This window comes from Dolomitihabitans soli (assembly GCF_022213955.1).
GTDB lineage: Bacteria > Actinomycetota > Actinomycetes > Streptosporangiales > Streptosporangiaceae > Streptosporangium_A > Streptosporangium_A soli.
Genome location: NZ_JAKNTW010000001.1, coordinates 566023 through 681365 on the forward strand (window position 1 = coordinate 566023; position 115343 = coordinate 681365).

Here is a 115343-nt window from a genome sequence, read left to right on the forward strand (position 1 = left end):
TGCGCAGCACCAGATCCTCGGCGGGATAGCCGGTGAGGAACATCTCGGTGAACACGACGAGCTGCGCGCCGCGATCGGCGGCGCGGCGGGTCCACTCGACCAGTTTGGCGGCGTTGCCGTCGAGGTCACCGACCGTCGGATTGCTCTGGGCCAGGGCGACGCGGAGAGTTACCACGCGCCCCAGCCTATTCCCACTCCCGCGCGCCGATTGATGGGGGAGGCGGGCAAGCCCGATTCCGGACAGGCCGCCGGCGGGCGAATCGGAAGGCCGGTTCCCACGGCAGACCGGGACGGCAGTCCCGCCGGGCAGATCAGATAGACCGGCCGGGCCCGGCGGTGGCGTCCGCGTGGCCCGGCCGCCGCCGGGTCCAGGCCGTGACGGAATGTGAGGTCGCCGGGGTCCCGTTCGTGGCGGAACGCGATGCCCGGGTCCCCGGTCGCGAGGGGAGGCGAGCAGGTCAGGACGGCATCGAAGGACCGAGTTCGGCTCCCGCCGTCGTGCGCCGCCGGATGGCGGGCCCGATGGCGAGCTGGCCCAGTGCGGCGAGCAGGCCCACGGCGCCGACCGTGAACCACAGGACGCGCGGCCCGGCCTCCAGCAGGCGGGTTCCCACCAGCGGGGCGAGGAGACCGCCCGCCGACCAGGCGAAGCCGTACACGCCCGCGTAGCGGCCACGCAGGTGCGGCGGGGCGAGCGCGGCCACGACGGCGCCGGCGATGCCCGCGGTGACGATCTCGCCGATCGTCCACACCGTGACGGCCAGGGCGAACCCGGCGGTGGTGGAGGCGAAGGCGGTCAGCGTGTAGCCGGCCGCCACGATCGCGATGCCGGTCGCCATCACGGTGCTGTGGTCGCGTCTGCCGAGCCAGTCGCCGGTGAGCGGCTGGATGAAGACGATCAGCACTCCGTTCACCGCCATCACCAGCCCGTAGGCCCCGGTGGACAGCCCGGCCCCGGTCATCGCCAGTGGCAGCGTGGTGAATCCCTGGAGGTAGAGGAACGTGAAGGCGAGGCTGATCAGCACGAAGCCGAGCATCAGCCGGTCGCGCAGCACCTCGCGGAAGCCGCCCTGCCGCCGTTCCCGCCGCGCGGGCGAGCTCTCCTTGACCGATGTCCACACCAGCAGCCCGAAGATCGCACACGTGACCGCGTCGAACCAGAACAGCCAGAGGAACCCCGTCTGCGCCAGCCAGCCGCCGGACACCATCGCCACGGAGAAGCCCAGGTTGATCGCCCAGAACAGCAGGCCGTACGCCCGCGGCCGGTCGTCGGGCGGCACCAGGTCGGCCACCAGCGCGTTGGAGGCGGGCCGGTACGCGTCGATCACCAGGCCGAGCACGAACATGCCGGTGAGGATGGCGGGCAGCGTGGTGCTGTATCCCAGGGCGACCATGGTGACGGCCGTGGCCAGCATGCCGCCGGTGAGGGTGATCCGCCTGCCGACCCGGTCGGCCAGCCAGCCGGCGACGAGCTGGGACAGCAGGGAGCCGACCCCGTAGACGGCCATGACGAGCCCGGCGGCGACGAGCGAGAAGCCGCGCGCCTGGGTCAGGTAGACGCCGATGAACGGTTCCACCATGGTGCCCAGGCGGTTGACCAGGGTGCCGCCCCAGAGCACCCAGAACGTTCGGGGCAGCCCACCGATCTTCGACTGCAGGAAGGAGGGCTTGGCGGGGGTGGTTGTGGTCACGGGGCAAGGGTTCGACAGGGCGGGTTCCCGGTGCCAACCTTTTAGCGGAGGCTAAAAGATGACGATGGAGTGGGTCTTCACGCCCGACGACGTGGCACGACTGCGGTTCGCGTTCTCGCCGCTGTGGGAGGCCGTGATGAGCCTGCGCGCCCTCCGCGCGCCCGCGCACCACTCCCTGCACCTGCCCTGGATCAGGGCGGTACGGCCCGGCCTGGCCGGCCTTGACCTGGCGGAGCTGTACGCGCTCGCGCCCGCCAGAGGGTACATCGCCGACTTCCTCACGCCGCCGCCCGAGACTCCGCTGCCCGACTTCGCCGTCGAGCTCGACCGGGTCCGCCGTACGCCGCCCGAGGTCGCCGCCGAGGAGGTGAGACAGGTGTGCGGCGCGGACCCCCGGGTGGTCGACCGCTTTCTCGCCGACCCGGCGGCGGGGGTGCGGCGGGTGGCCGACGCGCTGCAGGACTACTGGGACGCCGTCTTCGCCGAGCACTGGCCGAGGGTGTACGGCCTGCTGGAGGCCGACGTGCTGCGCCGGAGCAGGCGACTGGCCACCGGTGGCGCCCGCGAGCTCTTCGCCGACCTGCATCCCTCGGTGCGCTGGCGGGGCGACGCCCTGGTCCTGAACAAGCGGCACTGCTCGGGAGGGCTGCTCGGCGGGGCGGGGCTGCTGCTCGTGCCGAGCGCGTTCTACGGGCGGGACGTGGGCGTGATGGTCGCGCCGTACCGCCCGATGCTGGTCTATCCCGCGCTCGGCGTCGGCACGCTCTGGGAGCAGGGACCGCCGCCGGCCCCGGGCGCCCTCGCCGCGCTGATCGGCCGGAGCCGGGCGCAGATCCTGCTCGCGCTCGCGGAGCCGGGCTCGACCACCGTGCTGGCGAGACGGCTGGCCCTCACCCCCGGAGCGGTCAGCCAGCATCTGGGCGTACTGGCCAAGGGCGGCCTGGTCAGCGGGCGTAGGCTTGGTAAAGAGGTCGTGTATCGGCGTACCGGTCTCGGCGACAGCCTGGCCTGTGCACCGTGACAGATCTCACCATCGGCTCGCGTAACGTGTGCGAAACACGAAGCAGGCAGACTTGGATCCCACCAGACATGTCTTCCGCTGACCGCGATGACAATGGTTTGAACACGGCAGCAAGAAGGAGATGCCTTGGACCGCCAGCAGGAGTTCGTTCTGCGCACCCTAGAGGAGCGCGACATCCGGTTCATCCGGTTGTGGTTCACCGACGTGCTCGGCTTCCTGAAGTCCGTGGCGATCGCGCCTGCCGAGCTGGAAGGGGCCTTCGCCGAGGGCATCGGCTTCGACGGCTCGTCGATCGAGGGCTTCGCCCGGGTCTACGAGTCGGACATGCTGGCCAAGCCCGACCCGGGGACGTTCCAGATCCTGCCGTGGCGGAGTGAGACGCCCGGCGCGGCCCGCATCTTCTGCGACATCCTGATGCCCGACGGCTCGCCCTCGCACGCCGACCCGCGCTGGGTGCTCAAACGCACCCTGGCCAAGGCGTCCGACATGGGGTTCAGCTTCTACACCCACCCCGAGGTGGAGTTCTTCCTGCTGCGCGGCAAGCCGGAGCGCGGTGTGCGGCCCGAGCCGATCGACGACGGCGGCTACTTCGACCACACCCCGCACAGCTCCGGCCACGACTTCCGGCGGAACGCGATCATGATGCTGGAGTCGATGGGCATCTCGGTGGAGTTCAGCCACCACGAGGGCGCGCCCGGCCAGCAGGAGATCGACCTCCGCTACGCGGACGCGCTCACCACCGCCGACAACATCATGACCTTCCGCCTGGTCATGAAGGAGGTCGCGCTGGAGCAGGGGGTGTGGGCGAGCTTCATGCCCAAGCCGTTCACCGAGCACCCGGGCTCCGGCATGCACACGCACATGTCCCTCTTCGAGGGCGACCGCAACGCCTTCTACGAACCGGGCGCCGACTACCAGCTCTCCAAGGTCGGCCGCTCGTTCATCGCGGGACTGCTGAAGCACGCCGCCGAGATCACCGCCGTTTGTAACCAGTGGGTGAATTCCTACAAACGCCTGTGGGGCGGCGCCGAGGCGATCGCCGGCCAGGGCGGGGAGGCGCCCAGCTACATCTGCTGGGGCCACAACAACCGGTCGGCCCTGGTCCGGGTGCCGATGTACAAGCCGCACAAGAGCGGTTCGACGCGGGTGGAGTTCCGGTCGCTCGACTCGGCCTGCAACCCCTACCTCGCCTTCGCCGTCATCCTCGCGGCCGGGCTGAAGGGCATCGAGGAGGGCTACGAGATGCCCCCCGGCGCCGAGGACGACGTCTGGGCGCTGACCAGCGCAGAACGGCGGGCGCTCGGCATCCAGCCGCTGCCGCAGTCGCTCGACGAGGCGATCTCGGTGATGGAGCGCAGCGAACTGGTCGCCGAGACGCTCGGTGAGCACGTGTTCGACTACTTCCTCCGCAACAAGCGCACCGAGTGGATGGACTACCGCCGCCAGGTCACCGAGTTCGAGCTCGGCCGCTACCTGCCTGTCCTGTAACCGCAGGTCAGCGGCGAATTCCTCAGCATGGAGGGCGCAGGGCCAACGGCAGTGAACCGTTGGCCCTGCGCCGTCTCACTGGCTCTGGGCCGTCTGCAGGCCTTCCGCACACCTGAACTGTGAGGATAACGGCCGGCTTCATCCTGTCAGGCCCTCTGGAGGCGGTCCGGGATTATGTATTCGGGCGACTTCTGTCAAGGGGGACAACACGGCAGAGGGCGAACGTCGGGCAGTCATCACCCATCTGTGATGAGGTGGTCCGCTGCATCATAGACGGGTGATGACGAACAGTCTTTGGCCTTGCTTTTCATTCGGTCGCCTGGTTGTCTCTTTCGGGCTGTTCTACATGCCCTGCCGCGACCGGATGAAATTATGGTCGGCTCACACCCTTTGATGCCCGACCGATATCGGCCATGCATTGCTGGCGCATTGAGCGTATGATTTGACGGAATTGGCAACCCAAGGGCCGTAAACGGTGGTGTAGCCACCGCTGCTGTCCTGGCAGAAGAGCAGGACCCGTGTCTGAGTCACTCCGGTACCGCTGCACATCGCCCAGCCGGTGCCGCCGTAAGTGCCGGTCTGAGCGCTACTGCTGCAGGTCGCTGCCTGAGCGGGAGCAGTCGGTGACATCAGGGTTGTCGCGGCGGCGATCGCTGCCACCGCGGCCGCCGAAACGCCGAACTTCCTGATACGGCCCACTAATTATCTCCTTTCGGTGCGGATGTTTTGTCTCACTTCTCGATGTTAGTCACAGTTATGGCGGATATCCATAGGGGATGATCTGCAATTCGAGTGAGTGGTTTACGGACTGGTTGCGGGGCCGCGGATTGAAGTCCGGAATGGGGAAACAACCTGCCGGGCGGGGTTATTGCCTAAGAGGTCCTGACAGGATGAAGTCGGCCGTATTCTCACGGCAATGATCGGTGTCCTGGTGTGGGAAGGGCGAGCAACTGCCGTGGATCCTTCACGACAGCCTGTGGGAGCGGCTCGAGCCGCTGCTGCCGAAGGTGGAGCGGCTGCGGGAGGAGGCGGGGGATCGGGATGGGGCTGAGCGGCCCGCTCGTTCGGCCGCTGACGCCGGCGACACCTTGGCGCCGCGGGAGCAGGCCGGGGAGGGTGGCCGGCGGGGGGATCTGGAAGCGCACCGAGTGGATGGACCACCGCCGCCCAGGTCATCGGGTTCGAGCTCGGCCGCTGCCCGCCGGTGCCGTAACCCTTCGTTCAGCATGCCGTATCCGGGGCTCTCCGGCCGTCCCGATCGTTCTCCGGTAAAATGCCGTCGTTGATAACAACATTTGCGGACCCATCGCTCTTTTGGGGCGATATTTGGAGGTAAGGCATGACGACGGCGGCCGAGCTGCAGACCGTGCTGAGGGTTCCCGCGCGGTTCCGCGGGCCAGCGGAGGCGGCGAACGGCGGATGGATCGCCGCCACGGTCGCCGAGGCGCTCGGCGCCGAGCAGGGGTCGGCCGTCGAGGTCACGCTGCACGCTCCAACGCCCCTGGAGAAGGAGCTGCGGATCCAGCACCACGGCAGCGCCGTCACGCTCGCCGACGGCGACCACGTGCTGGTCGAGGCCATCCCGGTGGCCGAGGACCTCCCGGCGCCCGGCTTCGTGCCGTTCAACGAGGCCGCCCGCGCGGAGGAGGGCTTCCCCGGGCTGGCCCACCACCCGTTCCCCGAGTGCTTCGTGTGCGGATTCCGCGATCCGGGCGACGGCCTGCGAATCCTCCCCGGCCCGGTCCCCGGCAGGGGACTGTACGCCGCGGGCTGGCGGGTGCCCGCCAGCGTGACCGACGGCGACGGCGTGGTCCCCGACCCGATCGTGTGGGGCGCGCTCGACTGTGTGAGCGGCTGGGCCGGCTTCCGGCCCGGTGAGCGCGCGCTCCTCGGGCGCCTGAGCGCGCGGATCCACCGCCGCGTCTACCCCGGCGGCACCTACTCCGTCGTCGGCCGCGCGGCCGGCCGCGAAGGCCGCAAGATGTACGGCGAGAGCGCGATCTACGAGCTGGACGGCACCCTGGTGGCCACCTCGCGCGCCACTTGGATCGTTCCGCGCTGAGACGACGCGAAACGTGTGCCGAACCCCGGACGGTCCTCTAACGTCCAACAGGTCATGACCTCACACGCCCTGGTTCCCGGTGATCCGCAGCGGATCGGTGAGCACCTGCTCGCCGGCCGCCTCGGCCAGGGCGGCCAGGGCGTCGTCTACGACGGCTACGACGCCACCGGGCAACGGGTCGCGATCAAGCTTTTGCACGCCGACGCCGACCGGTCGCGCGTCGCCAGGGAGATCTCCGCGGCGACCAAGGTCTCCTCCTTCTGCACCGCGCGGATCCTCGGCGCCGACCTCGACGCCGACCGGCCGTACATCGTCAGTGAGTTCATCGACGGGCAGAGCCTGCGCACGGCCGTCCGGAGCTCGGGGCCGCTCGATCCCGGCCGGCTGCACCGGCTGGCCGTCGCGGTGGCCACGGCGCTCACCGCGATCCACGCGGCCGGGGTCGTGCACCGCGACCTCAAACCGGACAACGTGCTGCTCGGCCCCGACGGGCCACGCGTGATCGACTTCGGCATCGCGCGCACCGCCGAGGCGCCGCTGACCTCCACGGGCCTGGTCGCGGGCACCCCGACCTACATGGCTCCCGAGGTCTTCACCGGCCGCCGGGCCGAGACGCCCGCCGACGTCTTCGCCTGGGCCGCCGTCGTCCTCTTCGCGGCGACCGGAAGCGACCCCTTCCACGCGGAGAGCCTCGGCGCGGTCATGTACCGGGTGCTGTCCACCCAGCCCGACCTGTCCGGCCTGCCCGAGACGCTGCGCCCGCTCGTCTCCGCCGCGCTCGCCAAGGAGCCGGGGGACCGCCCGGACGCCAGGGGACTGCTGCTCGGACTGCTCGGCCAGGACGACCCGGCGGAGGGCGTCCGGGTCGCGGGCGACCTGAAGGCGGACGCCGAGCCCTCGCTGGGGTTGCTCGCGGAGGAGATCTTCGGCCGGCTGGCGCCCGCCGAGCAGGAGGTCGTCCCGGAGATCTTCCTGCGCCTGGTCAGCCTGGACGACGGCGGACTCGGGGTGCGCAGCGCCGACCGCTCCGAGCTGGGGGAGGGCGCCACGGTCGAACGGGTGCTGCGCGACTTCGCCTCGGCGGGGCTGCTGCGGGAGGAGACGCGCGACGGGGAGACGCTCGTGCGGCCCTCGCGTCCCGGATTGCTGCTCGCCTGGGGCCGGCTGCGCGAGTGGGTGGACGCCGAGCGTGACGGGCTGCCCGTCCAGCAACGGGTGTCGCGGGCCGCGCGGCTGTGGGAGTCGGGCGGGCGCAGGGACGCCGACCTGCCCCAGGGCACCATGCTGGAGGAGGCCATGGCCTGGGCGGCCACCGGGCGCCGCCATCTCACCCTCAACCCGCTGGAGGCGGCCTACCTCAGGGCGGCCGCCGCGCTCGGCCGCCGCAGGGGCCGTAACCGGCGTCTGGTCACGACCGCGCTGGCCGCGCTGCTGGCGGTCGCCGTCGGCGCGGTCGTCGTCGCGGAGCAGCGCCGGGTGACCGTGGCCCAGCAGAGCGAGCGCATCGCCGGCCAGCTCGGCGAGGCCGTCGCCCGGCGGCTCGCGGGGCAGGCCGACGCCATCAGGCAGGCCGATCCGGCCACGGCCATGAAGCTCAGCGTCGCCGCCCACGCGGTCGCCCCGGTGCGGGAGGCGCTCGGCGCGCTGCGCGGCTCGATCGACCAGCGGGAGACCTCCGTCGTGCCGCAGCCCGAGCCCGGCCTCGAATACACCCTGAGCGCCGACGGCACCCAGCTGACGGGCGCGAGCGGCGACGGCGTCTCCTTCTGGGACGCGGGCACCGGTGTGAAGTCCTCCCCGGGTTCCGGCCTGGCCGCCCTCGTGCCCGCCCCCGGCGGGCACCGGCTGTGGGACGGCGCGCGTGAGGGCCTGCGGCCGGCGACGTACGGCGACGCGAACACCTGGTCGGAGTTCGGGCAGACGGGCCGGCGGCTGATGACCATGCGCGGGCGGGAGTTCGTCGTCTGGGACGTGCCGACGGGCGCGGCCCTGCTGCGCGTCCCGCACGCCGACGTCCTGGGCCGTGCGCTCGGCGGCGACCTCTTCGCCACCACCTCCCTCGACGGCCACGGCGTGCGGCTGTACGACCTGAGCAGCGGCCGCGCGCTGCCGGTGCCGGAACTGCCCGCGGACCTGGGCAAGCCCGACGACGTCGCGTTGAGCGCCGACGACAGGACCATGGTCGTGCAGGCGGACGGCCGCATGGTCTTCCTCGACCTCGCCTCCGGCCGGCGCATCGGCGAGACCTCGGGGCCGGAGGGCCAGCTCAGGTTCGCCCCCGACGGCAGGTCGCTCGCCGTACGGCACAACGACGGGGTCGACCTCCTGTCGGTGCCGGGCGGCGCGACGCTGCTGAACTACCGCACCGAGGCGCAGCCGCAGGCGGGCAGTCTCCGGTTCACCCCCGGTGGCGAGGCCCTGCGCTTCCTCGACGCCTCGGGCGCGGTGATCACGCTCGACGTCTCCGGTACGGCGGCGGGCGCGCGGGTGGGCAAGGGCACGGTGGCCGCCGGTGCGCTGAGCCCCGACGGCAGGCTGGCCGCCGTCCAGACCGTGACGGGCACCGCGCCGGTGGTCGAGGTGTGGGACGTCGCGAAGGGCGTACGGCGGGCCAGGGTGACGCTGCCCCAGGTGCCGCGCGCCGACAACGGTTTCGTCGAGCCGCTGTTCAGCCCGGACGGCAGGACCCTGGCCATCTCGCAGAACGACGCCCCGCGCGTCCTGTTGTGGGATCTCGCGGCCGGCCGGGAGCGCGGCCGGCTCCGCTGGGACGGCAAGAGCGGCAGCAGCATGGCCTTCGACCCCACCGGGAGCCGGCTCGCGGTGGCCTCGCTGACCAAGGCCGACCAGGAGGTCGTCACCGTGTGGGACACGACCGCCCTGACCTCCCGGTCCACGGCCGCGACGGGGGCCGTGGGGCTGGCGTTCAGCCGGGACGGCGGCCTGCTCGCCCGCGGCGGCGTACGGGCCGGGCTGACGACCCTGGGCACCGGGCGGTCGGCCGATCTGCCGGGCACGGCGGACGTCAGGGTCCTGGCCTTCTCCGGTGAGCTGCTCGCGGTCGGCGACCAGGCGGGCCGGGTCCAGTTCTGGGACCTCGCGGGCCGTTCGCCGCGTGGCCCGGCCGTACAGGCTCATCCCGGCGGCGTGGAGCTGGCGGCCTTCTCGCCCGACGGCAAGGTGCTGGCCACGGCGGGCGGCGGCCGGACCGTGCTGTGGGACGCCGCCACCGGCGGCCGGCTCGGGCAGCCGGCGGCCGGCGCCGGCCAGAGCATGCTGGACCTGATCTTCACCGGCGGCGGCACCCGTGCCCTGATGGCCGACGGCACCGTGCTCGACCGGCCGCTCGATCCGGCCGAGATGACCGCCGAGGTCTGCCGCCGCACCGGGACCGGGCTCACCGAGCGCGAATGGCGGACGCAGGTACCAGAATTGCCTTATCGCCGGACTTGCCCTAGATAATGCGGATATGCGAATTACGGTCATCGAACACGAGGCCGAGGCGGGGCTCGGGTTTCTCGGCGGATGGCTGGGCGGCTGCGAGGTCGTCAGGCCCTACCGGGGAGAGGCGGTGCCGGAGCGGGCCGACGCGCTGATCGTGCTCGGCGGGGAGGCGTCCGCCTGGGACGACGAGGGATACCCGTGGCTGCCCGCGACCAGGGAGTTGCTCCGCCGCTCGGCCGGTGACGGCGTGCCCACCCTCGGCGTCTGCCTCGGCGGGCAACTCCTGACCCTCGCCTGCGGCGGTGCGGTCGAACGCGGCGACCACGGGCTGGAGGTCGGCCTCCGGCCGGTGCGCCCGCTCCCGGCGGCGGCGGGCGACCGGCTGCTCGGCGAGGTGGGCGCGACCGTCGCCGTGCAGTACCACCAGGACGTGATGGCCAGGCTGCCCGCCGGGGCGGTGCCGCTGATGACAGGCGAGCCGTACGAGAACCAGGCCTACCGGCTGGGTGAGGCGGCGTGGGCGGTGCAGTTCCACCCCGAGGCGACCCCGGAGATCTTCGCCGGCTGGACGGCGGGCTCGACCGGCGCGCTGGCCGCCGCCGGCTTCTCCGCCCGGGAGTTGGACGCGCAGGTCGCGGCGGCGGAAGAGCGACTGGTCCAGAGCTGGCGGCCGGTCGCCGCCGCCTTTGCTGCCCTCGTGACAGGAAAAGCATCAATTCCGTAATTCTCGATATTCACCAGTAATCACGCGATCACGCATCGAAACCGCTAACGACGCCGCGCAGGCCGACGGTTTACCGTGTGTGACGGGCGTCCAGGGCGTTCAATGGGTCCCGTCGCTGCGAAGATGGGGAGGTCGCGTGCGGATCACGGAGACGGCGCCTCTTGCGTGGCAGGGAGGCGAGGGAGGGACGGTGACGACCGTGCCCCGGATGGAGTCGACCGCCGGCCGGCTCGCCCGGCTCGGGTTCGCCGACGGCGCGCACGCCGAACGGCTGCTCGACGAACTCGGACCCGAGGCGGTCGGCGACCTCGACCTGCTGGCCGCGCTGGTCGCCGCCGCCGACCCCGACCTGGCGCTCCTCTCGCTCAACCGGCTGGTCGAGCGCGACCCCAGCGTCCTCGGCGCCATCCGCGCCGACGCCGCCCTGCGGACGAGGCTGCTCGCCGTGTTCGGCCTCAGCGCGGCGCTCGGCGAGCACGTGGTCCGCCACCCGGAGCACTCGAAGCGGCTCGGCGGGCCGGACGACCGCCGTCTCTCGCGCGATGAGCTGCGCGCCGACCTGCTGCACGCCGTCGGCGCCGACCCCGGCGACCCGCTGCCCCGGGCGGCCGACGCCACCACGTCCACCCTGTCCGCACTGCGTGTCGCCTACCGCGGCCGGCTGCTCCACCTCGCCGCCGGCGACGCCACCCGCGCCATGACCCTCGGCGAGGTCACCGCCGAGCTGTCCGACCTGGCCGGCGCCGCGCTGGAGGCGGGCCTGGCGATCGCCCGCGCCGCCGGCGAGAGCGAGGGCGTACGGCTGGCCGTGATCGGCATGGGCAAGTGCGGCGCGCGGGAGCTCAACTACATCAGCGACGTGGACGTGATCTTCGTGGCCGAGCCGGAGGAGGGCGTCGACGAGACCAAGGCGCTGCGGACGGCCACCAGGCTCGCCCAGGCGATGATGCGCGCCTGCACGACCAGCACGCCCGAGGGCGCCCTGTGGGAGGTCGACGCGGCCCTGCGGCCCGAGGGCAAGTCGGGGCCGCTGGTCCGCACGCTGGCCAGCCACCTCGCCTACTACCGCCGATGGGCGAAGACGTGGGAGTTCCAGGCGCTGCTCAAGGCCCGCCCGCTCGCGGGCGACCTGGAGCTCGGCGGCGAGTACGTGGCGGCGGTCAACGAGCTCGTCTGGGAGGCCGCCACCCGCGACCACTTCGTCGAGGACGTCCAGGCCATGCGCCGCAGGGTCGAGGCCCACGTCCGGGCGGAGGACCAGGACCGCCAGCTCAAACTGGGCCCCGGCGGGCTGCGCGACGTCGAGTTCGCCGTCCAGCTCCTGCAACTCGTGCACGGCAGGCACGACCCGCTGCTCCGCCGCCGGGCCACCCTCCCGGCCCTCGCGGCCCTGTCCAGGGGTGGCTACGTCGGCCGCGAGGACGCCAGGGCCCTCGGCGAGGCGTACACCTTCCTGCGCCAGGTCGAGCACCTGCTCCAGCTCCACCGGCTCCGCCGTACCCACGTCGTGCCCGAAGACCTGACGGACCTGCGGCGGATCGGCCGCGCGCTGGGCATGACCGCAGATCCAGTCGGGGAGTTCACGACGAAGTGGAGACGGCACGCCATGGAGGTCAGGCGGCTGCACGAGAAGCTGTTCTACCGGCCGCTGCTGCAGGCCGTGGCGCGGCTTCCCGGCGATGAGGCGCGGCTGTCCCCGACCGCGGCCAAGGCCAGGCTGAAGGCCCTCGGCTACACCGACCCGGAGGGCGCGCTGCGCCATATCGGCGCACTGACCAGCGGCGTCTCCCGGCGGGCCGCGATCCAGCGCACGCTGCTGCCGGTCATGCTCGGCTGGTTCGCCGACGCGCCCGACCCGGACGCGGGCCTGCTCGGCTTCCGGCAGGTCAGCGACAAGCTTGGCGCCACGCCGTGGTACCTGAGGCTGTTGCGCGACGAGACCGCCGTCGCCTCCCGGATGGCCCGCGTCCTCGGCACCAGCCGTTACGCGACCGGCCTGCTGCTCGGCGCGCCCGAGGCGGTGGCCATGCTCGGGTCCGACGCCGAACTCACCGCACGGCCGGGACTGGCCGCCGAGGCCGCCTCCGCCGTGGCCAGATACGCGGGCGACGCGGAGAGCGCCGTCGCCTCGGCGCGCGCCCTGCGCCGCCGGGAGCTGTTCCGCACGGCCGTCGCCGACCTCGTCGGCAACCTCGACATCGAAGAGGTGGGCATGACCCTCTCCGAACTGAACGACATCACCATCCAGGCCGCGCTCGACACCGCCATGGACAAGGTCTCCATGGAGCGCCGCACGAAGCTGCCGACCCGCTTCGCCGTGATCGCGATGGGCAGGCTGGGCGGTTTCGAGTCCTCGTACGGCAGCGACGCCGACGTGATGTTCGTGCACAATCCGCTGGGCGGCGTCCATGAGAAGGAAGCCGCCGACGCCGCCCAGGCCGTCGCCAACGAGCTGCGGCGGCTGCTCGCCCTGCCCGCCCCCGATCCGCCGCTGCTCATCGACCCCGATCTACGCCCCGAGGGTCGCCAGGGCCCACTCGTGCGGACCCTCGCCTCCTACGCGGCCTACTACGGCCGCTGGTCCTCGCCGTGGGAGGCGCAGGCGCTGCTGCGCGCCCGCTTCTCCGCCGGAGACCAGGCGCTGGGCCGCCAGTTCCTGGCGATGGTCGACCCCCTGCGTTACCCGGAAGGCGGCCTCCCCGACTCCTCCGTCAGGGAGATCCGGCGGCTGAAGGCCCGCATGGAGGCCGAACGGCTGCCGCGGGGCGCCGACCCGACCCTGCACACCAAGCTCGGCCGGGGCGGACTGTCCGACGTGGAGTGGGTCGCGCAGCTCATCCAGCTACGGCACGCCCACGCGATCCCCTCGCTGCGCACCACCCGGACCCTCGACACCCTCCGGGCCGCCGTCGACGCCGGGCTGCTCGCCGAGTCCGACGGGGCCGTGCTCGCCGAGGCGTGGCGGTTCGCGTCCCGTATCCGCGACGCGATCATGCTGGTCAAGGGCAGGGCGGCCGACTCCATCCCGGTCGACGTCCGCGAGCGCGCACTGATCTCCCGCGCGATGGGCTATCCGCCCGATGGCTCCGAGGACTTCATCGACGACTACCGCCGTGCCACCCGCCGCGCCCGCCGGGTCGTCGAGCGGGTCTTCTACGGAACGCCCGACTGAACACCATGTGTATTTCCCCGAACACGTTGCGCTGGTAGCCGGAGCCGTGTATCAACGGGGTTGGGTGATCCTTTGATATCTGTCTACGTCGACTTGGCCATCGGCCTGGTAATCGCGTTTCTGCTGCTGTCGCTGCTGGTGAGCGGCATCAACGAGGGCATCGTCAGGCTGCTCTCGATCCGGAGCAAATTCCTGTGGGCCTACCTGCGCGACACCATGGACGGCGACGCGGGGAAGGGTCGTTCGTGGATTCCCGCGCGCGTCGCCGACGTCTTCGGGACGCTGCCCTTCGCCAAGGACCCACGGCCGATGCACAATCCCGAGCCCGCCCCGCCGGTGGTCGATCCGGTGCCCGACCTCCGGACCACGGAGACCGTGCCGCCGCTGGACATGACCACCCGTCTCTACGACCGGCTGCGCGAGATCGACCATCCCAAGCGCCGCCGGACCAGCATCTCCACCATCCCGCCCGCCACGTTCGGCACTGCCGTCATGGATCTGGTCGCCGCCGAGCCCAAGAGCGTTCCCGGCCTCCTGGAGAAGCTCAAGGCCGCGGACAGCCCGCTGCACGGCCACCTCAGCGGTGTGTGGAAGACCTCCGCGGGAGACCTCGAGAACTTCCGCAAGGGCACCGAGAAGTGGTTCGACGGGGAGATGCAGCGGCTCACCATGCTCTACCGCCGTTACGTCCGGTGGGTGGTCGCGCTGCTGGGCCTCATGGTGGTCCTGCTGTTCAGCATGGACGCGCTGGAGTACGGCAAGATGCTGCTGCGTGACCACGCCTACCGGTCGGGCGTGGCGGCCATCGCGGGCGGCGGCGACGGCGGGCTGACCGCGCTACGGGACCGGTGCACCGCCTCCGGCGACGCCGCCGAGCCGTACGCGTGCGTGACCGAGACGCTCAGCTCGCCCGCGCTGGTCCAGATCTTCGACCACTCGCTGGTCAGCGTGCGGATGCCGGCCGACGGGAGCCCGACCGTCTCGTGGAAGCCGGAGTCGTGGGCCGAGCGGGTGTTCACGTTCAGCCACTGGCCGGGTTACCTGCTGGCCTGGGCGGCGCTACTGTTCGGCGCGCCGTTCTGGTGGGACCTGCTGCGGCGCCTCACCGGGCTGCGCGGACGCAGGTAGACCCGCCCCCAGCCCCGCTCCGCCGCACGGCCGGGCCGTGGTCCGGGCCGTACGGCCGGGGCATTCAGCCGGGCCGTACGGCTGGGGCGGCCAGGCGGGCCGTTCAGCCGGGGCGGGGGCGGCGCAGGCGGGGGCCGCGGGCCCGCCACGTGTTCTGCTGGTGGCGGACCTGCCGTCTGCGGCGGTTACGCGCCTGTGCCCGGTGCTCGGTGTCGAACAGGTCGAGCAGCCGGTCCAGGTGCACCAGCACCTCGGCGTGCAGCCGCCACTCCGTGGACCTGGCCGAGATCCACGGCGGCAACGCGTCGGCGAACGCGTCGCGCTGCCGCCGGCCGTCCGCCAGATGGCGGCGCAGCGCCTCGTCGTAGGCGCGCACGTCGCCGGTGATGTCCGCGCGCACCAGCAGTCCGAACGACCGCATGCACTCCGCCACCTCCCGCAACGCGGCGGCCAGCCGGTCCCGCGACTCCATGTCGTACACCCCGCCGCTCTCCGGCAGATGCTGCCGATCGGCCAGCGAACGCGCGAGTCCCCGGAGGGTCAACGCCGAGTACTCCAGGGTCTCCAGCCCGCTGCGCAGCGCCGTACCCATGGGATGCAACCCGCCCGCGCGCGGATTGAGCCGCAGGCTCTCCTCCGCGCGAACCAACGCCTGGTCGACCCGCTGGATCTCCCTGCCCACCACGCGGGTGTCCTCCAGCAACCGCCCGAACACCTCGTGTTCGGTGTGCTCGACCAGGCTGTCCGCGAGCCTGTCCATGAGCTCGCCCAGCCGGCACCCCAGGTCGGAGATCGCCTCCTGGGCCGGGCTCATGTGCACGGGCGACGCGATCAGTCCCGCCAGCAGCCCGGTCGCCGCGCCGACCAGGGTCTCGAACACCCGGTCCACCGCTCCGGCCGGCGTCGCCGCCCCCAGCGCGAAGATGAGCATGGCGCTGATCGGCACCTCCAGGATGTGGTTGCCGAGCCGCGCGGCGTACCCGATGATCAGCGAGGCTCCGATCGCCCCGCCGAGCGTCCACCAGGTGAACCCGATCGTGGCCGCCAGCACCACGGCCACCAGCACCCCCGCCACCACGGCGCCGATCCGCTGGATCGCCGACCTGATCGTCCGATAGAGGGTGAACTGCACGACCAGCAACGCGGTCAGCGGCGCGAGCAGCGGCTTGTCCGCCCCCGGCAGAAACCACGCGATGACGTACGCCGACACCGCCGTCACCGTCAGGCGCGCGATCCAGACGGCGGTCGGCTGCGCCCGCCGGGTGGCGAGCAGAATCGGACGGACATGTCGGATGGGCGGCGGCATCGATCGGCATCACAGGTGCTAGACGGTCGGCTGTGCTGGGTGACATGCCCACCCGTTGCCAACATTCCCCGAACTTGTCAGGACTTTTCGCGATGCGGGGGAGACCTGGGCCCTCGAACCGAGCGATGCGCGGCGTACGGCGGGGCACGGGGGCGGCCACGGCGGTCGCTCGGTGTTCGACGACTCGCGGCGTGCGCGGGCCAAGCGGAGTTTCGTTGGGATCTCAGCCAGAGTACGGCGGTGACATTCGCCCGGGCAGTGGTATTCGAGGGCGTGGCCATTTCATTGCGGCTTATCTCCCGATATTTATTGGGATAGCTTGCCATTTAGGGAGAGTTCGCCCACGAATAGCGGTGGACGGGGATTACGATCTGATCGGCAGCATCGACCCCCGCGCAGTAGGAGCCCTCCCGTGACGGAAGACCAGCCCAGTCGGCCCGCAGCCGAGATCGACACGACGGTCTCGCATGTGGCCAGAATCTGGAACTACTGGCTGGGCGGGAAGGACAACTATCCGGTCGACCGCGAGGTCGGTGACCAGATCCTGGCGATTCTCCCCGACGTGGCCCGCCTGGCCCAGGTCAGCCGGCACTTCCTCAACCGCGCGATCCGTTATCTGGCGGCCGAGGCCGGGATACGGCAGTTCCTCGACATCGGCACCGGCCTGCCGACCGTCGACAACACCCACGAGGTCGCGCAGCGGGTGGCCCCGGACTCGCGGATCGTCTACGTCGACAACGACCCCCTGGTGCTGGCCCACGCCCGCGCGCTGCTCGTCGGCACCCCTGAGGGCGCCACCGACTACATCGACGCCGATCTGCGCGACCCGGAGAAGATCCTGGAAGTCGCCGCCAAGACGCTCGACTTCGACCAGCCCGTCGCCCTCATCCTGATGGGCATCATGGAGTTCATCACCGACGACGACGAGGCCTACTCCATCGTGAACCGGCTGATGGCCGCCCTGCCGCCGGGCAGCCACCTGGCCCTCTACGACGGCACGAACGTCATCCACGGCGAGGCCTCCGACCGGATCGTCGCCCTGTGGAACGAGAGCGGCTCGGCCTCCCTCGTCCTGCGCAGCCCCGCCCAGATCGGCCGCTTCTTCGACGGCATGGAACTGGTCGAACCAGGCATCGTCTCCTGCACGAACTGGCGCCCCGACCCCGACCCCTTCGACACCCCTGAGGTGGACGCCTTCTGCGGCGTCGGCCGTAAGAACTAGTGCGGTGTCCACAAACCTTCGCCGGGGTCCAAGCGGCTCCGGCCTCGGCGATCACGGCTCCTGGAGCCGGTGAACGTTACTGGACACCGCAGTAGAGCCTGTCCGGAGTCCGGATCTTCACGCGGGGGATCCCGCCGGAATGTGAGGACGCTTCCTCGAGGTCCTGAACGACCTACCCGTCGAACATCAGGCATCGTTCGCCTCGGACATGCTGCGCGCCATGGTCCAGCCCACCGTTTCCAAAGAAGCCGACCGCCTTGGAAGCAGCAGAGAAGGCGCCCACTCCCACGGCGAGGGCAACCCCTTGACCGAATCCCGGTAGGCCACGAAGAAGTCCGGTACGACCGAACCAGGGGAACGTCCCCGGGACTGGACAACCACAGGCCGGTCGCCTCGGCGCGAACTTACGCCGGCCGCCTTTCGCACCGGGCGATCGACGCGGCACGAACCCGTCGGACAACCCGAACCGCCCTGTCCGGGGAACAGAATCGCGACCGTGGAAAGGGCGCTCAGCGGGGCCGCAGGAGCGGAATCCGCCGGCCGACGCCCCCCGTACGGCCGGGCCGCGCCGTCCCCATGCCGGTGGCGGGCGGTGGCGGGCGGAGCGGAGACGCTGCGGTGACGGAGTGGTGACGCAGCGGGGACGGAACGGGGACGCCGCCTCCCTACAGTTGCCTCGTTGTCCCCTCCCGTCTCGTCCCCCCCAACGACGGCGGACTGCGACAGGCGCTGAAAGGAGCGGCCGTGATCGACGGGCCAGCCGCCGGCGCCTTCGGACTCCTGCCTGCGCTGCACCGCCTCGACGCCCTCCTCAGCCGCGCCCTTGACGCGGCCGCCGACGTGTACGGGCCCGATGCGGCTGCCGATCCCTACCGCGGCCTCGTGATCGGCCCCGACGAGGTGGGCCGCCTCCTGCGCCGCGACCCCGGTGCGCCGCTCTTCCCCGACGGCGCGAACGATGACGTCGACCGGGGTGAGGAGCTCGACCGGCTCAGCCACGCGTTCGATCTCACGCCCTTCGACCTCGATCTGCTGGTCGTCGCGGCGGCTCCCGAGCTCGATCTGCGATACGAGCGGCTCTACGCCTATCTGCAGGATGACGTGGCCAGGCGGCGCCCGTCCGTGGATCTCGCGCTCAACCTGTTGTGCGCCTCGGCGGTGGCGCGGATCGAGGCGCGGCGCAGGGTCGCGCCGGACGCGCCGCTCATCCGGCACGGTCTGCTGCACCTGGTCGTGGACGCGGACCAGCCGCACCAGCCGTTGCTGGCCCGCGCGCTCAAGGTCGACGAGCAGATCCTGCACCTGCTGCTCGGCGAGCCGACCCTCGACTCACGGCTCGCCTCGTGCGCCGTGCTGACGTACCCCGGGGAGACCGTCGCGGCGCCGCCGCTCGACCCGGCGACGCGGCAGGCCCTGCCCGGCCCGGGACACGGCGGTTCCCACGCGCCCCGGCTCTACTTCCACGGCCCGGCTGACGCGGGGCAGCGCGCGGCGGCCGAGGCGCTGGCGGGGGAGTACGGCCTGCCGCTGCTGGCGGTCGACCTGGAGCGGGCCGCCCGCTCGGAGACGCCGCTCGACGAGGTCATCCGGATCGCGTTCCGCGAGGCGTGGCTGCGCCGTACCGCGATCTTCGTGTCCGGGGCCGACGTCGTGCTGGATGAGCCCGCGTCCGGGGCGCACGACCGGCTGCTGAGCGAGGTCGCGGCCGGCCGGGGGTTGACCGTGCTGGCCGGGCGGCGGCGCTGGACCGCGGGGCCCGGACCCGAGCCGCTCGGGATCGTGGTGGTCCCCTTCCCGGTGCCGTCGGCCGCCGTCAGGCGTGACTGCTGGCGACGGGCGCTGGCCGCGGCCGGCCTCACCGTCGACGATCACGGCATCGAACGGCTGGCCGCGCAGTACCGCCTCACGGCGAGCCGGATCGGCGAGGCGGTCGCGACCGCGCGCAACCGGGCGGCGTGGCAGGAGGGCGAGCCGCAGGCCCCCGACCTGTTCGCCGCCGCCCGCGCGCAGTCGTGCCAGGACCTCGGGCCGCTGGCCCGCCGGGTGGATCTCGCGTACCCGTGGGAGGCCCTCATCCTGCCCGATGACGCGTTGCGGCAGCTACGCGAGATGCGCGACCGGGTCTCGCAACGGCAGCGGGTGCTCGGCGAGTGGGGGTTCGAGCGGGTGCTGGCGCTCGGCCGGGGGATCTGCGCCCTGTTCGTGGGCCCCTCGGGCACCGGGAAGACCATGGCGGCCGACGTGGTCGCCGGTGACCTGGGGCTCGACCTGTACCGGATCGACCTGGCGGCCGTGGTCAGCAAGTACATCGGCGAGACGGAGAAGAACCTGGATCGCATCTTCGAGGCGGCCGAGAACGCCAACGCGGTCCTGTTCTTCGACGAGGCCGAGGCGATCTTCGGCAAGCGTTCGGAGGTCCGCGACGCGCACGACCGCTACGCCAACATCGAGACCGCCTTCCTGTTGCAGAGGATGGAGCAGTATGACGGCATCGCGATCCTGGCGACGAACCTCAGGGAGAACCTCGACGCCGCCTTCCTGCGCCGCCTGCACTTCGTGGTGGAGTTCCCGATGCCCACCGAGGCCGACCGGGAGCGGATGTGGCGTCGTTTCCTGCCCGCCGAGGCGCCCGTCGACGAGGGGATCGACTACGCCTTCCTCGCCCGCAGGTTCCGGCTGTCCGGCGGCAACATCAAGAACATCGTGCTCTCCTCGGCGTACCTGGCCTGCGCGAACGGCGGCCGGATCGGCATGCCCCACCTGATCCGCGCGACCTGGCGCGAGCATCAGAAGATCGGCCATGTGCTCTCCGCGAGCGACATAGGCGAATACGCCGAATGTCTCGTCGACTGACCCGGAGGGAGCCATGTTCCACGACCTCGACCTGACCATCCGCGCGCTGCTCGACGACGCCACCGTGCCGCCCTCACTGGCGGGCGTCGACGTCACGTTCAAGCCGCCGGACCGGGCGTTCACGTTCACCCAGCCGACCGTCGACCTCTTCCTGTACGGCGTGCACGAGAACCGTGTCCTGCGCGACCAGGTGCCGATCGTGGAACAGGTGGGCGGGATCTTCGTCAGGCGGATGCCGCCGCTGCGCTTCGACTGCGACTACCTCATCACCACGTGGTCGAAGAAGCCGGACGCGATCGGGATCGAGGAGGAGCACCGGCTGCTCGGCCTGGCGCTGGCCAAGCTCAGCCGTTTCCCGCTGATCCCCGCGGAGTATCTGCGCAACTCGCTGGTCGAGCAACCCTTCCCGCTGCAGATGTGGGTGGCCCAGCCCGACGACAGCAAGAGCCTCAGCGAGTTCTGGAGCGCGCTCGGGGTGGCGCCCAGGTCCTCCTTCCACCTGATGGTCACGGTCGCGCTGGACCCGCTCGCCACGATCGCCGAAGGCCCGCCGGTGGTGACCAAACAGCTCGTCCTCGACGACGACCTGGACCCGGCCACGCCCGGCGACTCGCTGTACGCCATCGGCGGGACCGTCAGAGACGCCGTGACAGACGAGGTCATCGCGGGTGCGCGCGTCACACTCGACGCGGCCCGCTCCGCCACGACCGATGCCGGCGGGCGCTTCCGGCTCTTCCAGGTCGGTGGCGGAGAACACACGCTGACCGCGAGCGCGCCCGGATACGCGGGCGGCGGCAGGGCCATCGCCGTACCGGCCGCGGCTCCGAACGACTACGACATCGATCTCTCGTCCTGAGCCGAGATAAGGAGTTGCGATGCCCACTTACCAGGCGCCCGGCGTCTACGTGGAAGAGGTCGACCTCACTCCGGCGATCACCGGGGTCGGCACCAGTACGGCCGGCTTCATCGGGGTCTCCGACGGCGGCAACATGCCGACCGGTCCCGACGGCGCGGCGTACCCTCTGGCGGCGATCGAGGAGCCGCAACTGGTCACCAGTTTCGACCAGTTCAAACGGTTCTTCGGAGATTTCGACATCGGCAACCGGGTGCTGGCTCATTCGATCTACGGCTTCTTCAACAACGGAGGCTCGATCTGCTGGGTGGCCCGGGTGGCCGACCTCGCCGACAGGGTGGCGGTCGGCAGGGTGCTGACCAAGTTCGAGGCGATCGACGACATCGCGATCGTCGCCGCGCCCGGCGCGCTGACAGCCCCCGTGCAACTCGCGCTGATCGAGCACTGCGACAACGTGAACCTGAGGGACCGGTTCGCCATTCTCGACGGTCAGCGGGTCACCACCGTCACCAAGGACGAGATCATGGGCGATCTGGTCAACACGAGCGACTACGCGGCGATCTACTTCCCGCACGTCGTGGTCTTCGACCCCGTGGAGGGGACGGGAATCCCGATCCCGCCCAGCGGCCTGATGGCCGGCATCTACGCCCGGGTGGACAGCACACGGGGCGTGCACAAGGCGCCGGCCAACGAGGTCGTCAAGGGTGCGCTCGGGCTGGAGTACCCGACCTCCAAGGCCGAGCAGGCCAACGTGAACCTCGAAGGCGTCAACGTCATCCGTACCCTCAACGGCGCGATCCGGGTCTGGGGGGCGCGCACCCTGGGCAGCTCCGACCCCCAGAAGATCCCCTACATCAACGTCCGCCGCCTGATGAACTACCTGCGCGAGTCGATCGACGAGGGCAGCCAGTTCGCCGTCTTCGAACCCAACAGCAACCCCCTCTGGCAGAAGATCAACCGGAGTGTCACCGCCTTCCTGACCCGGGTCTGGCGCGACGGGGCGCTGTTCGGACTCCAGCCGGAGCAGGCCTTCTACGTGAGATGTGATGAGTCGACCAATCCACCGGAGACCCGCGACATCGGTCAGGTGATCATCGAGATCGGCGTCGCCCCGGTCAAGCCGGCGGAGTTCGTCGTCTTCCGGATCGCCCAGTTCTCCGAAATTCCCACCACCTAGCCCCCGATCCCGCAGGAGACACCGATGGCGACTGGAGTGCGGGTCGACCCGTACCGCAACTACAACTTCGTGCTGGAGATCGACGGCATCACCCAGGGGGGCTTCACCGACTGCACGGGCTTCGGCGCGACCACCGACCCCATCGAGTACCGGGAGGGCGGCGACAACACGACGAGCCGCAAACTGCCCGGCCAGACCAAATACCCCAACATCACGCTGAAGTGGGGCCTGACCGACTCCCGCGAGCTGTACGACTGGTACCGCGACGTCACCAAGGGGAAGATCTCGCGCCGCAACGGCAGCATCATCCTCAACGACCTGACCGGCAAAGAGGTCATGCGCTGGAACTTCTTCGAGGCCTGGCCCGCCAAGTGGGACGGTCCCGACTTCAGCGCCAAGGGCACCGACGTCGCCATCGAGACGCTCGAGATCGCGCACGAGCGGATCGAGAGGGCCTGACCGTGTTCCAGACCGAACGAGAGTTCACCCTTCCGCTGGGCTACCTCGACGACGAGGGCACCCTGCACCGCAAGGGGACGATGCGGCTGGCCACCGCCGCCGACGAGATCCATCCGCTCCGTGACCCGAGGGTCCAGCAGAACGACGCCTATCTCATCGTCATCATCCTGTCCCGGGTGATCACCGCGCTGGGCACGGTCTCGCAGATCAACCCGAAGGTCATCGAGGGATTCTACGCGGCCGACCTCGCCTACCTCCAGGAGCTATACAACCGCCTCAACCAGTACGGCGACGCCGCCCCGGAGACGTCCTGCCCCGAGTGCGAGCACCGCTTCCCGATGGCGGTGAACGGGTCGGGGGGATCTTGAGCTACCCCCTCAAGACGCTGTACGAGGAGGTAGCGTTCATCGCTTTTCACTTCCACTGGCCGCCGGAGTCGGTCATGAGCCTGGAGCACGCCGACCGCCGCCGCTGGGTGGCCGAGATCTCGGCCATCAACCTGCGCATCAACGAAGGGACCCCACCGTGACGGCGAACCGGATCCGCGCCGGGTTCGTCCGGCGTCCGCCGTGGGTGGGCCGGTTCGCCCCGAGTGCGTCACGGGTTGGCCGGACCCGTGCCGGCTTCCCCTCGCGCACACCACTGGTGGGCCGGTGGAGTGTCTGGTTCGCCCGGCGTGCGCCGTGGGTGGGCCGGTGGAGTGCCGGGTTCGCCCCGCGTGCGCAATGGGTGGGCCGGTGGCGGGCGTGGGCCCGTGACCGGGCGGCCGGCCGTACCCGGCTGGAACGGCGACGCCCGGCGGTGGGCATGGCGTTCCGGTGGGCACGGCGGCCGGCGGCGGGTGTGCTCCCGCGAGCCGCGCCCGCAGGGTCGGTCAACGGGGGGCCGACGGTCACCACCTGGCCGCTCGGACGCTCCTGCGACCGGCATCACGGCCGGGCCGCCGCCGTGCCGGCACACCGATGGGCGGCGTCGCCCTCCGCCGAGCCGCCGGGACCGCGCCGGCTGCGTTCTGCCGTCCCGGCCCCGCGTCCGGCCCCGCGTCCGGCTGCGGACAGGCGCCTCGAAACGAGGGCCCCGGAGCACGCCGTGGGCACTGTGACACGTCCGGCGGCGGGCGAGTTCGTCACCCGGGTCGTTCGGAGCCGCCTGCGGGTGGAGGTCCCCGTCCGGGACGCGGTCCTCGCGCACGGCCACCCGCCGTATGGACCGGACGGACAACCGGCCACCGGCCCGCCACCCGGCGCCTACGGCCGCCTCCCGCCACCCGCCGCCTACGGTCACCTGCCGCCGCCCCCGGGCCGGTACGGCGAGGCCGCGTCAACCGACCGGCACGCCGGCGAGCCGCCGCAACCTGACCGGGACGGCGGTGCGCGGCAACCGGCACGGCAACCCGGCGGCGCCGTACCGATCGATCTGGAACGGCTCACCGACCAGATCGTGAACCGGCTCGACGAACGCCTGATCGCTCAGCGTGAGCGGTTCGGGCGGGGGTTCTGAAACCAGCCCGCACCTTTGACGGAGACGCTGATGGCGCTGACGAAACTCCAGGTGACCGTGGTCCACACGGGAGAGGTCGTGCTCCTGCCGTTCAATCCGGAGGAGTACACCCTCAATCAGGACAACGCCTTCGCGTCTCAGGCGATCCCCGGGCTGTCGGGGCCCATCGTGCAGTTCGTCAACGGCAACATGCAGACCCTGGAGATGGAGTTGCTGTTCGACACCTGGGACACCGACAGCCTGGAGAAACGCGATGTCCGTGAGCTGACCGGCCGGGTCGTCCGGCTGCTCGACATCGACGGGGAACTGCACGCGCCGCCGGTGCTGCGGGTGCAGTGGGGGAGTCTCGACTTCCACTGCGTCCTGGCGCGGGCGGTGCAGAAGTTCCAGATGTTCGCCGACGACGGCCGGCCGGTGCGGGCGCGCGTCTCGGTCACCTTCAATCGGGTGATCGATCCGGGACGGGAGGCCAGGGAGGTCAACCGGCAAACCGCCGACTTCACGAAATTTCATGCCGTGGTGGAGGGCGAGACGTTGAGCGGGATCTCCGCCCGCTACTACGACGACCCGCGGCTGTGGCGGCCGATCGCGCTCGCCAACGCGCTCGCCGACCCTCGCACGATCGTCCCCGGGCAGGCGTTGCGCATTCCCGCGTTGCCGTACCACAGCCCGGAGACCGGCGAGGTGGTGCGCTGACATGGCCCGTTTCCCCGCCTACGCGCCGGAGTACCTCATCGAGATCGACGGCCGGCCGATCCCGCCCGAGCTGCGCGGCTGCGTGAGCCGGATCAGTCACACCGACGGGATGCAGGGCGCCGACCGGGTGGAGTTCTCCGTCGCCAACGAGGGGCTGCGCTGGCTCGACCACCCCCTGTTGCAGGTCGACAACCCGTGCACGCTGGCCCTGGGCTACGCGCCCGACCCGCTGGAGCGGGTCTTCACCGGCGAGATCACCGGTGTCACCGCCTCCTTCCCGAACGGTGGGATACCCACGTTGACGGTCGTCGCCCACGACTTCCTGCAACGGCTCACCATCGGCGCCAAGGACCGCGGATTCATGCTGAACGTGCCGGCGATCGGGCACTTCCCGCTGCCGGACGCGGTGGTCACCTCGCTGGTGTCGGCGAGCAACCTGCTGGTCCCGCTCAACGATCCGGTCGGAGCCGCGCTGTCGTTCTTCACCCTCGCCATCGCCTACGCGGTCAGCCCCTCCGAGGCGAGGAAGGGCGTGCGGCTGCAGGGCGGAGAGACCGACTTCGACTTCCTGAGCCGGATCGCCAAGGAGAACGGCTGGGAGATGTACATCGACCACACCGTGCAGCCGCGGGGATCGGCGCTGCGGTTCCAGTTCCTGGTTCAGGACTACGCGCCGAGCGTCACCCTCGCCTGGGGACACTCGCTGGCCGACTTCACGCCACGCCTGACCACCGTGGGCCAGGTCGGCGGGGTCACGACCCGGGTGTGGCTGCCGAGCATCAAGGTCGAACTGGTCGCGATCCTCGGCTGGGACTACGACCGGGCCGCCTTCGACCTGCAGATCTTCCCCGGCCTGGCCGGTCTGGAGGACGCCGTCGGATCCGACCGGGCCCGCTCGCTGCACAAGGTGGAGTCCAGCGGCGCGGCGACGATGGCCAAGAAGCTGCTCGGCGAACTGCTTCCCCGGCTGAACAGCCGCCTGACCGGGAGCGGCAGCACGGTCGGCGACCTCGCCATCAAGGCCGGCCGGGTCATCGACCTCAAGGGCCTGGGCGAGCAGTTCAGCGGCCTCTACCGCGTCACCTCCGCCACCCACACCATCGACGGCGGCGGATTCAGAACCTCCTTCGAGGTACGCAAAGAGGTCTGGTTCGGCTCGATCCCCACCCCCAGGGGCGTGGACGGGCCGGCCCGGGTCAACGGCCAACGGATCGGTTAGGGGAGTCGTCATGGCGACGTTGTTCGAGTGGGGCGCCGCGCGGGAGGGCGCGGGGGACCGGCCCGGCGTCAGCATCACGACGGGCACCGTCACCAACAATCTCGACCTGCTGCTCGAAGGCAAGATCCTGGTCCGCATGGCGGCGCTGGACCAGGAGGTGTGGGCCCGGCTCGCGGCTCCCGGCGCAGGGAACGGCGCGGGCTTCTTCTACGTGCCGCGCGTCGGTGACGAGGTGCTGGTGGCCCTGGCCGGCGACGAGGCCACGGACGCGTTCGTCATCGGCGGGCTGTGGAACGACCGGGACAGGGTGCCGGTCACCGATCCGGTGACCGCGCTCGCCACCCGCGTCCTCCGCAGCGGCGTGACGGCGGGCACCGGCCACGAGATCGAGCTGGACGACCTCCTGCAGTCCGTCACGATCACCACCAGCACCAAGCAGAAGATCACGATGAACCCGGCCAAGATCGAGCTTTCGAACCTCGCGGGGACGGTCAGCATCAGCCTCGACAACGCGACCCAGACCGTGTCGATCACCGCCGCCGCCGGCATCAAGCTCGAAGCTCCGCGGATCTCGCTCAGGGGCGCCACCGTCGAGATCGACGGCACGGCCACCACCACGGTGAAATCGGCCGGAATCTGCAACGTGACCGCCCCGCTCGTGAAGATCAACTGAAGGAGCCGGCTTTGCCGTCAGCCGCACGCGTTCTCGACCCGTCAGGGCATCCGGGCGTCATCGCCGGACCGGGTGTGCCCACCGTGCTCATCGGCGGGCTGCCCGCCGCCGTGCTCGGCGACACCCACACCTGCGCCATGCCGCCCCTCGCCGGACCGCATCCGCCCAGTCCGATCGTCCTGGCGAGCGTGACCGTCCTGATCGGCGGGCGGGGCGCGGCCAGGATGGGCGACCTGACCGGCTGCGGCGCGCCCATCGTGTCCGGCCTGCCCTCCGTCCAGATCGGAGCGTGAGGCGATGTCCGCCCCCGCGCCCGACCCCAGGGCGTTCCTCGGGTGGGGCTGGAGTTTCCCGGCCGGGGTACGGCCCGACGGCACGATCGCGATGGCCGCCTACGAGGAGGACGTGCACCAGGCGATCCAGATCATCCTGGGCACCAATCCCGGCGAGCGGGTGATGCGCCCCGGCTTCGGGGCGGGCCTCGACTCCTTCGTCTTCGAACCGGTGAACGCCACCACGACGACCCGGGTGCGGACCCGGGTCCACGAGGCACTGGTCGACGGGGAGGCGCGGATCGACGTCCTGGACGTCACCGTCACGACCGGCCCGCCGGAGCACAACCGGCTCGACATCGAGGTGCACTACCGGGTGCGGGCGACCAACGCCCTGCACAACCTGGTGTATCCGTTCTACCTGGACGAAGGAACACCCTGATGACCTCGCCCGCCATCGATCCGCGTGACGCCGCGGCCTTCGTCGCGGAACTGCTCGCCCGCCGTACCGGATATGTGCCTGAGTGGCGGCCGGGGACGACAGGGCCCGACGTCGCCCTCGCCGAGGCGCTGGCCAGATACCTCGCGGCCGTCGCGACCCGGCTGAACCAGGCGCCGGACAAGCATCAGCTCGCCATGCTCGACCTGCTCGGGGTCCGGTTGATCCCCGCCCGGGCGGCCCGCGCGCCGGTGGTCTTCACGTTGTCGGACACCGCGGGCGACGGCCACATCCCGGCCGGCACGCGGCTCGCGGCCGAGGCGCCCGGCCCGTCGCCGGCGGCCGATGCGCCGGCCACCGCCCAGGGCGGCCAGATCCTGTTCGAGACCGAGCGGTCGACCGGGCTGATGTCGGGCGCGCTGGTCGAGTTGCGGAGCCTCTGGCCGGGCCGCGACCAGTCGATCGACCATCTGCCCGCGTTCGCCGCCGGGGAGCCGTTCCGGCCGTGGAGCCTGCCGGATCTGCGGGACATGCCGCACCACCTCTACCTGGCCCACCGGACCGTGCTCGCGTTGTCGGCGGAGAGCCACGTCGCGGTCGAGTTCGAGCTCAGCCAGGGTTCCTCGGAGCCGCTCGACTCCGTCTGGGAGTACTGGGACGGCCAGGTGTGGCGGCCGTTCGCGAACGCCGTCGCGGCCTGCGACCGGGTGGCCGCCGCCCACCAGGACAGCACCGCGCGCTTCCAGCGGTCGGGTACGGTCCACCTGATCACCGACTGCGCCGAGACCAAGATGACCGAGGTCGACGGCGTCGACGACTTCTGGATCCGAGCCCGGCTGACCGAGCCGCTGCCCCCGGACCCGGCCCAGTTGCTGCCGGAGATCGAGCGGATCCGGCTCGCCACGGTCATCACCCGCCGTGTCGGCCAGAGCCCGCCCGCCCAGGACCCTCCGGAGATCGTGGGCGGCTTCCTGCCCGACCAGGGCGTCGCCGACGGAGCCGCGGCCGATCTGAGCACGCCGTTCTACCCGTTCGGGCTGCAGCCGCAGCCCGGCTCGGTCTTCTACTTCTCCTCCACGGAGGTCTTCACCAAACCCGGCGCCGATCTGCGAATCTGCTTCGTGCGGACGCCGACCCCGCAGGACGAGGTGGCCGCGGACGGTGAGGAGCCGCTGCCCCACCGCGTCGCCTGGGAATACTGGAACGGCCGCGGCTGGGCGGCGCTCCCCGGTCCCGGCGACCTCACCACCGGCCCCGCCGACCTCGACCCGCCCGCCACCGCCCCGTTCGGCACCGTACGGATCACCGTCCCGGCCGACATGGAGCCGACGGCGGTCGCCGGCGTGGAGGCACGCTGGATGCGTGTACGGCTGGTCAGCGGCGGCTTCGGTGTCAAACGCGTGGTCACCTGGACCGACACCGGCACCGGCACGCCGGTCTCCAACACCTTCACCTACGTGGTCAGCCGCCCGCCGGCGCTGTCAGCGTTCAAACTCGGCTACACGTGGACATCCGGCCCGGTCTTCCCGGATCGGGTGCTGACCTACAACGACTTCCAGTACACGGACCGCACCTACGAGGCGGTCTGGCCAGGCCGGGTCCTGCGTCCCTTCACCCCCTCGGCCGACCTCACTCCCGCGCTCTACCTGGGCTTCGACAAGCCGCTGCCGGCGGATCGGCTGGGCCTATTCCTGGACATCGAGGAGGATCCGGCCGAGACGCTCGGACCCGCCCACCTGTGGGAGTACTGGGACGGGGGAGCCTGGCGCGCGCTACCGGCCGACGACGAGACGAGACGGCTGCGGCTGCCCGGTCTGGTCGGCCTGGTCGGGCCCGGCGACGCCCAGCCGCTGGCGCGCTTCGGCACCGCCCGTTCCTGGCTGCGGGTACGGCTCAAGGAGGATGGCCCGCCGGGCGCACCGCTCGTCTGCGGTGTCTTTCCCAACGCCACCTGGGCGGCCCAGTACCAGACGGTGCTCGACGACCCGGTGGGGGCCGGCACGGCGATGCCCGACCAGGTTCTCGCCTTCCGCCAGAGTCCCGTCCTGCCCGGCGAGCACATCGAGGTCCGCGAACTGGCCGGTCCGCGCGCCGCCGTCGAGTGGCGCATCGTCGCCCTGGAGCTCTTCCCCCAGGACGGGCGGGTCGTCCGCGAGATCGAGACGCTGCTGGGCCGCGAGGGCGCCGGCGACGTCGAGTACGGCCCGCTGCGGCTCCGACTCGACCGTGCCAAGCAGGTGAGCGAGGTGTGGGTGCGCTGGACCGGGCACGAGCACCTCACCGGATCGGGCCCCAACGACCGGCACTATGCCCTGGAGCGTTCCCGTGGCCGGCTGCGGTTCGGTGACGGCACGCACGGCAGGGTCCCCCCTGCGGGCGCCGCTATCCTGGCCCGTCGCTACCAGACAGGCGGCGGCGGCTCGGGGAACGTCCCGGCCGGTGCCATCTCGCAACTCCACGGCGCGTTCGGCGGTGTCGAACGCGTCGCCAACCCGGTCCCCGCGGAAGGGGGCGCGGACGCCGAGACGCTGCGCGCCCTGCGGGCCAGGGGCCCGGCGACCCTCCGCCACAGAGGGCGTGCCCTGTCGGCCGCCGACCTGGCCGCCCTCGCCCGGGAGGCGTCACCGGCGGTCGCCGTGGCGCGGGCGATCCCCGCCCGCTCGGCCGACGGCGGCCGGCGTCCCGGCCATGTCACGCTGATCATCATCCCGGCGGTCGCCGACCCCCGCCCCTGGCCGTCGTTCGGCCTGCGGGAGCACGTCCGCCGGTACGTCGAGGAGAGAGCCGCCGCCGCGCCGGCCGGCCTGCGGCACATCGAGGTCACCGGGCCGCAGTACCTCCCGGTCGACGTCGAGGCGACGATCATCCCCCGGGACCCCGCCGAGGCCGGCCCGGTCGAGCAACGCGTCAGGGCCGTCCTCACCCACCTGCTGCACCCCCTGTACGGCGGGCCCGAAGGCGACGGGTGGCGACCGGGCCGCGCGGTGCACCTGTCAGACGTGGCCACCACCCTGACCCGGGTCGACGGCCTCGACCACGTGGAACGGCTGGCCATCTCCACCGGCGGGCGCCTCGCGGGCGAACGGCTCGACGTCGCCCCGCACCGGATCGTGGTCGCGGGAGAGCTGCGGCTCAGGCCGGCCCAACGCTGAACCCACCCGAGGGGACAAGGAGAGAGACCATGGCGACCGCACTGCCGCTGCCCGACCTGGACGACCGACGCTGGCAGGACCTCGTGGACGAGGGACGGGCCCTGATCCCCTTCTACGCCCCCCAGTGGACCGACCACAACGTCCACGACCCGGGCATCACGTTGATGGAGCTGTTCGCCTGGGTCGCCGAGATGGACCTCTACACGGTGAACCAGATCACCGACGCCCACCGGCGCAAGCTCCTCGCCCTCGCGGGGATCACACCGGCGCCCCCGCGCCCCTCCCGGACCCTCCTCGACGTACGGCTGGCCCCCGGCGCTCCCGCCAGGTCGCTGCCGGCCGGCCTGGAGTTCGAGGGGCGCGACCCCTTCGGCGAGCCGGTCCGGTTCCGCTCCCTGCACGAGGTGACCGTCCAGCCGGGGCGGCTGGCGGCCGTCCGCACCGGCCGGGACGCACCGCTGGAGGACCTGACCACCGCCTGGCGGCGCGGCGAACCCGTGCACCCCTTCGGCCCCGACCCGCACCCGGGCTCGGCGCTGTACCTCGGCTTCGACCTGCCGTCCCCATGGCCGGCCGGAACCGTGATCAGCCTCGGTGTCGCCCCGGCCGCGCCCGGCGACGGGCCGCCTCCCGCCTCCCGCCTCCCGCATCACTCCGCCCGCCTGGCCTGGGAGTTGCTGACCGGCCCCGGCCAGTGGACCCGCCTGACCCCCGTCCACCCCGGGACCAACCTGGATCCGCACACCGATCCGCACGCCGGGACCAACCTGGATCCGCACACCGACCCCCACGCCGGGACCGACCCGGATCCGCACACCGTCCCGCACGCCGAGGGCGAGGCCGGGGACGGCGTTCAGTCCGGAGCGGTGCCCGGCGGCCCCGCCGGTGCGGCGGACGGCGGGTTCGGCGGGTCCGGTGGGTTCGGCGGGCCCGGCGGGGAGGCCGAGGCCCGGCTGCGGCCCGGTCGCGTCGATGACCGGACCCGCTCGCTGACCGTCGAGGGGCGGGTGCTCCTCGCCCTGCCGGCGCCGGCCGCCGCCCACGCGCCGGCGGGCCGCGACGACTCGCTGGCCTGGGTGCGGGCCCGTCTGACCGGCGGCGCCTATGACGCCGCGCCGCTCCTCGCCGGCCTGGCCTTCAACGCCGTCCAGGTGGTCCAGGCGGTTCCGGCGGTCAGCAGGCTGCGGATCGCGCCGGACGCCCCGGTGACCGGAACCCCGCCAGCGCCGGGTGAACGGGTTTCCCTCGATCTCCAGGTCACCAGGCGCGGTGAGATCAGCCGGCTGGCCTTCGCGCCACCCGCCGCCGATCGTCCCGCGGTCCGGGTCCTGGCCTACGACGAGGCCGGCCGCACACTGACGATCGAGGCCGCCGCGGTACGGCGCGGCACGGGCGGCCCGCTCCAGCGGGTCGAGATCACCGGCGCCCCCGTCGTCGCGGCGAGCCTGCGCATGTCCAGCCTGGAGGACGGGACCTGGCGCCGGTGGACGTGGCGCCCCGACTTCGACGCCTCCAACCGGCCCGACGCGCACGCCGTACTGGACGCGACCGCGGGCACGGTGGCTCTCGGCGACGGTGAGCGGGGCCGGGTCGCGCCGGCCGGGGCGACGCTGCTCGTCACCGGGGACCTGACCCGCGCCGCCGCCGGCGACCTGCCGGTGGGAGCCGTGGACCGGGTGGCGGACTCGCCGCACAACCGGGCCGTCGTCGCCGACCTGCCGGTGCTCGCCGGGCAACTCGCCGCCGTCGCCAACGTCGTCCCCGCCGCCGGGGGCCGCGGGGCGGAGACGGTGGACGCGGCCACCGCGCGCGCCCAGGACGGGCGCGAACGGGCCACCAGGGCGGTGACACTCGACGATCACGTGAAGCTGGCCATGCGGACGCCGGGGGTACGGCTGGCGCGGGCCGAGGCGAGGGCCAACGCTCATCCGGGGTTTCCCTGCCTGACCACGCCGGGCGTCGTGACGGTGCTCATCGTGCCCCACCTGCCGGCCCGCCGTCCGGCGCCGAGTCCGGGCCTGCGCCGGGCCGTGGCCTGTCACCTCGACCGGGGGCGCGTCCTCGGCACCCGGATCGAGGTGATCGGTCCCGAGTACGTCACCGTCACCGTCCGGGCCACCGTCGCGGCCGAGGCCGGCGCCCGGCCGGGAGACCTGCCGGCGGCGGTTCGCGGGGCGCTGGACCGCTTCCTGCATCCGATCACCGGCGGTCCCGACGCGACCGGCTGGCCCTTCGGCCGCGACGTCTACCGCTCTGAGGTGCTCGGGGTCATCGGCGAGGTGCCGGGCGTGGCCCACGTCCTCGCCCTCGAACTGGTGGCCGACGGCGGCGCGCCGAGCTGCGCCGATCTCCGGCTCTGCCCGACGGGCCTGGTGGACTCCGGCCCGCACGAGATCGATGTGAGGTGAGGGGCGTGGCCGAACACCTGACGCCGATCGATCCGCAACGCCTGCGGCACGGCCACGGCCGGCGATTGCTGCGGCGTGACTTCGCCGACCAGGTCGCGCTGGACGATCAGCTCCGCTGGTGGCACAACCGCGCCCTGCACGACGCGTACGGCGTCGCCGCCGGGCTCGACGTCACCATCGCGGACGCCGGCGGCACCCGGACGGCCTTCGTGGGCGCGGGTCTGGCCTACGACCGCCACGGCCGCGAGTTGCCGCTGCGCGACAGCCACCGGATCGCCGTACCCGCCGGAGACGCCACGCTCTACCTCGTACTCGCCCACGACGGGACCGCCTGCCCCTCTTCCGCCCGGCACGCCCCTGGCCCGGACGGCTCCGCTCAGCACACGCGCGCCGACGGTCTCGAGCGTCTCGGTCAGGGGGTCACGCTGCGCTGGGTCCCGGCCACCTGCGACGGGGTACCCCTGGCCGTCAGCGACGCGGAGGCCGTGTTCGCGCCGCCCCGGGCGCGTCCCTTCGCCCGGCCGCGCATCGGGCACGGGGCCACCGTCGCGGGCCAGACCCGGTGGCGGCCGTGGACCGAGCTGATCGACGGGGAGCCGGTGCAGTTGGGCGTCGAGGTCGAGGTCGACACCTCGGCCGTCGGCTTCACCGGCACACCGTGCTATTTCGTCCAGGTCGGCGGAGCGATGTGGACCTCGGCTGCTCCGCTGGTCCTGCTGGGGCCGATCGGGCACGTGACCGGGGCCACGAGAGACCGATTCACCTACCGGTTGCTGATGCCCTGGCTGTATCTCCCCGAGCCGGCGGAACCCCCGGGTCGGCGGCGCTCGCCGTACGGCCCGGCGTTCACCACCGGTCTGGTCCTCAGCTGGATCGGCATCGAGGAACAGCGCGACGACGACACCTCCTGCTCCCACCGACACGAACGGCGATCGGCATGACTTTCATCGATGCGACACGCTCGATCGAGCGGCAGCGCTTCTTCGACGGGCAGCGCCTGCTCGCCTCGGACCTGCAGGGGATCGAGGCGTTCAACCGCGAGATGCGCTGGCTGCACAACCAGAGCCTGCACCAGCCGGGCATCGGCGACGGGTTCGCCGTCAGCGGTGGCAAGGGCGAGCGGGAGATCGGCGTCGGCTCCGGCTACGCCGTCGACGACCTCGGCCGCGAGATCGTCCTGACCGGTTCCCGCACGATTCCGGTGCCTCCCGTCTCCGGCGACGCCGGCGGCAAACCGAAGCGGTACGCGCTCACCGTGCGGTACCCGGAGGACGAGGACCTGGAAGAGGTGGAGTTGCGCGAGGGGATCTGTGACACCCGCGGCGCCGTACGGCTGCGCGAGGAACCGATCTTCTGCTGGGTCGCCCTCAACCCGGACGGCAGTCCGGAACGCGACCAGCAGTCGATTCTCAGCGGCCGTCACCTGGTCGTCACCGAGGCCGCGGTACGCGAGTGCAAGCTGGACGGCGACCTCGGCATCGCCCAGCGGCGCAACGCCCGGCCCGCTGTGCAGCCGCGGGTCGCCTGCGGCGCCGCGCGGCCGACGGCCTGGCGGTCATGGAACCCGTGGGACGAGGAGGAGCCGTCCGAGGGCGTCCAGGTCGCCTCCGCCCTGCGCACGCTGTACAGCCTGGTAGGCGGGTTGCAGGCCGACATCGACACCCGGACGGCCGGGTTCCTGACCACACCCGGCTACTTCGCCCGCATCGACGGCAGCCGGATCTACGAGCTCGAGATCGGGGAACAGACCCGCCAGGTGGTCCTGGACGGCCTGCTGAGCGTCGTACGGCCCGCGCCCACCGGGTTCACCGCCCAGGTCCTGGTCCTGGCCTTCGCCATCCCGTCGCCCGGCGACGGCGGAACCCTCAGGGCCGAACCCCCTGACGAGGATCTCGATCTCGTGGAGCTGCTCAAGGAATGGCAGGTCGGCTGGATGGGCGTCGAGGGATGAGGAGCGGCCGATGAGTGCCACCCCGCAGGGGGGCGGTTTCCTCTACACGAACCGGGACGGGGCGTGGCTCGACTTCACGCGCCGCGACCTGGACATCGTGGACGGCCGTCTCCGGCTCAGCCACCTCCCGGCCCCGACCGGCCCGCTCCCCGCCGGGCTCGCCCAGCTGCTACCCCCCGACGGACCGGCCGGCCTGGCGGTCGCCCCCGGCGGCGACGTCTACCTCACGGGTCTCACCATCGATCACCACGGCGGCCACGGCCCGCACGGCGGCCACTCCGGTCCCGGCGGCCCCGGCGGCCCCGGCGGTCCAGAAGGCCCCAGCGGTCCGGGCGGTCCTGGTTTCGGCGGTCCAGGCTACGGCGGCCCCGGCCAGGGGGATCACGGCGATCATGGGAACGGGGGCGGCCAGGATGGCCAAGGTGGGCAGGGCGGCTCCGCCGTTCATGCCGATCACGGCGGCTACGGCGGGCGGGTCATCCTGCGTGTCGACGGGTGCGACGGGCACACCGGACCGCCGGCCTGCCTCGGTGGCGTGGCCGGTGACCGTACCCGGCTGTACGATCCGCGCGGGCTGCTGGTGCACGCCGGCCGGCACGCGCTGGTCGTCGCCGACGCGGGGAGCCACCGGCTGCTGCTCTTCGACCTGGCGACCCGCCAGCTCCTCGACATCTGGGGTGACACCGGCCTGCCGCCGGCGCCGAGCGGCCGGCCCGGCTCGTTCGACACCCCGGTGGCGCTCGCCGCGGACCCGGACGGCCACGTGTACGTCGCCGACCGCCGTCGAGTCCAGCGGTTCACCGCCGCGGGCCGGGTCGTGCCCGGATTCTGGCGGACCCTGCGCGCGGCGGCGGGCACGGTGGCGAATCCGGTGGCCCTCGCCGTGGTCACCGAGGCCGGTCGCAGCCGCGTCTGCGTCCTCGACGGCAGGGCGCTGCTCGTCGTCGACCAGGACGGGCACCTGCTCGAGGAGCACGAACTCGCCGTGGCGGGCGATCCGCTCGGCCTCGCCGTGACCGATGACGCGATCTACGTCGGGGAGAACGGCCCGGCCGGAGGCGGTGTCGTGCGGCTGCGACGCGACGGATCGTACGTGGGTTCCGCCCCGGGGTACGAGGGGCCCGTCGCCGCGCTGGCCCTGGATCACCGCGGCGGCCTGCTCGTCCATCCCGGAGGCGGCAACCCGCCGGTACGGCTGGCGCTGAACGGCGCCTTCGTACGGCGGGGCATCGCCTGGGGAGGACCGTTCGGCGGCTTCAGCGATCTCGTCAAGTCGTGGCACCGGCTCGCGGCGACCATGGACGCCCTGCCCGAGGGCGCGCGAGCCGAGTTCTTCGTGCACACCGCGGACGACGCCGGCACGCCTCCTCCCGTCGGCCGGGACGGCGGGCGCCTCGGCGCGCTCCCCCCGGTCGGCCGGGGCGCCGCCGCGCCTGCTCCCGTGCGGCGCGGCGGGCACGCGACGGACGAGCGAGGCGGCTCGCCCTCGGACGGCCCGGGGGGCGAATTCCCCGCCCCGGCCTGGGCGTCCGGCCCGCGGGAGCATCTGATCGACCGGCCGGACGCCAGGCTCGCCTGGGTCGGCGTGCGCCTCACCGGTGAGGGGACGACCTCGGCCGCCGTCGGGCAGGTCCGCCTGGAGTTCGACCATCGCGGCTACCTGGAGCATCTGCCCGCCATCTACCGGTCAGACGACGCCGCCGCCTTCCTGCCGCGCTACCTGGCCCTGGCCGAGAGCCTCTTCCGCGAGGTCGAGGGCGAGATCTCCGGCCTGGACCGGCTGCTCGACCCAGGTGGCGCGCCGCCGCCCTTCCTGGCACAGCTCGCCCGGTGGGTGGCGCTGGACGCGGCGCCCGGCTGGGACGAGGCGCGGCTGCGCGACGCGGTCGCGGCGGCCTACCCCGGCTCGGCCCTGCGCGGCACGGCCGCCGGCCTGCGGGCGGCGCTGTGCCGCTTCACCGGCCTCGACGCCTGGATCGAGGAACCCGTCGTCCAGGCGAGCTGGTGGGCACTGGCGTCCGGTCCGGCCGGCCCGGACGCCGAACGCGAGACCTCGGTGCTCGGGGTGACGACCATGCTCGCCGCCGCCCGGCCGGAGGGCTCGGTGCTCGGCTCGACCGCCACGCTCGGCGGCTCCCATCTCATCTCCGGCGAGGAGTACGGCACGCCGCTGTTCGAGACGGTCGCCCATCGTTTCACCGTCCACGTGTACCAGGGCGCCGCTTTCAGCCACGACCGGCTGCGGGCCGTACGGGATCTGGTCGACCGGGAGAAACCGGCGCACACCGAGTACCAGGTCCGGGTCGTCGAACCGCGGTTCGTGATCGGTGTGCAGTCGAGGGTGGGGGCCGACGCCATCGTCGGCGGGCCGCCCGCCGAGGCGCGTCTGGACGGCGGCGCGGTGCTCGGCGAGACGTTCGTCCTGGGCGGCGATCCGCCGGGACGAGTCGGCGAACGCGCCCGGATCGGCGAGGACACGGTACTCGGGTCGGCGTCGGTCCACGACTGACCCAGCGCGAACAACACGGCCCACCAGGAGGAGCCATGCAGGACACACGAAGGACGCCGGTGCGGATGGACTGGCGCGGCGGGCTGGCCACGCCCCGCCGTAACCGCTTCTTCCACGGCAAGATGATGGACGTCTACCACTTCGAGATGGAGACCGCCTACGGCATCGCCATGCGAAGGATGCTGAACCGGCTGGTCAGCGGGGGCGGGGTGGTCTGCGGGCTCGACGTCGTCCGTGGTGCGGACCCGTGCACGATCAAGGTGACCGCCGGGGTGGCGATCGACGGGTGGGGCCGGGAGATCGTCGTGCCCGCCGACAGCGCGCCGATCGCCCTGCCCGCCGCGCTCATCGACCGGGTCTGCGGCGACGGCGACCAGTGCGCCGACCCGGCGGAGGAGGAACCCGCCACCGGGGAACGCCGCGCCGTACGGCGGGCCGACGAGCGCCGCGGCCACGACGACGCCTGGGTCACCGTGACGTTGTGCTATCAGGAGTGCGAGAGCGACCCCGTCACCGTGCTCGCCGGTGACTGCTCCACCACCACGGCGGCGTGCGCGCCCGGAGCGGTCCGTGAGCAGTACCACATCGGGTTCGAACCCGGGCGAGCCGACCCGATCGAGGTGAGCTGCCGCTTTCCCGACATCCTCCGCCAAGGCGAGATCGACTACGGCGCGCTCGCCCGCTGGGTCACCCGAAGCTGTCCCGACGTGCCCCGCGATCCCTGCATCCCGCTGGCCAACCTGCGCCTCGACTGCGACAGCGAAGACTGCCGGATCGACGACGTCGACATCGAGATCCGCCCCATCGTCTTCGGCAACGCCATCCTGTTCGACATGCTCAGCAGGATCGTGGACGAGCAGTCGGGCGACGGCCGGCGCCGGTGACCCCGCCGGTGCGACCCACGACATCGATCTGCGAGGAGAGAACACATGCACACGACCACCACCCGGAACTCGGGCTGCTGCGGGCAGACCGGCCCGGGGCAGGCGGGATCCGCCGGCACCCTGGAACGCCCGCGCTACTTCCCCCGTCAGCTGATCACCCCGGACGAGCTGACGCTGGAGGCCGACTACTTCCGTGACCGGATGCGCCGCCACAACATGTACCTCCACGGCTGGGGCGTGGTCTGCGGCGCGCTGGTCTGCCCGGCGCCGGCGAAGACCGCATCCACGACCGGCCAGGCGGCCACGGAGCCATGGCGGGTCCGGGTCGAACCGGGCTACGTCCTCGGCCCGTACGGTGACGAGATCGTCATCGACATCCCCGGCGAGGTCCCGCTGCGCGGTGACGGAACCGCCGCCGACCCGTGGTGCGGCGAGATGTACGCCAGGGATCCGGCCGGACCCTTCTACGTCGCCGTCCGCTACCAGGAACGCCGGACGCGCCCGGTCCCGGCGCAACCGGCGGGCTGCGACTGCGAGGACCTGCCGTGCGAGTACTCCCGGCTCAGGGACGGCTACGAGTTCGGCGTCCTGGACCACTGCCCCGGCTCCCACCGGCCTGACGACGAGACCGCCGCCGGCAACCCCGAGTGCCCGGCCTGCCCGGAGAGCCCGTGGGTCGTCCTGGCCGAGGTGACGGTCGACGCCGACGGCGTGGTCACCGAGATCGACAACTGCTCCTGCCGGCGGATCGTCGCCTCGGCCCGCGACGACTGGAGGCAGTGCGGCGGCGACACCTCGACCAGCTGACACCGGAGGAGGACGGATGCGCGCACGCGGCATGGCCACCGAGAAGACCGAGGTCCGGAACGCGGCGGGTCCCGGGCGTACCAAACCGGCCCGGACGCCGCCTGTCGGCAACCAGGCGATGCTCGACCGCCTCGGGCGCCGGGGTGAGCCGCCGGAAGCCGGTCCCACACCGGTCGTGCAGCGTGCGTGCGGACCGTGTGCGGAGGGGGGTGGGGGCGGCTGCGCGGGGTGCGGCGATTCGCACGTGCCGGCTGTGGGCCCTTCCGGGGTGGTTCAGCGTGCGTGCGGGGGAGGTGCGGGCGACAGCGTGGGGTGCGCTGATTCGCACGTGCCGCCTGCGGGCGTGTCTGGGGTGGTGCAGCGTGCGTGCGGGCCGTGTGCGGAGGAAGGTGGGGGCGATTGCGCGGGGTGCGCCGACCCGGTCGTCCAACGCGAGGGTGGACCGGCGCCCGCCTCGGCCTCCTCGTCCGGCCTCGCCTCCGTGGCCGGTGTGGTGGCAGGGGGCGGCGGCCGTCCCCTGCCACCGGCGACCCGGACGCTGTTCGAGGAGGGGTTCGCGTCCGTCCTCGGATCCTCGTCGATCAGCTCCGCGCCGGCCGTCACGAGCCGGGCCATGACGGTCAGCCGGCCCGGCGATCCACTGGAGGGCCAGGCCGACAGCGTGGCCGCGCAGGTGCTCCGGGCACCTCGCGCACCTCATCCCGAGATGGTCCGTCCTGACTTCTCGCAGGTGCGCATCCACACCGACGGCCCGGCCGCCCGATCGGCCGCCGCTCTGAACGCCACGGCCTACACGGTCCGCGACCACATCGTGTTCGGTGCCGGCCGGTTCGATCCCGGCAGCGCCGATGGGCGCCGGTTGCTGGCGCACGAGTTGACCCACGTCCTCCAGCAACGGGCGTCCGGCGACACGGGCACGATCCACCGGCAGGCCTGCGCCCACGACGGCCGGCAGCCCGAGTGCGGCGGTTACCGTTGGCGACTGATCAACATCGTGACGGACGAGGTGATCAACGAGGACCTCGACCACCGGATCGTGGAGTCGGGGTTGGTCCCGAACTTCGGCGGGAGATGGGTCACACAGGTCCAGACCCCTCCCAACATGGTCAAGGGCGGCAAGAACCGGGGACGTGTCGACGGCCTGCGGGTCAGGGCGGCCGCGGCGCTGCGGGTGGAGGTGGTGGAGGTGAAGTCCAGGGCCACCGGCCACAACGGCGGCTGCGGGCTGGCGTCCAGAGAGGCAGCCGAGTACGTACGTCAGCTGAACCTGCTGGGGCCACACGTCGTCACGATCTCGCGGGTGCTTTCGGCCAACCCCTTGTTGAGACCGGCGGGCGGCAGAGTCGGCCAGGGGCAACGACGCATGCTGGCCGCCCTGGGCGTCGATCTCTCCCAGCAGCGGGTGGGCGAGGCGTGGAGGTTCCTCTTCAGCCTGGAGGAAAGGCTCGGCACCCGGTTCAGCACCCCTTTCAGCACCTTCACCGCCGCCGTGAACACCGACGGGGTGCCGGGCACCGACTACATGGTCGGTCCCCCGGTGCTGGTCGACTGCCGGAAGAGGGGCAAGGCGGGGGTCAAGATCCGCCGGCTGCTGTTCCAGGTCAACGGAGCCGGCGGGGTCAGCTACGGCTGCGACAACACCGACTGCCAGGTGGCGGAGGAGGACGAACGGGAGGAGCGGGTGCGCGCCACGCGGCGTCAGAGTCGGAGCCGAAGCCGGCGTCAGACGGTGGACGCGTCGCAGACGCCCGGCGAAGCGCCGGAACCCAGCCGGATCCCGCTGGTCGCGATCGGCGCGGGGGCGGTGGCGACCGCCGCCGGCCTGGCCGCGGCCAGGCGGCAGGCGGCAAGGGCCGCAGCCCGGAGGGCGGCCATCGAGCTCGCCAGGCGGGAAGCGGCCAGACGAGCGGCACTGGCCGCCGCGCGCAGGACCGCCGAAGAGGCGGTCAAGCGGCGGGCGGCGAGAGCGGCGGCGGCTGGAGCGGGAAGACGGGTGGTGGGCGGGGCGGCAGGCCGGGCCGTCGTGATCGCTGAGGCCGCGGCCTTCGTGCTGGTGCTGGCCACGGGCGAGGCGAAGGCGGAGCTCGGCCCCGGAAAGTCATCCCTGGAGGCGCTGTACGAGGTCATGACGCGGAACGGCACGCCGCCCTCGGCGGAGATGCGGCAACTGATCGAGAACGATCCGGTGCTCCGTCAGTTGGCCGAACGGGCGGCCGAGACGGGAGACGCCGCCGGGCTGCAGCAGGAGCTGGATCGCCGGAGCCTGGAATTCCTCCGCGACCACGCCCACGAGCTGACCGAGGAGGAACTCGACCTACTGCTGGCACCCGGCGCCGCGAGGGGGGCAGGAGGTCCGCTGCCGCAGGATGTGGAGCAGCTCCGAGCGGCCATCGCCGCCGAACGCGAACGCCGTGGCACGGCTGCGGTGTCTCCCGGAACGCGGCCAGGCGCAGGTGCGACCCCTGGTGGTGGTCCCGGTGGCGGCGCCGGCAGGGAAGGCGCCGGCAGGGAAGGCGCCGGCGGCGAGCGGGCGGGCAGGGCCGCCGGAAGCGGCGGAGCCGCTGGCGAGGAGGGGGATGCGAGGGCGCGCCGCGCGCGGTTGTCTCCCGAGATGCAGAGGCAGCTGGCGGCGGCCTCCGCGCCAAGGAGGGCGCTCGCCGAAGCGATCATCTCAGGCGGCGGCCAGGGCCCGGCGGTCGATGCCGAGGCGGTGCGCCGGATCCTCGCCGCCATCCCCGCCGACCTCACGGATGCCGAATCCGGCCAGCTGGCCGAGCGAGTCGGGCCGGCTGCGGGAAGATCGGTCGAGGAGGTCGTGGCGTCCATCGGCAGGGGCGTCTCGGAGGTCCGGGCGGGCGCGCGGGCGGAACGCGGCGCGCAGGGAGCCGACGCGGTGGGCCCGGCTCAGGCGCCGACCCCGCAGGAGGCGGCGGCGGCCCGTGCCGAGTACGTCAACGCGATCATCGAGAACATCAGGGATTATCCGTTCTGGAATGAGATCCCCGTCAACGGCTACCGCTTCGTGACGACCGGCGCCACGAACTTCCGCAACGCGGAACCGGGCAGGTCGGTCGAGGTGATCCTCCTCGTCCGGCAGCAGGTCGGGGGGACCGTGATCAGGGCGGCGGGCACCGGCAGAGCCGCGGTGATCGATCGGAGAGAGACCACCCTGACGATCGAGTCGCGGAGTTCGATCCTGCTCGTCACCGAAGCTCGTGAGACCGTCACCAACCCGGCGGGCCGGCGTTTCACCGGCCGGTTGGTCGGCGCCGGCCGGTGACCGGTCGCCGATTCGCCGATTCGCCGATTCGCCGATTCGCAGGGGCGGCGGGGCGGTGTCGTAGCGGTCGGCGACCGAGTCGGCGGTCACGGCGGAGCATGCGGCGCATGGTGGGGATCAGCACGGTTGGTCGGCGCTGGCCGGGGACCGGTCACCGGATGCTTTCCGCGGATCGCCGGGGCGGTGTTGTAGCGGTCGGCGACCGAGTCGGCGGTCACGGCAGAGCGTGCGGCGCATGGTGGGGATCAGCATGGTGCGGGGGAGTACCGTGAGGAGGATCTGTCGTGCACGGCTTCCGGGCGTCGGCAGATCCTTCGTCACGAGCGCGCGGGATGCGAGCGGGGGGTCGGAAGATCCACCAGCCGCAACAGCCCGGGGGAGGGCCTGACTCCGATCTCCCGCCAGAGGAGCGCCGTGAAGGCGTTCACCGAGCGGACCGCCTCGGCGAAGTTTCCCTCGGCGAGGTGGATCCTGGCCACGAGATGCTGACAGCTCTCACGCAGCGGCTCGTACTCGACGGCGGCCAAGGCCAGATCCAAGGCTCCGCCGTACAGGCCGCGGGTGAGTAGTTGCTCGGCGAACGCCTCCAGGGTGTGCAGTTGGAGCTGGCGGATGCGTTCTCTGAGGATCACGACCCACTCGTCGTACCAGCCGGGGAGCAGCACACTGCAGGGCATCAGCCAGTCGCTGTCGTCGACGACCTCGCCTTCGCGGAGCCGGCGGCTCAGCGACTGCAGTTCGGCGATGTCGACCTGGACCGAGGGGTTCAGGCGCAGGCTGGTCCGGCCGGTGACGATCAGCCCGGGGCAGGCCTTGCCGGCACGCCAGAGGGTGGTGCGGAGGTCGGACTGGGCGTGGGACTCCATGGAGTCGGGCCACAGGCTTCCCGCGGCGAGATCGCGAGTCGCGGTGCCGTGCAGGCCGAGGAACGCGACCAGCCGCCGGGCGCTGGGCGGCAACTCGCTCCAATGCGCATCCGCTGCTCTCCCGGTGGTCGTCAGGTCGAAGGCGCCAAGCAATCTCAGCCTGGTCGACCCTCCTGGCTCCGCACTGCCACCGGCCCCCGCGACAGCGGATCTGCTGTCCATTGGGTGCCCTTCCAATGCGGGATTTCGATTGCGAATTTATGCCCGGGAGATGGGGGTGTCAAGGGGGGTCTATTACGGCGGTAGCCTGAAACTAAAGAGGATGCCGGAATTGGCATTGGTAATCACAGTATGGGCCTGAAATCGTTCCCTGCCGGGGTTTCTCATCTATCGCTCTGATCTGGTGGCGGAGTGTCGAGATCGTGCACCCCATCAAATCGAGAGCGAGCGGCCAGACGTCATTTTGGCCATATTAACGCAAATGTCCCAACCGCATTGTGACGAGTACGGCGGGCGTGACCGAGTTGCATTCGGCGCTTTCGAGACCGGACTTGGTCAGCCGGTATGGTCGGCGGCGGCTCGCCTGATCTTCGCTCCGCCGTACTGGCCCGGGGGAAGGCACACCGGGCAGGGGCACGGGCGGGTGCCGTGGGCGTCGGGCAGGTATCTCCAGCCGGTCACCCGGTGCACGGGGCGGATGCGGTGGATCTCCTTGGCGGTGATCGCGCGGGGGACGAAGACCTGCCAGCCGCGGGCATCCTCGGTCTCGGCGATCAGGGCTGCGGCTCGGGCGCTGGACAGCGGGAGGTGCGGTCGTCCGTAGTGGCCCACACGGACGGGTTCGTCGTCGGGCACCCGGAAGTCGACGGCGATCAGGGTGCGCGGGCCGTCGCGTCTCAGTTCGCGGGACCACTGATGGGTGAGCTGGTAGGAGGGCAGGACCGGCAGGCAGAACAGCCCTGGCAGGCCGGTGCCGTCGCGGCTGGCCGCGCGGATGCCGGCCCGTCGCACCGAGCGGGCGTTCTTCGCCGCTGTCAGATGGACGAACAGGGTCACGAAGCACCTTTCGATCTGCGCCGTTGCCCTGACCTGGTCGGCGGGGCGTCGACGCCGTACTTTCCCACGACCGCCGAAGGGCCACCCCGGTCTCGTCGGAGTGGCCTTTGACATGCAAGAGACTCGGCGCCCGAGATGTTATCGGATGAAGACGAGCGACCAGCACTGATCGTTGGATCGCAGGGCGAACTCGGCCTCGCCTGGCTGCGAAAGCGGGGGTGAATTCGCAAAGTCAACGGCTTCCCGGATACTCGACCACAGATCGGCGCGCCAGTGGGGCGTCCTCCGCGCCGCAGCGGAGGACTTGAGCTCCGCCGAGTCCGCTGGGTTCGCGACTTCGTTCTGTATTTCGCCGGTCATCGACTCTCCCATGGCTGTTTCGTGCGCCGCACCCCGATCACTCTTGCATGCGATGAGATGTGGTCCCTCAATAGAGGTCTCTCCTCTATGACACGAAACGGCCGAGCGCTTAGGAAGATTGTGGCGATCATACGCTAAATAATATTAGACAGCATGGGATCATGAAATAGACACAAATGTCGTGAAATGAGTAGAAGGCCCCACGCGAAGGCGGCCTCCGTTCTCGTCATCACCTTGTGGGAGCGCAAGGCGATGAATCAGACAAATTCCAACCCGTTCGTTTTGCAGCCGACCCTCGAACCCGGGGAGTCCAGGCCCGCTGACGGGCACCCGTCGGTGGATCGAGATCAGGGACGCCTGGCTCGGCGAGCGAACGATGACCGTGCCGCAACCCTTCAAGCGCCGTGCGCCGGCGAAGAGCTCCGCCTGCATCGTGGATCGTCGTATGGCGACAACTCGTCTGTCCGGTCTCACCCACGCCACGGGTTGTTCGCTGTCTGCTCGAGCCTCGATGCGGGCTTCCTCAAATGTTCAGGCGGGCGGCGATGCCGTCGAGGAGGCAGTTGAGGCCGAGGTCGAACTGCCATTGCCTGTCGTCCTTGCGGGTGGCGGTGCGCAGGTAGTGCTGGTAGGTGGGGTAATGGCCGGTGCGCATGTGCCAGGCCATGAGGGGGGCGAGCTCGGTGCGCAGTTCGTCGCCGCTGGACAGGCTCTGCTCGCTCATGAACGCATCGACGGCGCTGTCGTAACTCATGGCGCCCTGCACGTAGGCGTCCACGCCACGGAAGATGCCCATCATCATGTCGGGGTCCAGGCCAAGGCCGTCGAGCGCCATCAGGGACTGCTCGGCCACGGCCATTCGGCTGGGCGTCAGGGCGAGCTTGGTCAGCGGTGGGAGCTGAGCCAGCCACCGGTGCTCCAGCATCAGCTCGCGGGTGCCCACGGCCAGGGCGTGCAGGCTCTCCCGCCAGCCGAGACCGCCGGGCAGGCGCATGCCTGCGTAGACGTGGTCGACCATGAGTTCCAGCAGGTCGTCCTTGCCTGACACGTAGCGGTAGGGCGCCATGGGAGCGACGCCCAGTTCTGTGGCCAGGCGGCGCATGGTGATGGCCTCCAGGCCCTCGGCGTCGGCGACCGCAACGGCGGCCATGGCGATGCGCTGGGGAGACAACCTCTGGCGGGGGGCCGGTGCGGGCCGTTCCAGCCGCTCCCACAGCGGTGCGCTCTTGTCGGTGGCCATGCCGTCGTCCTCTTCTCCTCGCCTGCCGATACAACGTACCGATAGTAGACAACGTACACACACATGTGTACGTTGTATTTCACTCAATACAGTGTACGCGAAGGAAGATGAGTGCTCAAGATCGCCGTCATTCTCGGCAGCATCCGTGAGGGACGCTTCGGCCCCGCCGTGGCGAACTGGCTGCTGGACCACCTCCATCAGCGCGACGACATGAGCGCCGACCTGATCGACTTGGTCGAGACCCCGCTGCCGACCGTCTTGCCGGTGCTCGGCCGGCCACCGGCCTCTCAAGAGGACAGGGATCTGCTGGCGGCCGTCTCGCCGCGCCTGGCGTCGGCCGACGCCTTCGTCATCGTGACGCCCGAGTACAACCACAGTTTCCCGGCCGCGCTGAAGAACGCCATTGACTGGCACGGCGTCGAATGGCAGGCCAAGCCCGTCGCGTTCGTCTCCTACGGCGCCTTCTCCGCCGGGCTGCGCGCGGTCGAGCAGCTCCGGCTCGTCCTGGCCGAGCTGCACGCCGTCACCCTGCGTGACAGCGTCGGCCTGCAGAATCCGTGGGCGCAGTTCGACGGCGACGGCAAGGCCCTCGACCCGGCCGCCGATGCCGCCGCCAAGGTCATGCTGGACCGGCTCGCCTGGTGGGCGCACGCGCTGCGCGAGGCCAGGACCGCCCGCCCCTACACGTCTGAGGCGTCATGACACGCCTGGGCATCTTCGGGCTGCTGACCGGCATGTTCCTGGCCATGCTCGACGGTCTGATCGTGGGCACCGCGCTGCCCACGATCGCCGGCGACCTCGGTGGCCTGGACCAGCTGCCGGGGGTGGTGACCGCGTACATGCTGGCAGCTGCGGCGACCACCCCGATCTGGGGCAAGCTCGGCGACCTTCTCGGCCGAAAGGCCACCTTCGTCTGCTCCATCTCGCTGTTCCTGGCCGGATCCGCGCTGTGCGGCCTGGCCCAGACCATGCCGCAGCTCATCGCTTTCCGCGCCGTGCAGGGGCTCGGCGCGGGCGGGCTCATGGTCGGCGCGCTGGCCATCATCGGCGTGCTGGTCCCACCCCGCGACAGCGGCCGGCTGCAGTCGATGATCGGCGCCATCATGCCCGTCGCCTACGTCGGCGGGCCGCTGCTGGGCGGGCTGCTCACCGACCACCTCAGCTGGCGCTGGACCTTCTACGTCAATCTGCCCATCGGTGCTCTCGCCCTGCTTCTCATCGCCACCCGGATCCACCTGCCACCCACGGAACGAGGCCGGCCGCGCATCGATTACACCGGAGCCGCGCTGCTGACCGTCGCCATCGTGGCCCTGACCCTGCTGGCGGGCGGCACCCCCTGGCCCTGGGCGCTCGGCGCGATCGGCGCGTTCGCCCTGGCCGCGTTCGTGGCCGTCGAACTCCGCACCGCCGAGCCGATCATCCCGCCCCGGCTGTTCGCCGACCGGAACTTCACCCTCGCCCAGATCCTGAGCTTCCTGGTCGGCGCGGTGATGCTCACCGTCACCAACTACCTGCCGCAGTACCTGCAGCTCGTGCAGGGCTCCTCCCCGGCGGCCAGCGGCATGCTGCTGCTCCCACTGATGTTCGGCATGCTCGGCGCCCAGCTGCTCACCGGCCGCCTCATCAGCGCAAACGGCCGCTACCGCAGCTACCCGATCCTCGGCGCGGCCCTCATGGCCGGCGGCGCGCTGGCACTGTTCCCACTCGACGGAGACACCCCCGCTGCGCTCGCCTCGGCCCTGACCCTCCCCATCGGAGCAGGCCTGGGCCTGGTGCTGCAGAGCACCACCCTGATCACCATGAACAGCGCCGACCCGCGCGACATGGGCGCGGCCAGCGGCACCCTCACGCTGCTGCGCACCGTCGGCGGCTCGCTCGGCATCGCCCTGCTGGGCACCCTGTATGCCGCCCAGGTACGCGGCGACCTGGCCGCCGACCTGGGACCGGCCGCCGCCGACCGACTGACCACGCAAGGCGACCTCACCCCCGCCCTGCTGCCCGACCTGCCCGCCCAGGTGGCCGACGCGGTCCGGCTGGCCGTCACCGGAGGCCTGCACGTCATCCTCATCGGCGCCGCCGCACTGTCCGTCGCCGCCTTCACCATCGCCTGGCTGATCCGCGAAACCCCGCTGCGCACCGGCCCCGCCGACGACCCCGACGCACCCGCCCCTGCCGCAACCCGTGATAGATAGGCTCGACATGCAATTCTTCTGTTACCACCGTGACCGGCCCGGTTCCGCGGCACTGCGCGAGAAGCTGGTGGAGGAGCACTGGTCCTACATGGACCGCTACGCGGCGCAGCTGATCGCCCGCGGCCCGACCCTCGACGGCGACACGGCCACCGGCAGCGTGCATATCGTCGACCTGCCGGACCTGGCCGCCGCGCGGGCGTTCGCCTTCGACGAGCCCAACTTTCAGGCCGGCGTGTACCGGGACGTGATGCTGCGCCGGTGGCGCAACGTGCTGGGGCGCACCATGTGGGACTTTCCCGGTGGCCGCGAAGGCGGCAACCGCTATCTGGTTCTGGGCCTCGGCACGGGCCAGGCCGCCGACCTCGTTCCACCGTCCCACCGGCGGGACGACTTGATCGCCTACGGGCCGCTGTTGTCCGACGACGGCGTCACCTGGCTGGGCACGGCAGCCCTGATCCGGGCGACGGATCGGGACACGGCCCGCACAGTCCTGGCCCCGGACCGGTATGCCGGTATCGAAGTTCACGATTGGGAGTTCGGCGGACGACGATGATCAGCATGCGGTCATCACTGGCAGCGGCACCACATCGCTGCCCCGCCTGACCGCACGCACAAGGACAGCGGCGCGAGCCGATCCCTACCCAGCTAACCGCGGCGACTGCGGTCCACATCGCTGCCACATCGAGGTCTGCGCCTTCGTGGTCGACCAGGTCGAGTTGGTCGACCAGCACGCGGCCGGCCTTGGCCACCAGCTTGGAGGCCCGCTCCGGCCGGGGCAGCATCCGCAGGCATAGCCCGCACGGTAGGGCCATATCGGCCGGGATCAACTCATAGTGATCGACGCGTTACAAGTGAGGATGTTTCACCCGTGAGGGCGTCTTGATCGTTCTCAGCGCCAACGGCTGTCCGCCGGTTCCTCACCCCCGTTGTTCTTTCACCTTTTCCGATCTCGGTGTTCGGTCATGGTGAGTGACACCGGTCGGACCCACGCTGATGCCGGGGCCGGTACGGCCCGCCGCTCCGTGCGGGTCGGCCCCCGGCGTACACTCACGGGCGCACCGTCGAGCGATGGCGAACCCGAGAGGCGGACACCGTCCGTGCATGACTACGACGACCCGGCCTGGGGGCCGCTTCCCGTCCGCCCGGCGGCACTGCGCTGGCTGCTGCTTCTCCCCCTGACCCTGGTGTTCCTGCCGCTGTGGTGGGTGATGTGGGTCTTCCTCGCGATCTGCCTCTACTGCGTAGCGCCGGTGGTCGAGCTGATCGTCTACATGGTGCCGCGTGCCGAGAACGGCGCGATACGAATGCTGGACGCCACGTTGGGCCGGATACCGTTCGTCCCGCTCTGGTGCGTGACCCCGGTGGCGCTGGTGCGGGAGGGCGACACGGTGTACTACCAAGCGCGCGTGGACCGGCGCATCGAGAAGCAGACCCGGCGCGTGGAGACCTCCCGGTACCGTCGCGAGTACCACCGCGACCTGGAACTCGGAGCACACTACTTCCGGGGCGCCGGCGCCGGTTACACCCTGCGCGTCGCCTCGGAGCAGGGCTGGAACCTCCGTCCGGTGCTGCGCTCGCACCCCCGGCGTCGGCTCCGGCTGCGTCACAACGGTCGGCCACGGCCGGACTTCAGAGCAGGATGACGTGCTCACCTTCACCGATCGGCTCTCTACGGCTGCCTGACCGCCCGGGCGGACGCGCTGTTCGAGCTGACCGACGCGCTGCTGTGCGCCGACGGACCGGTGAAGTCGCTGGTCGACCTGACATTGACCGCCGAGCACCGGCGTGACAAGGGCAGCGCAGCACGGTAGAACAGCAACTCGAACCCCGGACCACCTGAAAATCGTTCGCGGAACCCGGCTGGCGGCGCACACACTGGGCGGTGTGGAAAGAACCGTGACCGCCCTGGTCACCTGTGGCGACGAGGATATCGGCGTCGTCGGCCCGTTCCCGGTTGCGGTCCCATGGTGGGCGATGGTCGAGCCGGTGGTCGAGTATCTCGAAGCCGTGCTGGGCGGGCCCGTCGTGGTCCTGCGCCTGGTGGGCGTCGAAGGCGGCGACCCGCCGCGCGGCGGGCACGTCACCTATCACGCCGAGTTCCTCGGCGATCCCCGACGAGCTGCGTCGCGTGCCTGTAAGACGCCTTCCCCGAGCGTCCCGGCTGACCTGCTGGACATCCAGGTAGGGCGCTCGCCGTGGGCCACGCCCCACGGCGTACGAGAGGCCCTGGCCTGGGCAGATGACGCACTCCGCGCCGTCGGACGACCCGCGCTCGGCCCGTCCCGGCAGGTCAAGACGTGGAACCTCGCCGGGCTGTTTCGCATCCCGGCGCTCGGCGGCCCGGTCTGGTTGAAGATCACGCCGGAGTTCGCCGCCGACGAAGGCAGCGTGATGGCGGCGTTCGCCGAGGCCGACCCGGAGATCGTGCCGACCGTGGTCGCCGCCGACCCGGCCGGCCACCGGGTCCTGCTCGATCACGTGCCGGGCGAGGACTGCTGGAATGCCTCACCCGATGTCATCCGTACGACCATCACCCGCTTCGTCGCCGCCCAGGCGGCGGCCACCCCTCCCGCACGACTGCCCCGCCGTACGCCGGAGGGCTTGGCCGAGCGCGTCGGCGAGGTGATCGACCGAACGGACCTCACGCCTGAGGAACGAGAGCAAGCCCGGCGGCTCGTCCACGCCCTGCCCGGTCTGGTCGCGGAACTCAACGCGTGCGGGTTACCCGAGACCGTGGTGCACGGCGACTTCCACATGGGCAACTGGCGCTCGAACGGCGGGACCGCGGTCGTCCTTGACTTCGCCGACGCGCACGTCGGCCATCCCGTCCTGGACGGCCTGCGCACCCGGATGTTCATGTCCGAGGCCGACTGGCACCTGCCGACCACGGCCTGGATCGACGCATGGCACAAGCACGCGCCCGGCTCAAATCCGGCCCGAGCCCTCGAACTTGCAGAGCCCTATCAGCACCTGTTCTACGCGGTTCGCTACCAGGAGTTCCTCGACGGCATCGAGCCCAGCGAGCACGTCTACCACGACGGCGATCCTGCCGGCGAACTCCGAGAAGCCCTCCGCGCTGTGCGTCCGTGAACGGTGTGAGCACGGTCGTCCTGCCCCTGGCCACCCTTACCCAGACGAGGTCTTGCTCCACTGCAGGATGTTGTTCCAGAGCCGGTAGGGCACGGTGCCCTCGGGGTGCCACGGTGCACTTCATGCCGTCGGGGGAGGAGCGCATGCGAAAGGCCGTCGAGCGTGCCCTCGGCGGAGGGACGGTCGACGGCCTTTCGTGGGACGTCTGAGTATCCTGGCGGATCTACCGCGAACGGGTCTCCCCAGGTCAGAAGCTCAGTGGCTCAGACGTCGTAGTAGAGCTCGAACTCGTGCGGGTGCGGGCGGAGGCGGATCGGGTCGACCTCGTTCTCGCGCTTGTAGGCGATCCAGGTCTCGATCAGGTCGGAGGTGAACACGCCGCCTTCGAGGAGGTAGTCGTGGTCGGCCTCAAGGGCGTCGAGGACCTCGGTCAGTGAGCCGGGGACCTGCGGGACCTGGCGGGCCTCCTCGGGGGGAAGCTCGTAGAGGTCCTTGTCGACCGGCTCCGGCGGCTCGATCTTGTTGCGGATGCCGTCGAGCCCGGCCATCAGCATGGCGGCGAAGGCGAAGTACGGGTTGCAGGACGGGTCCGGCACGCGGAACTCGACTCGCTTGGCCTTCGGGTTGGAGCCCGTGATCGGGATCCGGATACAGGCCGAGCGGTTGCGCTGGGAGTAGACCAGGTTGACCGGGGCCTCGTAGCCGGGGACCAGGCGGTGATAGGAGTTCACCGTCGGGTTGGTGAAGGCGAGCAGCGAGGGGGCGTGCTTGAGCAGGCCGCCGATGTAGTAGCGGGCCGTGTCGGACAGGCCCGCGTAGCCGACCTCGTCGTAGAAGAGCGGCGCGCCGTCCTTCCAGAGCGACTGGTGGCAGTGCATGCCGGAGCCGTTGTCACCGAAGATCGGCTTGGGCATGAAGGTGACCGTGTGGCCGTACTCCAGCGCCGTGCTCTTGATGACGTACTTGTAGAGCATCAGGTTGTCGGCCGTCTTCAGCAGCGTGCCGAACCTGAAGTCGATCTCGGCCTGGCCCGCCGTGCCGACCTCGTGGTGCTGCATCTCGACGTCGATGCCGACCTCGATGAGCTTGCGCACCATCTCCGAGCGGAGGTCGGTGAAGTGGTCCATCGGCGGGACCGGGAAGTAGCCGCCCTTGTAGCGGGGCTTGTAACCGAGGTTGCCGCCCTCGGTGGCCTTGCCCGTGTTCCAGGCGCCCTCGATCGAGTCGATGTAGTAGTAGCCGGAGTTGGCGTTGGTCTCGAAGCGCACATCGTCGAAGATGTAGAACTCGGCCTCGGGCCCGAAGTAGACGGTGTCCGCGATGCCGGTGCCCTTGAGGTACTCCTCCGCCTTGCGGGCGATGTTGCGCGGATCGCGGCTGTACGCCTCGCCGGTGAGCGGGTCGTGCACGAAGAAGTTGATGTTGAGCGTCTTGTGCTGGCGGAACGGGTCCAGCACGGCGCTCGTCGGGTCGGGCAGCAGCAACATGTCCGACTCGTGGATGGCCTGGAAACCGCGGATCGAAGATCCGTCGAACATCAGGCCGTCGGTGAACACGCTGGCGCCGAAGTTCTCGACCGGGAACGTGAAGTGGTGAGTCGTCCCCGGCAGGTCGGTGAACCTGACATCGACGAACTGCACCCCTTCGTCCCTGATGAACTTCAGGACGTCGTCGGCGGAGTTAAACACTCTCGAACCTCCCAGGGGCCACGGCTTACTAGAGCGACCGTAGGGCTGTGCCGTTTCCGCGCCGTGTCTCGTTTGTTTCACGCATGTTAAGGGAGGCCGCCGACCAGCAGGTCTGGGCGCAAAGCGACCAGTGCGCCCACTACGACGACGACCGTCAGAATTACCCATACGGCGATCCGCCGTACGCGACGGGGTCTGCGGCCGATCCGCCGGGCGGTGGCCCGCATCCGGGCGGCCTGGTCGTCGTCGATCTGGCCGACGATGGCGTTGAACCGTGAGTCGAGGTCGTCGTGGTCCTCGATGGGCACGAAGGTCTCCAGGAGATGTCGATCGGGGGGCGAAGGGACAATCATGGTCCCTGGGAGCGCCGGGTGGAAGGCCCTGTTGGGCACCGCCGTACAGGGCGGATACCGTAGTTCGCATGAGCACCAGGCAGCCTCGGTGGACGCAGACGTGGTTGGTCGGGACCCGCGCCGCCGGGCCCGACCTCGGGTATCCGGGGGAGCGGCTGGGGTTGCCCGAGGAGGGCAGCGGCGCGGTCGCCGGCTGGCCGCGCCGGATCGGCGCCATCGTCATCGACTGGCTCATCTGCACCTGGGCCATCGCGCAGGGGCTGCTCGGCTTCGACTCCGCGACCGCGCCCCTCGTCAGCCTGGGCGTCTTCGCCCTCGCCAACCTGCTGCTGGTGGGCGTCTTCGGCTACACCTTCGGGATGCGGCTGATGAACATCAGGGTCGCCGCGATGGACGGGGGCCGGCCCAGGTTCTTCCCCGTGCTGGTCCGCACGGTCCTGCTCTGCCTCGCCGTACCCGCCCTGATCTGGGACCGCGACCAGCGTGGCATGCACGATCGGGCGTCGAACACCATGGTGGTCCGCGCCTGACACGCGGCCGGGAAGGGATTCGATGACACCCGCCACCGCGCCCCGGCGCGTCATCCTCGACACCGACCTGGGGTCGGACGTGGACGACGTGCTCGCCCTCGCCGTCCTGCTCGGCTCCCCGGAGGTGGATCTCCTCGGCTGCACCACCGTCTACGGCGACACGCGGCTGAGGTCACGTCTCACCAAACGGTTCGTACGGCTCGCGGGGCGGCGGGTCACCGTCGTGCCCGGGGAGGCCGAGACCCTCGCGAACCGGCCGGTGTGGTGGGCGGGTCACGAGGGCGCGCTCCACGACGACCTGGCGGACGAGTCGGTAGACGACGACGGGGACGCGGCCGACTTCCTCACCGGTGAGGTGGCCCGGGCCCCCGGCCAGGTGGACGTGGTGGCCGTCGGGCCGCTCACGAACATCGCCCGGGCGATCCAGGCGGACCCGGAGTTCGCCAGGCGGGTCCGGCGCCTGTGGATCATGGGCGGGCGCTTCGACGGGACGCGGCCGGAGCACAACATCGGCTGCGATCCGGAGGCGGCGAGCATCGTCTTCGGCTCCGGCGCGCCGATCACCGTGACCGGCCTGGAGATCACCACCACGGTCAGGCTCGAAGCGGGTGACGTCGCCGCCATCGCGGCGGCGGGGCCGTTCGGCCGGGCGATGGAGGCGGAGATCCGCCAGTGGTGGCGCTTCAGGGAGTCGGAGTGGAACAGCCCGCACGACCCGGTCGCGGTGCTCACCATGCTGACCCCTGAGCTGTTCGCCTTCTCACCGGACGGCACGGTCAGCGTGACGACGGACGGCGCGAAGCCGGGATCCACCGTTTTCACGCCGGGGGCCGGTGCGACGCGCGTCACGACGGAGGCCGATGGGGCGGGGGTGGCCGCCGAGATCGTCCGCAGGATCGTCGCCGCCGCGCCGGGACACCTCGGCTGACGCCGTACGGAAGCAGGGAGGCCGCGCGTCACCGGGCGGGCGGGAAGACCTCGGAAGGGTCGCCCATCGTCGAGCACCTGGCCGACGATCGAGGCCGGCCGGCGCGCCCCATGCCGCCTGGCGTCAGGCCGCCGCGGTCATCCGGTCGTCGCCGGGCGTGTGCAGGTGAAGATGGCCGTGCCGGGCAGGATACGGCCGCGCAGCGGGCTCCAGCCTCCCCACTCCCTCTCGTGGCCCGCCGGCCACTCCGGCTCCAGCAACCCCCGCAGTTCCAGCCCGGACGCGGCGATCAGCCCCACCCAGTCGCCCAGCGTGCGGTGGTGCTCGACGTAGCAGGGAGCACCGTACTCGTCGAGTTCGGTGTACGGCATGCGGTTGAAGTAGGAGCGGTCGGCGGTGAGCCCCCGCGGCCCGGGATCGTCGGGGAACGCCCAGCGGATCGGATGGCTGACGGAGAAGACGAACCGCCCGCCCGGCCGCAGCACCCGCACGACCTCCCCGAACACCGCGCCCGCGTCGGCCACGAACGGCAGCGCGCCGAACGCCGAGCAGGCCAGGTCGAAGGAGTCGGCGGCGAAGGGAAGCCGCTCCGCGTCCGCCTGTACGGCGGGCAGCACGACACCGGTGTCGAGATCGATCCGCTGGGAGTGGCGTAGCTGACGGAACGACAGGTCGAAGCCCGTGACCCGCGCCCCCTGGGTGACCAGCCAGCGCCCGCACTGCCCGGCCCCGCAGCCGATCTCCAGCACCCGCCGGCCGGCGACGTCTCCGAGCAGGCCCGCGTCGGCCTCGTCCAGCCCTTCGGGGCACCAGACGAACCCCGCGTCGCGCAGGAACTCGCCGTGCTCGGCCTGGTAGTCGTCGGCCGAGGCGTCCCACCAGCCGCGGTTCGCCCTGGAGGTGCTCGCGGCGCTGACGGGTTCCCGTGCCACCCCTGAAACCGGTGTCATGGGGTCAGCGCATCTTGGGGCCGCGGGGCATCCGGGCGCCGCGGGGCATCGGCCCCTTGGGCACGGGAAGGGTGGCGGGCAGCGCCTTCAGCCGTGACTTGACCTCGTAGACGGCCGGCTTCTTGAGGTTGCGCGGCAGCTTCATCAGGTGGCGCTGGAGTTTGCCGAGCGGGACCTGGTTGTCGCCGTCGCCGCACTGGATGTCGTAGACGGGCACATCCATGGCGACCCGCTGAACGCGCTTCTTCTCCGCGATGAGCATCTTCTGCACGCGGCTGCCCGGTCCCTCGGAGACCAGCACGATGCCGGGGAGGCCGACGACGCGGTGCACGACGTCCTGGTCGCGGTTGACCGCGACGGCGGGCGTGACGTCCCAGTTGCCGCGCATGCCCTGGAGGATCGCCGCCGCCGCGCCGACCTGGCCGTGTAGCAGGGTGTGCTGCGCGCGCTGGGCGAGCTGGCCGAAGACGACCAGTCCCACGGTCAGCGCGAGCATGATCCCGATCAGGATCATGTAGATGAGCCAGCTCGTCACAAGGCCGATCACGATGCAAAGGATCAACGTGCCCAGGGCGGACGCGTAGACGATCGGCATCCCCTTCGGGTTCGCCTGCTTGATGATCTTCGCGATCATCCGGATCTGCTTGATGCGCCCAGGGCGCTCGGGGTCTGCGGGCTTCTTCGCCATGTAGTGAAGGATACAAACGCGAGGGTCATTAAATGAAAACGTGACCTGCGGATCCAGGCCGGGCGGGGCCGTGCGGTGAACGTAACGGATTCGCAACAGTCCTTTACCCCTGTCGAGCCGGGTGGCACAGTCCAGGGCAACCCAAGGTGTAAGCGCTTCCACCCGGGCAGTTGTGTAAGCGCTTCCACCCAGCCGAGCAGGGAGCACGGGTCGCATGGTCAAGGACGACGGCGCCACCATCTACGCGGTCGCTCAGCGGGCCGGCGTGTCGATCGCCACCGTCTCCCGCGCCCTGCGTGGCACGGGCCCCGTCTCCGCCACGACCCGCGAGAAGGTGCTGAAGGCGGTCGCGGAACTGAGGTTCACCCCGAGCCGCCTCGGCGTGTCCCTCGCCGAGGGCAGGCACGCGGCCAACGGGATGGTCCTGCCCGACCTGTCGGGCCCCTATTTCGCAGAGGTGCTCCTGGGCTACGAGGAGGTGGCCTCGGAACTCGGCCGCTCGGTGATCGTGCTGTCCACCCGGGGGCGCGAGATGGTGAACGATCTGGTCAGAGACTTGGCCGGCCGAGTCGACGGCATGGTCGTCTTCGGTAGGACCGTCGAGGACGCGGTGGTGCGGGAGATCATCGGCACCGGAATGCCCGTGGTCGTGCTCGCCAGCGACGCGATCGACGGAGCCGACCTCGTGGCCAGTGAGAACGTCGAGTCGGCGCGGGCGCTCGCCGTCCACCTGCTCGGGCACGGTCACACCCGCTTCGCGCTGGCCGGGCGCGACGACGGCGGCGACGTCTCGCAGCGCTGGCAGGGCGTACGGCAGGCACTGGCCGCCCACGGCGTCGAGGCCGCCGAGCCGTACCCCTGCGAGTACACCGTCGAGGGCGGTCAGGAGGCAGGGCACGCGATCCTGCGGCCCGGCTCTCGTTCGGCGGCCCGGCCGCAGGCGGTGATCTGCGCCGACGACCAGATCGCGCTGGGCGTCATCCTCGCCGCCGAGGACCTCGGTCTCGCCGTACCCCATGACGTGGCCGTCACCGGCTGGGACGACATCATGGCCGCGCGGCACGCCCGGCCCGCGCTCACCACGGTCCGCCAGCCCATGCGCGCGCTCGGCGCCCGGGCCGCCCGCGCCCTGGACGAGCTGATCACCGGCACCCGCACCACCCCGGCCGCCCAGGTCCTCCCCACCACCCTCGTCGTCCGCGCGAGCTGCGGCCCGCACCCCCAGACCCCCCCAACGGCACCCTCATCCCAGGAGGAGATGTGCAGAGATACGCCGCCGGCCTGATCGTGCTGGGCCTCGTGCTCACCGCTTGTGGCCGTAGTACCGACCAGCCCGCCGAGCAGGCGAAGAACGTGGACACCGGGAAGGCCAGAGGAGAGGTCACGGTGTGGGCGATGGGCACCGAGGGGGAGGCCCTCGACGCCTTCGCCCAGGAGTTCGAGGCCGCCCACCCAGGGGTGACCGTCAAGGTGACCGCCCTCGGCTGGGACGTGGCGCACGACAAGATCACCGCGGCCATCGCGGGCGACGCGACCCCCGACATCTCCATGCTGGGCAGCACCTGGATGGGCGAGATGGCCAAGACGGGAGCCCTGGAGCCCACCCCCGGCAACCTCATCGACAAGTCGGCGTTCTTCCCCAGCGCCTGGAAGACCGTCGAGGTGGACGGCACCGCGTACGGCATCCCGTGGTACGTCGAGACCCGCGCGTTCTACTACCGGACCGACCTGGCGCGGAAGGCGGGCGTCGAACCGCCCGCGACCTGGGCGGAGACCAAGTCCTTCGTCGCCGCGTTGAAGGCGGAGGGGGGCGCCGAACTGGGCGTGGAGCAGAACTTCCGGCAGGGCTCCTGGCAGGAGGTCGTCCCGCTGGTCTGGCAGGCGGGCGGCGAGATCATGGCGGCCGGCAAGTGGACCCTGGACACACCCCAGATGGTTCAGGCCCTGGAGCACTACAACTCCTTCTTCGCCGGCGGCCTGGCCCCGAACGACCTGCCGCTCACCGCCTTCCCGCAGACCTTCGTCAAGGGCCGGGTCGGCGCGTTCTACTCGGGGCCGTGGATGATCACGGGCCTGGAGAAGGACGGCGGAGCCGGATTCGGCGAGAAGTTCGCCGTCGCGGCCTACCCCGAAGGCGGCGCGGGCGGCACCAGTCTCATCGGCGGCAGCGAACTGGTCGTCTTCAAGAGCGCCCGGAACCGCGAGGCCGCGTGGACCTTCCTGCGGTGGCTGACCGACGCGAAGGTGCAGGCCAAGTGGTACGCCAAGGTCAACGCGCTGCCGAGCGTCGAGGCCGCCTGGCAGGAGCCGGAGCTGACCGGTGACGAGCGGGTGAAGGTCTTCGGCGAGCAACTCAAGGACGCCAGGGGCGTGCCCGCCGTGCCCACCTGGGAGCAGGTCGCCAAGGCGATGGAGACCGAGATCGAGAAGATGGCGCTGGGCAGGCAGTCACCCGCCGAGACGGCCAAGGCGTTCCAGCGAAAGGCGGAGTCGATCGGGACCGGGACCTGATCATGACCGTCCGGGAGCGGACACCCCTGCTGAGGGGACCGCGCGGCACGCTTCGCCGTACCGGGGTGGCGTGGATCTTCGTGACGCCGTTCGTGGTGATGTTCGCGGTGTTCTGGGCGGGGCCGCTGCTCGCCGGGCTGGGCATGAGCTTCACCGACATGCGCAGCACCGATGTGCGCGACCCGCTGGGCGTGAACCTCGTGGGCGTCGAGAACTATCTGCGGCTGTTCGACGACGAGCTGATGCGGCAGGCCGCGCTCAACACGCTCGTCTTCGTGGTGACGGCGCTGCCGCTGACCCTGGCACTGGGGCTGGCGGCGGCGCTGGCGCTGAACTCGGGGATCGCCCGGCTGCCCGCCGCGTTCTTCCGGCTCGGCTACTACCTGCCGCACATCACCAGCATCATCGGCATCGCGGTGGCCTGGCGCTTCCTGCTGGAACCCGACGCGGGGCCGGTCAACCAGGTGCTGGGCGCGGTCGGGATCGACGGGCCCTCCTGGCTGGCCGATGAGTCCCTCGCGCTGCCGGTGATCATCGTGATGACGGCGTGGCGGAGCTTCGGCTTCGACATGGTCGTCTTCCTCGCCGCCCTGCAGGGCATCCCGAGGGAGCTGTACGAGGCGGCGGAGGTGGACGGGGCGGGCCGGTGGGACCGGTTCCGGTCGGTCACGCTGCCGATGCTCCGCCCGGTGCTGCTGTTCTGCACCGTCTACAGCTCCATCGGGTTCACCCAGTTCCTGGAGGAACCGCTGGTGATGACCAGGGGCGGGCCGGCCGGCGCGACCACCTCCGCGTCCCTGGCGATCTACAACGAGTTCGGCTCGGGAAACTACGGCTACGCCGGGGCCGCCGCCACCGTGCTGTTCACCGTGATCGTCGCGCTCGCCGTACTCCAGTTCCGGGTCGGGAGGTCGCGATGAGACGGCGCTGGAGCACGTACGCCCTGCTCACGGCGGGGCTGGTGCTGGTCGTGCTGCCGTTCGTGTGGACGGTGCTCACCTCGTTCAAGCCGGAGACCGAGATCAGGCGTGACCCGCCGGCCTTCTTGCCGTTGGAGTGGACGCTCGCCAACTACGACCTGCTGCTGGCGAAGATGAACATCGGGCAGGTGTTCCTCAACAGCCTCATCGTCGCCGTCGCCGTCGTCGCGGGGAACCTGCTGTTCTGCTCGATGGTCGGCTACGCCTTCGCCAAGCTGAGCTTCCGCTGGAAGAACGCGGTGTTCGCGCTGGTGCTGGTGCAGATGACGGTGCCGGCGATCGTGGTGATGATCCCGCAGTTCGTGCTGGTGGCCAAGATCGGGCTGGTCAACACCTTCCTCGGGATCATCCTGCCCGGCCTGGTCACGCCGCTCGGCGTCTTCCTGATGCGGCAGTTCATCATGGACATCCCCGACGAGTTGATCCACGCGGCCCGGGTGGACGGGGCCAGGGAGTTCCGGATTTTCTTCACGATCGTCCTGCCGTTGTGCAAGCCGGCTCTCGCGACGCTCGGGCTGATCACGTTCCTCGGCTCGTGGAACAACTTCCTGTGGCCCGCCGTGGTCGCCCAGAGCGAGGACCTGTACACCCTCCCGGTCGCGTTGGCGATCTTCAGCGGATACCAGGGCACGCAGTACGGCCTGCTGATCGCGGGGGCGGTCGTAGTCGTGCTCCCCATCCTGACCCTCTTCGTCTTCCTGCAGCGCTACTTCATCCAGGGCATCGCCTCCACCGGAATCAAGTAGGGAACGCACATGCGCCTCCGCCTCGCGGCCGCAGCGGCCGCCGCCCTCCTCCTCGTTGTCCCGCAGCCCGCCCTCGCGGACGGCGACCGGGTCCTGACCGACTACGCCCGCGACACCTGGCGGTCGATGACCGCCATGGTGGACCCGGCCACCGGGGTGCCCGCCGACAAGATCGAGGGCTCGCTAGACCCGCGCACCCGGGCCAAGGTGACCTCGCCCACCAACATCGCGACCTACCTGTGGAGCACCGTCGCGGCCCGCGAGTCACGGCTCATCTCCCGCGGCGAGACGCTGACCCGCGTCAGTCGGGTGCTGTCGGCGGTGGAACGCCTGGAACGGCACGCGCCCACCGGGCAGTTCTACAACTGGTACGACCCGAACACCCTGAAGATCGTCACGACCTGGCCGGAGGACGGCAACCCGGTCCGGCGTTTCGCCTCAAGCGTCGACAACGGCTGGCTCGGCGCCGCCCTGATGATGATCCGCGGAGCCGTGCCCCAGGTCGCCGCGCGCGCCGACAGGCTGGTTCGGAGCATGGACTTCAGCGCCTACTACGATCCCGCGGCCAAACCGGACACCGGTCTGCTGCGCGGCGGCTTCTGGCCGGACCGGCCCGAGGGCTGCTCGGCCGAGAGCGACTACAACGGCTCGGGCACGACCGTCTACTCGACCTGTCACCACTACGGCGCGCTCACCGAGACCCGCATCACGTCGTATGTCGGCATCGCCCTGGGCCAGATCCCCAAAGAGCACTATTTCGGTATGTGGCGGACTTTTCCGGACTCGTGTGACTATGCGTGGGCCGAGCAGAAGCCGGTCGGCACCTGGGAGACGCACTCCGGCGTGCGGGTCTTCGAGGGCACGTACGGCTACCGCGGCATGCGACTGGTGCCCACCTGGGGCGGCAGCATGTTCGAGGCGCTGATGGTGCCGCAACTCGTCCCCGAGGACACCTGGGGCGCGCGGAGCTGGGGCCGCAACCACCCCGTCTACGTGGCCGCCCAGCGCGAGCACGGCCTGAACGACGCGAAGTACGGATACTGGGGCTTCTCGCCCTCGAACGATCCGGCGGGCGGCTACCGCGAGTACGGCGTGGACGCCATCGGCATGGACACCGACGGCTACACCTCCGACCAGGAACGCACCTCCGTCGACCCCGGCTTCGAAGGCTGCCGTGACGGAAAGCCCGAGCCCTCGGCGTACGGCGACGGGGTGGTCACCCCGCACGCCTCCTTCCTCGCCCTGCGCTACGCCCCCGACGCCGCGCTCGCCAACCTCGCGAAGATCAGGAAGGACTTCGCGTCGTACGGCAGAGGCGGCTTCTACGACGCGGTCGCGGTGCGCAGCGGCAAGGTGGCCGAGCAGTATCTCGCGCTCGACCAGGGCATGATCATGATCGCCCTGGGCAACGCGCTGTCCCGCGACGCGCTGCGAGGCTACTTCGCCACCCCGGAGGTCGAGGCCGCCCTCGCCCCGGTGCTCGGCGCCGAGGACTGGGCGGTCGTACCGCCCGCCGTGAACTGACCGCTGGGAGATCGCGCCGCCGGCCCGCCCGCCGGTCGGCCGGCTGGCCGACCCGCATCGTCGACCTCGACGGCAGCGGCCCGGCGACTTCGCCCTCACCCTCCCGATGCCCGCCGTCTCCTGTCTGGAACTCAGACCCTGACGTGTTCCGGAGCGCCCAGTCGCACATCCCGCCGACGGCCAGGCGGCCGGTCCCAAGGTCATCCGTCAGCCGTTGCCCGTCAGCGGGCGGCCGCGTCCACGGCCGCTCGATCGGGCCTCATCCGGCGGAGCAGCACGGGGGCCGCCGCCGCGGCGGCGGCCAGGAGGAGCGCGCCGCTGAGGGCGACGGTGTGCAGGCCGGCGACGAAGGCGTCGAAGGAGGCGTCGAGCAAGGGGTCGCGGAGTCGCTCCGGAAGTCTTCCTGCCGCGGTGACGGCGGCCGGCAGGGATTCGCGAGCCTCGGCGGGCGAACCGGGGGGAGCGGTGCCGGCGAACCGGTCACGGTAGGCGACGGCGCCCGCGGTGCCGAGTACGGCGATACCGAGGGCGCCGCCCAGTTCGGTGCCCGACTCGGACAGAGCGGAGGCGGCTCCCGCGCGCTCGGGCGGAGCCGTGGCGACGATCAGGTCGGTGGCCAGCGTGGCGACCATGCCGACGCCGACCGCCAGCAGGGCGGCTCCCGTCACGATCGGAGTCACGCCGGTGTCGACCCCGGCCAGCCGTACGGTCAGCATGCCCGTCGCGCCCAGCGCGAGCCCCGCGCCGACCACGAACCCGGGCCGCGTGACCCTGACCAGCATGGTGGCCAGGGTCACGCCGGCCATCGTGGCCATGATCGCCGGCAGCATCCACAACGCCGCGGTGAACGGTCGCAGGCCGGCCACGAGTTGGAGGTACTGGGTGGTGAACAGCGTCAGGCCGCCCAGGGCGAACATGGCCAGCGTGTTGACCACGAGCGCCGCGCTGAACGCGGGGGACGCGAACAGCCGCAGATCGATCATCGGGTCGGCCAGCCGGGCCTGCCGGCGGACGAACCACGCCCCGAAGACCGCGCCGGTGAGCAGGGCGGGCAGCGGCGACCAGCCGATGCCGTCCTCGGCCAGTAGTTTCACGCCGTAGACCACCGGCAGCACGGCGGCGAGCGACAGGCCCGCGCTGAGCACGTCGAACCTGCCCGGCCGCGGGTCGCGGTACTCGGGAACCAGCATCGGCGCCAGGACCAGCAGCAGCACCATCACGGGCACGTTGATCAGGAAGGCCGACCCCCACCAGAAGTGCTCCAGCAGGAGGCCGCCGATGACCGGTCCGAGCACCGCGCCACCGGCGAAGCCCGCGGTCCACACCCCGATGGCGCTCCTGCGCTGGCGGGGGTCGTGGAACATGTTGCGGATCAGCGCCAGCGTGGACGGCGCCAGGGTGGCCCCCGCGAGGCCGAGCAGGGCGCGGGAGGCGATGAGCATGACCGCGTCGCTGGAGTAGGCGGCCACGAGCGAGGCGGCGCCGAAGGCCGCCGCACCGATGAGCAGCAGGCGACGCCGGCCGATCCGGTCGCCGAGGGTGCCCATCGTGATGAGGGATCCGGCCAGCAGGAACGAGTAGACGTCCATGATCCATAGCAGCTGCGGGCCGGTGGGGGAGAGGTCGGCGCTCAGCCACGGGAGGGCGAAGTAGAGCACGGACATGTCCATCGAGACCAGCACGCAGGGCAGCACGAGCACGATGAGCCCCGTCCACTCCTTACGTCCTGCTCCGGTGGTCGTCTCGGTCATCTGGATGTCTCCCGGGTACGGCGTATTCGTGACGCGTACAAGATACGCATCGAGCGCCATAAATCGCAATTGACTGCGACAAATCTGAATTTCGTCACGAAATTACGTCACACATTGACGGATGATAATATTTCGTCACGTCGTGTGGAAATTCGCGAAGGAGCGTCCGATGCCGACCTGTGTCCGGTGCGGGACAGAGTTGACCGTGCCCGCGCGCGGACGCAGGCCCCGCTACTGCTCGCGCGCCTGTCAGGCACAGGCGTACCGGGCCCGGGTGGCCGCGCGGGAGAGCGAGCCGGTGGTCCCGGCGGGACGCAAGGGAGAGCTGAGCGTCGACGGCATCGTCGAGACGGCCATCGCGATCGCCGACGCGGAGGGGCTGGAGGCGGTCTCCATGCGCAGGGTGGCCACCGCGCTGGGCGCCGGCACCATGTCGCTGTACCGCTACGTCCCCGGCAAGGACGAGCTGACCGACCTGATGGCGGAAGCCGTACTGGCGGGGGTCGAGATCTCGGCCGTGGGCGGCTGGCGGGCCCGTCTGGAGGTCTACGCGCGGGGCATGTGGGCGATCTGCCGCCGTCACCCCTGGGTGCTGCAGATCTTCTCCGCGACCAGGCCGAGGATCGCGCCGTCGGCCCTGGCGAAGACCGAATGGGTGCTACGCGGCTTCGAAGGGCTCAGTCACGACCTGCCCACGATGGTCCGGGCGGCGGTGACCGTGGTCGGCTACGTGCAGGGCATGGCGTTGTTCCTGGTCAACGACGTCGAGGCGGAGCGGCGTACCGGCGTCACCAAGGATCAGTGGTGGGAGGCGAGACGGCAGCGGTTCAACGAGGTCGCGCACGACGGGAGGTTTCCCCTCCTCGCCAGGGTCGTCGACGAGGAGGAGGCCGACGTCGGCCTGGACGAGGAGTTCGAGTTCGGGCTCCAGCGGATGCTGGACGGACTCGCCGTCTACCTGGAGTCGCAGCCGTGAGCGGGTGTCAGGCCTGCTGGCGTGCCTCGACGGCCTGCTTGTAGAGCTTGCCCGCGCGGTAGGAGGAGCGGACGAGCGGGCCGGACAGCACCCCGGCGAAGCCGATCTCCTCGGCCTCCGCCTGCAACTCGACGAACTCCTCCGGCTTGACCCAGCGGTCCACCGGGTGGTGGCGCGGGGTGGGCCGGAGATACTGCGTGATGGTCAGCAGGTCGCACCCGGCCTCGTGCAGGTCGCGCATGGCCTGGACGATCTCCGCGCGGTCCTCGCCCATGCCCAGGATGAGATTGGACTTGGTGACCAGCCCGGCCTCGCGGCCCATCGTGATCACCTGGAGCGAACGCTCGTAACGGAACGCCGGGCGGATCCGCTTGAAGATCCGCGGCACGGTCTCGATGTTGTGCGCGAAGACCTCGGGCGCGCTGGAGAAGACCTCTTCGAGCTGATCGCGGTCGCCGTTGAAGTCGGGGACCAGCAGCTCGACGCCGCAACCGGGCAGCAGCGCGTGGATCTGCCTGGCGGTCTCCGCGTACAGCCACGAGCCGCCGTCGGGCAGGTCGTCACGGGCCACACCGGTGACCGTGGCGTACTTGAGCCCCATCTGCTGGACCGACTCGGCGACCCGGCGCGGCTCGTCCCTGTCGTACTCCGTCGGCTTGCCGGTGTCGATCAGGCAGAAGTCGCAGCGCCGCGTGCACTGGTCGCCGCCGATGAGGAAGGTCGCCTCGCGGTCCTCCCAGCACTCGTAGATGTTGGGACAACCGGCTTCCTCGCACACCGTGTGCAGCCCTTCGCGGCGCACCAGGGATTTCAGCTCGGTGTACTCGGGGCCCGTCTTCATCCGGGTTTTGATCCACGAGGGCTTGCGCTCGATCGGGGTCTCACTGTTGCGCACCTCCAGGCGGAGGAGCTTTCGGCCTTCTGGAGCTACGGTCACGCCCACCAGCTTATGTCCCGGCCACGGCAGGCTTCGACGGGGTCCCGTGACCCCGAACCGCTACGGGCGCAGGAGGTCCTCCTCGTGCACGTCGAACGCCTCCGCCCCGAGGGCCTCGGCCAGCCTCTTCTCGGCGTACGGCATGACCTCGTCGACGACGATCCGGCGGCCGGTCTCCGCCGACAGCGAGGAGACCCGGGCGTCCGTGACCCCGCAGGGGACGATCCGGTCGAACCAGCTGAGGTCGTTGGCGCAGTTGAGCGCGAACCCGTGCGTCGTCACTCCTTTGACGACCCGGATCCCGATGGCGCCCAGCCCGCGGTCGGGCAGTCCGAGCGACGGCTCGCCCTCGGCCCACACCCCGCTGCGTCCCGCCACCCGCCGGGCGGGCACGTCGAAGTCGGCGCACACCTGGATCAGCACGTCTTCCAGCAGCCGGATGTAGGTCTCCACATCGAGGGCTGCGGTCAGCTTGACGATCGGATAGGCGACCAGCTGGCCGGGCCCGTGCCAGGTCATCCGGCCGCCGCGGTCGACCTCGACGACGGGGGTGCCGTCGGCGGGCCGCTCGTGCGGAGCCGTACGCCGGCCGGCGGTGTAGACCGGGGCGTGCTCCAGCATCAGGCACGTGTCGGGGGTCACTCCTTCGGCCCGCCTGGTGTGGACCAGGCGCTGGAGCTCCCACGCCTGCTCGTAGGGGACGTCGACACCGAGGCGCACGAGAGCCAGCGGGTCACCCCCGCCGGAGGTGGTGCTGGGACGCATGTGCCGATTGTGTCGTTCCCTCACGCCATAAGGGTAGTACTCACCCTGTGAGGAGCCGGGGCTCGATGCGGAACTCCTTGACCCCGCCCTCCCCGTCGTGCTCGATCCGGTAGGCGGAGCCGGCCGGATCGACGGTCACCGCCTGGATGAACTCGGTGCCGACGTAGTGCAGCGCGACGCCCTCGTCGGCGGCGTAACCGCCGGGCAGCTCGCCGGAGGCGATCGACGCGTGCAGCAGCGCCCGCCGCTGGTCGTCGGAGTTGTAGTGGACCCCGCAGGAGTAGGGAAGCAGCGCGAGCCCGTCGGACCACGGCCGCAGGGTCGGGCCGAAGGAGTCGGTGTTGCCGCCGACGTGCCAGCACAGGGCGCCGGCGCTCTGGCCGGACAACACCACGCCGGCCCGCCACGCCCGCGCGAACGCCTCGTCGAGCCCGTGCACCCGCCACAGCGCCGCCAGGTTGGCCACACTGCCGCCGCTGACGTAGATGGCGTCCTGTTCAAGGATCCACTCGGCCGGGTCGTCGACGTTGGGCATCGGGAAGACCGTCAGGTGGCTGACCTCGACGTCGTAGGAGCGGAACGCGCCGTACATCTTCAGCAGCCACTCGGCGTCGTCGCCGGTGGCCGTGGCGAGCAGGCCGAGCTTGGGGCGATCCTGCCCGGTCAGGTCGAGCGTGTATCGCATCAGGGCGCTCGGCTCCAGGAAATCGTAACGCTCCGAGCGGCGGAACGAGCCGCCGCCGATGGCGACGATATGGGATTGACCGGTTCTGGTCATTGATGAACTCCCAAACGGTGAAAGACGAAACAGGCATCCTAGATTACGGCGGAGAAGGCCGCATCGAGCCGGTTATGTCGGAACACGTAGCCGGTGTCGAGGAGGCGGCCGGGAACGGCCCGCGGACCTGTGAGAACGCCCTCCTCCGCGAAGCCGCCGAGTGCCATGGTCAGGGCGAATCCCGGTACGGCGAGCGGCATTGTTGGGCGTTTTAATGCTTTACCGAGACATTTCGTGAATTCACGGTTGGTGACCGGTTCGGGGGAGGTGAGGTTGACGGGACCGGTAATCGGGGTGGATATATCCGGACTTTTCAGAATATGTTGCACGGCATTCACCCAGTCGTCAATGGTGATCCACGACCAGTACTGCCGTCCCGACCCCAGCGGCGCCCCCAGCCCCATCCGGAAGATCGGCAACATCCGTGCCATCGACCCGCCCGACCGGCTCAGCACCAGAGCCGTGCGCAGCGTCGCCACCCGGATCCCGGCCGCCGCCGCGGGCTCCGTCTCCGCCTCCCACCGCGCCACCACGTCGGTCAGGAAGCCGGTGCCCTTCGCGCCCGACTCGTCGACGATCCGGTCGCCCGTGTCGCCGTAGTAGTGGATCCCGGACGCCGACAGCAGCGCCTCCGGCTTGCGATCCAGCTCGGTGAGCGCCGTCACCAGGGTCCGCGTCCCCTCGACCCGGCTGCGCAGGATCTCCCGCCGGCGCGTGCCGGTCCACCGGTGGTCGCCGATCCCCGCCCCCGCCAGATGGACGACCGCCTCCGCCCCTTCCAGGGCCCCCCGGTCGATCAGCCCCTCCGCCGGGTTCCAGAACGACTCGTCCACCCCCTGCGGAGCCCGCCGTACCAGCCGCACGACCTGCCGCCCCTGCTCCCGCAGCGCTTCTACGAGCGCCGTCCCGAGCAGTCCTGAGGACCCCGTCACGATGATCGCCATGTCAGCCAACCTACGCCACCCCGCGCCTCCTCCCCGAGCCGCCACGGCCACCATGGGGACAGCGGTGTGAGATCTTCTACGGCGGGGCCGGTCCGGCCGCTCCCGCGCGCCGCGACGCTTCGCCCCTGCGCCATCTCCTCCGGTCGGAACGACCCCGGCCCGCGCCGCGCCCGGATACGGCGAAGGCCGGACCCCGCGGCGATGAGACCACGGGACCCGGCCCTTGAGCAGTGCGGCCGGGCGCGCCCGTTGAGAACGCGCCCGGCGGTGGATCAGGCGTGCAGACCGAGCTGGTTCTCGAAGCGGCCCTCTTCGAGGCGACGCTTGATGGTGGTGAGGAACCGGGCGGCGTCGGCGCCGTCGATGAGACGGTGGTCGTAGGTCAGCGCGAGGTAGACCATGGAACGCACCGCGATGACCTCGCCGAGGTCGGGGTCCTCCACCACGACGGGACGCTTGACCACGACGCCGGTGCCGAGCATGCCGACCTGCGGCTGGAACAGGATCGGCGTGTCGAACAGCGCGCCCCGGCTGCCGGTGTTGGTGAGCGTGAAGGTGGCGCCGGCCAGCTCGTCCGGGCTCACCTTGTTGGCGCGGAACCGGTCGGCCAGATCGGCGATCTTGCGGGCGAGACCGGCGATGTTGAGGTCGCCGGCGTCCCTGATCGTGACCGCGGCCAGGCCCTTCTCCGCGTCCACCGCGATGCCGAGGTGCTCGGCCTCGTGGTAGGTGACCTCGTTGGTCGCGCTGTCGATCACCGCGTTGAGCTTGGGGTGCTGCTTGAGCGCCTCGACGGTGGCGAGCGCGAAGAACGGCAGGAACGACAGCTTGACGCCCTCGCGGCGCTGGAAGTCGTTCTTGGCGCGGTCACGCAGCCGCGCGATCCTGGTGACGTCGACCTCGACCACCGAGGTGAGCTGCGCGGAGGTCTGCAGCGACTCCACCGTGCGCTTGGCGATGGTCTGCCGCAGGCGCGACATCTTCTCGGTACGGCCGCGCAGGGTGGTGTCGACCTGGACCGGCTCCGGAGCGGGAATCGCCTGGGGAGCCGGCGCCTGGACGGGCTCGGCCGGGGCCTGGGCGGCGGGGGCCGGGGCGGGCCGGGCAGCGGCCTCGCGCTGGGCGCGGGCGGCCTCCAGGACGTCCTGCTTGCGGATCCGGCCGCCTACGCCGGTGCCGTCGAGCGCGTCGAGGTCGACGTTGTGCTCGGTGGCCAGCTTGCGGACCAGCGGCGTGACGTACGGGCTGTCACCGGTGGAGGGCAGCGGGGTCGGCTCGGCGGGGGCCGCCGAGACGGGGGCGGGCTCCTGCCGCGGCGTGGGCGCGGGAGCCGGGGGCGGCGGCGGTGCGGGCGCCTGGGCGGGCTGCGGGGCGGGCTGCGGGATCGAGGACACCGGAGCGGGCTGCGGCTCGGGCTCCGGCTGGGCCGCGGGCTCGGGAGCCGGCTGCTCGGCGGGGGCGGCGGCACCGGCGGAGCCGTTCTGGTCGATCACCGCGAGCTCCGCGCCGACCTCGACCGTCTCGTCCTCAGCGACGACGATCCGCTGCAGGACGCCGGCGGACGGCGACGGGATCTCGGTGTCCACCTTGTCGGTGGACACCTCGAGGAGCGGCTCGTCGGCCTCTACTCGCTCGCCTTCCTTCTTGAGCCATCGGGTGACCGTGCCCTCGGTGACGCTCTCGCCGAGCTGGGGCATCGTTACGGAGACCGGCATTGTGTCTTCTCTCGCGTTTCCTGTTTTCGAGGGCTTCGATTAGTTGTGCACGTGGAGCGGCTTGCCGGCCAGGGCCAGCATCGCCTCGCCGACGGCCTCGGACTGCGTGGGGTGGGCGTGGATCAGCTGCGCCACCTCCGCGGGCAGTGCCTCCCAGTTGTAGATCAGCTGCCCTTCGGTCACCAGCTCGCCGATGCGGCGGCCGACCATGTGCACGCCGAGGACGGGCCCGTCCTTCTGTGCAATGATCTTGACCGAGCCCTGCGTCTGCAGGATCTGGCTCTTGGGGTTGCCTGCGAGGTCGTACGTCATCTCCACCGTATCGAAGCCGCGCTCGCGTGCGGTCACCGAGGTGATGCCGACGGACGCGACCTCCGGATCGGAGTAGGTGATCCTGGGCACACCGTCGTAGTCGATGGGCGCCGGGCCGAGCCCGGCGATGTGCTCGGCGACGAGGATTCCCTCGGCGAAGCCCGCGTGGGCCAGCTGGAGGGTGGGGATGAGATCGCCGACGGCGTAGACGCCCGGCACGTTCGTCCGGCAGTACTCGTCCACGACGACGGAGCCGCGGTCGACCGTGACGCCCGCCTCCTCGTAACCGAGGCCGGCCGAGACGGAGCCGCGGCCGACGGCGACGAGCAGCAGCTCGGCCTCCAGCGTCTTGCCGCCCTCAAGGGTGACGACCACGCCGGTGTCGGTGGTCTTGACACTCTCGAACCGCGTGCCGAGCTCCTGCTTGATGCCGCGGCGGCGGAAGGCGCGCTCCAGCGCCTTCGAGCTCGACTCCTCCTCCAGCGGAAGCAGGTGCGGCAGCGCCTCGACGACCGTGACCTCCGAGCCGAACGAACGCCACACGCTGGCGAACTCGACGCCGATCACGCCGCCGCCGAGCACGATCACCGAGCTGGGCACCCGGTCGAGGACCAGCGCGTGCTCACTGGTGATGACCCGGTCGCCGTCGATGTCGAGGCCGGGCAGCGAGCGGGGGGCGGAGCCCGTGGCCAGCACGACGGCGCGGCCCTCGTAGACGTCGTCGCCCACGGCCACCCGGTTGGCGCCCACCAGGCGCCCCGTGCCCTCGACGACCGTCACGCCCCTGCTCTTGAGCAGGCCCTGGACGCCCTTCCACGCACGGTTCACGATCTTGTCGCGGAACCCGTGCACGCCCGCGATGTCGATGCCCTCGAACGTCGCCCTGACGCCGACGCTCTCGGCCTCGCGGGTCTCGTCGGCCACCTCGGCCGCGTGCAGGAACGTCTTGGTGGGGATACACCCCCGGTGCAGGCAGGTGCCGCCGATCTTGTCCTTCTCGATCAGCACGACCGTCTTGCCCAGCTCCGCCGCCCGCAGCGCGCAGGCGTACCCGCCGCTGCCGCCGCCCAGGACGACGATGTCGTAGGGGCCGCTGCCTTCAGCCACTGGAAAGCTCCTTGTCGGATCGATATGCCGCCGGGGCCAGGCTGACGGCCCGGCCTCGGCATTCGCATCTTTTCACTTGTCTACGCCGTTCGTGACCCGCTTGCGCGCTCAGCGCGCATACCGCTCGGCGATGCCGACGAGGGTCCGGGTGATCGCCCCGGTGCCGCCCTTCGGTGTGTAGCCGTGCGGCTCGCCCTTGTTGAAGGCGGGTCCGGCCATGTCGATGTGCGCCCAGCGCACACCCTCCGGGACGAACTCCCGGAGGAAGATTCCGGCGGCGAGCATGCTGCCCCACCGCTCCGGCTGGAGGTTGGCGATGTCGGCGACGGGCGAGTCGAGGCCCTTGCGCAGCTCCTCGGGCAGCGGCATGCCCCACGCGCCCTCGCCCTCGCCGACCGCCGTCTCGACGACCTCCGCGCGCAGCACGTCGTCGTTGGACATCACGCCCGCCGTACGCCAGCCGAGCGCGACGATCTGCGCGCCGGTGAGCGTGGCGACGTCGATGATCACGTCGGGGTTGTCGCGGCCGGCGCGGGTGATGCCGTCGATCAGGACCAGGCGGCCCTCGGCGTCGGTGTCGAGCACTTCGACGGTCTTGCCGCTGAGGCTGGTGAACACGTCGGAGGGGCGCTGCGCGGTGCCGCTCGGCATGTTCTCGGCCAGGCAGAGGTAACCCACGACGTTCACCCGGAGCCCCAGGCCGGCGACGCCGAGCAGGGCGCCGAAGACCGCGCCCGCCCCGCCCATATCCGACTTCATCCAGTCCATCGAGGCGGAGGGCTTGAGCGAGAGGCCGCCGGAGTCGAAGGTGATGCCCTTGCCGACGAAGGCGAGCGTCGAGGTCGCCTCCGGGTGGCTGTAGGCGAGGCGGACCAGGCGCGGCGGGTTGGCCGAACCCTGCCCGACGGCGACGATGCCGCCGTAGCCGCCCTCGCGCAGCGCCTCCTCGTCGAGGACCTCCACCGTGAGGCCCGCCTCCTTCGCCGACTGCTCGGCGATCTCGGCGAAGCGGGCCGGCCACAGGTCGGACGGGGGGCTGTTGACCAGGTCGCGGACCAGGGACACCGATTTGGCGAGCACCTCCGCCCGCTTGACGGCGTCGGCGGCGCCCGCCGCCGAGGTGAGCACGGTCAGCTCCTCGACCGGCGCGGGCTGCTCGCCGACGGTGCGGAACCTGGTGAAGGCGTAGGCGCCGAGCAGCCCGCCGAGGGCCACCGCCTGAGCCTGCTCGGCCGTGACCGCCGGCAGCGCGAGCGCGGCGCGCGGCGTGCCTGCGAGCGCGCGTACGGCGACGCCCGCGGCGCGGCGCAGCGTCTCCGGGTCGTAGTCACCGGAAGGGGCCTCGCCCAGGCCGACCGCCACCACGAGCGGCGCGGGCAGCGCTCCGAACGTCGGGATCTTCGAGATCTCGCCGGGCTTGCCCGTGGCGCCCAGCGCGCCGAGCGCCGCCGCCAGCGTGCCGCCGAGCGCCTCGTCGAGGTCGCCCGCTCCGGGCGCGGTGCTGGGACCGTCTGGCCCCGAATGGATGCCGACGACCAGCGCGCCGGTGTCGAGTGAGACGGAGTCAGATGGGTTGAGCCGCACAGTGGTCACGTTGGCCGATGCTAGCTGTGCTTGCCGCGTAGTCATAAACGAGGGTTCGTCCTACCTATCGTGGCCATCAGAGTATCAGGGCGCAGACCACCAGCGCCGTGGCCGTCGCGGCCTCCACCAGCGCGCCGAGCACATCCCCCGTGACACCCCCCAGCCGCCGTACGGCACGCCGCCGCAGCAGCCAGGCCACGACGAGCCCGGCGAGGATCGCCGCCGGCAGCACCACCATGAGCGGCTGCCCGGACGAGGGGGTGCCCGCTGTGCCGTAGACCAGGCCGGGGACGGGGAACGCGGGCTCCGGGGCGTACGCGAACCAGCCGAACGAGGACTCCTCCCGGCCGTCCGCGCCAGAGGAGAGCCCGGGTTCCAGTGCGTCCTGGCCGGGGAAGAGGGCGCCGGCCGGGGCGCAGTACCGCGGCCACGGGCCGAACGCGCCGATGTCGCAGGAGAACCCCGCGAAGGACACCGTGACCAGGGCGAGCACGGTGACCCCCAGGGCCGCGCCCCGCCGTACGGTGCCCGCGACCATCGCGCCGAGCCCGTCCGGGCGGGCGGACGGCACGCCTTCGCGGCAGGCCCAGGTGAGCGCCAGTCGGCCCGACACACACGCGGCGATCAACGCGAACGGACCCGCGGGACCGGTCTCGGCGAGCGCGGCGACCTGCACGATCAGGGTCAGGACCAGGGTCGCCACGCCGAACGGCCCGATGTCGGAGCGCCGCATGATCTCCAGGGCTCCCGCGGCGGGCCTGCCGCTCCCGAGCCCGTCCGCGAGATCGGCCAGGCCGTCCAGGTGCAGTCCCCGGGTGAGCAGCGCCAGCAGGCCGATCGCCAGCGCCGCGGCCAGCAGGCCCCCGCCCGACGGGAGCTGGAGCAGCGCCAGCGACACCCCCGCCGCCAGCCCGAGCAGCGCCCCCACCACGGGCGCCGCGATCATGCCCCGCCCCGCCACCCGCCGATCGACCCGCGCGACGCGCACGGGGAACACGGTCAACGTGCCCACGGCGAACCTGAAGCCATCCATGGGGGGCGATCGTAACGCCCGGTTCGCCGCGTCGGAGGGCGGCCGCCGCGTCGGAGGCCGTCGGGTCAGAGGGGGTCAGAGGGGGTCAGAGGGGGAGGGGGATCGGGCGGCCGGCCACCATCAGGGTGGCCTCCTCGGACTGCTCGGCGAGCCGCTGGTTGAGCTCGCCCAGGGCGTCCCTGAACACGCGGCCGCTCCGGGTGGCGGGGACCACGCCCAGGCCGGCCTCGTCGGACACGGCCACCACGCGTGCCCTGGTCTGCCGCCAGGCCGCCGTCAGGTCCGCGCAGCGCTCGCCGACCCGGCCGTCGTCGTGGTCCCAGGCCCCGCACTCGTCGAAGACGGCGGCGAGCCAGGTGCCGAGGCCGTCGATCAGGAGGGGTCCGTCCGCGCCGCGCAGGAGCCCGGCGAGGTCGGTGGTCTCCACGGTCGCCCAGTGCGCGGGCCGGCGTTCCCGGTGCGCGCCGATCCGGGCCAGCCACTCGGGGTCGTCGCCACCGGACGGCCCGGTCGCCACGTACGTCACCCCGGGCTCGGCCGCGAGCCGCAGCTCGGCCTCGGCCGACTTCCCCGACCGCGCCCCGCCCAGCAACAGCGCGCGCCGGGCCGCGGGGACACGTGGCGGCGGCGACGTGCGGACGTCCAGCACCCCTCCGTCCGGTACGGCCCGCATGCCCCACAGGGCCAGCCGCCTGGACAGCTCGGTCTCCGACGGCATCCGGTGATCGATCCCCACCGCGACCACCCACGTCGCCTCGCCGATCAGCCCCTCCTGGCGCAGGGCGCCCACCTGGGCGGGACCTGTCAGCACGTCGGCGAGCACCATGTCGTAGGCGGGGTGGTCGAGGGGCCCGTCCGCCGCCTCTCCGGGCGTGGGCAGGGCGTGCAGGAGGCGTCGCCCGTCCGGCTCGGTGATCTCCAGGCCGTGCCGGGTGTGCCGGGTCCGGTAGCCGGGCGGGGGAGCCGCCTCGGTGAACGGCAGCCGCAGGACGCCGTCGAGCACGACGTCGAACGGCCGCCACCGGCCGGGGGACACCCGCCCGCAGGAGGCGCACCCGCACTCCTGCTCCGGCCATCCGCGTGGCCCCGCCGTACCGTGGAACTCGGCTTTCACGTTGTCAGCGTAAGGGCTCATGGCAGGGAGCGCGGAGAGTCCCGGAGTCCTGCCCGGGCCCTGGGCGCGGGCGGACGGCCGCCATGCTCCCGGAGGTCTCGGGATAGGGTTTCACTGAGCGATTGAGAGTGCACACGCCGACCCCCGGAAAAGGAGCGTAAAGCATGACTTGGCGCTGGCGTTATGAAAACGCGAACGGTGGCGAGGTAACGGATCGGCCATTGCCGCGTGAATTGTTCTCCAGCCAGGCCGACGCGGAGTCCTGGCTCGGGGAGCACTGGGCTGAGCTGCTGGAAGCCGGGGTTGAGCAGGTGACCTTGCTGGAGGAGGACCGCGTCGAGTACACCGGTATGTCATTGCGGCCCGTGTGAATGGAAGGCCCCTCGAATTCCCCGTTCCAGGAGAATTCGAGGGGCCGATTCGCTGCCGCCGTCAGGGGCGCTTCTTCGGGCTCTCGGTCAGCGCGGGGTCGCGCCGTACGAAGCCGCCGATCACGTCGTCGATCTTCCGCATGACGTCGGGGCCGAGGGTGACGCCGGCCGCCTTGACGTTGTCGCGGACCTGCTCGGGACGGCTCGCTCCGATGATCGCCGAGGACACGTTCTGGTTCTGGAGCACCCAGGCGACCGCCAGCTGGGCCATGCTCAGCCCCAGGTCGGCGGCGATCGGCTGGAGATCCTGGACGGCCGCGAGCAGGGCGTCGTCGGGTAGGAACCGCCCGATGAACCCCGACCCCGTCGGGTCGGTCGCCCGGGAGCCCTCGGGCGCCGGCCGGCCGGGCAGATACTTACCGGTGAGCACGCCCTGGGCGACGGGCGACCACACGATCTGGCCGAGGCCCTCCTTCTCGCACAGCGGGACGACCTCGGGCTCGATGACCCGCCACAGCATGGAGTACTGCGGCTGGTTGGAGACGAGCCGGTCGAACCCCATCTCGTCGGCGATCTTGAGTGCCTGGGAGATCTGGTCGGCGTTCCACTCGCTGACGCCGACGTAGAGGACCTTGCCCTGCCGTACGAGGTCGTCGAAGGTCTTGAGCGTCTCCTCCAGAGGGGTCTCGTAATCGAAGCGGTGGGCCTGGTAGAGATCGACGTAGTCGGTCTGCAGACGGCGCAGGGAGCCGTGGATGGACTCCGTGATGTGCTTGCGCGACAGCCCGCGGTTGTTGTGGCCGGGTCCGGTCGGCCAGTAGACCTTGGTGAAGATCTCCAGTGAGTCGCGCCGCACGCCGTTCAGCGCGCGGCCGAGCACCGACTCCGCCTTGGTGCCGGCGTAGACGTCGGCGGTGTCGAAGGTGGTGATGCCCTCGTCGAGGGCCGCGTGCACACAGTCGTTCGCGGCTTCCTCCTCGACCTGAGAACCGTGCGTGATCCAGTTGCCGTAGCTGATCTCACTGACCAGGAGGCCGCTGCGGCCGAGATGGCGGAATTCCATGATTCGACCCTAACCCGCGCTCGTGAATGATCCGTTTCGGGATAGTGTGCCCGGCGTGCGGCGGTTGATCTCTCAGCGGGCCGCCCGGATCGCGCTGGCGGGCATCGCGGTCGCGGGCGTCGTCCTGGTCGTGGCGGGAGTGCGCGGACTGCGCGGACGGCCTGCCGTACGTCCCGCGGTCCCGAGCGTGGAGACGTGGCCGCCGGACCCCGTTCTCGGGCGGCCGACGCCCGCGGATCTCGAACGGTACGGCCGGCCCGCGCGCGTCCCGGCGTTCCTGAGCCGCTCCCTGGCACGTGAGCCGACGCCCGATCAGCCGGTCGGTCGGCGGGTCGGTCGGCGGGTCGATCGCCGGCTGGTTCGCTGGGGGAGCGTGGTCATCGCGCTGGGGGTGTTCGTCTTCGGCGGTCAGTTGCTGGACGAGGCGGTGTTCGGCACGAAGGAGCCGGCCCGAGAGGCGCCGCCGCCCTCGGCCGAACCGACGATGGCGGGCTCCACCGTGCTGGACCCGGAGTGCCTCCGGCAGCTCGCGGAGGCCGAAGCGGCGGGCGCCACGATGGCGGTCACCCTGTGCCCGGGGCCGGTGGCGTCGCCGGACGAGGTGATCCTCCCCCCGGCCGACACCGTCGTGGCGGAACAGGCGCCCGGCTGCGCTCCCGCCCCGGCCGAGCCCGCCGTACGGCCGGTCGGGGCGAAGGTGACGCGGGCGGTGGCCAGGCAGTGGCGGCGGGTCGAGCGCTGGCTGAAGACCAACGCGCCCAAGACGTACGGCTCGCTGAGGGCACCGGGCAAGGCCCGGACGATCGCGATCGCCGAGTCGCAGACAGGCGTGCGGTTCCCCGACGACCTGCGGGCCTCGCTGCTGCGCCACAACGGTGCGCACGGGCCGGCGGCCCTCGGGTTCGGGTTCTCCGGCGGCAGGCTGCTGAGCGTGCGGGAGATCCGTGACGGCTGGCGGGCGGCCTGCGCCGTCCCCGTGTCCTCCGGCCACGAGTTGTACGGCGACCGGCACGCTGGTCGGCGCAGTGACTGGCACGGCCGGCTCATCCCCGTCACGGCCGCGGGCGTCGGCGGGAGGGTGATCGTCGACTCGGCGGCCGGCTCGGCCGGCCTGGTCTCCCGCGCGGGAGAGGTCGGCATGCGCGGAGGGTGGTCGTCCTACTACACTCTGCTGAAGTCCGCCGCGGAGGCGATGGAGACGGGCGGGTCCGTCGACGGCCGGCGTCCGGTGGTCCGGGACGGGGCTCTCGTCTGGAAGCGCGTCGGCTGACCCTGTCGGCGACGCCGCGGCCCTTCCGGCCGTGGGGGACCGGGCTCATTCGGCGACAAAGAGGTCCGTGGCGGGGGTGTGAGGCCGCCGTCCGTGCGGCCAGGCCGCTTTGGTGACGACACAACGATGTCGCCCGGTGTATCGCCCTGCGACCGCCGTGCCGGCTTCGCGACCGCCGTGCCGGCTTCGGGCGGCGTGTGCCGTGTCGCACCGGCTTCGGGCATTGTGCGCCACGGGAGGTGAAGCTGTGGCTTGGGCGTCCCGAGGGCTTGCCGTGCCGGGACGGGGTGCGTCGCAGGACGTGGAGCTGTGGCTTGGGGCGTGCGGGTGCGCCGCCCGAGAGCCCGCCGTGCCGGGGCGTGGTGCGCCGCAGGAGGGCGAGGCGTGGTTACGGGCGTGGTGAGGCGCCGGCGACGTGGGGCTCGTCGTGCCGGTTTCCGGGGTGGGGCTGCTCGCCGTACGACGGCGGGGTGGAGGCTTGCCGTACGGCTGCGGCGGGGTGGGTTATTTCTTCGGGGGAACGGGTTTGCCGCCGGGGAGGAACTGGGGCGGCGGGAAGCGGAGCTTGCGGATCTGCAGAGCGCGCATGGCGGCGTAGAAGCCGATGCCCTTCATGCTCTCGTCGGGGAACTTCTCGGTGGCCGTCTTCTTGACCTTCCAGGCCACCCAGACAGAGGTGAACAGGACGCCGACCATCATCACGGGCCAGCCGACCGTGATCACGGCGGCGTAGACGTAGCCGCGGATCTGCTCGGGGAAGGGCACCCATGTCAACAGCAGGATGACCAGCGAGAAGGGGAGGAAGTACTGGCTCACGACGCGGCGCGAGTCGACCCAGTCGCGGGCGAACTTGCGGACCGGGCCCCGATCGCGGGCAGGGAGGTATTTCTCCTCACCGCGGAGCATTCCCTCCCGGGCGCGCACGCGGTCGCCCGCCTGTCTCTCGCGGAGCTGTTTGTAAGCCTCTTTGCGATTGGCCGGGGCGTTTACCGGCTGGCGGCGGCGCCCTTCGGAATCACGGCGCTTGGGGGTAGGTCGACCCTTGCCCTGGGGCTTAGGATCGTTATTGGGGACGGGGGAGTCGTCCACGGTCTGCTGGGTGCGACGTCGGAACACGATGTTAAGCCTACCGGGACTGCAACTTGGTGACGCCCTCGTGCGTTATGCGTAGGGTAATCCCAAGGCGGCTCCTATGGGGGCGGTACGAACCGGGGAGACCCGAAGCAGAAGCTAAGAAGGGGACGGCCGACGCGCATGAGCGTGATGAAGAGACTTTCGATGATCTTCAAGTCCAAGGCCAACAAGGCCCTGGACAAAATGGAGGACCCGCGCGAGACCCTCGACTACTCCTACCAGCGGCAGCTGGAGCTGCTGCAGAAGGTCCGCAGGGGTGTCGCCGACGTCGCCACGTCGCGCAAGCGGGTCGAGTTGCAGGTCAACCAGTTGGAACAGCAGTCCACGCGGCTTGAGGACCAGGGGCGCAAGGCGCTCGCGGCCGGTCGTGAGGACCTCGCCCGTGAGGCGCTGACCCGCCGCGGCGGTCTGCAGACGCAGATCGCGGACCTGCGGCTGCAGCACAACAATCTGCAGGCGGAGGAGGAGAAGCTCACCACCGCCTCCCACAGGTTGCAGGCCAAGGTCGATTCCTTCCGCACCAAGAAGGAGACCATCAAGGCCACCTACACCGCGGCCGAGGCACAGACCAGGATCAACGAGGCGTTCTCCGGCATCTCCGAGGAGATGGGCGACGTCGGCCTCGCGATCCAGCGGGCCGAGGACAAGACCGCGACCATGCAGGCCCGAGCCGGAGCGATCGACGAGCTGCTCGCCAGCGGCGCGCTCGAAGACTTCACCGGCAAGCGCGACGACATCCAGGCCGAGCTCGACCGGATGGGCGCCGGGAGCGACGTCGAGCTGGAACTCCAGCGGATGCGCGCCGAGCTGGGCCAGGGCACCGGGCCGAGGGACGCCATCGAGCCGGGACAGTCACAGGGATACCAGCAGCCCCCCCAGCAGGCCCCCCAGGCCCAGCCGTACCGCCAGCCAGGGGAGGGCGCATGATCGTCCGAATCATGGGCGAGGGACAGATCGAGGTGGCCGCCGACGACATCGGCGTGCTCAATTCGCTCGACACCGAGCTTGAGGCGGCTATCGAGGCGGGAGACGAGTTCGTCTTCCGCGCGAAGCTGCACGCACTGCTCGACAAGGTCCGCCAGGTGGGCAAGTCGCTGCCTGACGACAGCCTTGAGGCCTCGGAGCTGATTCTGCCGCCGTCCGACGCGTCCATGGACGAAGTCAGGGAGATGCTGGGCGATGAAGGCCTCATCCCCGGATAGCTTCCGTTCATGACACGCACCCGGTTCGCCGCCGACCGGGGTCTGACCGGCCGCATGGTCACCACCCTGTTTCTGCTCGGCTTGCTCTATGTGGTCTTCGTGGCCGTTCTGATCGCCCTGGGAGTCCAGGCGGTCACGGTCTTGGTGTTGGCCGGAGGAATGCTGCTGGCGCAGTACTTCCTGTCCGACAAGATCGCGCTTTTCGCGATGAACGGACGGGTGGTCACGCCGGAGGAGGCTCCGGAGTTGCACGGCCTGATCGACCGGCTGTGCGCTATGGCCGACATGCCCAAACCACGGGTGGCGATCGCGGACTCCGACGTCCCCAACGCGTTCGCCACCGGGCACAGCCAGAAGAAGTCAGTGGTCTGCGCGACCACCGGCCTGTTGCGCCGGCTGGAGCCCGAGGAGCTGGAAGGCGTGCTCGCGCACGAGATGTCGCACGTCGCGCACCGCGACGTGGTGGTGATGACGATCGCGTCCTTCCTCGGCATCGTGGCCGGCCTGATGACCAAGTTCGCGCTCTACTCCGGCCTCGGCCGTGGCCGGGACGATCGCGGCGGGCCGCCGATCGGGCTGATCATCCTGCTGGTCTCCGGGCTGGTGTACGTCATCAGCTTCCTGCTGACCCGCGCCTTGTCCCGCTACCGTGAACTCGCCGCCGACCGGGCCGCGGCGTTGCTGACCCAGCGGCCCTCCGCCCTGGCCAGCGCGCTGACGAAGGTCAGCGGTGAGATGGCCCGCATTCCGACGCGGGACCTGCGCCAGGCCGAGCCGTTCAACGCCTTCTTCTTCACGCCCGCGCTGTCTTCCGGCACGAGCATCGCCGCGCTGCTGGCCACCCACCCGCCGCTCGAACGACGGCTGGCGGAGCTCGGGAAGATCTCCGCCCAACTCGGCCAGGGAGGCTGAGATGGGCTGGCTCGACGCGCTGCTCGGCCGTACGAAGGTCGCCAAGCCTGATCTCGACGCGCTGTTCGCGCTGCCGTCCGCCGCGCTGACGCTCCAGGCCGCGACCGAGTTCGTGCCCACGGGCGTCGGGTCGGTCTGCTTCCGCACGGCGGAGGGGGGCGCGTTCGCCAGGCTGGAGCGCGACGCCGGGGCGCTGCTCGGCGAGCGGGCCGAGCGGTCCACCGACGACTACGGGTACACGTGGATGCTGCTGCGCCGTGCCTCCGACGACGTGAGCGGCCTGGTCACCGAGTTGCACGCGGTGAACTCCACGCTGGAGGAGGCCGGGTTCGGGCCGTCGCTGCTGTGCTCCCTGGTCTGCTTCACCGGTCCCGGTGACCGGAGCCTGGCGATCGTCTATCTCTACAAGCAGGGCACTTTCTATCCTTTCGCGCCGCTCGGCGGGCAGCGCAGGGACAACTCCCTGGAACTGCAGATCCGCGGCGCCCTGTCCGCGGAGCTGACCATCGAGCCCGATCTCAGCCGCTGGTTCCCCGTCTGGGGCGCCCCGGGTCTTTGATCCCTGCCTTGCCTCACGACCGCCTCAGCGGCACGCTGTACGACACGACGACTCGCTGGGGGTTCTTGATGAGGCAGTGGACACACGCCGAGTACACCGAGGCTGTGGAGCGGGAGATCACCCGGATGGCCGACGCCGTGGCGGGTCAGGACATGTCGGTGCCCGTGCCGACCTGCCCGGGATGGGACATCGGCGCGTTGATCGCGCACGTCGGCGGTGTTCACCGGTGGTCCGCGGCGATGGTCCGCGACCTGTCGGACAAGCGGTATGACCTGGCGAAGATGGATCACGGGCTGCCCGAGGACCGCGCCGCCTACCCGGAATGGCTCGCCGAGGGCGCCGGCATCCTGCGGGCGGCGCTGAGCGCCCACGACCCCGACGCGCCGATGTGGGCCATCACCGACGTCGGGCGGGTGGGGTTCTGGGCGCGGCGCCAGCTCCAGGAGACGGTCGTGCACCGCGCCGACGCCGAGATCGCCCTCGGCGTTGCCCCGATGATCGACGAGGCCGTCGCCGCCGACGGAGTCGACGAGTATCTCAGCCTTCTTCCGCACGCACGGTGGCGCAAGAGAGTTCTGGAGTTGACCGGCGACGGGGAGACGATCTCCTGGCAGGCCGACAGCGGGGCCGGATGGCTGATCACTCTGCACGCCGACGGCTTCGACCATGAGCCGTCCCTCCAGCCGGGCACGGTCACCGTCCGCGCCGCGACCTCCGGCGACCTGCAACTGCTCGCCTGGGGCAGGCGCGACGCCGGCGACTACGCGGTGGAGGGCGACGAGGCGTTCCTGGCCTGGTGGCTGGAACGCGCCGCCATCTAGCCCCGGCCGTCAGTCCCGGGCCGTCGTCACGGCCCCAGCGGGGCCGTGGCTCGGCGGCCACGCGTGCGCTCGTGGCCTGGTTCTGAGGGGTGTCCCGTCAATGTCCGTTGGTGCGGTTCGATGTCGTCATCGGCTGTCACCGCTGTGCTCGGCCAGGAGTGCGAATCCGTGGCGGTCGACTGATGCGGCGGTGGCAGAGAGGACGACGACGCTGCGTCAACCGTAGTTGACAGCTCCAGCGGTCGTCAACCTATGTTGACGGCGTCGATGCGGGAGTCCCGGATGTTGCTGGGGGTGCATGGTCCTAACAAATGATCTAAGGGCCGTGTCTGGCGCTGTCGCAGCTCGTTGGTCTCAGCCGGAAGCGTGAAGAAGGGCGAAGAGTCCGTTGAGCCGCGGCTATGACAACCTATGGATCTATGCACTTCAGAACGGGCACCCCGGACGATGCCACCCTAATCGCGGCCCTGCACACCGAAAGTTGGCGGAGCGCATACGCCGGGATCATGCCGGCCGCGTACCTGAACGGCCCGCTTCTGGAGGAGCGTGACGCGCTCTGGACCGCCCGCCTTTCCCGCGAGGTCATGGACGCGTCCCACCTGCTGATCGCCGAACGAGGCGGCACCCTCCAGGGGTTCGCCTACCTGGTGGTCCAGCCCGACGACCGCGTCCTGCTGGACAACCTCCACGTCCGACCGGACCGTAAAGGCTCCGGCATCGGTCGCGAGCTGATGCGCCAGGCATTCGACTGGGCCACCGTCCGGCATCCGGGCAAGACGGTCTACCTGGAGGTGCTCAAGGACAACGCCCCGGCCATCGCCTTCTACGAGCGATGCGGTGGCACGGTCACGCGTGAGTTCCGGGAGATGCTTTCTGGAGACTTCGAGCTTCCGATGATCGAGTACTCCTGGGCGTCGGAGGCTCGGAAGCGCGCGACGACCGAGCCGGTCACGACGTAGATCCGGGCGCTCAGGAGCCCTGGCATAAAGATCATCGGATGAGGCGTCGCCAACGGATGACCGCGGCGGCGAGGGCGCTTCGTGGATGTCGTCGGGATTTCCCAGCGGGGCCCTTGGCGGGCCAGGTGTGCCGGCCGGTCGTGGCGGGGTCCTGTCGGCCGCGCCACGACCGTTCGCACGTGTGCCGCCGGTTCACCAAGGGCCGGCAGGCCGCCCGGTGGGGATCAGGGGAGGGCGAGCATGCGGTTCAGGGCGGCCTCCGCCCAGTGGGCGGTGTCCGGGTCGACGGTGATCTGGTTGACGACCTGGCCGTCCACGAGCGACTCCAGCGCCCACACCAGGTGGGGCAGGTCGATGCGGTTCATCGTGGAGCAGTAGCAGACCGCGCGGTCCAGGAACGTGACGTTCTTGTCGGGGAAGTCCTGTCCGAGGCGCTTGACCAGGTTGAGCTCGGTGCCGATCGCCCAGGAGGAGCCGGCGGGCGCCTCCTGCAGCATCTTGATGATGTACTCGGTGGAGCCGACGTGGTCGGCCTTGGTGACCACCTCGTGGCGGCACTCGGGATGCACGAGCACGTTCACGCCGGGAATGCGCTGCCGTACGTCGTCGACGGACTCGGGCGTGAAGCGGCCGTGCACCGAGCAGTGGCCGCGCCAGAGGATCATCTTGGCGTCCCTGAGCTGGGCGTCGGTCAGCCCGCCGTTGGGGCGGTGCGGGTTGTAGACGACGCAGTCCTCCAGGCTGAGACCCATCTCCAGCACCGCGGTGTTCCGGCCGAGGTGCTGGTCGGGCAGGAAGAGGACCTTCTCTCCTCGTTCGAACGCCCAGTCGAGGGCGCGGCGGGCGTTGGAGGAGGTGCACACCGCTCCGCCGTTGCGGCCGCAGAACGCCTTGATGTCGGCGCTGGAGTTCATGTAGGTGATCGGCACGACCTGCTCGGCGATCCCGGCGTCCTCCAGCGACTCCCAGCACTCCTCGACCTGGTCGAAGGTGGCCATGTCGGCCATCGAACAGCCCGCCGCCAGGTCCGGCAGCACGACCTTCTGGGCGTCGCCGGTGAGGATGTCGGCCGACTCGGCCATGAAGTGCACGCCGCAGAAGACGATGTACTCGGCCTCGGGGCGGGCGGCGGCCTCGCGGGCCAGCTTGAAGGAGTCGCCGGTCACGTCGGCGAACTGGATGACCTCGTCGCGCTGGTAGTGGTGGCCCAGGATGAAGAGCCGGCTCCCGAGTGCGGCCTTGGCGGCGCGGGCCCTGGCCACGAGTGCCGGATCCGAGGCCGCGGGCAGCTCCCCGGGGCAGTCGACCCCGCGCTCGCTGTGCGGATCGGTGTCCCGGCCGAGGACGAAGAGCGGAAGCCCGGTCTGGGTGGTCGTCACGGCCATACCCCCTTATCGTCGAACTGACGACATAATCATTACACACCGTTTGACGGTATTTATGCCGACCCCCCATCCAGTCATGGCCAGGTCGAGCATGCAGGAAGGAACAGGAATGTGTAGGGCTTGGGAGGTGTTGGTAGCGTCTAGGTAGGACGTCACAAGCAGTCAGTCGCCTTCGGGGGCTGGATCCAGACGCGGGAGTCAGCACATGACGGTTGAGAGCAGCAGCGAGACCACGCAGCAGGGCATGATCCTCACGGACGCGGCCGCGGCCAAGGTGAAGAGCCTGCTTGAGCAGCAGGGCGAGGAAGGGCTCGCGCTGCGCGTGGCCGTCCAGCCCGGCGGCTGTTCCGGTCTCAGGTACCAGCTCTTCTTCGACGACCGTTCGATGGACGGCGACGTCGTGTCGGACTTCGGCGGAGTCAGCGTGGTCACCGACCGGATGAGCGCGCCGTACCTCACGGGCGCCAGCATCGACTTCGTCGACACGATCGAGAAGCAGGGCTTCACGATCGACAACCCGAACGCCACCGGCTCATGTGCCTGCGGCGACTCGTTCAACTAGGGCGGTCTTCACCCGAGGACCTCGCCGGTCGGCTGACGGGCGGGGTCTTCGCGTATTCTTGCGTGGCTCATCGACGGATGCAGACAACGAGGAGAATCACCCCGTGCGCATCGCCGTAACCGGCTCCATCGCAACAGACCATCTGATGACCTTCCCCGGTCGCTTCGGCGACCAGCTCATCGCCGAGCAACTCGACCGGATCTCCCTGTCGTTCCTCGTCGACGACCTCCAGATCAGGCGGGGCGGAGTCGCGTCCAACATCTCCTTCGGCATGGGCTGCCTGGGCCTCACGCCGATCCTGGTGGGCGCGGTGGGTGACGACTTCGCCGACTACCGGTCGTGGCTGGAACGGCACGGCGTCGACTGCGCGTCGGTCTACGTCTCCGACCTGCACCACACCGCGCGCTTCCTGTGCACGACCGACGAGGATCACAACCAGATCGCGTCGTTCTACACCGGCGCGATGGCCGAGGCCCGCGAGATCGAGTTGCAGCCGGTGAGCGAGCGCGTCGGCGGGCTCGACCTGGTGCTGGTGAGCCCCAACGACCCCGACGCGATGCTGCGCCACACCGAGGAGTGCCGCCAGCGGGGAATCCCGTTCGCAGCGGACCCCTCGCAGCAGCTCGCCCGGATGGAGGGCCCGCAGATCCGGCAGCTCATCGACGGCGCCGCCTATCTGTTCACCAACGACTACGAGAAGGCCCTCGTCGAGCAGAAGACGGGCTGGTCCGACGAGGAGGTCCTGGACCGCGTCGGAGTCCGGGTGACCACGCTCGGCCCGAAGGGCGCCCGGATCGACCGCAAGGGCGAGCCGTCGCTGCACATCTCCCCGGCCCAGGAGGAGAGCAAGGCCGACCCCACGGGCGTCGGCGACGCCTTCCGGGCCGGCTTCCTGTCGACCCTGGCCTGGGGTCTGTCCCTGGAGCGCTGCGCCCAGGTCGGCAACCTCGTCGCCACCCATGTGCTGGAGCACGTCGGCGGGCAGGAGTACGAGCTGTCGCAGCAGACCTTCCTGGAGCGGTTCACCGGCACGTACGGCGCCGACGCCGCCGCCGAGGTGGCACAGCACGTCCGCTGCCACCGCCCCTGATCCCGATGAGTACGGCGTGCGCCCCCCGGCGCACGCCGTACTTGTCTCTCACACGCCGGCGTAGACGCGGCTCACGAACTCGGCGAGCTGGTCGTCCGGCAGGTGTTTGGCCAGGTCGACCTCGCTGATCATGCCGACGATCCGATGGTTCTCGATCACCGGGAGCCGCCGGATCTGGTTCTTCTCCATCTTGATCAGGGCCTCCTGGACGGGGGCGTCCGCATCGACCCAGACAAGCCCCGTGGCCATCTCCCCGGCCGTCACCTTGGCCGGGTCGTGCCCGGCCGCGACGCATTTGATCACGATGTCGCGGTCGGTGATGATGCCCTTGAGGCGGTCGTCGGGCCCGCAGATCGGCAGGGCGCCCACTCCCATTTCGCGCATCATCTGCGCGGCCCGGTCCAGGGTCTCGTGTGCCTCGATGCACCGGGCGCCAGGATGCATCAGTTCCTTGGCGGTCTCGTGCTTCTCACCGCACCCCATCTGATCCCCCCGAAGTCTCGGTTCCTTCGATGGGGGCTTTCTACCCGTTTGGGGTGATTTCAGTAGTTTCGCCGGACGTGAATGGCCCAGCCGCCCTCCGGCAGTTCGAACGTGGCCACGTGCTTGTGCGACTTCAGCCGGCACCAGGCGGGTATGTCGGTGAAGGCGGCCGGGTCGTCGGCCAGCACTGAGACGACGGAGTTCATCGGCACCTGGTTGATCTGCTCGGCCAGCCAGATGATCGGGATGGGGCACTTCTTGCCCAGGGCGTCGATGGTCAGCGCGGGCGCCTGCGGTGCCTCTTCCTGTTTGGCCTGCCAGCGCGACATCACGAGCTCACCCCTGCTTCGAGTCGGATACGGCGCACGATGTCGGGAAGGACGGCGAGGAAACGGTCGACGTCTGTGACAGACGTGCCCCGAGGCAGCGATACCCGGACGTTTCCATGCGTAAGCACACCCATCGCCTCCAAAACGTGCGATGGACGAAGCGTACTCGCCGTGCACGAACTTCCCGACGATACGGAGAATCCGGCCTTGTCCAACTCGCCCAGCAGTGCCTCGCCCTCCACGTAGAGGCACGAGAAGGTGACGATGTGCGGTGCCCGCGCGGCCGGATCGCCGATCACCTCCACGTCGGGGATCGTGCGCGCGACGGTGTCCCTGATCCGCTCCACCAGCTTCGAGAGCCGGGCCTGTTCGTCGCGTTCGGCCGCGCTCGCCCGCAGTGCCGCCGCCGCCGCGACGATCGCCGGCACGTTCTCGAACCCCGGCACCCGCCGCCCCTCCCTCTCGTCCTCGGGCAGCGGCGAACGGAACCTGGTGCCCTTCCGCACCGCCAGCACGCCCACACCGGCCGGCCCGCCCCACTTGTGGGCACTCGCCGCCAGCACCGACCAGCCCCCGGGAACCGGCAGGCGGCCCGCCGTCTGGGCGGCGTCGACCAGCAGCGGCACCCCCGCCTCCCGGCAGGCGGCGGCGACCTCGGTGATCGGCTGGAGCGTTCCGACCTCGTGGTTGGCGGTCTGCAGGCAGGCCAGCGCCGTACCCGGTGCGGCGACGGCCGCGGCGAACACCTCGGCGAGGACCGCCCCGGTACGGCTCACGCCGACCGTCTCCACCGAGCCGCCCGCCCGCTCGTGCAGCCCCGCGGCGTGCAGCACGCTGGAATGCTCGACGGCACCGACCACCAGATGCCGTCCCGTGCGGCGGCGCCCGTGTAGGGTTCCCAGGACACCGAGGTGCACCGCCTGAGTTCCCGACGTGGTGAAGGAAATCTCGTCGGGGCGGGCCCCCAGTTCCTCGGCGACCTCCGCGCGAGCCTGTTCCAGTGACAGTCGTGCGCGGCGGGCGGAGCCGTACAGTCGCGCAGGGTCCGCCCAACCGGCGTCAAGCGCCTCCAGCAGGGCTTCTCTCGCCTGCGGGCGCAGCGGTTCGGTCGAAGCGGCGTCGAAGTAGACCACACCGCGACATTAACGGGGGCTGCGCAGAGGGGCGACTGGGGTTAGCGATAATGTGTGCCCGACCAAGCTGTGATAATGAAAACGACCGCCCAGGAGTGACTCCTGGGCTGCATCTGTGGGGTAGGCGATCCGTGAGTCCGACCCGCCGTTCGACACGGCGTTCGTTGGCCCGCCGCAGGGTGCCACGTGCTGCCGCTTTGGCGTTGCTGTTGGCCTCCGCGACGGCGTGTAGTACCGAAGAGTGGTCCCGTGGCGGGATGCCTGAAACCATCACCAGGCAGGGCGACATCGTCCAGAGCCTGTGGAACGGGTCCTGGATCGCCGCGCTGGCCACCGGTGTGTTCGTGATCGGCCTGATCGTGTGGGCCTGCGTCTTCCACCGCAAGAAGAGATACTCCGACCAGGAGCTGCCGCCTCAGGTGCGGTACAACCTGCCGATCGAGATCCTGTACACCGTGGTGCCGATCATCATGGTCGCGGTGTTCTTCTACTTCACCGCGCGCGACCAGAACGAGCTCGACAAGTTGTCCGGGAACCCCGACGTCAAGGTCAAGGTCGAGGCCTTCCAGTGGAGCTGGCGCTTCACCACGGAGTACCAGGGCAAGACGGTCTCCGTCGTGGGCGATCCGGTCGACGACTACCGCAACGGCCCCGAGTTGGTCCTGCCGGCCAGTAAGAAGGTCGAGTTCGACCTCGTCTCCGACGACGTCATCCACTCGTTCTGGGTCCCGGCGTTCCTGTTCAAGCGGGACGTCATCCCGGGGGTGCAGAACAGGTTCGAGGTGGAGACGCTCAACAAGCCCGCCGTCTACGCCGGCCGGTGCGCGGAGCTCTGCGGATACGACCACAGCAAGATGCTGTTCAAGGTGAAGCTCGTGCCTCAGGCCGAGTTCGACCAGTACATCGCCAGCCAGGCGGGGAGTGCCCAGTGACCGCCATCAACGAACCCGTCCGTCAGGCCATCACGCCGCGACCGACCCGCAAGGGCTCGATCATCGCGAAGTGGGCCTCCTCGACGGACCACAAGGTGATCGGTCACCTGTACCTGATCACCTCGTTCTGCTTCTTCCTGATCGGCGGCGTGATGGCGCTGATCATGCGGGCGGAGCTGGCGCAGCCGGGTCTCGACCTGGTGAGCCGGGAGCAGTTCAACCAGCTCTTCACCATGCACGGCACGATCATGCTGCTGCTGTTCGCGACCCCGCTGTTCGCCGGGTTCGCCAACGAGCTGATGCCGCTGCAGATCGGCGCGCCCGACGTGGCGTTCCCCCGGCTGAACATGGTCAGCTACTGGATGTTCCTGTTCGGCGGGCTCATCACGGTCAGCGGCTTCTTCACCCCGGGCGGCGCGGCCAGCTTCGGCTGGTTCGCCTACACCCCGCTCTCCAACGCGGTGAGCTCCCCGGGCATCGGCGGCGACCTGTGGATCATGGGCCTGGTGCTCGCCGGCCTGGGCACGATCCTCGGCGCGGTCAACTTCATCACCACGATCATCTGCATGCGGGCGCCCGGCATGACCATGTTCCGGATGCCGATCTTCACCTGGAACGTGCTGCTCACCTCGATCCTGGTGCTGCTCGCCTTCCCGGTGCTGGCCGCCGCGCTGCTGGCGCTGGAGGCCGACCGCAAGCTCGGCGCGCGGATCTTCGACCCGGAGACCGGCGGGGCGATGCTCTGGCAGCACCTCTTCTGGTTCTTCGGGCACCCCGAGGTCTACATCATCGCGCTGCCGTTCTTCGGCATCGTGACCGAGATCCTGCCGGTGTTCAGCCGCAAGCCGCTGTTCGGATACATCAGCCTCATCGGCGCGACCATCTCCATCGCGGGCCTGTCGATCACGGTGTGGGCGCACCACATGTTCCCCACGGGGCAGGTGCTGCTGCCGTTCTTCTCCTTCATGACGTTCCTCATCGCGGTGCCCACCGGGGTGAAGTTCTTCAACTGGGTCGGCACGATGTGGCGCGGCCACCTGACGTTCGAGTCGCCGATGCTGTTCTCGATCGGCTTCCTGGTGACCTTCCTGCTGGGCGGGCTCACCGGCGTCATCCTGGCCTCGCCGCCGCTCGACTTCCACATCAGCGACACCTACTTCGTCGTCGCCCACTTCCACTACGTGGTCTTCGGCACCGTGGTCTTCGCGATGTTCGCCGGGTTCTACTTCTGGTGGCCGAAGTTCACCGGCAAGATGCTCAACGACACGATGGGCAAGGTGCACTTCTGGACGCTGTTCATCGGCTTCCACACCACCTTCCTCGTGCAGCACTGGCTCGGCGTGATCGGCTTCCCGCGCCGCTACGCCGACTACTCGCCGGCCGACGGTTTCACCGACCTGAACATGATCTCCTCCGCGGGCGCGTTCCTGCTCGGCCTGTCCACCCTGCCGTTCCTGTGGAACGTGTGGCGGACTCACAAGACGGCGCCGAAGGTGACCGTGGACGACCCGTGGGGCTTCGGAGGGTCGCTCGAATGGGCCACCTCCTGCCCGCCGCCGCGCCACAACTTCACCTCGCTGCCGCGGATCCGGTCTGAGCGCCCCGCGTTCGACCTGCACTATCCGCACGTCTCGGCCAAGAACCAGTTGGAGGATGCCCGATGAAGGTACAGGGCTGGCTGTTTCTGCTCACCGGTCTGTTCTTCGCCGGAGTGGACGTCGTCTACTGGTTCTGGTCGCGTGAGCCGGTCGGGACCACGGCGATGGCGATCTCGGTGGCGTTCGCGTTCATGATCGGCTACTACCTGATGTTCACGGCGCGCCGGATCGGCGACCAGCCGGAGGACGACAAGCAGGGCGAGATCAGCGACGGCGCCGGTGAGATCGGCTTCTTCAGCCCGAGCAGCTGGTGGCCGCTGTTCGTCACGCTCGCCGCGGCGCTGACCTTCGCCGGCTTCGTGATCGGATTCTGGCTGTTCATGATCGGTGTCCTCGCGGTCATCCTGACCATGATCGGCTTCGTGTTCCAGTACTACCGCGGGCAGTTCTCGCACTAGTCGTAAATTCCTTCAAAACGGGCGGTCGGCGAATGCCGGTCGCCCGTTTTGATGTTCTTTGCCAGCGCGGAGTAGCCCTTCCGTGACTATGGGTAAATAGACCACACATGGCGGGGGCCTGTGTGGGGGGAGTTCACGTGAGGCACGCAATCGGGGGAACAGGGCTGCTGGCGACGGCGGTCCTGCTGACATCTTGCTCGCCGGGAGCCGTCGCGGACGGCGAGGAACGGCGGGTGCGGCCGGACGCGACGATCAACATCAGCCCGCAGGACAAGACCGGCAACATCGCGCCCGATGCTCCGGTCGTCGTGGCGGTGCACAACGGCACGTTGTCCAAGGTGACGGTGAGCTCGAGGAAGGGATCGCTGTCGGGCGTGCTCAGCGCCGACGAGACGCAGTGGCGCAGCCGGGGCACCGCCACCCCCGGCACGACGTACAGGGTCACCGCGGTCGCGACCAACCTGGACGGCAAGACCACCAAGGCGACGAGCACCTTCTCGATCGTCAAGGCGACGAGCACCTTCTCGATCGAGACCCTTCTGCCGCACCGTTACGACACCGGCCTCACCGTCGGCGTCGGCATGCCCATCATGATCACCTTCGACAAGGACATCACGGACCGGGTCGGCGTCGAACGCAACCTGCAGGTCCAGTCCTCGAAGCCGGTCGTGGGGGCCTGGCACTGGTTCGACGACCGTACGGTGCACTTCAGGCCGAAGAAGTTCTGGCCGGCGAACACCAAGGTCAGGATGATCGCCCGGCTGGCCGGCGCACGCGGCGGCGAGGGGATGTACGGCACGAAGAACCAGGTGCTCGACTTCAAGATCGGCCGATCCCAGATCACCAGCGGCCGGCTCGACCGGCACAACATGAAGGTCAGGCGCAACGGAAAGGTGGTCAGGGACATCCCGTTCAGCGCCGGCCAGGGCGGGGTGATGAAATATCACACCACCAGCGGCATCCACCTCGCCATGTCCCGTGAGCCCGTCACGGTCATGACGTCGCCCGGCATCGGCCCCGGCCAGGCCGGTTACTACCAGCTCACCGTCTACAACACCGTCCGCATCTCCAACAGCGGCGAGTACGTCCACAGCGCGCCCTGGTCCGTCGGCTCCCAGGGCAACTCCAACGTCAGCCACGGCTGCGTGAACGTCAGTCCCAGCCACGCCCGCTGGTTCATCGACAACACCCTGATCGGCGACCCGATCATCCTGACCGGCTCGCCTCGCCCGCTCGAACCGCTCAACGGCTGGGGCCAGTGGCAGGAGACCTGGAAGCAGTGGCTGCAGTGGAGCAGCCTCGGCTTCGACTACACCACCGACACCCTGAGCAGCGCGTCCTGAGAATTCCGCACGTACGCCGCTGAGTGGCCTCCTGAGACGTGAAGAGGGGCCCGGAGTATTCCGGGCCCCTCTTCACGGTCTGAATCAGCGTGTGAGCGACTTGTCGTCGTCAGCCGGGCTGATCGCCGGGTGCTCCTCGTGGTGCTCCTCGATGGGAATCTTCTCCCCGCCGTAGGTTTCGCTCATCTTGGCGCGCAGGCGGCCGATCGGGCCGCGCAGGCCCTTCGGCGGGATGCCTTCGCCGTCGGGGGCGGCGGCGATCGTCGGGATCGCCTCCTTGCCCCGCATGTGCGCGGCGATGTCGTCCGCCGGGGGCACGTGGACCTCGATGAACTCACCGTGCGGCAGGCGCTTGATGACGCCGGACTCCACCCCGTGCCCGAGTATCGCGGCGTCGTTGCGCTGCAGACCCAGGCACATCCGGTAGGTGATCGCGTAGGCCAGGGCAGGCCCCAGGAAGACCGCGATCCGGCCGAACCACGTCGTCGTGTAGAGCGAGATGTGGAAGAACGCGGACAACTCATCGTTGGCGCCGAGCAGCCAGAGCACGCCGTAGAACGTGATGGCCGACATCCCGATCGCGGTGCGGTGCGGGTTGTTGCGCGGGCGGTCGGCGATGTGGTGCTCGCGCCGGTCGCCGGTCACCCACTGTTCCAGGAACGGATAGAGCGCGAGGCCCGTCATGATGATGCCCATCGGCACCAGCGCCGGGATGATCACGCTCAACGGCAGGGTGTATCCCAGAACGTTGATCTCCCACGCCGGCATGATGCGCAGCGAGCCTTCCAGGAAGCCCATGTAGAAGTCGGGCTGCGACCCCGCCGAGATGTCGGCCGGTGTGTAGGGACCGAACGCCCAGATCGGGTTGATCTGCGCGAAGGTCGCAAGACCGGCGATGACGGCGAAGGTGAACAGGAAGTACGCCCCGGCCTTCGCCATGAAGGCGGGATAGAACGGCGCCCCGACCACATTCTTGTTCGTACGGCCCTTGCCCGGCATCTGCGTGTGCTTCTGCACCCACATAAGGATCATGTGGGCCGAGATCAGCGCCAGCAGGATGCCCGGGATGAGCAGGATGTGCAGTGAGTAGAACCGGGCCATGACGTCCTCGCCCGGATACTCGCCGCCGAACAGGAAGAAGGAGACGTACGTGCCCACCAGCGGCAGCGAGATCGCCACTCCCTGGGTGATCCGCAGGCCCGCGCCCGACAGCAGGTCGTCAGGGAGCGAGTAGCCGGTCAGGCCCTCCGCCAGCGCCAGGGTCAGCAGCAGGACGCCGATGATCCAGTTGAGCTCGCGCGGCTTGCGGTATGCCCCGGTGAAGAACACGCGGAGCATGTGCACCATCATGCCGGCGATGAACAACAGCGCCGCCCAGTGGTGCATCTGGCGCATCAGCAGGCCGCCGCGCACGTCGAAGCTGATGTTCAGCGACGACGCGTACGCCTCGGACATCAGGATGCCCTTGAGCGGCTCGTAGGAGCCGTCGTAGACGACGTGGTTCATTCCTGGCTTGTACCAGAACGTCAGGAACGTCCCGGTGAGCAGCAGGATGATGAAGGAGTAGAGCGCGATCTCGCCGAGCAGGAACGACCAGTGGTCGGGGAAGATCTTCCTGAGGTTGCGCTTGAGGAAGTTGCCCGCGCCGATCCGGTCGTCGATGAAGCTGCTCGTGCCCGCGATTGGCTTGGGAACAGGTCCGGTGCTCATACCTGGCCGCCCTTCTCCCTGACCTCTGCCTCGGCGTCGCCGCGTTCCCAGAAGCTGGGGCCGACGGGGACGGGGAAGTCGCCCTTGGCGACCAGGTAGCCCTGACCGTCGACGCCGATCGGCAGCTGGGGCAGCGGCCGGGCCGCCGGGCCGAAGATGACCCTGGCCCCGTCGGTGGCGTCGAAGGTGGACTGGTGGCAGGGGCACAGGATGTGGTGGGTGCTCTGCTCGTACAGGGCCGCCGGGCAGCCGACGTGCGTGCAGATCTTGGAGTAGGCCACGATCCCGTTGTGGGTCCAGTTCTTGTTGGTCCCGGACTTGATCTCTTCGGGGCGCAGGTTGATCAGGATCAGCGTGGCCTTGGAGAGCGCGTTGAGGTCGTGCTCGTAACCTTCCGGCACCACCGACAGCAGGCCGCCGGGGGAGTTGAAGTCGGCCGCCCTGATGGGCTGGCCGGAGCCCTCGACGACGAGCCGCAGCTCCTTGCCGCCGTGCTGCTTGGGATCCCACACCGTGTGGCGCAGTTTGGTCTCCGGCAGCGGTCCGAGGTCCTTCAGCAGCACCAGCGGGGCGAGTCCCAGCGGAGCCGTCGCGAGGAGCAGCGTACGGCGGAGCAGCGGCCGCTTGGTGATGCCGCTCTCCTGCGCGCCCTGCATGAAGGTCTCGCCGACCTCGCTGCGCACCTCCTCGTCGGAGGCCATCGCGTGGCGCTCCTGCACGAGGTTGTACTTCGGCATGACCATGCGGACCCAGACCACGATGCCGACCGCCAGGCCGAGCAGGGCCAGGGTCAGGGTGCCGCCGAGCGCGAGGTTCGAGACCCCGGTGCTGTCGAGGTCGCCGACCTGGAAGGCCACGTAGGAGGCGATGAAACCGATTCCCGCGAGGAAGGTGACGGTGAAGCACAAGGCGGCGAGACGCTCGCCCTTCTTGGCCGTACGGGGATCCTGCAGGGAGACGCCGGGGACCTTGAGCACCTCGGTGCTCTCCTCCTCGCCCAGCATCGGTGTGCCGGGCGGAGGTGTGCCGATCACGCGCTTGGGAACGCGTTCGTCCGGCTGCTCTGTGCCGTTCGTGTTGTCAGTCATTTGGCCTGTCGCCTCTTCGCGGTGATCCAGATGGCGGCGAGTGCCATGCCGCCGATGCCGACGATCCACGCCACGAGACCCTCGGTGACCGGGCCGATGCGACCCAGGCCGAAACCGCCCGGGTCCTTCTGCTCGCGCACGCCCACGATGTAGGCGATCATGTCACGCTTCTGCTCGGGCGTGATGATGGAGTCGTTGAAGACCGGCATGGCCTGCGGGCCGGTGACCATGGCCGCGTAGATCTGGGTGGGCGACGCCTCGTTCAGGTTCGGGGCGTACTTGCCCTCGGTGAGCGCGCCGCCGGCGCCGACCCAGTTGTGACAGCTGATGCAGTTCGCTCGGAACAGCTCGCCGCCCTTCGCCTCGTTGCCCAGAGCGGGATCCACCTGCTCCTTGCTCGGCACGGTGGGCCCGCCGCCGAGAGACTGCACATATGCCGCCAGCTGGTCGATCCGCTTGGGGGTCACCCAGGGGGCCAGAGGCTTTCGCGGGGCCTGGGCCCCGGGGTTCGCGGCCGGCATGCGCCCGCTGCTGACCTGGAAGTCGACCGCCGCCGCGCCGACACCGACGAGCGTGGGCCCGTTCTCGGTGCCCTGGGCCTGCGGGCCGTGGCAACTGGAGCAGGTCTTCTCGAAGAGCTTCTTTCCCTCGGCCACGTCATCGACCTTGCCGGACGCGATCGCCGCGTCTGCGCTCTGGTTCCCGGGAGCAGTGAGGGTGTACACCCCCCCGAGCAGGGTCAGAGCGAAGAGCAGGACGGCGTATCTCGCGAGGGGATGCCGCCGACCAGCGGTGATCCTATTCACAGAGATCCCCGTTCCGGTTAGTGAATGATGTAGATGGTCGCGAAGAGGCCGATCCAGACAACGTCGACGAAGTGCCAGTAGTAGGACACGACGATCGCGCTGGTCGCCTGCTCATGGGTGAAGCGCTTCGCGGCGTACGTGCGTCCCAGCATGAACAGGAACGCGATCAGCCCACCGGTCACGTGCAGGCCGTGGAAGCCCGTGGTCAGGTAGAAGACCGAGTCGTAGGCCGAGTGCGAGAGGGTGTGCCCCTCGTTGATCAGCTGGCCGTACTCGTAGACCTGGCCGATGACGAAGACCAGGCCCATCAGGAAGCTGACGACATACCAGAAGCGCAGCTTGCCGACCTGGCCCTTTTCCGCGGCCCACACGCCCATCTGGCACGTCACACTCGACAGCACCAGGATGATCGTGTTGACCGTTGAGAACGGGACGTTCAGATGTGCCTCCGGCCAGGGCAGGCCCTGGCCGATGCTCACTGACCGGATGGTGAAGTACATCGCGAACAGCGCCGCGAAGAACATGAGCTCAGAGGACAGCCACACGATCGTCCCGACACTGACCAGGTTCGGCCGGCGGGACGCGTGTGCTGTCGTCGTCGTGATTGCGGATGCTGTCGCCACGGGCAGCATTATTGCGGCTCCCCTGCCCGGGTCGCCGCACGACCCCCCGTTAGGGGGAACAAAGGTCCCTGCAATGAGGGCAAATCAGGGCAATATGCGTCGCAAACCCGCCGGCCTGGGTTTCCGCCCCGGTCGACCGGTACCATCCCAGGTGACCATACCTCTTGGCACCGATGTGAGAGCGAGCCCGACCTTGACCACCGACAGGGCCACCGACGAGACGATGAAGGTCCTCGTCTACAGCGACGACGCGGCCACCCGAGAGAAGGTACGGCTGGCACTCGGCAGGCGGCCCGCCGCGGACGTCCCCTTCGTGGAGATCGTCGAGTGCGCCACCCAGCCCAAGGTGCTGCAGTACTTCGACTCCGGTGACATCGACGTCGCCATCCTCGACGGGGAGGCGCAGCCCGCGGGCGGCATGGGAGTCGCCCGTCAGGCCAAGGACGAGGTCTACGACTGCCCGCCGATCTGTCTCATCGTCGCCCGGCGCGACGATCGATGGCTCGCCAACTGGTCGCGCGCCGACGCGGTGGTGTCCCAGCCGCTCGACCCGATGGTCCTGGCCGACACCGTCGCCGACCTGATGCGACGGCGCTCCGCCACCCGCCTGACCTCCCACCAGCCCCGGTAGACCACACCTGGAGATCCCCATGGACGCGCGTACCAACTGGCCCGCGCTGTTGTCGGCGTTGCTCGCGGGAGAGCACCTGACCGCCGACGAGACCGCCTGGGCGATGAGGCAGATCATGTCGGGGAACGCCACCTCCGCCCAGATCGCCGGGTTCGCCGTGGCGCTGCGCGCGAAGGGGGAGACGGTCGCCGAGGTCACCGGGCTCGCCCGGGTGATGCTGGAGCTGTCGACGCCGCTCACCGTCGAAGGGCCGGTCGTCGACATCGTCGGCACCGGCGGAGACCGGGCGCACACCGTCAACGTCTCCACCATGGCGGCGATCGTGACCGCCGGGGCGGGCATCCGGGTCGTCAAGCACGGCAACCGGGCGGCGTCCTCCTCGTGCGGCGCGGCCGACGTGCTGGAGCACCTCGGCATCGCGCTCGACCTGACCCCCGAGCAGACGGCCACGACCGCCGCCGAGGCGAACATCGCCTTCTGCTTCGCACCCGCCTACCACCCCGCCCTGCGCTTCGCCGGTCCGGCCCGCAAGGAACTGGGCGTGCCGACCGTCTTCAACTTCCTCGGTCCGCTGACGAATCCGGCCCGCCCCGCGGCCCAGGCGGTCGGCGTCTTCCACGAGGGCATGCTGCCGGTCATCGCGGGAGTGTTCGCGGAGCGCGGGGTGTCGGCCCTCGTCTTCCGCGGCGACGACGGACTCGACGAGCTCACCGTCGGCACCACCTCCACCGTCTGGGTGGTGCGTGAGGGCACCGCCACGCGGACGGTCTTCGATCCCGCGGTGCTGGGCATCCCCCGGTCGCCCGTCTCCTCGTTGCGCGGCGGCGACGTCCAGTTCAACGCGCAGGCCGTCCGCGACCTGGTGAACGGCAAGACGGGGCCGGTCCGCGACGCCGTGCTGCTGAACGCCGCCGCGGGCATCGTCGTGGCCGAGGGGGTCGCGGGCGACCTCGACACCGTCATGGCCGCCGCGTACGCCCGCGCCGGCGAGGTCGTCGACTCCGGCGCGGCCGCCTCGGCCCTCGACCGCTGGATCGAGGTCAGCCGCTCCCTGCGCACCTCCTGACCCGCCCCTCCTCGCCGTCGTTTCGAGGAGGGCGAGGAGGCTCGCACATGTGCGAGCCGGATCGTCGCGGGAACGAATCCGGGTTAACTCACCGCCGGGTCGGCCAGGAAGCTAGCCTCCGGGGTCAAGACCAGCGGGGAGTCGTCTCCGGTCTTTTCCACCGTGGCGACGGCCCGGCCGGTACGGCCTTCAGTGCCTTGACAAGCAGGAGCATGAGCCATGGGCCACGCCGTGATGCCCACCATCCCGCCATGGCGCTTTCGCGCCGGCACGACGACAAGCACACCGCACCCGCCCGGCGACGGCTGACCAGCACCGCCCCATGAGGATGTTCGCTGGTGGGTGGTACTGCGTTCGAACCAGTGACCCCTCGCTCGCAAGTTGATCGAATGCGGGTTCCCACTGGACTTCCGCTGCGTCGCCCAGCCCTGGTCGTCCGCAAGCGCCCGCCGACGTCTGTGATCGTCTGCGACGGATGCCACACGCCGAACCGAGGCCGCCCGCGCGGTCATCTCCGAGATCTCCGGCCACGGCTGCGGCTGTATCGACACCTGCTGCTCCATCCACGGCCGGGAGGGAAAGAGGACCGCACGATGCATCATTCAGTCAGACCGAGCAGGGATCACAGACCACCCTCATGCGTGCTGATCCGCCACCAAGGTCCAGGCGCTAGTGACGCGCTAGTGACGCGCCAGCGGCGAGGATTACCATCCCGCCACACTCTGCCGATGCGCCGCCACATAGTTCGACCCGCACACCTCCTGGAGCAGTAAATGACCGACTCTCCAATTGACGAGACTCCACCGCCGCAAATATGGGGGCCTGGATATTCATGGTCTTCCGGTTACCGAGCAGACGGGCAGAATCTCGACGCAACCCCCGACACGGAAATGCCGGAGTGGCGCGCCTGGGCAGTTGACGGTGGGCCGACCAGTTGGCCGGAGGCGTCGGGCGGCGTGGAGATCGATCGTTCCGCGGTAAGAGACGTCGCACGCGCGTTGCTGTCCGATCTGGATACATATACCGCGCAACGGGTGTTTCCCGTAGGTGAACATGGCTATCGGTTGCACACGGAGAACGATCCCATCATATACGAATCCCCGCCCAATTTCAACAAATTCCATCCGGCAGTCGACATGGTAAACGTATCCATCGACGAGCTGCCCTCCGGAACCCTCTCCCAATTCCAAGATTTCATACAACTGTCAGTTGGACAGTTTTACATGTCCTACTCCTCCTATATCGCCAGACTGGCCCAGAGTATCGAGGAATACGACCTGGCAGAAGAGGCATCTGCCTTGGGTGATCTCGAGCAAAATGGGATATGACATGACCATAATAGCCTGGCACAAGTCCGATATCAGACCGGATGATGCCCTCCTTGAGATGGTGTACAAACAGGGCTTCCTTTGGGAAAATCGGGGCAACGAATACCATGAGCGCTTGCGGTACATGCAAGATGAGGAGGCGGGACGGTACGGAAGACTGCTCATGTCGTTCGCAGATTCCTTGGTGGACACCGTCTCCACTATCACCGCAAAGGGTCACGACCTTGCCGACGCCTGGGGGGGAGACGCCGGCAAGGAGGCGCTTCGCGAGCTCGGGGTGCTCCGGAAAGCAGTCATAGATTTGGCGTCTGCCGTGGGAACAGTCGGGGAGGGCGTCCGCTGGTTCGGAGAGGACGTGTTGCCGGTCTACAAGGGCAAGAACGAACCAATATTCGGCCCCAACTACCTGTTTGATAGCAGTCCCATCTGGGATCACCAGTTCGGCGGCAACAACTGCGACTGCAGTGTGGTCTATTTCAACCCGCTCTCGTGGACCGGAGTCGACTCCGCCACGTGCATCCGACAAGAACACGAATATTACTATGAATATAGTGATATCTGGATCAGTCATCCCCGCGACGCGGTCCCGGTGGTCAGCCGTGAAGACTTCTACTCCAGCGTGTTCGGCACCTTCATCAACGAAACAGAGCGCCAGGCGATAGAGGATCGACGCCTCGATCCTTACACCGCCCACCGCTTGGCAGACGCGCGCCGGAAGATGGACAGGGTGAACAGCTACATCGCACAACTGCACGCGTTCATGCCGGCGGAGGTCACATGCGACTTCCCCGACGACACGTAGAAACTGCTCCTTCGGGAAGCGCGGCGAGGCAGGGCCCAGGCGTACTTGAGTTCTGATGCAGCATGGCGCGGTTGAGGGTTTCTGCAGAGCATACGAAAGAGCGCAACTTCTGGTGACGTTCGGACCTTGATGGCCGAGCGCCGTCGTCAGTCGGTCTCGTTGAGGCCGATCGAGAAGGCCGCGTCGAGGTCGTGCTTGGAGTAGGTGCGGAAGGCGATGTGCGTCTCGGTGTGCAGCACCCCGGGCACCTTGTTCAGCCTGCCGGGAATGACTTCGGCGATCTGCTCATAGTCGCGGACCCTGACCATGGCGAGCAGATCGTACTCACCGGTGATCGAGTAGACCTCGCTCACCCCGTCGAGTTCGGCGATCATCTGCGCGACCTCGGGGATCCTGTCCACCTCTGCGTTGATGTGCACGATCGCGGTGACCACGGAATCCTCCTTCGGCGGCTCGCCCCCGGCGGGAGCGTCCGGCTCACCTTACCGCGCCTGGCCGATCATCGAAGGGGACGGCCCTCGCGTGGGTTATGGGGTCGTATGCCCTGGTAGGCGAGGTCGATGCGGGCCTTGAGCCGGCCCGCGCCGCGAGCGGGCAGGCTCCAGCCGTCTTCCATCTGGACCAGGCGGACCCCCGGCGACTCCAGCCAGCGCAGGATGCACTCGGTCTCCTCGGCGCTCGCCGCGGGAGTCGGGCCGGGGCCCGGCGCCACGGTCTCGGCCGTGGCGACGAGCGCGTCGACGAAAGGGGTGGGATGGGCCCCTCTCGGCATCACGCCGGCGGCGGCCAGTCGCCCGCGCCTGACCACGTGGATCTCCCAGCCGCCGCCGAACGCGGGACTGGCCGCGACCAGTTCGGGGAGCCTGGTGACCGACTGCAGCCGCTGCATGCGCGCCGCCGTACGGATGTAGGAGGCGAGGCGGTCGCGGTCGGCGGCCGCCTCCTCGTAGCGCTGCTCCACCGACAGGCGCTCCATGCGGGCCTGCACGGCGGTGAAGACGGGGGTCGCGTCGTGCTCCATGGCGCGGCGGGCGCTCTGCGCGTGCAGGGCGTACTCGGCCGGGGACTCGCGGCCGTCGCAGGGCGCGCCGCACCGGCCGATCTCGGCGAGCGCGCAGGCGGACCTGGTACGGCGCGGGCTGAGCCGTTCGGTGCACTGGCGCAGCGGGATCGCCTCGTGCAGGGCGGTCCGCGCGTCCTCGGCGGCCCGGCTGGTGCCGAACGGGCCGAGGTAGGCGGCGTCGTCGGCGCGGACCTCGCGGACGATCGACAGCCGGGGGAACGGCTCGTCGGTGAGTTTGAGCCACACGGCCTTCTCCGGAAACCGTGACCTCCGGTTGTAGCGTGGCTTCGTGGCGCCGATCAGCCGCAACTCCCTGACCTCGGCCTCCAGCCCGGTCGCGCAGACGATGGTGCGGACCCGTTCGGCGACGCCGATCATCTCGCGGATCCTCGGCCTGGTCTCGCTCGCGGTGAAGTAGCTGCGCACGCGGGTGCGCAGGTTTCCGCTCTTGCCGACGTAGAGCGGCTCGCCGCGCTGGTCCTCGAACAGGTAGACGCCCGGGACGCCCGGCACGGCGTCGGCCAGGTGCCGCTTGCGCTGCTGCTCCGGGGTGGGCGCGCGGACGAAGCTCTTGAGCTCCTCCAGCGTGTGCACCCCGAAGGAACCCGCGCGCTCCAGCAGGGCGTGCAGGACGTCGGTGGTCGCCCTGGCGTCGGCGAGCGCCCGGTGACAGGGCTCGGTCGAGCTTCTGAAGACCCTGGCGAGCGTCGACAGCTTGCAGTTGGGCACCTCGTCGCGGGTGAGCATCCGCCGTGCGAGGTCGGCCGTGTCGACGACCGGGTTGGCCGGCGGCGGGTAGCCGTGGGCCGCGCAGGCCGCCTTGACGAACCCCATGTCGAACGGCGCGTTGTGGGCCACCAGCGTGGTGCCCCGGACGAACTCCAGGAAGGAGGGGAGCACCGAGGCGATCTTCGGCGCGGCCACCACCATCGTGTCCGTGATGCCGGTGAGCACCGAGATGAACGGGGGGATCGGCCCGCCGGGATCGACCAGCGTGGCCATCTCGCCGATCACCTCGCCGCCGCGCACCTTCACCGCGCCCAACTCGGTGATCGCGTGCTCCGCGGGCGAGCCGCCGGTCGTCTCCAGGTCGAACACCACGAACGTCACCTGTCCGAGCTGCGTGCCCAGCTCGTCCAGAGCACCCTGCACCGCGATCTCCACGTCCATGACCATAGAAGCAGCCACTGACATTAATCAGCCCGGGGCACCGCGCAACCGGTCCGGCCGTACGCCGCGCAGCAGGATCTCGGCCGTGACGGCCGCCGCCACCAGGGCGGCGAGCAGGGCGCCGCCGGTGACCGCCGCGAGGAGCGGGAGGGACGGTTCGTACAGCAGCGGAGGCGTGATCGGCGGCACGACGAACTCCGGGATGCGGGGGAGGGCCGCCCAGGCGGCCACGACCCCGGAGGTCACCCCCGCCAGCATGCCCGCGCACAGGATGATGAGCTGTTCCAGCAGCAGCGCCGAGCGCAGCGCCGGCGTCCGCGCTCCCGCGGCCTCCAGCGCGGCCAGCTCGTAACCCCGTTGCCGAGCCGCGCTGTACAGAGCCAGTACGGCACGCCCGAGCGCGAGCACGGCGGCGGCGATCGCGGCCATGAGCAGCAGCATCAGCGCCAGCCCGGGTCCCTGCGAGGAGTATCTGGCGACAAGGCCGGACATCAGGCGTGGTTCGTAGACGGGAAGCCCTTGAGCGAGGAGGCCGTCGCGCACGGCGGCCAGGTGACCGGGGGCGACCCAGACCTGGAACTCGGCCTTGGGGTGGATGGCGAACGCCACCCTGTCGGCCAGCTCCAGATCGACCACTCCGCCCGGGACGTCGAGCCCGGGCACCGCGGGGCCGACGGGGACGGGGGCCTGCCTGACCAGGTACGCCTGATCGAGGCCAGGCGTGAAGTCGTTGCCGGTCAGGCTGTTGACCAGCGCGGGAAGCTCCTCGGGGTAGGTCGCGGGGATCATCTTGGTGGCGGTGAAGGCCGCCATGTCCAGAGTGAGCCCGTCCGCGCCGGCGCTGCCCGTGCCGCGCCAGCGGTCCGGATCGGTGAGGCCGGCGTCGATCGCGCGCCACCGTCCGCCGGAGCGTGTCGCCACCTCGGTGGCTTCGATCGCCAGCAAGGGGTGCTCATCCATGTCGGCGCCGCTCAGGTAGGAGACGTCGCCGCGGAGTCCGCGCAGCTCGCAGGGGGCCGTGCGGCAGGCGGGCGGGAGCCCCCATTCCAGCATCGCGCGGTCCGGCGCCCCGAGTGGGATGGACTTGACGGTGGCCTCGCCCGGCACCCTCAGGTCCGCGAACATGCGCACCTCCCAGTACTTCGGGATCTCGACCGGGTGGATCCGCAGCCGGAAGCGGTCGCCGGTCAGCGTGACCCGGGGCGCCACGTCGGCGCCGAGCCTGCCGGTCAGGCTCGCGGCGGGCCTGTCCCAGTTGGCGACGTGGGCGAACCGGGCGGGGTCCGTCGCGAGCATCTTCGGCGGGCCGGGCAGGACGAGGACCGGTGCGGCCCGCACCCCCGAGGGGTCGGCCCGCTCGACCGCCTTTCTGAAGTCGGCGACACTCTCGGTGCGGGTGATCAGCACCGCGTCGGCGCCGTTGTGGATCCTGGCCACCCGCTCGAAGTTCGCCGAGGTGACCGACCAGGCCGCCGTCGCGAACGTGGCCAGCCCGAACGCAGTGCCGAGCACGATCAGGCTGCCCGCGGTGGCCGGACCGCGCGCGATCTGGCGCAGCGCGAGGAACACGCCGATGCCGCCGGCGCGCCTGGTCGGGCCGAACAGCCGCCGGGCCAGGGAGGGCAGGAAGCGGCAGGACAGTAGCGCGGCCGCCACGGCGAGCAGTCCGGGTACGGCCAGGGCGCCGGCCTGCTGCCCGGAGTTCTCGGTGATGATCCCGGTGGTGAGCAGCTCGGCCAGCCCGAGGCCGGTGACGGCCAGGATCACCGCGTCGATGATCCAGCCGCGCGCGGTCCGCCGGGGCGTCCGCCGCCACTCCTCGGTGACGGGGCGCACGGCGACGTTCCTGGCGGCGAGCCCGGCGGCGACCACCCCGCCCAGCAGTACCGCCGCGCCCGCGAGTACCGACTGGCCGGTCACCGTGACCGGCACCGCCACGGTCAGCAGCGCGCCCGCCATGGCCGAGGCGAGCGCCAGGCCGAGCGCCAGCCCGGCAGGCAACGCCACCGCGAGCAGCACCAGCGGCTCCGCCAGGCCGAACCGCCACACGCGCAGCCGCCCGTGCCCGCGTAACCTCGCCAGCGCGATCTCCGGACCCCGCGCGGTGACCAGGTCGGAGACGGTCAGGAAGAGCAGCAGCCAGCCGAGGCCGACGAGCTGGGCGATCACCAGCAGTGCGGGGACGCCGAGCGACGCGGTCTGCGAGCGCAGCTCGCCCAGGGGGCCGGCCAGCCCGCTGAAGACGATGGTCTCCGTGTCAGCGTTGGCGAGCTGCTGGGCGCTCGCGTCGAGCTCCGCCAGGCGCGGGAGGTCGGCGGCGGTGATCCTCGTCGCATCGATGACGACGGTCGCCGCGTCGGTCCAGGTCGCTCCGTTGACGACGGTGCTTTCTCTGGTCGCGGGGACGGTGAACAGCGGGTCGCCGTTGCCCTCGGTGAATCCCGCGCTCTGGGCGAACAGGTTGCGGCCGAACCAGAACGGGTCGCCGGGGTTCGGCGCGTGATAGACGCCGACCACCTGGAGTGGCGCCGGCCTGCTCTTGCCGTCCGGCTTCGGTCGCTCGATGACGCCGGTGACGCGGACCCGGTGGCCGAGCGGGAACCCGGCGGCCCGGCTGACCATGATCTCTCCGGCCGCGGCCGGGCATCGTCCCACCAGCAGCGTGACGTGCTCGCACTGGCCGTCCTGCCACATCAGGGGATACTTCGTGAGGCTGGTCGCCTCCGGGCTGAGGAGCTCCATGCCCTTGATCGGCGGGTGCAGGAAGGAGCCGCCGGCGGCGAACCTCGCCGCCTGGGCCGGCACCCCGCTGTGGGGTGCGGTGAACCGCCAGCCCCGCTCGTCGGGGGTGGACTCCGCCAGCGTGGTGCGCACGATCTCGGTGCCGGCGGACTCGGCGAAGATCGGCCCGACGGAGGCCGTCGCCACCGGCACCAGGGCGACCACCAGCACGATGAGGGAGAGCGTGCGCCGTTCCCATAACCCGCGCAGGGTCAGCCCCCACCCCCTCACCGTCCGGCCCGCCGGGTCTCGTCCCCGTCGTCTCCCGGTTCGGCCCTGCGCAGCACCACCCCGTCGGCCAGGGGCTCGATCCTGGCCATCGTCCCCGGCGGCAGCAGTTCGTGGAACTCGGGCGGCAGTTGCACCGCCCCCTCGCGGCCGATCACCACGAAGTCCTCGCCGTGCCTGCCCTCGGTGCCGACCCGGCCGTCGCGGATGGTGATCGTACGGCCCAGGGCCTCGCTGACCACCGGGTCATGGGTGACCACGACCACGGTCGAGGACGTCTCCACGGCGGTCTCCTTGATCAGGTCGATGACGGCTTCGCCGGACGCGGCGTCGAGCTGGCTGGTGGGCTCGTCGGCCAGCAGCAGCCGCGGCGCGTTGGCCAGGGCCACGGCGACCGCCAGTCGCTGCTGCTCGCCGCCGGACATCCGGCCGGCGTGCGGGTGCCGGTTCCCGCCGAGGCCGACCCGGTCGAGCAGTTCGGCGACGCGCCGCCGGTCGGGGCGGGCGGCCCGCTGGGCGAAGGCGACGTTCTGCGCGGGAGTGGCGTAGGGGATGAGGTTCCGGGAGGGGTTCTGCAGGACGACGCCGATGTCGGCGGCCCGCATCCGGTCGAGTGCCCGGGGGCTGAGCCGGGAGACGTCGGAGCCGTTGAGCCTGAGCCGTCCGGCGCTGGGCCGCAGTAACCCCGCCATCAGCCACAACAGGGTGGATTTGCCCGCCCCCGAGGGCCCGAGCAGCGCCACCGTCTCACCGGGGTCGATCACGAGGTCCACGTCGCGCAGGGCCACCACCTCCAGCTCCCGCGTCCGGTAGATCTGCACGATCCCGTCGCAGCGCACCGCGGCCGTCACCTGGTCACCACCCGTTGCCCGGCGGTGCGCAGCTGCACCACCCGGTCGCAGCGGTCGGCGACCTCCGGATCGTGCGTGGCGATCACCAGCGCCGTGCCCCGCCGGCCGGCGGCGACCAGCTCGTCCAGGACGAGTTCGCGGTGGTCCTTGTCCTGCTCCGCGGTGGGCTCGTCGGCCAGCAGCACCGCGGTGTCCAGCGCGAGGGCCCTGGCCACCGCCACACGCTGCTGCTGGCCGCCCGACAGTTCCTCGATCAGGTGCTCGGCGTGCCCGGCCAGTCCCAGCCGGGCGAGCGGACCGGCCGCCTGCTCGATGGCCCGCGCCGGCGTACGGCCGGCGGCGCGGAGCGCCACCTCGACGTTCTCGGCGGCGGTGAGCAGGGTCAGCAGGCCGTAGGACTGGAGGACCAGAGCGAGACGCGAGCGGCCCGCCGGGTTCTCGCCGAGCGGGACGCCGTCCACTTTGACCTGTCCCCGGCTGAGCGGGGCCAGGCCAGCGAGCGCGGAGAGCAGCGTGGTCTTGCCCGAGCCCGACGGGCCCATCAGCGCGACCCGCTCACCGGCGTGTATCTCCAGGGTGAGGTCGTGGATCACTTCCCGGCCGCCCGCACGGCACGAGATCGAGTGACAGGAGAGCGCAGGTTCGGGCATCGTCCGCCTCCCGGGACGTGGCTGCCCTTCAGTACAGGACGTCCCGGGCAACGATTGCCTGCGCTGGGGTCACGAAGTCGTCACGATCGGGCGGGCTCGCCGTACGGAAGGGGGACAGCAGGCCGGGGACGGCGTGGCAGGCGAGGTCCAGGGCGTCGTCCTCGCCCGCGTCGAGGACCGTGTAGGCGCCGCCGCCCGCCGCGGTGGTGGCGGTCACCGTGGCCAGGCCCGACCGGCGCTGGAACACCGTCTGCTGGATCTTCCAGCCGATGATCCCCGAGCGGTCGAGGGCGACCGTGCGGCGCGCCGCCGTACCCGATCGGGTGAGCAGGTGGCGGCCGGTGAGGCCGTGGGCCAGCCCTCGGTAGGCGTCGGCGGCGAGGGCGAGGAACACCGGCAGCGCCACGACGGGGACCGTCCAGGCCCACCACGGGATCGGGGAGAAGGCCAGATCGAGCGCTCCGGTGGCCGCGGCGAGCGCGGCGGCCCCAAGGACGGCCCAGCGCAGCCGGCGGGTGCGGGCCGCGGGCGGGTGCGGGCGCAGCGGCGGCTCGCCGGGTGGGCCGCCGGGAGCCTCCGGGGAGATCTCGTGGGCGACGCGCAACGCGACGTCGCGGGGGAGCGGAGGCGTGATCGAGTCGGCGTTCTCCAGCTTGTCGTTCTTGTCCTTGTTGAGGCCGGTCGCGATCGCCTTGACCTTCGCTCCGCCGCCCCAGCGCAGCAGCATCGGCTCGACGAGTTCCACGCCGCGCAGCCGCGCCTCGGTGAGTGTGGTCGACCGGGTGGTGAGCAACCCGCGCCGGAGCCTGATCGTGCCTCCCGGTTCGCGTTCCAGCCGGTAACGCCACCAGGACTCGACGAACACCGCCAGCGCGCCGACCACGCCCACCATGAGGTTCGCCGCGGCCAGCAGCAGGACGGCCAGCCACAGCGGCAGCTCCTGGACGCGTTCCCACGCCTCACCGGCCGCGTCGAGGGTGAACAGGTCCAGCCCGACGACGTCGAGCGCCTTCTTGCCGGCGCCCAGCAGTACGGCGCCGCCGATGAAACTCCACACGGTCAGCGGCGCGTAGCGGATCCACGGCCAGGCCAGCTCGGCGATCGGCGCGCCGGCGGCCGGTTCGCGCCCGGCGTCGCGGGAGTCCAGGGACAGCAACGTCGCGCGCAGATGGTCGGCGTGCCTCCTGGCGACCGGGTCGAGCGTCAGTTCCGCCTTGTCGCCGCCCGCGCTCTCGCCCGTGCCGATCTTGACGACGGCCAGGCCGAAGACCCTGCGCACCGGGTCGGCCGTGACGTCGACCGTCCGCACGCGGTCGCGCGGGATGGAGCGGTGCTCCCTGACGAAGATCCCCGAGCGCAGTTCCACCCGCTCCGCCGTGATCCGGTAGGTGGTGGCCCGCCACCTGAACAGGTCGTAGACCACGACTCCCACGATGACGAGGAGGGCCGCGCCACCGCCGGCGGCGGCCACGACGGGCAGGGTGACGTCCCGGTCGAGCAGGACCTTTGCGAGCACGGTCACCAGGGGCACGACGAGCGCCAGGGAGAGGACGGCCGAGGCGGGCAGGGTCCGCCGGTGCAGCCGCAGCCACCCTTCCGGTTCACCGGTCATGTCGCGTCTCCCGGCGTCGCTTGCGTGAGCTTGGTGAGCCGTTCGGCCAGGTCGGCGGCCAACCGGTGGTCGAGGGCCTCGATCTTGATGGCGCCGGCGGAGGAAGCGGTCGTGACCGTCACATCGGAGAGCCCGAAGAGGCGCTGCACCGGGCCGCGCGCGGTGTCCACCGTCTGGATCCGCGACATCGGCGCCACCCGCCAGGACCGGACCAGCCAGCCGGAACGGGTGTACACCGCCTCGTCGGTGACCTCCCACCTGGACATCCGGTAGTAGGCCCGGGGCACCACCGCCACCATCGCCGCGCAGCACACGGCGAAGCCGCCCACGACCGCGCCCAGCCACAGCGGCCGGTCGGTGAACAGCAGGTACGCCAGCACGGCCGCGACGACCAGCGGCACCACCAGGATCAGCGTCTGGACGGTCCACCAGGGCACGGCGCGCGGATCGGCCTGGTTGCGCGGGGGACGGAGATCCATGGCCTAACCCCGCTTTCCGACGGTCCGCGCGGCGGCGCACATGACGATGCCGAGCACACCGAGAACGATGCTGGCGAAGACCTCGTACCCGTCGAGGAAACCGATGTAGTTCACCACGAACCAGCTACGCGATCCGCTGCCGAGCAGGTTGTTGAGCGCTCCGCCGACGGCCTGGACAATGCACAGCACCCCCATGAGATCGAGAAATCCCTTCATGTCAGTCAGCCTGGCGGGAGGGGAGGACCGAGCGCGTCCGCCGGAGGTCTGCCGCGGCATCGACTTTGGTCGCTTCCGGAGCACCCGCGCGACGTCTAACCTCGGGAAGCGTGACGGAGTACCGGTGGTTGCTGCCCGCGGTCCTGCTCGGATCCGGCGACGAGCGCCACTCCGGGCCGGTCCGGCGCTCGGCACGCGACTGGTTCGTCGACGCCACCATGTTCGTGATGGCCTGCGTCATGGCCCTGTTCACCGTTCAGCAGCTCGACGGCGACCCGCGGCCTCTCGTGATCACCGAGCAGGTCATCGGGGCGGCGTCGTGCGCCGGGATCTGGTTGCGCCGACGCTGGCCGGTCGGGCTGGCGTTGGTGCTCGCCCCGCTCACGCTGTTCTCCCTGATGGTCTCCGGGGCGGTGTGCGTGGCCATGTTCACCGTGGCGGTGCACCGGCCGTTCAAGTACGTCGCGCTGGTCGGCGGCCTGCTCCTGAGCGCGATCGTGCCCTACGCGCTGGTCCGCCCGGACCCGGACTTCAAGTTCCTGGGCACGGTGATCTTCGGAGTGGTCGTCTACTTCGCGCTGATCGCCTGGGGCATGTTCGTGCGGGCCAGGCGGCAACTCGTGCTCTCGCTGCGCGACCGCGCCGAACGGTCGGCGCAGCAGGCCAGGCAACTGGAGCGGGAGCGCATCGCGCGCGAGATGCACGACGTGCTCGCCCACCGTCTCTCGCTGCTCAGCCTGCACGCCGGCGCCCTGGAGTTCCGCCCGGACGCGCCGTCCGAGGAGATCGCGAAGGCCGCGAGCGCGATCAGGTCGAGCGCCCACCAGGCGCTGGAGGACCTGCGGGAGGTCATCGGGGTGCTCCGCCACAGCGCGGAGGGCGACGCGCCCGAGCCCCCGCAGCCGACGCTGTCGGATCTGGGCGAACTCGCCAAGGAGTCCGCGCGAGCGGGAATGGAGATACGCCTGGTGGTGCGTGTCGAGGAGGAGGCGGCGGTCCCGGAAGGGCTCGGCCGCGCCCTCTACCGGATCGCCCAGGAGGGCCTGACCAACGCGCGCAAGCACGCCCCCGACGCGCCCGTCCGGGTGGAGGTGCGCGGAGCGGCGGGCGAGGGCCTGACGGTCGAGGTCAGGAACCCGGCCCGTACGGCGAGCCGCCACGTGCCCATCCCCGGCAGCGGGACCGGGCTCATCGGGCTGGCCGAGCGCGCCAGCCTGGCCGGCGGGCGGCTCCAGCACGGTGTGGCGTCCGACGGCGACTTCCGGCTGCAGGCATGGCTACCGTGGCCGGTATGAGTGATCCGATCCGTGTCCTGATCGTCGATGACGACGCCCTGGTCCGCGCGGGGCTGTCGATGATCCTCGGGGGCACCGACGACCTGTGTCTCGTGGGGGAGGCGGGCGACGGCGACGAGGTTCCCGCGCTGGTGGCCGAGCACCGGCCCGACGTGGTGCTGATGGACATCCGGATGCCCAGGCTCGACGGGCTGGAGGCGACCGAGCGGCTGCGCGCGGGGACGTCCCCGCCCGAGGTGGTCATCCTGACGACCTTCCACGCCGACGCTCAGGTGCTGCGGGCGCTGCGGGCGGGCGCGGCCGGGTTCCTGCTCAAGGACACCCCGCCGGGCGACCTGGTGGGCGCGGTCCGCCGGGTGGCCGCCGGGGAGCCGATCCTGTCGCCGGTGGTGACCCGCCAGCTCATCGCGCACGTCTCCGACCCGTGGGCCGACGACCGCAAGGATCGGGCGCGGGCCGTGCTGGGCCGGCTCAGCGAACGCGAGCGGGAGGTGGCGCTGGCGGTCGGGCAGGGCAGGTCCAACGCGGAGATCGGCACGGAGCTCTTCATGAGCGTCGCCACCGTGAAGGCGCACGTGTCGCGGTCGCTGACCAAGATGGAGCTCAACAACCGGGTGCAGATCGCGCTGGTGGTGCACGACGCCGGCTACGACCAGTAGGCCCGCCGGCTGTCCTCCGGGCGGCGGCGCGGGCGGCCGACCGGTCGCCGAAGTGGGCGGGAGGGGATAAGGGCGACGCCCGTGGGCCGGGGATCGGTGGCTCGCCGGTGGGGCCGCAACGGATTCTCGATCGTGACCTGGTGCCCCAGCCGGGTTGTCAGCCGGGCCCGAGCCCTGTCGAGCGGCTCTCTCAGGTCGCGGGCACGCTCTCGATCCGGCCGGTCACGTTGTGACGTTCCGGCAGGTCGGGCGGCCTGGTCTGGAATGTCCCCGGGTACGGCCGGCATCGGCCGGTCATCTCTTAGCAAGCGCTTGTCATCACGCCGGTCAACCGGACCGCCCTGCCGAGTCAGGGGTGCGGCAGCCGTACCCTTGTCTGATAGACGAATTTCGGAAGGCGTCAAAGGGCTGAGGAGACATGGGATGAGTTCAGCCGGTGAGGGCTTGTCTCGTCCGCTGCCCGAGCAGGTCCGGTTACACGTCGTCGACCTGGCCGCGCAGGTCCTCAGCTCTGTCCCGGCCGCGAACGTGCCGCCGCCGCTGCGGGGCATCGCGAAGTTCGATCCGCGCAAACGGGCCAAACTCGGCGGTACACCGATCGCCGCCCAGTTGGAGACCGACAAGGAGTTCCGCGAGGTGGTCGCGGAGGCGCTCGCCGCCGGGTGGCCCGAGCTGGTGGCGAGCCTGGCCGAGGGCAACGTGCCGCCGGCCGCCGAACCCGTGCTGGTCGCCGCCGCCGCCTACCTCACCCGGCCGCCCGGCTGGCCGGACATGGTGGAGACCGCCCGGGAGGACCTCGAACGCGTCGCCGCCGCCGCGGAGGGGGCGGCGTACGAACAGACGGTGACCCGGCTGCGCGAACAGCTCGCCACCCAGAAGGCGAGCGCCAAGGAGGAGACCGACCGGCTGCGCGAACAGCTCAAGTCCTTCCGCTCGGAGAACGCCGACCTGCGGCGCAAGCTGCACGAGGCCCGCGAACGCGTCCGGGCCGCCGACGCGCGCGCCACCGAGCTGGAGCACGCGGCCGACGAGGCGCGCGCCGCGGCCGCCTCGGCGGGCAGCGCGGGTGACAGCGAGCTCCGCCGTACCCGTGACCGGCTCGCCGACGCCGAGCGTCAGCTCGAAGCCCAGCGGCGCGCCGCCCGCGAGGGACGCAGCGTCGAGGACGCCAGGGTGCGCGTGCTGCTCGACGCGTTGCAGGACGCCTCCGCCGGGCTGCGCAGGGAGCTGGCCCTGCCCTCGACGATCAGCAGGCCCGCCGACTCGGTCACCGGCGTCTCACCCGACCGCCCCGGGGTGCGCGCCGTGCCCGCGCGGGCCCTCGCCGACGACGACCCCGCGCTGCTCGACCAGTTGCTCGGGCTCCCGCAGATCCACCTGATCATCGACGGTTACAACGTCACCAAGACCGGCTACGGCACGCTCACCCTCGCCGACCAGCGCAGCCGGCTGCTCACCGGCCTCGGCGGGCTGGTCGCCCAGACCAGGGTGGAGGTGACCTGCGTCTTCGACGGCGCGGAGCTGAACGGCCCGGTGCCGGTCACCGCGCCACGCGGGGTGCGGGTGATGTTCAGCGCGCCCGGGCAGATCGCCGACGACCTGATCAGGCAGCTCGTGCGGGCCGAACCGGTGGGCCGTGCCATGGCCGTCGTCTCCTCCGATCGCGAGGTGGCCGAGTCGGTGCGCCGGATGGGCGCCCGCCCCGTGAAGTCGTCGCTGCTGCTGCGACGTCTCGGCCGGGCCTGAACCTTTTCACCGTTCCGGGCGTCGAACGTCCGGAAGAACCAGGGTGAAAGGGAGTCCGTCTTGCTGAAGAAGATCATAGCTGTCCTGTGCGCCGGAGCGCTCGCAGGGACGGGGGCCGCGCTCGTGGCGGCCGCCCCGGCTGGGGCCGCAGCCGGGATCCCGCGCGGCTTCCTGCTGTACGAGAAGACGGCGGGCACGCACGACGACAACGACGAGACCTCCTGGAAGATCGACAACCGGCGGACCGCGAGACTGGCGATCAACCCGTGTGACCGGTCGTCACTGGGCAAGGCGGGCCGGACCGCCGGCCGTACGATCACCTACACCTCGGTGCCCGACTTCCAGAAGATCGAGCAGGTCCTCCTGTACGGCTCCGCCAAGGCGGCCGAGGACACCATGAAGCAGGTCCGCGCGGCGGTGCGGAAGTGCGCGGCCAGAACCAGCGACCACTCCACCTACCGCTACACGGCCAAGGGGACCGCACTCGGCGACGAGGCGCTGCGGGTCACCGGCCAGGCCTACAACGGCAAGAAGAGCGCCATCGGCGGGGAGCGTTCGGTCATCGTACGGCGGGGCAACGCGATCATCGCCTACACGCAGGCGGGGGAGTACGGCAAGCCCGCCGCCGGCGACCATGCGATGCAGCTCAAGGACGCCCGGAAGATGACCGCCAAGATCTGCTCGGTGGCTCGCTGCTCGTGACCCGTTGACGGTCCGGCCTGGCTTCCGGGCCGGACCGTCACAGAATCCCAACGAAATGGTCAGGTTGTCGTCAAGACTTCTGTACTATTTCGCCCCAGGTCCAGGATCGTTGGGGAGGGTTCGTGCTGGTGAAGCTTGGACGGTTGCCGGTGGCCGCGGGATTGGCGCTAGCCGTCCTGGTGTTGCCTCTGGACGGTGCCGCGGCTGATCCGGAGCCGACCATCGCCAAGACGAAGGCCAAGCTGGAGAAGCTGAACGACCAGGCCGACAAGGTGGTCGACAAGTACAACGACGCCAACGAGCGCTACAAGAAGGCCAAGAAGAAGTACAACTCGCTCAACGGTTCCCTGCGTGAGCAGCAGTCCACCGTGGAGGACCTCCGCCGCCAGCTCGTCGGCGTGGCCGTCAGCAGCTACCAGGGCGGCGATCTGACCGCGATGCCCGGCCTGATGAGCGGGCAGGACCCCGCAGCGCTCCTCGGCGGCCTCGCGTCCGTCAGCCAGCTCTCCGCCGAGCGGGCCGGCTCCCTCACCGCCTTCGACAAGGCCACCCGGGCCCTGCGCGTGCGGCGCGACGAGGCCAAGGACGCCTACAAGGAGGCCGACGACGTGCTCGACGACCTCCGCAAGGAGAAGTCCAAGGCCGACCGCCTCGTCGACGAGCAGACCCGCATCCTGCGCCGCCTCGGCACCTACCAGACGGGCAACCGCGACAGCAAGGGCGTGAAATACACCGGCAGCGCGTCCGGCAACGCCCGCGCCGCGCTCAGCTTCGCCTTCTCCCAGATCGGCAAGCCGTACCAGTACGGAGCCTCGGGACCGGGCTCCTGGGACTGCTCGGGCCTCACCCAGGCCGCCTGGAAGGCCGCCGGCGTGACTCTGCCCCGGACGACCTGGTCGCAGTGGAGCTGGGGCGCGAGCCGCAAAGTAGGCGACGACGCCATGGAGCCCGGCGACCTCATCTTCAGCCACGGCCTCGGTCACGTCGGCATCTACGCCGGCAACGGCAAGATGGTGCACGCCCCGCAGACCGGCGACGTCGTCAAGATCTCCAGCCTCGACTCCTACGGCCGGAGCCGTATCGTCGGCGCGATCCGTCCCTGAGTCCCTCAGCGCCCCATGAGAC

General features: G+C 70.6%; 103 protein-coding genes (1 of these 103 running past the window's edge). 65 read left to right on the forward strand and 38 right to left on the reverse strand.

Going from position 1 to position 115343, the window contains the following annotated elements; all coding sequences use genetic code 11:
- Together MBA17_RS02585 and MBA17_RS02590 are read right to left on the reverse strand one after the other, a co-directional pair.
- Positions 1 to 175 carry the start of an NAD+ synthase gene (locus MBA17_RS02585; RefSeq protein WP_238494572.1) on the reverse strand. Its footprint begins 1610 nt before the window's first position, so only the first 175 of its 1785 coding nucleotides appear in the window; the start codon lies at positions 173 to 175; its stop codon lies beyond the left edge, outside the window.
- A 283-nt stretch (positions 176 to 458) separates the two neighbouring features.
- Complete coding sequence (locus tag MBA17_RS02590) at positions 459 to 1691, reverse strand: MDR family MFS transporter (RefSeq protein WP_238494573.1); 1233 nt, start codon at positions 1689 to 1691, stop codon at positions 459 to 461.
- 58 nt (positions 1692 to 1749) lie between these two features.
- On the opposite strand from MBA17_RS02590, the gene MBA17_RS02595 reads away from it, so the two are divergent.
- From MBA17_RS02595 to MBA17_RS02625, 7 genes are all read left to right on the forward strand, one after another.
- Complete coding sequence (locus MBA17_RS02595; RefSeq protein WP_238494574.1) at positions 1750 to 2712, forward strand: ArsR/SmtB family transcription factor; 963 nt, start codon at positions 1750 to 1752, stop codon at positions 2710 to 2712.
- A gap of 126 nt (positions 2713 to 2838) precedes the next feature.
- The gene (locus MBA17_RS02600) at positions 2839 to 4200 is read left to right on the forward strand and encodes a glutamine synthetase family protein (protein WP_238494575.1); all 1362 of its coding nucleotides are present in this window, start codon (positions 2839 to 2841) and stop codon (positions 4198 to 4200) included.
- Between the two features lie 1339 nt (positions 4201 to 5539).
- Complete coding sequence (locus MBA17_RS02605) at positions 5540 to 6262, forward strand: PaaI family thioesterase (RefSeq protein ID WP_238494576.1); 723 nt, start codon at positions 5540 to 5542, stop codon at positions 6260 to 6262.
- A gap of 54 nt (positions 6263 to 6316) precedes the next feature.
- Entirely contained in the window at positions 6317 to 9724 is a 3408-nt protein-coding gene (locus tag MBA17_RS02610) for a WD40 repeat domain-containing serine/threonine protein kinase (protein ID WP_238494577.1), read from the forward strand.
- Positions 9725 to 9731: 7 nt separating this feature from the next.
- Complete coding sequence (locus MBA17_RS02615) at positions 9732 to 10430, forward strand: type 1 glutamine amidotransferase (protein ID WP_238494578.1); 699 nt, start codon at positions 9732 to 9734, stop codon at positions 10428 to 10430.
- A 208-nt stretch (positions 10431 to 10638) separates the two neighbouring features.
- The gene (locus MBA17_RS02620) at positions 10639 to 13602 is read left to right on the forward strand and encodes a bifunctional [glutamine synthetase] adenylyltransferase/[glutamine synthetase]-adenylyl-L-tyrosine phosphorylase (protein WP_238495028.1); all 2964 of its coding nucleotides are present in this window, start codon (positions 10639 to 10641) and stop codon (positions 13600 to 13602) included.
- Positions 13603 to 13674: 72 nt separating this feature from the next.
- Positions 13675 to 14730: a hypothetical protein gene (locus MBA17_RS02625; RefSeq protein ID WP_238494579.1), complete on the forward strand. Its 1056-nt coding sequence runs from the start codon at positions 13675 to 13677 to the stop codon at positions 14728 to 14730.
- A gap of 103 nt (positions 14731 to 14833) precedes the next feature.
- Here MBA17_RS02625 and MBA17_RS02630 read toward each other — a convergent pair whose 3' ends face one another.
- On the reverse strand, positions 14834 to 16036 hold the full coding sequence (locus MBA17_RS02630; protein ID WP_238494580.1) for an FUSC family protein: 1203 nt from the start codon (positions 16034 to 16036) through the stop codon (positions 14834 to 14836).
- Positions 16037 to 16448: 412 nt separating this feature from the next.
- Between MBA17_RS02630 and MBA17_RS02635 the strand changes: the two genes are divergently transcribed.
- The 21 genes from MBA17_RS02635 (at position 16449) to MBA17_RS02735 (ending at position 42390) form a co-directional block, all read left to right on the forward strand.
- The gene (locus MBA17_RS02635; RefSeq protein ID WP_238494581.1) at positions 16449 to 17258 is read left to right on the forward strand and encodes an SAM-dependent methyltransferase; all 810 of its coding nucleotides are present in this window, start codon (positions 16449 to 16451) and stop codon (positions 17256 to 17258) included.
- A gap of 744 nt (positions 17259 to 18002) precedes the next feature.
- The gene (locus tag MBA17_RS50195) at positions 18003 to 20111 is read left to right on the forward strand and encodes an AAA family ATPase (RefSeq protein WP_238494582.1); all 2109 of its coding nucleotides are present in this window, start codon (positions 18003 to 18005) and stop codon (positions 20109 to 20111) included.
- A 13-nt stretch (positions 20112 to 20124) separates the two neighbouring features.
- Positions 20125 to 20967, forward strand: a complete 843-nt coding sequence (locus tag MBA17_RS02645) for a Pvc16 family protein (protein ID WP_238494583.1) — start codon at positions 20125 to 20127, stop codon at positions 20965 to 20967.
- 19 nt (positions 20968 to 20986) lie between these two features.
- Positions 20987 to 22141: a phage tail sheath family protein gene (locus tag MBA17_RS02650; RefSeq protein ID WP_238494584.1), complete on the forward strand. Its 1155-nt coding sequence runs from the start codon at positions 20987 to 20989 to the stop codon at positions 22139 to 22141.
- Between the two features lie 24 nt (positions 22142 to 22165).
- A complete protein-coding gene (locus MBA17_RS02655; protein ID WP_238494585.1) occupies positions 22166 to 22600 on the forward strand; it encodes a phage tail protein in 435 nt (144 codons plus the stop codon).
- A 2-nt stretch (positions 22601 to 22602) separates the two neighbouring features.
- A complete protein-coding gene (locus tag MBA17_RS02660) occupies positions 22603 to 22968 on the forward strand; it encodes a hypothetical protein (RefSeq protein ID WP_238494586.1) in 366 nt (121 codons plus the stop codon).
- Positions 22965 to 23129, forward strand: coding sequence for a DUF6760 family protein (locus MBA17_RS02665; RefSeq protein ID WP_238494587.1), 165 nt, complete (start codon positions 22965 to 22967; stop codon positions 23127 to 23129). Before MBA17_RS02660 ends, MBA17_RS02665 begins: the two co-directional genes overlap by 4 nt.
- Positions 23130 to 23689: 560 nt before the next feature.
- On the forward strand, positions 23690 to 24100 hold the full coding sequence (locus MBA17_RS02670) for a hypothetical protein (protein ID WP_238494588.1): 411 nt from the start codon (positions 23690 to 23692) through the stop codon (positions 24098 to 24100).
- A 30-nt stretch (positions 24101 to 24130) separates the two neighbouring features.
- A complete protein-coding gene (locus MBA17_RS02675) occupies positions 24131 to 24796 on the forward strand; it encodes a CIS tube protein (protein WP_238494589.1) in 666 nt (221 codons plus the stop codon).
- 1 nt (position 24797) lies between these two features.
- Positions 24798 to 26015, forward strand: coding sequence for a phage late control D family protein (locus tag MBA17_RS02680; RefSeq protein WP_238494590.1), 1218 nt, complete (start codon positions 24798 to 24800; stop codon positions 26013 to 26015).
- 10 nt (positions 26016 to 26025) lie between these two features.
- On the forward strand, positions 26026 to 26688 hold the full coding sequence (locus MBA17_RS02685; RefSeq protein ID WP_238494591.1) for a phage baseplate assembly protein V: 663 nt from the start codon (positions 26026 to 26028) through the stop codon (positions 26686 to 26688).
- Between the two features lie 11 nt (positions 26689 to 26699).
- Complete coding sequence (locus MBA17_RS02690) at positions 26700 to 26981, forward strand: PAAR domain-containing protein (protein ID WP_238494592.1); 282 nt, start codon at positions 26700 to 26702, stop codon at positions 26979 to 26981.
- Positions 26982 to 26985: 4 nt separating this feature from the next.
- On the forward strand, positions 26986 to 27402 hold the full coding sequence (locus MBA17_RS02695) for a GPW/gp25 family protein (RefSeq protein ID WP_238494593.1): 417 nt from the start codon (positions 26986 to 26988) through the stop codon (positions 27400 to 27402).
- On the forward strand, positions 27402 to 30551 hold the full coding sequence (locus MBA17_RS02700; protein ID WP_238494594.1) for a putative baseplate assembly protein: 3150 nt from the start codon (positions 27402 to 27404) through the stop codon (positions 30549 to 30551). The genes MBA17_RS02695 and MBA17_RS02700 overlap by 1 nt, the downstream gene beginning before the upstream one ends.
- A 29-nt stretch (positions 30552 to 30580) precedes the next feature.
- Positions 30581 to 32959, forward strand: a complete 2379-nt coding sequence (locus MBA17_RS02705; protein WP_238494595.1) for a putative baseplate assembly protein — start codon at positions 30581 to 30583, stop codon at positions 32957 to 32959.
- A 5-nt stretch (positions 32960 to 32964) separates the two neighbouring features.
- A complete protein-coding gene (locus tag MBA17_RS02710; RefSeq protein WP_238494596.1) occupies positions 32965 to 33900 on the forward strand; it encodes a hypothetical protein in 936 nt (311 codons plus the stop codon).
- On the forward strand, positions 33897 to 34910 hold the full coding sequence (locus tag MBA17_RS02715) for a hypothetical protein (protein WP_238494597.1): 1014 nt from the start codon (positions 33897 to 33899) through the stop codon (positions 34908 to 34910). The genes MBA17_RS02710 and MBA17_RS02715 overlap by 4 nt, the downstream gene beginning before the upstream one ends.
- Before the next feature lie 10 nt (positions 34911 to 34920).
- Entirely contained in the window at positions 34921 to 37419 is a 2499-nt protein-coding gene (locus tag MBA17_RS02720) for a phage tail protein (protein ID WP_238494598.1), read from the forward strand.
- Positions 37420 to 37454: 35 nt separating this feature from the next.
- Positions 37455 to 38303 (forward strand): hypothetical protein, encoded by an 849-nt coding sequence (locus MBA17_RS02725; RefSeq protein ID WP_238494599.1) that lies wholly within the window; start codon positions 37455 to 37457, stop codon positions 38301 to 38303.
- A gap of 45 nt (positions 38304 to 38348) precedes the next feature.
- The gene (locus MBA17_RS02730) at positions 38349 to 39110 is read left to right on the forward strand and encodes a hypothetical protein (protein ID WP_238494600.1); all 762 of its coding nucleotides are present in this window, start codon (positions 38349 to 38351) and stop codon (positions 39108 to 39110) included.
- A gap of 481 nt (positions 39111 to 39591) precedes the next feature.
- Entirely contained in the window at positions 39592 to 42390 is a 2799-nt protein-coding gene (locus MBA17_RS02735; RefSeq protein WP_238494601.1) for an eCIS core domain-containing protein, read from the forward strand.
- A 317-nt stretch (positions 42391 to 42707) separates the two neighbouring features.
- Here MBA17_RS02735 and MBA17_RS02740 read toward each other — a convergent pair whose 3' ends face one another.
- From MBA17_RS02740 to MBA17_RS02750, 3 genes are all read right to left on the reverse strand, one after another.
- The gene (locus tag MBA17_RS02740) at positions 42708 to 43349 is read right to left on the reverse strand and encodes an AfsR/SARP family transcriptional regulator (RefSeq protein ID WP_238494602.1); all 642 of its coding nucleotides are present in this window, start codon (positions 43347 to 43349) and stop codon (positions 42708 to 42710) included.
- Positions 43350 to 43811: 462 nt separating this feature from the next.
- Positions 43812 to 44312, reverse strand: coding sequence for a hypothetical protein (locus tag MBA17_RS02745; protein WP_238494603.1), 501 nt, complete (start codon positions 44310 to 44312; stop codon positions 43812 to 43814).
- 883 nt (positions 44313 to 45195) lie between these two features.
- Complete coding sequence (locus MBA17_RS02750; RefSeq protein WP_238494604.1) at positions 45196 to 45912, reverse strand: TetR/AcrR family transcriptional regulator C-terminal domain-containing protein; 717 nt, start codon at positions 45910 to 45912, stop codon at positions 45196 to 45198.
- Positions 45913 to 46023: 111 nt separating this feature from the next.
- On the opposite strand from MBA17_RS02750, the gene MBA17_RS02755 reads away from it, so the two are divergent.
- The 6 genes from MBA17_RS02755 (at position 46024) to MBA17_RS02775 (ending at position 51194) form a co-directional block, all read left to right on the forward strand.
- On the forward strand, positions 46024 to 46614 hold the full coding sequence (locus MBA17_RS02755; protein ID WP_238494605.1) for an NADPH-dependent FMN reductase: 591 nt from the start codon (positions 46024 to 46026) through the stop codon (positions 46612 to 46614).
- Positions 46611 to 48104 carry an MDR family MFS transporter gene (locus MBA17_RS02760; RefSeq protein WP_238494606.1) on the forward strand — a complete coding sequence of 498 codons (1494 nt, stop codon included), beginning with the start codon at positions 46611 to 46613 and terminating at the stop codon, positions 48102 to 48104. The genes MBA17_RS02755 and MBA17_RS02760 overlap by 4 nt, the downstream gene beginning before the upstream one ends.
- Before the next feature lie 7 nt (positions 48105 to 48111).
- Positions 48112 to 48657 (forward strand): YciI family protein, encoded by a 546-nt coding sequence (locus tag MBA17_RS02765; protein ID WP_238494607.1) that lies wholly within the window; start codon positions 48112 to 48114, stop codon positions 48655 to 48657.
- A gap of 544 nt (positions 48658 to 49201) precedes the next feature.
- Complete coding sequence (locus tag MBA17_RS02770; protein ID WP_238494608.1) at positions 49202 to 49747, forward strand: hypothetical protein; 546 nt, start codon at positions 49202 to 49204, stop codon at positions 49745 to 49747.
- Positions 49748 to 49783: 36 nt separating this feature from the next.
- Positions 49784 to 49915: a hypothetical protein gene (locus tag MBA17_RS50200; protein WP_455432693.1), complete on the forward strand. Its 132-nt coding sequence runs from the start codon at positions 49784 to 49786 to the stop codon at positions 49913 to 49915.
- 73 nt (positions 49916 to 49988) lie between these two features.
- Entirely contained in the window at positions 49989 to 51194 is a 1206-nt protein-coding gene (locus tag MBA17_RS02775; protein ID WP_238494609.1) for a phosphotransferase family protein, read from the forward strand.
- Positions 51195 to 51457: 263 nt separating this feature from the next.
- Here MBA17_RS02775 and glnA read toward each other — a convergent pair whose 3' ends face one another.
- Together glnA and MBA17_RS02785 are read right to left on the reverse strand one after the other, a co-directional pair.
- Entirely contained in the window at positions 51458 to 52882 is a 1425-nt protein-coding gene (gene glnA / locus MBA17_RS02780; protein WP_238494610.1) for a type I glutamate--ammonia ligase, read from the reverse strand.
- 86 nt (positions 52883 to 52968) lie between these two features.
- Positions 52969 to 53190, reverse strand: a complete 222-nt coding sequence (locus MBA17_RS02785) for a hypothetical protein (RefSeq protein WP_238494611.1) — start codon at positions 53188 to 53190, stop codon at positions 52969 to 52971.
- Between the two features lie 113 nt (positions 53191 to 53303).
- On the opposite strand from MBA17_RS02785, the gene MBA17_RS02790 reads away from it, so the two are divergent.
- Both MBA17_RS02790 and MBA17_RS02795 read left to right on the forward strand, forming a co-directional pair.
- Entirely contained in the window at positions 53304 to 53765 is a 462-nt protein-coding gene (locus MBA17_RS02790) for an RDD family protein (RefSeq protein ID WP_238494612.1), read from the forward strand.
- Positions 53766 to 53787: 22 nt separating this feature from the next.
- Positions 53788 to 54693, forward strand: coding sequence for a nucleoside hydrolase (locus MBA17_RS02795; protein WP_238494613.1), 906 nt, complete (start codon positions 53788 to 53790; stop codon positions 54691 to 54693).
- Positions 54694 to 54830: 137 nt separating this feature from the next.
- Here the strand turns inward: MBA17_RS02795 and MBA17_RS02800 are convergent, their stop codons facing one another.
- Both MBA17_RS02800 and MBA17_RS02805 read right to left on the reverse strand, forming a co-directional pair.
- Positions 54831 to 55643, reverse strand: coding sequence for a class I SAM-dependent methyltransferase (locus MBA17_RS02800; RefSeq protein ID WP_238494614.1), 813 nt, complete (start codon positions 55641 to 55643; stop codon positions 54831 to 54833).
- A gap of 4 nt (positions 55644 to 55647) precedes the next feature.
- Entirely contained in the window at positions 55648 to 56331 is a 684-nt protein-coding gene (locus MBA17_RS02805; protein ID WP_238494615.1) for a DUF4191 domain-containing protein, read from the reverse strand.
- 214 nt (positions 56332 to 56545) lie between these two features.
- Here MBA17_RS02805 and MBA17_RS02810 point away from each other — a divergent pair, with 214 nt between their 5' ends.
- The 5 genes from MBA17_RS02810 to MBA17_RS02830 are packed head-to-tail and all read left to right on the forward strand — an operon-like array spanning position 56546 to position 62092.
- Positions 56546 to 57616, forward strand: a complete 1071-nt coding sequence (locus tag MBA17_RS02810; RefSeq protein WP_238494616.1) for a LacI family DNA-binding transcriptional regulator — start codon at positions 56546 to 56548, stop codon at positions 57614 to 57616.
- Positions 57592 to 58842 (forward strand): sugar ABC transporter substrate-binding protein, encoded by a 1251-nt coding sequence (locus tag MBA17_RS02815; protein ID WP_238494617.1) that lies wholly within the window; start codon positions 57592 to 57594, stop codon positions 58840 to 58842. Before MBA17_RS02810 ends, MBA17_RS02815 begins: the two co-directional genes overlap by 25 nt.
- A gap of 2 nt (positions 58843 to 58844) precedes the next feature.
- Positions 58845 to 59762 carry a carbohydrate ABC transporter permease gene (locus MBA17_RS02820; protein ID WP_238494618.1) on the forward strand — a complete coding sequence of 306 codons (918 nt, stop codon included), beginning with the start codon at positions 58845 to 58847 and terminating at the stop codon, positions 59760 to 59762.
- Positions 59759 to 60568 carry a carbohydrate ABC transporter permease gene (locus MBA17_RS02825; protein ID WP_238494619.1) on the forward strand — a complete coding sequence of 270 codons (810 nt, stop codon included), beginning with the start codon at positions 59759 to 59761 and terminating at the stop codon, positions 60566 to 60568. The genes MBA17_RS02820 and MBA17_RS02825 overlap by 4 nt, the downstream gene beginning before the upstream one ends.
- 9 nt (positions 60569 to 60577) lie before the next feature.
- A complete protein-coding gene (locus MBA17_RS02830; protein ID WP_238494620.1) occupies positions 60578 to 62092 on the forward strand; it encodes a glucoamylase family protein in 1515 nt (504 codons plus the stop codon).
- Between the two features lie 221 nt (positions 62093 to 62313).
- On the opposite strand, the gene MBA17_RS02835 is transcribed toward MBA17_RS02830, so the two are convergent.
- A complete protein-coding gene (locus MBA17_RS02835) occupies positions 62314 to 63843 on the reverse strand; it encodes an MFS transporter (RefSeq protein ID WP_238494621.1) in 1530 nt (509 codons plus the stop codon).
- Between the two features lie 169 nt (positions 63844 to 64012).
- On the opposite strand from MBA17_RS02835, the gene MBA17_RS02840 reads away from it, so the two are divergent.
- Positions 64013 to 64819, forward strand: coding sequence for a TetR/AcrR family transcriptional regulator (locus MBA17_RS02840; protein ID WP_238494622.1), 807 nt, complete (start codon positions 64013 to 64015; stop codon positions 64817 to 64819).
- 7 nt (positions 64820 to 64826) lie between these two features.
- Here the strand turns inward: MBA17_RS02840 and lipA are convergent, their stop codons facing one another.
- The 9 genes from lipA to MBA17_RS02885 form a co-directional block, all read right to left on the reverse strand.
- Positions 64827 to 65756, reverse strand: coding sequence for a lipoyl synthase (gene lipA, locus MBA17_RS02845; protein ID WP_238494623.1), 930 nt, complete (start codon positions 65754 to 65756; stop codon positions 64827 to 64829).
- Positions 65757 to 65816: 60 nt separating this feature from the next.
- Complete coding sequence (gene lipB, locus MBA17_RS02850; protein WP_238494624.1) at positions 65817 to 66521, reverse strand: lipoyl(octanoyl) transferase LipB; 705 nt, start codon at positions 66519 to 66521, stop codon at positions 65817 to 65819.
- Positions 66522 to 66561: 40 nt separating this feature from the next.
- Positions 66562 to 67299, reverse strand: coding sequence for a Type 1 glutamine amidotransferase-like domain-containing protein (locus MBA17_RS02855; RefSeq protein ID WP_238494625.1), 738 nt, complete (start codon positions 67297 to 67299; stop codon positions 66562 to 66564).
- Between the two features lie 38 nt (positions 67300 to 67337).
- Positions 67338 to 68243, reverse strand: coding sequence for a TIGR01777 family oxidoreductase (locus MBA17_RS02860; protein ID WP_238494626.1), 906 nt, complete (start codon positions 68241 to 68243; stop codon positions 67338 to 67340).
- A 272-nt stretch (positions 68244 to 68515) separates the two neighbouring features.
- A complete protein-coding gene (sucB, locus tag MBA17_RS02865) occupies positions 68516 to 69958 on the reverse strand; it encodes a 2-oxoglutarate dehydrogenase, E2 component, dihydrolipoamide succinyltransferase (protein WP_238494627.1) in 1443 nt (480 codons plus the stop codon).
- Between the two features lie 39 nt (positions 69959 to 69997).
- A complete protein-coding gene (gene lpdA, locus MBA17_RS02870; protein WP_238494628.1) occupies positions 69998 to 71377 on the reverse strand; it encodes a dihydrolipoyl dehydrogenase in 1380 nt (459 codons plus the stop codon).
- Positions 71378 to 71485: 108 nt separating this feature from the next.
- Entirely contained in the window at positions 71486 to 73006 is a 1521-nt protein-coding gene (locus MBA17_RS02875; protein WP_238494629.1) for a leucyl aminopeptidase, read from the reverse strand.
- A 31-nt stretch (positions 73007 to 73037) separates the two neighbouring features.
- A complete protein-coding gene (locus tag MBA17_RS02880) occupies positions 73038 to 73994 on the reverse strand; it encodes an adenosylcobinamide-GDP ribazoletransferase (RefSeq protein WP_238494630.1) in 957 nt (318 codons plus the stop codon).
- 85 nt (positions 73995 to 74079) lie between these two features.
- Positions 74080 to 75108 carry a bifunctional adenosylcobinamide kinase/adenosylcobinamide-phosphate guanylyltransferase gene (locus MBA17_RS02885; RefSeq protein ID WP_238494631.1) on the reverse strand — a complete coding sequence of 343 codons (1029 nt, stop codon included), beginning with the start codon at positions 75106 to 75108 and terminating at the stop codon, positions 74080 to 74082.
- 164 nt (positions 75109 to 75272) lie between these two features.
- Here MBA17_RS02885 and MBA17_RS02890 point away from each other — a divergent pair, with 164 nt between their 5' ends.
- Entirely contained in the window at positions 75273 to 75479 is a 207-nt protein-coding gene (locus MBA17_RS02890) for a hypothetical protein (protein ID WP_238494632.1), read from the forward strand.
- Between the two features lie 61 nt (positions 75480 to 75540).
- Here the strand turns inward: MBA17_RS02890 and MBA17_RS02895 are convergent, their stop codons facing one another.
- Positions 75541 to 76542 carry an aldo/keto reductase family protein gene (locus MBA17_RS02895; protein ID WP_238494633.1) on the reverse strand — a complete coding sequence of 334 codons (1002 nt, stop codon included), beginning with the start codon at positions 76540 to 76542 and terminating at the stop codon, positions 75541 to 75543.
- 55 nt (positions 76543 to 76597) lie between these two features.
- Between MBA17_RS02895 and MBA17_RS02900 the strand changes: the two genes are divergently transcribed.
- Positions 76598 to 77812, forward strand: coding sequence for an SMI1/KNR4 family protein (locus MBA17_RS02900; protein WP_238494634.1), 1215 nt, complete (start codon positions 76598 to 76600; stop codon positions 77810 to 77812).
- Between the two features lie 504 nt (positions 77813 to 78316).
- Here the strand turns inward: MBA17_RS02900 and MBA17_RS02905 are convergent.
- On the reverse strand, positions 78317 to 78928 hold the full coding sequence (locus tag MBA17_RS02905; protein WP_455432673.1) for a DUF3043 domain-containing protein: 612 nt from the start codon (positions 78926 to 78928) through the stop codon (positions 78317 to 78319).
- 162 nt (positions 78929 to 79090) lie between these two features.
- Between MBA17_RS02905 and MBA17_RS02910 the strand changes: the two genes are divergently transcribed.
- From MBA17_RS02910 to MBA17_RS02935, 6 genes are all read left to right on the forward strand, one after another.
- Positions 79091 to 79873 carry a PspA/IM30 family protein gene (locus MBA17_RS02910; RefSeq protein ID WP_238494635.1) on the forward strand — a complete coding sequence of 261 codons (783 nt, stop codon included), beginning with the start codon at positions 79091 to 79093 and terminating at the stop codon, positions 79871 to 79873.
- The gene (gene pspAA, locus MBA17_RS02915) at positions 79870 to 80148 is read left to right on the forward strand and encodes a PspA-associated protein PspAA (RefSeq protein ID WP_238494636.1); all 279 of its coding nucleotides are present in this window, start codon (positions 79870 to 79872) and stop codon (positions 80146 to 80148) included. Before MBA17_RS02910 ends, pspAA begins: the two co-directional genes overlap by 4 nt.
- A gap of 9 nt (positions 80149 to 80157) precedes the next feature.
- Positions 80158 to 81060, forward strand: a complete 903-nt coding sequence (gene htpX, locus MBA17_RS02920; RefSeq protein WP_238494637.1) for a zinc metalloprotease HtpX — start codon at positions 80158 to 80160, stop codon at positions 81058 to 81060.
- Between the two features lies 1 nt (position 81061).
- Positions 81062 to 81619, forward strand: a complete 558-nt coding sequence (pspAB, locus tag MBA17_RS02925) for a PspA-associated protein PspAB (RefSeq protein ID WP_238494638.1) — start codon at positions 81062 to 81064, stop codon at positions 81617 to 81619.
- A gap of 68 nt (positions 81620 to 81687) precedes the next feature.
- Positions 81688 to 82440, forward strand: a complete 753-nt coding sequence (locus MBA17_RS02930; protein ID WP_238494639.1) for a maleylpyruvate isomerase family mycothiol-dependent enzyme — start codon at positions 81688 to 81690, stop codon at positions 82438 to 82440.
- A gap of 419 nt (positions 82441 to 82859) precedes the next feature.
- Positions 82860 to 83399, forward strand: a complete 540-nt coding sequence (locus MBA17_RS02935; RefSeq protein ID WP_238494640.1) for a GNAT family N-acetyltransferase — start codon at positions 82860 to 82862, stop codon at positions 83397 to 83399.
- A 224-nt stretch (positions 83400 to 83623) separates the two neighbouring features.
- Here MBA17_RS02935 and nadA read toward each other — a convergent pair whose 3' ends face one another.
- Positions 83624 to 84784, reverse strand: a complete 1161-nt coding sequence (gene nadA / locus MBA17_RS02940; RefSeq protein WP_238494641.1) for a quinolinate synthase NadA — start codon at positions 84782 to 84784, stop codon at positions 83624 to 83626.
- A gap of 205 nt (positions 84785 to 84989) precedes the next feature.
- Between nadA and MBA17_RS02945 the strand changes: the two genes are divergently transcribed.
- On the forward strand, positions 84990 to 85346 hold the full coding sequence (locus MBA17_RS02945; protein WP_238494642.1) for a HesB/IscA family protein: 357 nt from the start codon (positions 84990 to 84992) through the stop codon (positions 85344 to 85346).
- Positions 85347 to 85449: 103 nt separating this feature from the next.
- Positions 85450 to 86436: a carbohydrate kinase family protein gene (locus tag MBA17_RS02950; protein ID WP_238494643.1), complete on the forward strand. Its 987-nt coding sequence runs from the start codon at positions 85450 to 85452 to the stop codon at positions 86434 to 86436.
- A 48-nt stretch (positions 86437 to 86484) separates the two neighbouring features.
- Here MBA17_RS02950 and MBA17_RS02955 read toward each other — a convergent pair whose 3' ends face one another.
- Genes MBA17_RS02955 through MBA17_RS02965 form a run of 3 tightly spaced genes read right to left on the reverse strand, consistent with a single transcriptional unit; the run spans position 86485 to position 88381 of the window.
- Entirely contained in the window at positions 86485 to 86919 is a 435-nt protein-coding gene (locus MBA17_RS02955; protein WP_238494644.1) for a CBS domain-containing protein, read from the reverse strand.
- A 59-nt stretch (positions 86920 to 86978) separates the two neighbouring features.
- Positions 86979 to 87248 (reverse strand): sulfurtransferase TusA family protein, encoded by a 270-nt coding sequence (locus MBA17_RS02960; protein ID WP_238494645.1) that lies wholly within the window; start codon positions 87246 to 87248, stop codon positions 86979 to 86981.
- Positions 87248 to 88381, reverse strand: a complete 1134-nt coding sequence (locus MBA17_RS02965) for a cysteine desulfurase family protein (protein ID WP_238494646.1) — start codon at positions 88379 to 88381, stop codon at positions 87248 to 87250. Before MBA17_RS02965 ends, MBA17_RS02960 begins: the two co-directional genes overlap by 1 nt.
- Before the next feature lie 179 nt (positions 88382 to 88560).
- Here MBA17_RS02965 and ctaC point away from each other — a divergent pair, with 179 nt between their 5' ends.
- From ctaC to MBA17_RS02985, 4 genes are all read left to right on the forward strand, one after another.
- On the forward strand, positions 88561 to 89313 hold the full coding sequence (gene ctaC / locus MBA17_RS02970; RefSeq protein ID WP_455432674.1) for an aa3-type cytochrome oxidase subunit II: 753 nt from the start codon (positions 88561 to 88563) through the stop codon (positions 89311 to 89313).
- On the forward strand, positions 89310 to 90977 hold the full coding sequence (ctaD, locus tag MBA17_RS02975; protein WP_238494648.1) for an aa3-type cytochrome oxidase subunit I: 1668 nt from the start codon (positions 89310 to 89312) through the stop codon (positions 90975 to 90977). The genes ctaC and ctaD overlap by 4 nt, the downstream gene beginning before the upstream one ends.
- Complete coding sequence (locus MBA17_RS02980; RefSeq protein ID WP_238494649.1) at positions 90974 to 91369, forward strand: cytochrome c oxidase subunit 4; 396 nt, start codon at positions 90974 to 90976, stop codon at positions 91367 to 91369. Before ctaD ends, MBA17_RS02980 begins: the two co-directional genes overlap by 4 nt.
- Before the next feature lie 137 nt (positions 91370 to 91506).
- On the forward strand, positions 91507 to 92712 hold the full coding sequence (locus tag MBA17_RS02985; RefSeq protein ID WP_238494650.1) for a L,D-transpeptidase: 1206 nt from the start codon (positions 91507 to 91509) through the stop codon (positions 92710 to 92712).
- 84 nt (positions 92713 to 92796) lie between these two features.
- On the opposite strand, the gene qcrB is transcribed toward MBA17_RS02985, so the two are convergent.
- The 4 genes from qcrB to ctaE are packed head-to-tail and all read right to left on the reverse strand — an operon-like array spanning position 92797 to position 96948.
- On the reverse strand, positions 92797 to 94422 hold the full coding sequence (gene qcrB / locus MBA17_RS02990; RefSeq protein WP_238494651.1) for a cytochrome bc1 complex cytochrome b subunit: 1626 nt from the start codon (positions 94420 to 94422) through the stop codon (positions 92797 to 92799).
- Positions 94419 to 95510, reverse strand: a complete 1092-nt coding sequence (gene qcrA / locus MBA17_RS02995; protein WP_238494652.1) for a cytochrome bc1 complex Rieske iron-sulfur subunit — start codon at positions 95508 to 95510, stop codon at positions 94419 to 94421. The genes qcrB and qcrA overlap by 4 nt, the downstream gene beginning before the upstream one ends.
- The gene (gene qcrC, locus MBA17_RS03000; protein ID WP_238494653.1) at positions 95507 to 96316 is read right to left on the reverse strand and encodes a cytochrome bc1 complex diheme cytochrome c subunit; all 810 of its coding nucleotides are present in this window, start codon (positions 96314 to 96316) and stop codon (positions 95507 to 95509) included. The genes qcrA and qcrC overlap by 4 nt, the downstream gene beginning before the upstream one ends.
- 17 nt (positions 96317 to 96333) lie before the next feature.
- Positions 96334 to 96948 (reverse strand): aa3-type cytochrome oxidase subunit III, encoded by a 615-nt coding sequence (gene ctaE / locus MBA17_RS03005; protein WP_238494654.1) that lies wholly within the window; start codon positions 96946 to 96948, stop codon positions 96334 to 96336.
- Positions 96949 to 97162: 214 nt separating this feature from the next.
- Between ctaE and MBA17_RS03010 the strand changes: the two genes are divergently transcribed.
- The 4 genes from MBA17_RS03010 to MBA17_RS03025 all read left to right on the forward strand — a co-directional run bounded on the left by MBA17_RS03010 (position 97163) and on the right by MBA17_RS03025 (position 100766).
- On the forward strand, positions 97163 to 97570 hold the full coding sequence (locus MBA17_RS03010) for a response regulator transcription factor (protein WP_238495030.1): 408 nt from the start codon (positions 97163 to 97165) through the stop codon (positions 97568 to 97570).
- Between the two features lie 19 nt (positions 97571 to 97589).
- Positions 97590 to 98636, forward strand: a complete 1047-nt coding sequence (gene trpD, locus MBA17_RS03015) for an anthranilate phosphoribosyltransferase (protein ID WP_238494655.1) — start codon at positions 97590 to 97592, stop codon at positions 98634 to 98636.
- 773 nt (positions 98637 to 99409) lie between these two features.
- Positions 99410 to 99964 carry a hypothetical protein gene (locus tag MBA17_RS03020; protein ID WP_238494656.1) on the forward strand — a complete coding sequence of 185 codons (555 nt, stop codon included), beginning with the start codon at positions 99410 to 99412 and terminating at the stop codon, positions 99962 to 99964.
- 1 nt (position 99965) lies between these two features.
- Positions 99966 to 100766 carry a hypothetical protein gene (locus MBA17_RS03025; RefSeq protein WP_238494657.1) on the forward strand — a complete coding sequence of 267 codons (801 nt, stop codon included), beginning with the start codon at positions 99966 to 99968 and terminating at the stop codon, positions 100764 to 100766.
- Positions 100767 to 100912: 146 nt separating this feature from the next.
- Here the strand turns inward: MBA17_RS03025 and MBA17_RS03030 are convergent, their stop codons facing one another.
- From MBA17_RS03030 to MBA17_RS03065, 8 genes are all read right to left on the reverse strand, one after another.
- Positions 100913 to 101200, reverse strand: a complete 288-nt coding sequence (locus MBA17_RS03030) for an Lrp/AsnC family transcriptional regulator (protein WP_238494658.1) — start codon at positions 101198 to 101200, stop codon at positions 100913 to 100915.
- A 65-nt stretch (positions 101201 to 101265) separates the two neighbouring features.
- On the reverse strand, positions 101266 to 102999 hold the full coding sequence (locus tag MBA17_RS03035) for a DEDD exonuclease domain-containing protein (protein ID WP_238494659.1): 1734 nt from the start codon (positions 102997 to 102999) through the stop codon (positions 101266 to 101268).
- Positions 103000 to 103026: 27 nt separating this feature from the next.
- Positions 103027 to 106011 (reverse strand): FtsX-like permease family protein, encoded by a 2985-nt coding sequence (locus MBA17_RS03040; RefSeq protein ID WP_238494660.1) that lies wholly within the window; start codon positions 106009 to 106011, stop codon positions 103027 to 103029.
- Entirely contained in the window at positions 106008 to 106859 is an 852-nt protein-coding gene (locus tag MBA17_RS03045; protein ID WP_455432675.1) for an ABC transporter ATP-binding protein, read from the reverse strand. The genes MBA17_RS03040 and MBA17_RS03045 overlap by 4 nt, the downstream gene beginning before the upstream one ends.
- Positions 106856 to 107509: an ABC transporter ATP-binding protein gene (locus tag MBA17_RS03050; protein ID WP_238494661.1), complete on the reverse strand. Its 654-nt coding sequence runs from the start codon at positions 107507 to 107509 to the stop codon at positions 106856 to 106858. Before MBA17_RS03050 ends, MBA17_RS03045 begins: the two co-directional genes overlap by 4 nt.
- A 28-nt stretch (positions 107510 to 107537) precedes the next feature.
- The gene (locus MBA17_RS03055; protein WP_238494662.1) at positions 107538 to 109121 is read right to left on the reverse strand and encodes a PH domain-containing protein; all 1584 of its coding nucleotides are present in this window, start codon (positions 109119 to 109121) and stop codon (positions 107538 to 107540) included.
- Positions 109118 to 109600, reverse strand: coding sequence for a PH domain-containing protein (locus MBA17_RS03060; protein WP_238494663.1), 483 nt, complete (start codon positions 109598 to 109600; stop codon positions 109118 to 109120). The genes MBA17_RS03055 and MBA17_RS03060 overlap by 4 nt, the downstream gene beginning before the upstream one ends.
- Positions 109601 to 109603: 3 nt before the next feature.
- Entirely contained in the window at positions 109604 to 109816 is a 213-nt protein-coding gene (locus MBA17_RS03065; protein ID WP_238494664.1) for a hypothetical protein, read from the reverse strand.
- Positions 109817 to 109926: 110 nt separating this feature from the next.
- On the opposite strand from MBA17_RS03065, the gene MBA17_RS03070 reads away from it, so the two are divergent.
- The 5 genes from MBA17_RS03070 to MBA17_RS03090 all read left to right on the forward strand — a co-directional run bounded on the left by MBA17_RS03070 (position 109927) and on the right by MBA17_RS03090 (position 115321).
- Positions 109927 to 111111, forward strand: coding sequence for a sensor histidine kinase (locus tag MBA17_RS03070; RefSeq protein ID WP_238494665.1), 1185 nt, complete (start codon positions 109927 to 109929; stop codon positions 111109 to 111111).
- A complete protein-coding gene (locus MBA17_RS03075) occupies positions 111108 to 111770 on the forward strand; it encodes a response regulator (protein WP_238494666.1) in 663 nt (220 codons plus the stop codon). Before MBA17_RS03070 ends, MBA17_RS03075 begins: the two co-directional genes overlap by 4 nt.
- 423 nt (positions 111771 to 112193) lie before the next feature.
- The gene (locus tag MBA17_RS03080) at positions 112194 to 113516 is read left to right on the forward strand and encodes an NYN domain-containing protein (RefSeq protein WP_238494667.1); all 1323 of its coding nucleotides are present in this window, start codon (positions 112194 to 112196) and stop codon (positions 113514 to 113516) included.
- Between the two features lie 60 nt (positions 113517 to 113576).
- Positions 113577 to 114218 carry a hypothetical protein gene (locus MBA17_RS03085; RefSeq protein WP_238494668.1) on the forward strand — a complete coding sequence of 214 codons (642 nt, stop codon included), beginning with the start codon at positions 113577 to 113579 and terminating at the stop codon, positions 114216 to 114218.
- Positions 114219 to 114340: 122 nt separating this feature from the next.
- Positions 114341 to 115321: an NlpC/P60 family protein gene (locus MBA17_RS03090; protein WP_238494669.1), complete on the forward strand. Its 981-nt coding sequence runs from the start codon at positions 114341 to 114343 to the stop codon at positions 115319 to 115321.
- The last annotated feature ends 22 nt before the right edge of the window (positions 115322 to 115343 follow it).

What these genes read in the sequence shown, in the direction of transcription:
- MBA17_RS02595 (WP_238494574.1), top strand. Translation starts at nt 1,750, where the DNA reads ATGACGATGGAGTGGGTCTTCACGCCCGACGACGTGGCACGACTGCGG.
- MBA17_RS02605 (WP_238494576.1), top strand. Translation starts at nt 5,540, where the DNA reads ATGACGACGGCGGCCGAGCTGCAGACCGTGCTGAGGGTTCCCGCGCGG.
- MBA17_RS02610 (WP_238494577.1), top strand. Translation starts at nt 6,317, where the DNA reads ATGACCTCACACGCCCTGGTTCCCGGTGATCCGCAGCGGATCGGTGAG.
- MBA17_RS02615 (WP_238494578.1), top strand. Translation starts at nt 9,732, where the DNA reads ATGCGAATTACGGTCATCGAACACGAGGCCGAGGCGGGGCTCGGGTTT.
- MBA17_RS02620 (WP_238495028.1), top strand. Translation starts at nt 10,639, where the DNA reads ATGGAGTCGACCGCCGGCCGGCTCGCCCGGCTCGGGTTCGCCGACGGC.
- MBA17_RS02630 (WP_238494580.1), bottom strand. Translation starts at nt 16,036, where the DNA reads ATGCCGCCGCCCATCCGACATGTCCGTCCGATTCTGCTCGCCACCCGG.
- MBA17_RS02645 (WP_238494583.1), top strand. Translation starts at nt 20,125, where the DNA reads ATGTTCCACGACCTCGACCTGACCATCCGCGCGCTGCTCGACGACGCC.
- MBA17_RS02650 (WP_238494584.1), top strand. Translation starts at nt 20,987, where the DNA reads ATGCCCACTTACCAGGCGCCCGGCGTCTACGTGGAAGAGGTCGACCTC.
- MBA17_RS02655 (WP_238494585.1), top strand. Translation starts at nt 22,166, where the DNA reads ATGGCGACTGGAGTGCGGGTCGACCCGTACCGCAACTACAACTTCGTG.
- MBA17_RS02675 (WP_238494589.1), top strand. Translation starts at nt 24,131, where the DNA reads ATGGCGCTGACGAAACTCCAGGTGACCGTGGTCCACACGGGAGAGGTC.
- MBA17_RS02680 (WP_238494590.1), top strand. Translation starts at nt 24,798, where the DNA reads ATGGCCCGTTTCCCCGCCTACGCGCCGGAGTACCTCATCGAGATCGAC.
- MBA17_RS02685 (WP_238494591.1), top strand. Translation starts at nt 26,026, where the DNA reads ATGGCGACGTTGTTCGAGTGGGGCGCCGCGCGGGAGGGCGCGGGGGAC.
- MBA17_RS02695 (WP_238494593.1), top strand. Translation starts at nt 26,986, where the DNA reads ATGTCCGCCCCCGCGCCCGACCCCAGGGCGTTCCTCGGGTGGGGCTGG.
- MBA17_RS02700 (WP_238494594.1), top strand. Translation starts at nt 27,402, where the DNA reads ATGACCTCGCCCGCCATCGATCCGCGTGACGCCGCGGCCTTCGTCGCG.
- MBA17_RS02705 (WP_238494595.1), top strand. Translation starts at nt 30,581, where the DNA reads ATGGCGACCGCACTGCCGCTGCCCGACCTGGACGACCGACGCTGGCAG.
- MBA17_RS02715 (WP_238494597.1), top strand. Translation starts at nt 33,897, where the DNA reads ATGACTTTCATCGATGCGACACGCTCGATCGAGCGGCAGCGCTTCTTC.
- MBA17_RS02720 (WP_238494598.1), top strand. Translation starts at nt 34,921, where the DNA reads ATGAGTGCCACCCCGCAGGGGGGCGGTTTCCTCTACACGAACCGGGAC.
- MBA17_RS02725 (WP_238494599.1), top strand. Translation starts at nt 37,455, where the DNA reads ATGCAGGACACACGAAGGACGCCGGTGCGGATGGACTGGCGCGGCGGG.
- MBA17_RS02730 (WP_238494600.1), top strand. Translation starts at nt 38,349, where the DNA reads ATGCACACGACCACCACCCGGAACTCGGGCTGCTGCGGGCAGACCGGC.
- MBA17_RS02750 (WP_238494604.1), bottom strand. Translation starts at nt 45,912, where the DNA reads ATGGCCACCGACAAGAGCGCACCGCTGTGGGAGCGGCTGGAACGGCCC.
- MBA17_RS02760 (WP_238494606.1), top strand. Translation starts at nt 46,611, where the DNA reads ATGACACGCCTGGGCATCTTCGGGCTGCTGACCGGCATGTTCCTGGCC.
- MBA17_RS02765 (WP_238494607.1), top strand. Translation starts at nt 48,112, where the DNA reads ATGCAATTCTTCTGTTACCACCGTGACCGGCCCGGTTCCGCGGCACTG.
- MBA17_RS02790 (WP_238494612.1), top strand. Translation starts at nt 53,304, where the DNA reads ATGAGCACCAGGCAGCCTCGGTGGACGCAGACGTGGTTGGTCGGGACC.
- MBA17_RS02795 (WP_238494613.1), top strand. Translation starts at nt 53,788, where the DNA reads ATGACACCCGCCACCGCGCCCCGGCGCGTCATCCTCGACACCGACCTG.
- MBA17_RS02800 (WP_238494614.1), bottom strand. Translation starts at nt 55,643, where the DNA reads ATGACACCGGTTTCAGGGGTGGCACGGGAACCCGTCAGCGCCGCGAGC.
- MBA17_RS02805 (WP_238494615.1), bottom strand. Translation starts at nt 56,331, where the DNA reads ATGGCGAAGAAGCCCGCAGACCCCGAGCGCCCTGGGCGCATCAAGCAG.
- MBA17_RS02810 (WP_238494616.1), top strand. Translation starts at nt 56,546, where the DNA reads ATGGTCAAGGACGACGGCGCCACCATCTACGCGGTCGCTCAGCGGGCC.
- MBA17_RS02820 (WP_238494618.1), top strand. Translation starts at nt 58,845, where the DNA reads ATGACCGTCCGGGAGCGGACACCCCTGCTGAGGGGACCGCGCGGCACG.
- MBA17_RS02825 (WP_238494619.1), top strand. Translation starts at nt 59,759, where the DNA reads ATGAGACGGCGCTGGAGCACGTACGCCCTGCTCACGGCGGGGCTGGTG.
- MBA17_RS02830 (WP_238494620.1), top strand. Translation starts at nt 60,578, where the DNA reads ATGCGCCTCCGCCTCGCGGCCGCAGCGGCCGCCGCCCTCCTCCTCGTT.
- MBA17_RS02835 (WP_238494621.1), bottom strand. Translation starts at nt 63,843, where the DNA reads ATGACCGAGACGACCACCGGAGCAGGACGTAAGGAGTGGACGGGGCTC.
- MBA17_RS02840 (WP_238494622.1), top strand. Translation starts at nt 64,013, where the DNA reads ATGCCGACCTGTGTCCGGTGCGGGACAGAGTTGACCGTGCCCGCGCGC.
- lipB (WP_238494624.1), bottom strand. Translation starts at nt 66,521, where the DNA reads ATGCGTCCCAGCACCACCTCCGGCGGGGGTGACCCGCTGGCTCTCGTG.
- MBA17_RS02855 (WP_238494625.1), bottom strand. Translation starts at nt 67,299, where the DNA reads ATGACCAGAACCGGTCAATCCCATATCGTCGCCATCGGCGGCGGCTCG.
- MBA17_RS02860 (WP_238494626.1), bottom strand. Translation starts at nt 68,243, where the DNA reads ATGGCGATCATCGTGACGGGGTCCTCAGGACTGCTCGGGACGGCGCTC.
- sucB (WP_238494627.1), bottom strand. Translation starts at nt 69,958, where the DNA reads ATGCCGGTCTCCGTAACGATGCCCCAGCTCGGCGAGAGCGTCACCGAG.
- MBA17_RS02875 (WP_238494629.1), bottom strand. Translation starts at nt 73,006, where the DNA reads ATGACTACGCGGCAAGCACAGCTAGCATCGGCCAACGTGACCACTGTG.
- MBA17_RS02880 (WP_238494630.1), bottom strand. Translation starts at nt 73,994, where the DNA reads ATGGATGGCTTCAGGTTCGCCGTGGGCACGTTGACCGTGTTCCCCGTG.
- MBA17_RS02890 (WP_238494632.1), top strand. Translation starts at nt 75,273, where the DNA reads ATGACTTGGCGCTGGCGTTATGAAAACGCGAACGGTGGCGAGGTAACG.
- MBA17_RS02895 (WP_238494633.1), bottom strand. Translation starts at nt 76,542, where the DNA reads ATGGAATTCCGCCATCTCGGCCGCAGCGGCCTCCTGGTCAGTGAGATC.
- MBA17_RS02910 (WP_238494635.1), top strand. Translation starts at nt 79,091, where the DNA reads ATGATCTTCAAGTCCAAGGCCAACAAGGCCCTGGACAAAATGGAGGAC.
- pspAA (WP_238494636.1), top strand. Translation starts at nt 79,870, where the DNA reads ATGATCGTCCGAATCATGGGCGAGGGACAGATCGAGGTGGCCGCCGAC.
- htpX (WP_238494637.1), top strand. Translation starts at nt 80,158, where the DNA reads ATGACACGCACCCGGTTCGCCGCCGACCGGGGTCTGACCGGCCGCATG.
- pspAB (WP_238494638.1), top strand. Translation starts at nt 81,062, where the DNA reads ATGGGCTGGCTCGACGCGCTGCTCGGCCGTACGAAGGTCGCCAAGCCT.
- MBA17_RS02930 (WP_238494639.1), top strand. Translation starts at nt 81,688, where the DNA reads ATGAGGCAGTGGACACACGCCGAGTACACCGAGGCTGTGGAGCGGGAG.
- MBA17_RS02935 (WP_238494640.1), top strand. Translation starts at nt 82,860, where the DNA reads ATGCACTTCAGAACGGGCACCCCGGACGATGCCACCCTAATCGCGGCC.
- nadA (WP_238494641.1), bottom strand. Translation starts at nt 84,784, where the DNA reads ATGGCCGTGACGACCACCCAGACCGGGCTTCCGCTCTTCGTCCTCGGC.
- MBA17_RS02945 (WP_238494642.1), top strand. Translation starts at nt 84,990, where the DNA reads ATGACGGTTGAGAGCAGCAGCGAGACCACGCAGCAGGGCATGATCCTC.
- MBA17_RS02955 (WP_238494644.1), bottom strand. Translation starts at nt 86,919, where the DNA reads ATGGGGTGCGGTGAGAAGCACGAGACCGCCAAGGAACTGATGCATCCT.
- MBA17_RS02960 (WP_238494645.1), bottom strand. Translation starts at nt 87,248, where the DNA reads ATGTCGCGCTGGCAGGCCAAACAGGAAGAGGCACCGCAGGCGCCCGCG.
- MBA17_RS02980 (WP_238494649.1), top strand. Translation starts at nt 90,974, where the DNA reads ATGAAGGTACAGGGCTGGCTGTTTCTGCTCACCGGTCTGTTCTTCGCC.
- qcrB (WP_238494651.1), bottom strand. Translation starts at nt 94,422, where the DNA reads ATGAGCACCGGACCTGTTCCCAAGCCAATCGCGGGCACGAGCAGCTTC.
- qcrA (WP_238494652.1), bottom strand. Translation starts at nt 95,510, where the DNA reads ATGACTGACAACACGAACGGCACAGAGCAGCCGGACGAACGCGTTCCC.
- ctaE (WP_238494654.1), bottom strand. Translation starts at nt 96,948, where the DNA reads ATGCTGCCCGTGGCGACAGCATCCGCAATCACGACGACGACAGCACAC.
- MBA17_RS03010 (WP_238495030.1), top strand. Translation starts at nt 97,163, where the DNA reads ATGAAGGTCCTCGTCTACAGCGACGACGCGGCCACCCGAGAGAAGGTA.
- trpD (WP_238494655.1), top strand. Translation starts at nt 97,590, where the DNA reads ATGGACGCGCGTACCAACTGGCCCGCGCTGTTGTCGGCGTTGCTCGCG.
- MBA17_RS03020 (WP_238494656.1), top strand. Translation starts at nt 99,410, where the DNA reads ATGACCGACTCTCCAATTGACGAGACTCCACCGCCGCAAATATGGGGG.
- MBA17_RS03025 (WP_238494657.1), top strand. Translation starts at nt 99,966, where the DNA reads ATGACCATAATAGCCTGGCACAAGTCCGATATCAGACCGGATGATGCC.
- MBA17_RS03035 (WP_238494659.1), bottom strand. Translation starts at nt 102,999, where the DNA reads ATGGACGTGGAGATCGCGGTGCAGGGTGCTCTGGACGAGCTGGGCACG.
- MBA17_RS03050 (WP_238494661.1), bottom strand. Translation starts at nt 107,509, where the DNA reads ATGCCCGAACCTGCGCTCTCCTGTCACTCGATCTCGTGCCGTGCGGGC.
- MBA17_RS03055 (WP_238494662.1), bottom strand. Translation starts at nt 109,121, where the DNA reads ATGACCGGTGAACCGGAAGGGTGGCTGCGGCTGCACCGGCGGACCCTG.
- MBA17_RS03060 (WP_238494663.1), bottom strand. Translation starts at nt 109,600, where the DNA reads ATGGATCTCCGTCCCCCGCGCAACCAGGCCGATCCGCGCGCCGTGCCC.
- MBA17_RS03065 (WP_238494664.1), bottom strand. Translation starts at nt 109,816, where the DNA reads ATGAAGGGATTTCTCGATCTCATGGGGGTGCTGTGCATTGTCCAGGCC.
- MBA17_RS03075 (WP_238494666.1), top strand. Translation starts at nt 111,108, where the DNA reads ATGAGTGATCCGATCCGTGTCCTGATCGTCGATGACGACGCCCTGGTC.
- MBA17_RS03080 (WP_238494667.1), top strand. Translation starts at nt 112,194, where the DNA reads ATGAGTTCAGCCGGTGAGGGCTTGTCTCGTCCGCTGCCCGAGCAGGTC.